The 114122-nt window shown below is 70.9% G+C and carries 99 protein-coding genes, 3 tRNA genes and 1 pseudogene (1 of these 103 only partly in view); 47 read left to right on the forward strand and 56 right to left on the reverse strand.

The annotated features are described in order from the left end of the window. A protein-coding gene (locus ACIPTO_RS13935; RefSeq protein ID WP_366313796.1) for a gamma-glutamylcyclotransferase family protein crosses the window boundary here: on the forward strand, positions 1-5 show its final stretch. The gene continues 418 nt to the left of window position 1, outside the view; the window shows 5 of its 423 coding nt (coding positions 419-423); its start codon lies beyond the left edge, outside the window; it ends in the stop codon at positions 3-5. A 7-nt stretch (positions 6-12) separates the two neighbouring features. Here the strand turns inward: ACIPTO_RS13935 and ACIPTO_RS13940 are convergent, their stop codons facing one another. Then, entirely contained in the window at positions 13-699 is a 687-nt protein-coding gene (locus tag ACIPTO_RS13940) for an ElyC/SanA/YdcF family protein (protein ID WP_366313798.1), read from the reverse strand. 153 nt (positions 700-852) lie between these two features. On the opposite strand from ACIPTO_RS13940, the gene ACIPTO_RS13945 reads away from it, so the two are divergent. The 4 genes from ACIPTO_RS13945 to dnaG all read left to right on the forward strand — a co-directional run bounded on the left by ACIPTO_RS13945 (position 853) and on the right by dnaG (position 6386). Beyond that, positions 853-1692: a sirohydrochlorin chelatase gene (locus ACIPTO_RS13945; protein ID WP_401191567.1), complete on the forward strand. Its 840-nt coding sequence runs from the start codon at positions 853-855 to the stop codon at positions 1690-1692. 48 nt (positions 1693-1740) lie between these two features. Next, positions 1741-3075, forward strand: a complete 1335-nt coding sequence (locus ACIPTO_RS13950) for a deoxyguanosinetriphosphate triphosphohydrolase (protein WP_401191569.1) — start codon at positions 1741-1743, stop codon at positions 3073-3075. A gap of 93 nt (positions 3076-3168) precedes the next feature. Beyond that, positions 3169-4446: an FAD-dependent oxidoreductase gene (locus tag ACIPTO_RS13955; RefSeq protein WP_366313804.1), complete on the forward strand. Its 1278-nt coding sequence runs from the start codon at positions 3169-3171 to the stop codon at positions 4444-4446. 35 nt (positions 4447-4481) lie between these two features. Next, positions 4482-6386 carry a DNA primase gene (gene dnaG / locus ACIPTO_RS13960; RefSeq protein WP_366313806.1) on the forward strand — a complete coding sequence of 635 codons (1905 nt, stop codon included), beginning with the start codon at positions 4482-4484 and terminating at the stop codon, positions 6384-6386. A gap of 18 nt (positions 6387-6404) precedes the next feature. Here the strand turns inward: dnaG and ACIPTO_RS13965 are convergent, their stop codons facing one another. Both ACIPTO_RS13965 and ACIPTO_RS13970 read right to left on the reverse strand, forming a co-directional pair. Beyond that, on the reverse strand, positions 6405-7952 hold the full coding sequence (locus tag ACIPTO_RS13965; protein WP_366313808.1) for a hypothetical protein: 1548 nt from the start codon (positions 7950-7952) through the stop codon (positions 6405-6407). Positions 7953-7961: 9 nt separating this feature from the next. Continuing rightward, entirely contained in the window at positions 7962-8444 is a 483-nt protein-coding gene (locus ACIPTO_RS13970; protein ID WP_366313810.1) for a GNAT family N-acetyltransferase, read from the reverse strand. A gap of 124 nt (positions 8445-8568) precedes the next feature. On the opposite strand from ACIPTO_RS13970, the gene ACIPTO_RS13975 reads away from it, so the two are divergent. After that, positions 8569-9879 (forward strand): RNA polymerase sigma factor, encoded by a 1311-nt coding sequence (locus ACIPTO_RS13975; protein ID WP_401191573.1) that lies wholly within the window; start codon positions 8569-8571, stop codon positions 9877-9879. A gap of 154 nt (positions 9880-10033) precedes the next feature. On the opposite strand, the gene ACIPTO_RS13980 is transcribed toward ACIPTO_RS13975, so the two are convergent. The 4 genes from ACIPTO_RS13980 to ACIPTO_RS13995 all read right to left on the reverse strand — a co-directional run bounded on the left by ACIPTO_RS13980 (position 10034) and on the right by ACIPTO_RS13995 (position 15673). Then, the gene (locus tag ACIPTO_RS13980) at positions 10034-11962 is read right to left on the reverse strand and encodes an ABC transporter ATP-binding protein (protein ID WP_401191576.1); all 1929 of its coding nucleotides are present in this window, start codon (positions 11960-11962) and stop codon (positions 10034-10036) included. Further along, complete coding sequence (locus ACIPTO_RS13985; RefSeq protein ID WP_366313816.1) at positions 11962-13695, reverse strand: ABC transporter ATP-binding protein; 1734 nt, start codon at positions 13693-13695, stop codon at positions 11962-11964. Before ACIPTO_RS13985 ends, ACIPTO_RS13980 begins: the two co-directional genes overlap by 1 nt. 163 nt (positions 13696-13858) lie before the next feature. Continuing rightward, on the reverse strand, positions 13859-15316 hold the full coding sequence (locus tag ACIPTO_RS13990; RefSeq protein ID WP_366313818.1) for an FGGY family carbohydrate kinase: 1458 nt from the start codon (positions 15314-15316) through the stop codon (positions 13859-13861). Between the two features lie 51 nt (positions 15317-15367). After that, positions 15368-15673, reverse strand: coding sequence for a YtxH domain-containing protein (locus tag ACIPTO_RS13995; RefSeq protein WP_266768396.1), 306 nt, complete (start codon positions 15671-15673; stop codon positions 15368-15370). Between the two features lie 156 nt (positions 15674-15829). Between ACIPTO_RS13995 and ACIPTO_RS14000 the strand changes: the two genes are divergently transcribed. From ACIPTO_RS14000 to ACIPTO_RS14010, 3 genes are all read left to right on the forward strand, one after another. Beyond that, a tRNA-Asn gene (locus ACIPTO_RS14000) sits at positions 15830-15902 on the forward strand. A 6-nt stretch (positions 15903-15908) separates the two neighbouring features. Continuing rightward, positions 15909-15981: transfer RNA gene (locus ACIPTO_RS14005), tRNA-Asn, on the forward strand. A gap of 178 nt (positions 15982-16159) precedes the next feature. After that, a tRNA-Ile gene (locus ACIPTO_RS14010) sits at positions 16160-16233 on the forward strand. 261 nt (positions 16234-16494) lie between these two features. On the opposite strand, the gene ACIPTO_RS14015 is transcribed toward ACIPTO_RS14010, so the two are convergent. From ACIPTO_RS14015 to ACIPTO_RS14045, 7 genes are all read right to left on the reverse strand, one after another. Next, complete coding sequence (locus tag ACIPTO_RS14015) at positions 16495-17304, reverse strand: enoyl-CoA hydratase/isomerase family protein (RefSeq protein ID WP_401191581.1); 810 nt, start codon at positions 17302-17304, stop codon at positions 16495-16497. An 8-nt stretch (positions 17305-17312) separates the two neighbouring features. Then, positions 17313-18560, reverse strand: coding sequence for a cytochrome P450 (locus ACIPTO_RS14020; RefSeq protein ID WP_401191583.1), 1248 nt, complete (start codon positions 18558-18560; stop codon positions 17313-17315). 105 nt (positions 18561-18665) lie between these two features. Next, a complete protein-coding gene (locus ACIPTO_RS14025; RefSeq protein ID WP_366313830.1) occupies positions 18666-20045 on the reverse strand; it encodes a cytochrome P450 in 1380 nt (459 codons plus the stop codon). Positions 20046-20053: 8 nt separating this feature from the next. Beyond that, a complete protein-coding gene (locus tag ACIPTO_RS14030) occupies positions 20054-20614 on the reverse strand; it encodes an ATP/GTP-binding protein (RefSeq protein ID WP_366313832.1) in 561 nt (186 codons plus the stop codon). 4 nt (positions 20615-20618) lie between these two features. Further along, the gene (locus ACIPTO_RS14035; RefSeq protein WP_366313834.1) at positions 20619-21005 is read right to left on the reverse strand and encodes a DUF742 domain-containing protein; all 387 of its coding nucleotides are present in this window, start codon (positions 21003-21005) and stop codon (positions 20619-20621) included. Then, a complete protein-coding gene (locus ACIPTO_RS14040) occupies positions 20998-21825 on the reverse strand; it encodes a roadblock/LC7 domain-containing protein (RefSeq protein WP_366314487.1) in 828 nt (275 codons plus the stop codon). The genes ACIPTO_RS14035 and ACIPTO_RS14040 overlap by 8 nt, the downstream gene beginning before the upstream one ends. 20 nt (positions 21826-21845) lie before the next feature. Then, on the reverse strand, positions 21846-22952 hold the full coding sequence (locus ACIPTO_RS14045; protein WP_366313836.1) for an ATP-binding protein: 1107 nt from the start codon (positions 22950-22952) through the stop codon (positions 21846-21848). 750 nt (positions 22953-23702) lie between these two features. On the opposite strand from ACIPTO_RS14045, the gene ACIPTO_RS14050 reads away from it, so the two are divergent. After that, entirely contained in the window at positions 23703-24221 is a 519-nt protein-coding gene (locus ACIPTO_RS14050) for a hypothetical protein (protein ID WP_401191587.1), read from the forward strand. Here the strand turns inward: ACIPTO_RS14050 and ACIPTO_RS14055 are convergent, their stop codons facing one another. From ACIPTO_RS14055 to ACIPTO_RS14075, 5 genes are all read right to left on the reverse strand, one after another. Continuing rightward, the gene (locus ACIPTO_RS14055; protein WP_401191590.1) at positions 24222-25064 is read right to left on the reverse strand and encodes a DUF1932 domain-containing protein; all 843 of its coding nucleotides are present in this window, start codon (positions 25062-25064) and stop codon (positions 24222-24224) included. A gap of 211 nt (positions 25065-25275) precedes the next feature. Further along, on the reverse strand, positions 25276-26637 hold the full coding sequence (locus tag ACIPTO_RS14060) for a GAF domain-containing protein (RefSeq protein ID WP_366313844.1): 1362 nt from the start codon (positions 26635-26637) through the stop codon (positions 25276-25278). A gap of 59 nt (positions 26638-26696) precedes the next feature. After that, positions 26697-27737 carry a rod shape-determining protein gene (locus tag ACIPTO_RS14065; protein WP_366313846.1) on the reverse strand — a complete coding sequence of 347 codons (1041 nt, stop codon included), beginning with the start codon at positions 27735-27737 and terminating at the stop codon, positions 26697-26699. Between the two features lie 403 nt (positions 27738-28140). Beyond that, complete coding sequence (locus tag ACIPTO_RS14070; protein WP_366313848.1) at positions 28141-29586, reverse strand: acyl-CoA synthetase; 1446 nt, start codon at positions 29584-29586, stop codon at positions 28141-28143. Between the two features lie 60 nt (positions 29587-29646). Further along, positions 29647-30687: a MerR family transcriptional regulator gene (locus tag ACIPTO_RS14075; protein ID WP_401191593.1), complete on the reverse strand. Its 1041-nt coding sequence runs from the start codon at positions 30685-30687 to the stop codon at positions 29647-29649. A gap of 208 nt (positions 30688-30895) precedes the next feature. Here ACIPTO_RS14075 and ACIPTO_RS14080 point away from each other — a divergent pair, with 208 nt between their 5' ends. After that, positions 30896-31783, forward strand: coding sequence for a hypothetical protein (locus ACIPTO_RS14080; RefSeq protein ID WP_366314489.1), 888 nt, complete (start codon positions 30896-30898; stop codon positions 31781-31783). On the opposite strand, the gene ACIPTO_RS14085 is transcribed toward ACIPTO_RS14080, so the two are convergent. Then, positions 31773-32372, reverse strand: coding sequence for a hypothetical protein (locus tag ACIPTO_RS14085; RefSeq protein WP_401191596.1), 600 nt, complete (start codon positions 32370-32372; stop codon positions 31773-31775). The genes ACIPTO_RS14080 and ACIPTO_RS14085 overlap by 11 nt on opposite strands. Positions 32373-32625: 253 nt before the next feature. Between ACIPTO_RS14085 and ACIPTO_RS14090 the strand changes: the two genes are divergently transcribed. Continuing rightward, positions 32626-33399 (forward strand): IclR family transcriptional regulator, encoded by a 774-nt coding sequence (locus tag ACIPTO_RS14090; RefSeq protein ID WP_366313854.1) that lies wholly within the window; start codon positions 32626-32628, stop codon positions 33397-33399. Next, positions 33396-34238, forward strand: coding sequence for an SMP-30/gluconolactonase/LRE family protein (locus ACIPTO_RS14095; protein WP_366313856.1), 843 nt, complete (start codon positions 33396-33398; stop codon positions 34236-34238). Before ACIPTO_RS14090 ends, ACIPTO_RS14095 begins: the two co-directional genes overlap by 4 nt. A gap of 31 nt (positions 34239-34269) precedes the next feature. On the opposite strand, the gene ACIPTO_RS14100 is transcribed toward ACIPTO_RS14095, so the two are convergent. The 5 genes from ACIPTO_RS14100 to ACIPTO_RS14120 are packed head-to-tail and all read right to left on the reverse strand — an operon-like array spanning position 34270 to position 39911. Beyond that, the gene (locus ACIPTO_RS14100) at positions 34270-35661 is read right to left on the reverse strand and encodes an FAD-dependent monooxygenase (protein WP_401191600.1); all 1392 of its coding nucleotides are present in this window, start codon (positions 35659-35661) and stop codon (positions 34270-34272) included. Between the two features lie 47 nt (positions 35662-35708). Continuing rightward, positions 35709-36884, reverse strand: coding sequence for an MAB_1171c family putative transporter (locus ACIPTO_RS14105; protein WP_366313860.1), 1176 nt, complete (start codon positions 36882-36884; stop codon positions 35709-35711). After that, positions 36881-38065 carry an MAB_1171c family putative transporter gene (locus ACIPTO_RS14110; RefSeq protein ID WP_401191602.1) on the reverse strand — a complete coding sequence of 395 codons (1185 nt, stop codon included), beginning with the start codon at positions 38063-38065 and terminating at the stop codon, positions 36881-36883. Before ACIPTO_RS14110 ends, ACIPTO_RS14105 begins: the two co-directional genes overlap by 4 nt. Beyond that, positions 38062-38595, reverse strand: coding sequence for a toxin (locus ACIPTO_RS14115; protein WP_401191605.1), 534 nt, complete (start codon positions 38593-38595; stop codon positions 38062-38064). Before ACIPTO_RS14115 ends, ACIPTO_RS14110 begins: the two co-directional genes overlap by 4 nt. 38 nt (positions 38596-38633) lie before the next feature. Next, positions 38634-39911: a DUF6545 domain-containing protein gene (locus ACIPTO_RS14120; protein WP_401191607.1), complete on the reverse strand. Its 1278-nt coding sequence runs from the start codon at positions 39909-39911 to the stop codon at positions 38634-38636. 258 nt (positions 39912-40169) lie between these two features. Between ACIPTO_RS14120 and ACIPTO_RS14125 the strand changes: the two genes are divergently transcribed. The 4 genes from ACIPTO_RS14125 to ACIPTO_RS14140 all read left to right on the forward strand — a co-directional run bounded on the left by ACIPTO_RS14125 (position 40170) and on the right by ACIPTO_RS14140 (position 45064). Then, the gene (locus tag ACIPTO_RS14125) at positions 40170-41528 is read left to right on the forward strand and encodes an extracellular solute-binding protein (RefSeq protein ID WP_401191610.1); all 1359 of its coding nucleotides are present in this window, start codon (positions 40170-40172) and stop codon (positions 41526-41528) included. Beyond that, positions 41525-42466 (forward strand): carbohydrate ABC transporter permease, encoded by a 942-nt coding sequence (locus tag ACIPTO_RS14130; RefSeq protein WP_401191613.1) that lies wholly within the window; start codon positions 41525-41527, stop codon positions 42464-42466. Before ACIPTO_RS14125 ends, ACIPTO_RS14130 begins: the two co-directional genes overlap by 4 nt. Continuing rightward, positions 42463-43320 carry a carbohydrate ABC transporter permease gene (locus ACIPTO_RS14135; RefSeq protein WP_401191615.1) on the forward strand — a complete coding sequence of 286 codons (858 nt, stop codon included), beginning with the start codon at positions 42463-42465 and terminating at the stop codon, positions 43318-43320. Before ACIPTO_RS14130 ends, ACIPTO_RS14135 begins: the two co-directional genes overlap by 4 nt. 232 nt (positions 43321-43552) lie before the next feature. Continuing rightward, complete coding sequence (locus ACIPTO_RS14140) at positions 43553-45064, forward strand: alpha-N-arabinofuranosidase (protein WP_401191617.1); 1512 nt, start codon at positions 43553-43555, stop codon at positions 45062-45064. An 11-nt stretch (positions 45065-45075) separates the two neighbouring features. Here the strand turns inward: ACIPTO_RS14140 and ACIPTO_RS14145 are convergent, their stop codons facing one another. Continuing rightward, positions 45076-48051 (reverse strand): beta-galactosidase, encoded by a 2976-nt coding sequence (locus tag ACIPTO_RS14145; RefSeq protein WP_401191620.1) that lies wholly within the window; start codon positions 48049-48051, stop codon positions 45076-45078. A gap of 118 nt (positions 48052-48169) precedes the next feature. On the opposite strand from ACIPTO_RS14145, the gene ACIPTO_RS14150 reads away from it, so the two are divergent. The 3 genes from ACIPTO_RS14150 to ACIPTO_RS14160 all read left to right on the forward strand — a co-directional run bounded on the left by ACIPTO_RS14150 (position 48170) and on the right by ACIPTO_RS14160 (position 50614). Next, entirely contained in the window at positions 48170-48628 is a 459-nt protein-coding gene (locus ACIPTO_RS14150; protein ID WP_366313878.1) for an Rrf2 family transcriptional regulator, read from the forward strand. A 119-nt stretch (positions 48629-48747) separates the two neighbouring features. Continuing rightward, a complete protein-coding gene (locus ACIPTO_RS14155) occupies positions 48748-49683 on the forward strand; it encodes a sulfite exporter TauE/SafE family protein (RefSeq protein ID WP_401191622.1) in 936 nt (311 codons plus the stop codon). 277 nt (positions 49684-49960) lie between these two features. Beyond that, positions 49961-50614 (forward strand): DUF4360 domain-containing protein, encoded by a 654-nt coding sequence (locus ACIPTO_RS14160; RefSeq protein ID WP_366313882.1) that lies wholly within the window; start codon positions 49961-49963, stop codon positions 50612-50614. Positions 50615-50670: 56 nt separating this feature from the next. Here the strand turns inward: ACIPTO_RS14160 and ACIPTO_RS14165 are convergent, their stop codons facing one another. Continuing rightward, entirely contained in the window at positions 50671-51444 is a 774-nt protein-coding gene (locus ACIPTO_RS14165) for an intradiol ring-cleavage dioxygenase (RefSeq protein WP_401191624.1), read from the reverse strand. A 215-nt stretch (positions 51445-51659) separates the two neighbouring features. Between ACIPTO_RS14165 and ACIPTO_RS14170 the strand changes: the two genes are divergently transcribed. The 3 genes from ACIPTO_RS14170 to ACIPTO_RS14180 all read left to right on the forward strand — a co-directional run bounded on the left by ACIPTO_RS14170 (position 51660) and on the right by ACIPTO_RS14180 (position 55949). Then, positions 51660-52967, forward strand: a complete 1308-nt coding sequence (locus tag ACIPTO_RS14170) for a DUF3500 domain-containing protein (RefSeq protein ID WP_401191627.1) — start codon at positions 51660-51662, stop codon at positions 52965-52967. Between the two features lie 131 nt (positions 52968-53098). Next, positions 53099-54292, forward strand: coding sequence for a 4-hydroxybenzoate 3-monooxygenase (locus ACIPTO_RS14175; RefSeq protein WP_401191630.1), 1194 nt, complete (start codon positions 53099-53101; stop codon positions 54290-54292). Positions 54293-54344: 52 nt separating this feature from the next. After that, entirely contained in the window at positions 54345-55949 is a 1605-nt protein-coding gene (locus ACIPTO_RS14180; RefSeq protein ID WP_401191632.1) for a methyltransferase, read from the forward strand. A gap of 30 nt (positions 55950-55979) precedes the next feature. Here the strand turns inward: ACIPTO_RS14180 and ACIPTO_RS14185 are convergent, their stop codons facing one another. The 8 genes from ACIPTO_RS14185 to ACIPTO_RS14220 all read right to left on the reverse strand — a co-directional run bounded on the left by ACIPTO_RS14185 (position 55980) and on the right by ACIPTO_RS14220 (position 66622). Continuing rightward, positions 55980-57698, reverse strand: a complete 1719-nt coding sequence (locus ACIPTO_RS14185; protein WP_401191634.1) for a pyridoxal phosphate-dependent aminotransferase — start codon at positions 57696-57698, stop codon at positions 55980-55982. Between the two features lie 181 nt (positions 57699-57879). Further along, positions 57880-59034, reverse strand: a complete 1155-nt coding sequence (locus tag ACIPTO_RS14190; protein ID WP_401191637.1) for an aldose epimerase family protein — start codon at positions 59032-59034, stop codon at positions 57880-57882. Between the two features lie 124 nt (positions 59035-59158). Beyond that, on the reverse strand, positions 59159-60403 hold the full coding sequence (gene mmsB, locus ACIPTO_RS14195) for a multiple monosaccharide ABC transporter permease (RefSeq protein ID WP_366313895.1): 1245 nt from the start codon (positions 60401-60403) through the stop codon (positions 59159-59161). Then, on the reverse strand, positions 60400-61950 hold the full coding sequence (gene mmsA, locus ACIPTO_RS14200; RefSeq protein WP_366313897.1) for a multiple monosaccharide ABC transporter ATP-binding protein: 1551 nt from the start codon (positions 61948-61950) through the stop codon (positions 60400-60402). The genes mmsB and mmsA overlap by 4 nt, the downstream gene beginning before the upstream one ends. A 46-nt stretch (positions 61951-61996) precedes the next feature. Beyond that, complete coding sequence (gene chvE / locus ACIPTO_RS14205) at positions 61997-63109, reverse strand: multiple monosaccharide ABC transporter substrate-binding protein (protein WP_366313899.1); 1113 nt, start codon at positions 63107-63109, stop codon at positions 61997-61999. A gap of 258 nt (positions 63110-63367) precedes the next feature. Then, positions 63368-64342: a hypothetical protein gene (locus ACIPTO_RS14210; protein WP_401191641.1), complete on the reverse strand. Its 975-nt coding sequence runs from the start codon at positions 64340-64342 to the stop codon at positions 63368-63370. Positions 64343-64463: 121 nt separating this feature from the next. Then, positions 64464-65468 (reverse strand): zinc-binding dehydrogenase, encoded by a 1005-nt coding sequence (locus tag ACIPTO_RS14215; protein ID WP_401191644.1) that lies wholly within the window; start codon positions 65466-65468, stop codon positions 64464-64466. Further along, a complete protein-coding gene (locus tag ACIPTO_RS14220) occupies positions 65465-66622 on the reverse strand; it encodes a mandelate racemase/muconate lactonizing enzyme family protein (RefSeq protein ID WP_366313905.1) in 1158 nt (385 codons plus the stop codon). The genes ACIPTO_RS14215 and ACIPTO_RS14220 overlap by 4 nt, the downstream gene beginning before the upstream one ends. 255 nt (positions 66623-66877) lie before the next feature. On the opposite strand from ACIPTO_RS14220, the gene ACIPTO_RS14225 reads away from it, so the two are divergent. Beyond that, complete coding sequence (locus ACIPTO_RS14225; protein WP_401191646.1) at positions 66878-67687, forward strand: hypothetical protein; 810 nt, start codon at positions 66878-66880, stop codon at positions 67685-67687. A 124-nt stretch (positions 67688-67811) separates the two neighbouring features. On the opposite strand, the gene ACIPTO_RS14230 is transcribed toward ACIPTO_RS14225, so the two are convergent. Then, on the reverse strand, positions 67812-68249 hold the full coding sequence (locus ACIPTO_RS14230; protein WP_366313909.1) for a MarR family transcriptional regulator: 438 nt from the start codon (positions 68247-68249) through the stop codon (positions 67812-67814). A gap of 121 nt (positions 68250-68370) precedes the next feature. Between ACIPTO_RS14230 and ACIPTO_RS14235 the strand changes: the two genes are divergently transcribed. Continuing rightward, positions 68371-69369, forward strand: coding sequence for an NADP-dependent oxidoreductase (locus ACIPTO_RS14235; RefSeq protein ID WP_401191648.1), 999 nt, complete (start codon positions 68371-68373; stop codon positions 69367-69369). A gap of 127 nt (positions 69370-69496) precedes the next feature. On the opposite strand, the gene ACIPTO_RS14240 is transcribed toward ACIPTO_RS14235, so the two are convergent. Together ACIPTO_RS14240 and ACIPTO_RS14245 are read right to left on the reverse strand one after the other, a co-directional pair. Further along, complete coding sequence (locus ACIPTO_RS14240; protein WP_366313913.1) at positions 69497-70651, reverse strand: serine hydrolase domain-containing protein; 1155 nt, start codon at positions 70649-70651, stop codon at positions 69497-69499. Then, positions 70648-70863, reverse strand: a pseudogene (locus tag ACIPTO_RS14245) (hypothetical protein); the annotation flags it as partial. The gene ACIPTO_RS14240 and the pseudogene ACIPTO_RS14245, both read right to left, overlap by 4 nt. 375 nt (positions 70864-71238) lie before the next feature. On the opposite strand from ACIPTO_RS14245, the gene ACIPTO_RS14250 reads away from it, so the two are divergent. Continuing rightward, a complete protein-coding gene (locus ACIPTO_RS14250; RefSeq protein ID WP_401191651.1) occupies positions 71239-72102 on the forward strand; it encodes a hypothetical protein in 864 nt (287 codons plus the stop codon). A 102-nt stretch (positions 72103-72204) separates the two neighbouring features. Further along, positions 72205-73029, forward strand: coding sequence for an EI24 domain-containing protein (locus ACIPTO_RS14255; protein ID WP_401191653.1), 825 nt, complete (start codon positions 72205-72207; stop codon positions 73027-73029). Here ACIPTO_RS14255 and ACIPTO_RS14260 read toward each other — a convergent pair. Further along, positions 73015-74271, reverse strand: a complete 1257-nt coding sequence (locus tag ACIPTO_RS14260; RefSeq protein ID WP_401191655.1) for a pyroglutamyl peptidase — start codon at positions 74269-74271, stop codon at positions 73015-73017. The genes ACIPTO_RS14255 and ACIPTO_RS14260 overlap by 15 nt on opposite strands. Before the next feature lie 100 nt (positions 74272-74371). On the opposite strand from ACIPTO_RS14260, the gene ACIPTO_RS14265 reads away from it, so the two are divergent. Then, on the forward strand, positions 74372-74710 hold the full coding sequence (locus tag ACIPTO_RS14265) for a YrdB family protein (RefSeq protein WP_366313921.1): 339 nt from the start codon (positions 74372-74374) through the stop codon (positions 74708-74710). A 29-nt stretch (positions 74711-74739) separates the two neighbouring features. Here the strand turns inward: ACIPTO_RS14265 and ACIPTO_RS14270 are convergent, their stop codons facing one another. Continuing rightward, complete coding sequence (locus ACIPTO_RS14270; RefSeq protein ID WP_401191658.1) at positions 74740-75324, reverse strand: TetR/AcrR family transcriptional regulator; 585 nt, start codon at positions 75322-75324, stop codon at positions 74740-74742. A 124-nt stretch (positions 75325-75448) separates the two neighbouring features. Between ACIPTO_RS14270 and ACIPTO_RS14275 the strand changes: the two genes are divergently transcribed. Beyond that, positions 75449-77899 (forward strand): beta-glucosidase H, encoded by a 2451-nt coding sequence (locus ACIPTO_RS14275; protein ID WP_401191661.1) that lies wholly within the window; start codon positions 75449-75451, stop codon positions 77897-77899. Positions 77900-77981: 82 nt separating this feature from the next. On the opposite strand, the gene ACIPTO_RS14280 is transcribed toward ACIPTO_RS14275, so the two are convergent. After that, positions 77982-78959: an aldose epimerase family protein gene (locus ACIPTO_RS14280; RefSeq protein WP_401191663.1), complete on the reverse strand. Its 978-nt coding sequence runs from the start codon at positions 78957-78959 to the stop codon at positions 77982-77984. A gap of 10 nt (positions 78960-78969) precedes the next feature. Then, positions 78970-79872, reverse strand: a complete 903-nt coding sequence (locus ACIPTO_RS14285; protein WP_401191665.1) for an SGNH/GDSL hydrolase family protein — start codon at positions 79870-79872, stop codon at positions 78970-78972. A 253-nt stretch (positions 79873-80125) separates the two neighbouring features. Between ACIPTO_RS14285 and ACIPTO_RS14290 the strand changes: the two genes are divergently transcribed. After that, positions 80126-80620, forward strand: coding sequence for a DUF3145 domain-containing protein (locus ACIPTO_RS14290; RefSeq protein WP_266768288.1), 495 nt, complete (start codon positions 80126-80128; stop codon positions 80618-80620). Between the two features lie 141 nt (positions 80621-80761). Here ACIPTO_RS14290 and fabF read toward each other — a convergent pair whose 3' ends face one another. The 5 genes from fabF to fasR form a co-directional block, all read right to left on the reverse strand. Continuing rightward, positions 80762-82033 (reverse strand): beta-ketoacyl-ACP synthase II, encoded by a 1272-nt coding sequence (gene fabF, locus ACIPTO_RS14295; protein WP_328831673.1) that lies wholly within the window; start codon positions 82031-82033, stop codon positions 80762-80764. Positions 82034-82147: 114 nt separating this feature from the next. Next, the gene (locus ACIPTO_RS14300; protein WP_033286874.1) at positions 82148-82396 is read right to left on the reverse strand and encodes an acyl carrier protein; all 249 of its coding nucleotides are present in this window, start codon (positions 82394-82396) and stop codon (positions 82148-82150) included. An 83-nt stretch (positions 82397-82479) separates the two neighbouring features. Continuing rightward, the gene (locus ACIPTO_RS14305) at positions 82480-83478 is read right to left on the reverse strand and encodes a ketoacyl-ACP synthase III (RefSeq protein WP_366313932.1); all 999 of its coding nucleotides are present in this window, start codon (positions 83476-83478) and stop codon (positions 82480-82482) included. Positions 83479-83496: 18 nt separating this feature from the next. Further along, entirely contained in the window at positions 83497-84414 is a 918-nt protein-coding gene (locus tag ACIPTO_RS14310) for an ACP S-malonyltransferase (RefSeq protein WP_401191667.1), read from the reverse strand. 89 nt (positions 84415-84503) lie between these two features. Next, the gene (gene fasR, locus ACIPTO_RS14315; protein ID WP_366313936.1) at positions 84504-85709 is read right to left on the reverse strand and encodes a fatty acid biosynthesis transcriptional regulator FasR; all 1206 of its coding nucleotides are present in this window, start codon (positions 85707-85709) and stop codon (positions 84504-84506) included. Positions 85710-85783: 74 nt separating this feature from the next. On the opposite strand from fasR, the gene ACIPTO_RS14320 reads away from it, so the two are divergent. Beyond that, positions 85784-86434 carry a pirin family protein gene (locus tag ACIPTO_RS14320; RefSeq protein WP_401192128.1) on the forward strand — a complete coding sequence of 217 codons (651 nt, stop codon included), beginning with the start codon at positions 85784-85786 and terminating at the stop codon, positions 86432-86434. Here ACIPTO_RS14320 and ACIPTO_RS14325 read toward each other — a convergent pair. After that, a complete protein-coding gene (locus tag ACIPTO_RS14325) occupies positions 86431-87246 on the reverse strand; it encodes a serine hydrolase domain-containing protein (protein ID WP_401191670.1) in 816 nt (271 codons plus the stop codon). The two genes, ACIPTO_RS14320 and ACIPTO_RS14325, sit on opposite strands and share 4 nt — an antisense overlap. A gap of 19 nt (positions 87247-87265) precedes the next feature. Next, on the reverse strand, positions 87266-87733 hold the full coding sequence (locus ACIPTO_RS14330) for a GNAT family N-acetyltransferase (RefSeq protein ID WP_401191673.1): 468 nt from the start codon (positions 87731-87733) through the stop codon (positions 87266-87268). 97 nt (positions 87734-87830) lie between these two features. On the opposite strand from ACIPTO_RS14330, the gene ACIPTO_RS14335 reads away from it, so the two are divergent. Together ACIPTO_RS14335 and ACIPTO_RS14340 are read left to right on the forward strand one after the other, a co-directional pair. Continuing rightward, positions 87831-88295: a MerR family transcriptional regulator gene (locus ACIPTO_RS14335; RefSeq protein ID WP_366313942.1), complete on the forward strand. Its 465-nt coding sequence runs from the start codon at positions 87831-87833 to the stop codon at positions 88293-88295. Further along, positions 88292-89308 carry an aldo/keto reductase gene (locus tag ACIPTO_RS14340; RefSeq protein ID WP_401191675.1) on the forward strand — a complete coding sequence of 339 codons (1017 nt, stop codon included), beginning with the start codon at positions 88292-88294 and terminating at the stop codon, positions 89306-89308. Before ACIPTO_RS14335 ends, ACIPTO_RS14340 begins: the two co-directional genes overlap by 4 nt. Before the next feature lie 112 nt (positions 89309-89420). On the opposite strand, the gene ACIPTO_RS14345 is transcribed toward ACIPTO_RS14340, so the two are convergent. The 3 genes from ACIPTO_RS14345 to ACIPTO_RS14355 form a co-directional block, all read right to left on the reverse strand. Next, positions 89421-90269, reverse strand: coding sequence for a DUF4429 domain-containing protein (locus ACIPTO_RS14345; protein WP_366313946.1), 849 nt, complete (start codon positions 90267-90269; stop codon positions 89421-89423). A 58-nt stretch (positions 90270-90327) separates the two neighbouring features. After that, positions 90328-91560, reverse strand: a complete 1233-nt coding sequence (locus ACIPTO_RS14350) for an alpha/beta hydrolase (protein ID WP_401191678.1) — start codon at positions 91558-91560, stop codon at positions 90328-90330. Between the two features lie 93 nt (positions 91561-91653). Further along, positions 91654-92289, reverse strand: a complete 636-nt coding sequence (locus tag ACIPTO_RS14355; protein WP_366313950.1) for a TetR family transcriptional regulator — start codon at positions 92287-92289, stop codon at positions 91654-91656. Positions 92290-92372: 83 nt separating this feature from the next. Between ACIPTO_RS14355 and ACIPTO_RS14360 the strand changes: the two genes are divergently transcribed. Together ACIPTO_RS14360 and ACIPTO_RS14365 are read left to right on the forward strand one after the other, a co-directional pair. Then, positions 92373-93992 carry an MFS transporter gene (locus ACIPTO_RS14360; protein ID WP_366313952.1) on the forward strand — a complete coding sequence of 540 codons (1620 nt, stop codon included), beginning with the start codon at positions 92373-92375 and terminating at the stop codon, positions 93990-93992. Between the two features lie 234 nt (positions 93993-94226). Continuing rightward, positions 94227-94505, forward strand: coding sequence for a small hydrophobic protein (locus ACIPTO_RS14365; RefSeq protein WP_366313954.1), 279 nt, complete (start codon positions 94227-94229; stop codon positions 94503-94505). A gap of 76 nt (positions 94506-94581) precedes the next feature. Here the strand turns inward: ACIPTO_RS14365 and ACIPTO_RS14370 are convergent, their stop codons facing one another. Together ACIPTO_RS14370 and aceE are read right to left on the reverse strand one after the other, a co-directional pair. Beyond that, positions 94582-95349 carry a potassium channel family protein gene (locus ACIPTO_RS14370; protein WP_366313956.1) on the reverse strand — a complete coding sequence of 256 codons (768 nt, stop codon included), beginning with the start codon at positions 95347-95349 and terminating at the stop codon, positions 94582-94584. Positions 95350-95455: 106 nt separating this feature from the next. After that, on the reverse strand, positions 95456-98203 hold the full coding sequence (aceE, locus tag ACIPTO_RS14375; RefSeq protein ID WP_401191682.1) for a pyruvate dehydrogenase (acetyl-transferring), homodimeric type: 2748 nt from the start codon (positions 98201-98203) through the stop codon (positions 95456-95458). 369 nt (positions 98204-98572) lie between these two features. On the opposite strand from aceE, the gene ACIPTO_RS14380 reads away from it, so the two are divergent. The 6 genes from ACIPTO_RS14380 (at position 98573) to ACIPTO_RS14405 (ending at position 103135) form a co-directional block, all read left to right on the forward strand. Further along, on the forward strand, positions 98573-99010 hold the full coding sequence (locus tag ACIPTO_RS14380) for a DUF3052 domain-containing protein (RefSeq protein ID WP_019060358.1): 438 nt from the start codon (positions 98573-98575) through the stop codon (positions 99008-99010). A gap of 139 nt (positions 99011-99149) precedes the next feature. After that, positions 99150-99608 (forward strand): peroxiredoxin, encoded by a 459-nt coding sequence (locus tag ACIPTO_RS14385; protein ID WP_366314493.1) that lies wholly within the window; start codon positions 99150-99152, stop codon positions 99606-99608. A gap of 113 nt (positions 99609-99721) precedes the next feature. Then, positions 99722-100297, forward strand: a complete 576-nt coding sequence (locus ACIPTO_RS14390; protein ID WP_019060360.1) for a TerD family protein — start codon at positions 99722-99724, stop codon at positions 100295-100297. A gap of 110 nt (positions 100298-100407) precedes the next feature. Continuing rightward, positions 100408-100983 (forward strand): TerD family protein, encoded by a 576-nt coding sequence (locus ACIPTO_RS14395; RefSeq protein ID WP_266768259.1) that lies wholly within the window; start codon positions 100408-100410, stop codon positions 100981-100983. A 154-nt stretch (positions 100984-101137) separates the two neighbouring features. Beyond that, positions 101138-102283: a DUF475 domain-containing protein gene (locus ACIPTO_RS14400; RefSeq protein WP_366313961.1), complete on the forward strand. Its 1146-nt coding sequence runs from the start codon at positions 101138-101140 to the stop codon at positions 102281-102283. A gap of 117 nt (positions 102284-102400) precedes the next feature. After that, positions 102401-103135 carry a Tellurium resistance gene (locus tag ACIPTO_RS14405; RefSeq protein ID WP_366313963.1) on the forward strand — a complete coding sequence of 245 codons (735 nt, stop codon included), beginning with the start codon at positions 102401-102403 and terminating at the stop codon, positions 103133-103135. 90 nt (positions 103136-103225) lie between these two features. Here the strand turns inward: ACIPTO_RS14405 and ACIPTO_RS14410 are convergent, their stop codons facing one another. Beyond that, positions 103226-104017: a TerD family protein gene (locus ACIPTO_RS14410; RefSeq protein ID WP_401191685.1), complete on the reverse strand. Its 792-nt coding sequence runs from the start codon at positions 104015-104017 to the stop codon at positions 103226-103228. 175 nt (positions 104018-104192) lie between these two features. Here ACIPTO_RS14410 and ACIPTO_RS14415 point away from each other — a divergent pair, with 175 nt between their 5' ends. From ACIPTO_RS14415 to ACIPTO_RS14425, 3 genes are read left to right on the forward strand one after another with little or no spacing between them, the layout of a single operon-like run. After that, a complete protein-coding gene (locus tag ACIPTO_RS14415) occupies positions 104193-105359 on the forward strand; it encodes an HpcH/HpaI aldolase/citrate lyase family protein (protein WP_366313967.1) in 1167 nt (388 codons plus the stop codon). A 14-nt stretch (positions 105360-105373) separates the two neighbouring features. Beyond that, positions 105374-107947 carry a phosphoribosyltransferase domain-containing protein gene (locus ACIPTO_RS14420; RefSeq protein WP_401191688.1) on the forward strand — a complete coding sequence of 858 codons (2574 nt, stop codon included), beginning with the start codon at positions 105374-105376 and terminating at the stop codon, positions 107945-107947. After that, positions 107947-108756 carry an HAD family hydrolase gene (locus ACIPTO_RS14425; RefSeq protein WP_401191690.1) on the forward strand — a complete coding sequence of 270 codons (810 nt, stop codon included), beginning with the start codon at positions 107947-107949 and terminating at the stop codon, positions 108754-108756. Before ACIPTO_RS14420 ends, ACIPTO_RS14425 begins: the two co-directional genes overlap by 1 nt. Here the strand turns inward: ACIPTO_RS14425 and ACIPTO_RS14430 are convergent. Continuing rightward, complete coding sequence (locus tag ACIPTO_RS14430) at positions 108753-108968, reverse strand: zinc ribbon domain-containing protein (protein ID WP_366313973.1); 216 nt, start codon at positions 108966-108968, stop codon at positions 108753-108755. The genes ACIPTO_RS14425 and ACIPTO_RS14430 overlap by 4 nt on opposite strands. Before the next feature lie 300 nt (positions 108969-109268). On the opposite strand from ACIPTO_RS14430, the gene ACIPTO_RS14435 reads away from it, so the two are divergent. The 3 genes from ACIPTO_RS14435 (at position 109269) to ACIPTO_RS14445 (ending at position 114049) form a co-directional block, all read left to right on the forward strand. After that, a complete protein-coding gene (locus ACIPTO_RS14435; protein WP_366314495.1) occupies positions 109269-111449 on the forward strand; it encodes a transglycosylase domain-containing protein in 2181 nt (726 codons plus the stop codon). Between the two features lie 43 nt (positions 111450-111492). Continuing rightward, a complete protein-coding gene (locus ACIPTO_RS14440) occupies positions 111493-112770 on the forward strand; it encodes a hypothetical protein (RefSeq protein WP_401191693.1) in 1278 nt (425 codons plus the stop codon). Between the two features lie 145 nt (positions 112771-112915). Further along, positions 112916-114049, forward strand: a complete 1134-nt coding sequence (locus ACIPTO_RS14445) for an amidase domain-containing protein (protein WP_366313977.1) — start codon at positions 112916-112918, stop codon at positions 114047-114049. Positions 114050-114122 lie beyond the last annotated feature (73 nt).

Raw genomic sequence — 114122 nt, forward strand, 5'->3', positions numbered from 1 at the left:
GCTGACGGCGCCTCAGCGGGCGGAGGCCAGCGCCCGCGCCACCCCGGTCTCCTTGTGGCCGAGGAACCGCGGATCGGGGTGGAACACCACGTCCAGCGCCGCCTTCCCCGCCGCCAGCACCTCGCGGGTGCCGCCGTAGTACCAGGTCACGTCGTGCGACTCGTCGACCCCGACGCCGTACGACGCGACGCCCGCCGCCTCGCACAGGGCGACCGCACGCCGGATGTGGAAGTTCTGGCTGATCAGGACGGCCCGGTCGACGCCGAAGATCTTCTTCGCGCGGACGCAGGAGTCCCAGGTGTCGAAACCGGCGTAATCGGTCACCACGCGCGCGCGTGGCACCCCGTGCTTCGCCAGGTAGACGCGCATCGCGTCCGGTTCGTCGTAGTCCTCGCGGCTGTTGTCGCCGGTCACCAGGACGACCTTCACCCGCCCCTCCCGGTACAGCGTGGCCGCCGCGTCCAGCCGGTGCGCCAGGTACGGCGACGGCTCGCCGTCCCACAGCCCGGCCCCGAAGACCACGGCGACGTCGGTGCGCGGCGCGTCCTGGACGGTCCGCAGCCGGTCGGCGGTCGCCACCCACAGCCAGGTGGCCGGAAGCAGCGCGAGGACACACCCGGCGGCCACCACCTGCACGAACTGCCGCCATCCCGCACGCGTGCGGGGCAGCCGTGGTCTGCGGAGTTCCAGGCGACGCATGAGAAGGGCCCTCCCCGTTCGGGTTCGACAGTCACAGACGCGCCGGGACCCGCTCCGGTTCTCACACCCCCCGCCACCCCGCCGTGAACCCCCGGAAAAGACCCGTGACTCCAGAGCAACGGCGGGGCAACCTCCTCGCGCCACCATCACTCCATGACGCCGCCGCACCCGCCCCGCGAGGACCCCGCCCCCGGCAGCACGCCCACCCTCGTCCTGGTGGCCCACGGCAGTCGCGACCCAAGAGCCCTGCACACCGTACGAGCCCTCCAGGCCCGCGTCCGCGCCCTGCGCCCCGGCCTCCCCGTCCGCCTGGGCCACATCGAACTGAACGAGCCGCGCCTCCCGGACACCCTCACCCGGCTCGCCACCCCGGAAGCGGTCCTGGTCCCCCTCCTTCTGTCCCGCGGCTACCACGTGAAGCAGGACATCCCCGAACTGGCCGCCCACGCACGGGCACACACGCGCGTGGCACCCCCTCTGGGCCCGCACCCCCTCCTGGTGGAGACCCTCCACGACCGCCTGGTGGAGGCGGGCTGGCCCACCGGGAGCCGCGCGGCGAGCGCCGTGGTCCTGGCCGCGGCGGGCTCCCGGGACCCGGAGTCGCAGCGGGACACCGCCCGCACGGCCCGCCTCCTGGCCACCCGCCTCGGCGTCCCGGTCATCCCGGCCTTCGCCTCGGCCGCGGCCCCCACCGTCCCCGAGGCGGTCCGCACCCTCACCGCCCGAGGCCACCACAGGGTGGCAGTGGCCTCCTGCTTCACGGCTCCTGGCCGCTTCGCGACCCAGTGCGCGGAAGCGGCCCCATGGATCGCATCGGCCCCGTTGGGAGCCCACCCCGCGATGGCCAGGCTGATCCTCCACCGCTACGACCAGACGCTCGGCACCCGGCCGCGGGCACCCCACCCGCAGGCGCGGGGAACGGCCCGACCGGCCACCGTGACCAGCCGCAACGAGCCGATGGCCGCACCCGATCCGCACCCGGCGGACGCATAGGCGCCCCGCAACTCCCGAATTGTCACTGCCGCCGTTTACTGTCGAACCATGGAAGGCACCGCAGGTACCCGCACCGCACCACCCCCGGCCTACGACCCCACGTCCGTCGACCGCTGGGCCGCGGAGCCCGACAAACGCCCCGGCCGCACCGCCTTCCAGCGCGACCGCGCCCGCGTGCTCCACTCCGCCGCCCTCCGCCGCCTCGCGGGCAAGACCCAGGTCGTCACCCCGGGCACCCGCAGCCGGGCCTGGGACGCCAGCCCCCGCACCCGCCTGACCCACTCCCTGGAGTGCGCCCAGGTGGGCCGGGAACTGGGCGCGGCCCTCGGCTGCGACCCGGACCTCGTGGAGGCGGCCTGCCTCTCCCACGACCTGGGCCATCCTCCCTTCGGCCACAACGGCGAACAGGCACTGAACGAATTCGCCGACGACTGCGGCGGGTTCGAGGGCAACGCGCAGTCCCTGAGACTCCTGACCCGCATCGAACCGAAGCGCTTCACGCGGAGCGACACGACGGGCGAGATGGTGAGCGTCGGCCTCAACCTCACCCGGGCCACCCTGGACGCGGCCACCAAGTACCCCTGGCCGCGCGGAGTCCACCCCACCGACCCGGCCTCCCCGAAGTTCGGTGTCTACGAGGACGACAGGCCCGTCTTCGACTGGGTCCGCAAGGGCGCCCCCGGCACGCGCACGTGCTTCGAGGCCCAGGTGATGGACTGGTCGGACGACGTGGCGTACTCGGTGCACGACGTCGAGGACGGCCTGCACGCCGGCCACATCGACCCGAACTACCTGCACGCGGAGCCGGAGCGCCAGGAGGTCTTCGAGGTGGCCGTCGGCCGCTACGTCCCCGCGGACACCGACCCCGCCGAACTCGCCGAGGCCCTGGACCGGCTCCAGAACGAGCCGTGGTGGCCGCACGGCTACGACGGCTCGGCCGTGGCGCAGGCCCGCCTCAAGGACGCCACCAGCCAGCTCATCGGCCGCTTCTGCCTGGCCGCCGAGACCGCCACGCGCGCGGCGTACGGCGCCGGCCGCCTCACCCGCTACGACGCCGAACTCGTCGTACCGCGCGAGGCGCGGCTGGAATGCGCGGTCCTGAAGGCGGTCGCCGACCGGTACGTGATGCAGCGTGCGGAGCAGGAGCGGATCCGCGCCGACGAGCGGGTCGTGGTCGCCGAACTCGCCGAGGCGCTCACCACGCGCGCGCCGGACGGGCTGGAGCCGCAGTTCCGCGCGCAGTTCGACGAGGCGCCCGACGACCGCGCCCGCAAGCGGGTGATCGTGGATCAGATCGCCTCGCTGACGGACGCGTCGGCGCGGTCTCTTCACGCGCATCTCACATCACTGGGGCACAGTGACGCGAAACAAGCCCGAATGTGACCCTCCGTGGCCTGATCGGGCCACACCCCCTTCCCGCATCACGCTGCGTGCGGGACGCTCGCATATGGCGGCATCATTACGAGGAGGCATCAAGTGGTCGACGCGGATCAGACGTTCGTCATCATCGGAGGAGGCCTGGCCGGCGCCAAGGCGGCCGAGACGCTCCGAGCGGAGGGCTTCACCGGCCGCGTGATACTGATCTGCGACGAACGCGACCACCCGTACGAGCGTCCGCCGCTGTCCAAGGGCTACCTCCTCGGCAAGGAGGAGCGCGACAGCGTCTTCGTGCACGAACCCGCCTGGTACGCGCAGAACGACATCGAGCTGCATCTCGGCCAGACCGTCGACGCCATCGACCGTGCGGCGAAGACGGTCCGCTTCGGGGACGACGGCACCCTCGTCCACTACGACAAGCTGCTCATCGCGACCGGCTCCGAACCCCGCCGCCTCGACATCCCGGGCACGGACCTCGCGGGCGTCCACCACCTGCGCCGCCTCTCCCACGCGGAGCGCCTCAAGCACGTCCTGACCTCCCTCGGCCGGGACAACGGCCACCTGGTGATCGCCGGCGGCGGCTGGATCGGCCTGGAGGTCGCCGCGGCGGCCCGGGAGTACGGCGCCGAGGTCACCGTCGTGGAACCGTCCCAGACACCGCTGCACGGCGTCCTCGGCCCCGAGCTGGGCCAGATCTTCGCCGACCTGCACGCCGAGCACGGGGTGCGGTTCCACTTCGGCGCCCGGCTCGCCGAGATCGTCGGCCAGGACGGCATGGTGCTGGCCGCCCGCACCGACGACGGCGAGGAGCACCCGGCGCACGACGTCCTCGCGGCCATCGGAGCGGCCCCGCGCACCGCGCTCGCCGAGGCGGCGGGCCTGGAGCTGGCCGACCGCGCGCACGGCGGCGGCATCGCGGTCGACGAACGGCTGCGCACCTCCGACCCCGACATCCACGCGGCCGGTGACGTGGCCGCCTTCCACCACGCCCTGTTCGACACCCGCCTGCGGGTGGAGCACTGGGCGAACGCGTTGAACGGCGGCCCGGCGGCGGCCCGCGCGATGCTCGGCAAGGACGTCACCTACGACCGCGTGCCCTATTTCTTCTCCGACCAGTACGACCTGGGCATGGAGTACTCCGGCTGGGCGCCCCCCGGCTCCTACGACGAAGTGGTGATCCGGGGAGACGCGGGCAAGCGCGAGTTCATCGCCTTCTGGATGAAGGAGGGCCGGGTGCTGGCCGGGATGAACGTGAATGTGTGGGACGTCACAGAGCCCATCCAGCAGCTCATCCGCTCCCGGGTGCGGGTGGACACCGAGGCCCTCGCGGACCCACACGTTCCGCTGGACAGCCTGGGCGCCAGGAGCTCCTCCTAGTCACTGCTGTCAGTCCGGCCCCGTAGAATTCACGCGTGGCAGGACGGATCAACGACGAGGACGTGAAGGCGGTTCGGGACGCGGTCCCGATCGACGCCGTGGTGTCCGAGTACCTCCAGCTGCGGAACGCGGGCGGCGGCAACCTCAAGGGCCTCTGCCCGTTCCACGACGAGAAGTCGCCCTCCTTCCAGGTCAGCCCCAGCAAGGGTCTCTTCCACTGCTTCGGCTGCCAGGAGGGCGGCGACACCATCACGTTCGTGATGAAGGTCGACCACCTCACGTTCTCGGAGTCGGTCGAGCGCCTGGCCGCCCAGGCCGGCATCACCCTGCGGTACGAGGAGGGCGGGTACAACCCCTCCCACCAGCGCGGCGAGCGCATCCGCCTGGTCGAGGCCCACAAGATCGCCGCCGACTTCTACGTGGAACAGCTCGCCGTCAGCCCCGAGGCGGACACCGGCCGCACCTTCCTCGCCGAGCGCGGCTTCGACCAGTCCGCCGCCGAGCACTTCTCCGTCGGCTACAGCCCGCAGGGCTGGGACCACCTCACCAAGTACCTCCGCGGCAAGGGCTTCAGCGACAAGGAGATCCTGCTCTCCGGCCTCGCGCAGGAGGGCCGCCGCGGCCCCATCGACCGCTTCCGAGGCCGCCTGATGTGGCCGATCCGCGACATCGGCGGCGAGGTCGTCGGCTTCGGCGCGCGAAAGCTCTACGAGTCGGACAACGGCCCGAAGTACCTGAACACGCCCGACACCGCGATCTACAAGAAGTCGCAGGTCCTGTACGGCATCGACCTCGCCAAGAAGGACATCGCCAAGTCCTCCCGCGCGGTCGTCGTCGAGGGCTACACGGACGTCATGGCCTGCCACCTCGCCGGAGTCACCACCGCCATCGCGACCTGCGGCACGGCCTTCGGCGGCGACCACATCAAGATCCTCCGCAGACTCCTGATGGACAACGGCTCGGCGCGCGTGATCTTCACCTTCGACGGCGACGCGGCCGGCCAGAAGGCGGCCCTGCGCGCCTTCGAGGACGACCAGAAGTTCGCCGCCGAGACGTACATCGCCATCGCCCCGGACAACATGGACCCCTGCGAGCTGCGCCTCGCCAAGGGCGACGCGGCGGTCGCCGACCTCGTCGAACCCCGCACCCCGCTCTTCGAGTTCGCGCTCCGCCAGATCGTCGTCCGCTACGACCTCGACACCCCCGCGGGCCGCGCCTCCGCGCTGGACGAGGCCGCCCCGATCGTCGCCCGCATCAAGAACAGCGGCGCCCAGCACGAGGTGGCCGTCCAGCTCGCCGGCATGCTCGGCATCCTGGACACCCAGTTCGTGGTCAAGAGGGTTGCCCAGCTGGCCCGCTGGGCCCGCGACCGCGGCGGCAAGGGCCCCGCCCCGGCCAGGGGCGCCGACCGGCAGCAGTACGACACCACCCCCCGCCCCAGCACCGCGGGCCCCGCCCTCACCCTGCGCAACCCGGTCTTCGCCACCGAGCGCGAGCTGCTCAAACTCGCCCTCCAGCGCCCCGACCTGGTCTCCCCGGCCTTCGACGCGTACGGCGTCGACGAGTTCACCGCCCCGCCCTACGCCGCCGTCCGCGAGGCGATCATCGAGGCGGGCGGCGCCGAGTACGGCCTCCAGGACGCCCAGGACTACCTGGTCCGGGTCCGCGAGGCCGCCCCGGACGACGCCGTCCGCGCGATGGTCACCGAGCTGGCCGTCGAGGCGATCCTGCGCCGCACGGTCGACGAGAACTACGCGGGCGAGCAGCTCGTCACCGTCCGCCGCAGAGCCGTGGTCCGCCGGATCCGCGACATCCAGGGCACGATGACCCGCCTCGGCAGCCTCGGCGACTCCGCCGAACTGGCCGCCGTACAGAACGAGTTGTGGGTGCTCCAGCAGTACGACCAGGCACTCCAGGTGCACGGCGCGGGGGCTCTGTGAGGCACCGGGGCCGGGGGCTCACCCCTGCTCCGGTATCCGGGACGCCCCGATCGACCTGCTCGGATCCCGCAGTGTCCGCACCAGCCGCTCCACGGGCACCGGAGGCAGCGCTTCCCCCTCGAAGGTGCTGCGCAGCGCCAGATCGTAGGCGGCCATCCCGCGCTGCACCTCGGTGAGGAACTCCTCACTGATCACCGCCGTCCCGTCGGCGAGACCGGAGCGTGCCGCCGCCTTGGGACCGGGCCGGCCGAGATAGGTGTGCACGATGTCGGGCGGCCCGTCGTCGAACGGACGGTCGTACTCCACCAGCCCCGTCACGTCCTCCACGGTGAAGTTCCCGTCGGGACTGTTGAGCTGGGCGATCGTGTCGCTGCTCGCCCGCAGCAGCAGGCCCTCCGTGTACTGGGCCGGTGCCCCCTCCAGATTGAGGAACAGCACCTTCACGTCCGGCACGTCCGGCTCGCCCGTCCTGCGGTACACGATCGCGCGCTGGGCGTCCGCGTTGTCCGTCGCCACGCTCCAGGTCCGCCGGAAGCCGCGGATCCGGGCCCGGACCACCTCCGCGCCCGGCCGCGGCACATGCCCGTACAGATCCCGCAGCGCCTGCGGGTCCACCAGCCGGCCGTAGACGAACAGGGCCTGCCGGGCGGGCTGCTCGAAGGTGGCCCAGCCCGCCCAGGAACTGCTCGGCCGGCTCAGGTCCACGTCCACCCGGGAGAAGCGGCCGATCTGCACATGCTGGGGATCGAGCCGGTACCAGTGCTCGTCGTGCACCTCGACGCCGAGCCCGCCCACCTTGCCCGACACCCGGATCAGCAGGTCGTGCAGCCCGCTGTCGGAGATGTCGATGCCCTGCACGGTGCGGATCTGCCCGGCGTCCAGTTCCGCGTCCATCGGAATCCACAGGGTGAAGGTCGTGCCCTCCTTGGACACGGGCCACAGACGGGCGCCCACCCGGCTGCCGTTGGACCCGAGCACCTCCAGCGGATGCGTCCGGATCAGCCGGCTGCCGTCCACCGGCGACGGCTCCAGATAGCGCAGATACGCCTCGCAGCGCAGATCGGCGATGGTGAGATGGCGCAGCTGCTTGTAGAAGCGCACCGCGATGGTGCCGTGGTGCGTGCCCTCCTTCTCCTGCCGGTACACGGTCTCGTCCACCTCCCACGGCAGACACACACTGGGCTCCGCACGCCACACGAAGCCGCGGATCGAGTACATCCGGGCGAACACCACCGCGATCACCAGCGCGGGCAGCACCAGGCCGACCGCCGCCGCGACACTCGCCAGCAGATCGTCCCAGGACCCGGCCCGCCGGTCCGGATAGTCCCCCTGCCCGCTCAGCGCCCGGAACATGGAGCCCGTCAGCGACAGGAACGCGCTCACGCCGCCGTACCGGTGCTCCGGCCCGGCGACCAGCGTGTGCGCCCCGGCCAGCACCAGCGACAGGACGGCCAGCCCGCCGAACAGGACGAGCAGCAGCAGCCAGGCCGGCTGCCCGCTCACCCACCAGCGCCAGGACTGCTGCTGGATGGGATGGTGACGACGGCGTCTCAAGGACGGGGCCATGGCACTCCCTCAGGCCGGAGGTCTCGGGTCGAGCTCTTTGCTGAAACAGAGCGCGAACGGGTCGTCCAGATACGGCGGATACGGCGGGACGGGGAGGAAGCCGCGGCTCCGGAACAGCCCCTGCGCGGCCGTGTGCCGCACCCCGGTCTCCAGGTAGAGCACCCGCGTGCCGAGCCCCGCGCTCAGCGTCTCCGCGGCGGCCATCAGCGCACTGCCCACACCGGACCGCCGGGCCCCGGAACGCACGTACACCCGCTTGACCTCGTAGGCGTACGGCGGGACGCCGAGGACCGCCAGCGGCTGCACGGCCACGCATCCGACGGCGTCCGCACCGTCCGAACGGGCCAGCAGGAAGCGGGCGCCGGGATCGACGCCCGCCCGGTAGATTCCCGCCAACTCCGGGTACCGGCCCAGATGTTCACGGTGCGAGGCGGCCAGCAACTCGTCCAGGTCCGCTCTGTCGTCGGCCGTACACGGGTGCACCTCCAGCATGCCGGGAGTATCGCCACGCGCGGCGCACGGCAACCCTGCGAACCCGTCCGGTCACGCCTCGATTGCAAAAAGTCACCGCACGCCCCTCGTGGCGGCGATGTGTCGTACTCCACACTGGGTTCCGGTGCCTGAGTCCTCGGAGCGCGGCCGATCCGTCCCCAGCGGGTCCTTCACCCCCGCGGTTCCGCTCATCGAGTACGGGACGGACAGCGGCGAGGCCGCCGATTCCGCCCCTGAAGTGCCGCTGCCGCACCCCCTGGCAGCGATCATCCTGGAGGTCGCCCCCGTGCAGACCCAGACCCTCGACCAGACCGAGACCAGCACGACGGACGGCGCGGAACCGGACGCGGAGACCGATGTCCTCGCGACCGTCCCTCCGCAGAGCCGTGCCGCGCACCACCCGGAAGCCGCGGACCCGGAGAACCCGCCCGAGCCCGAAGAACCGACGGCCGAGGCGGTGGAGACCGCCGAGGCCCTCGAACCCGGGACGCGGCCCCGGGGCCGGGTCGCCGCCGACAACGGCGCGCCCTCCTCGGACCTGTTCCGCCAGTACCTCCGCGAGATCGGCCGCATCCCGCTGCTCACCGCGGCCGAGGAGGTCGACCTCGCCCGCCGGGTGGAGGCCGGCCTGTTCGCCGAGGAGCGGCTGAGCGGCGCCTTCGACCTCGACAGCCAACTCGCCCTGGACCTGGACAAGTTGGTCGTCATGGGCCGGATGGCCAAGCGCCGGCTCATCGAGGCCAACCTGCGGCTCGTGGTGTCCGTCGCCAAGCGGTACGTCGGACGCGGGCTGACCATGCTCGACCTCGTCCAGGAGGGGAACCTCGGGCTGATCAGGGCGGTCGAGAAGTTCGACTACGCCCGCGGCTACAAGTTCTCGACCTACGCGACCTGGTGGATCCGCCAGGCCATGTCCCGCGCCCTCGCCGACCAGGCCCGCACGATCCGCGTCCCGGTGCATGTCGTCGAGCTGATCAACCGGGTCGTCCGGGTCCAGCGCCGAATGCTCCAGGAGCGCGGCTACGAACCGACGCCGGAGGAGGTGGCCGACCACCTCGACCTCGCGCCCGAGCGCGTCAGCGAGGTGCTCCGGCTCGCCCAGGAGCCGGTGTCGCTGCACGCGCCGGTGGGCGAGGAGGACGACGTGGCCCTCGGTGACCTCATCGAGGACGGCGACGCCACCAGCCCCGTCGAGTCGGCGGCGTTCCTGCTGCTGCGGCAGCACCTCGACGTCGTGCTGTCGACGCTGGGGGAGCGGGAGCGAAAGGTCGTACAGCTGCGGTACGGGCTGGCGGACGGGCGTCCGCGCACGCTGGAGGAGATCGGCCGGATCTTCGGCGTGACCCGGGAACGGATACGGCAGATCGAGTCGAAGACGCTGAACAAGCTGCGGGACCACGCCTTCGCGGACCAGCTCAGGGGCTATCTGGACTGATGCCGGGTGCGTGCGGGCCGGTGGGGGCGGGCCGCGCCCCGCGGCGGAGCCGCACATGTACACAGCCCCGCGCCCCTCAAACGCGTTGGTGTGTGAGGGGCGCGGGGAACTGCGCGACCAGCCCCCACCGGACCCGCAGCCGAACGACGAACCGCTAGTCCACTTCGGCCACCGCCTGCGCGAACTGCGCCTTGTACAGCCGCGCGTACGCCCCGTCCGCCGCCAACAGGTCGGTGTGCGCGCCCTGTTCGACGATGGAGCCGTTCTCCATGACGAGGATCGTGTCCGCGTCCCGGATCGTGGAGAGCCGGTGCGCGATCACGAACGACGTGCGGCCATGGGCGAGTTTGGCCATCGCCTTCTGGATCAGCACCTCCGTGCGGGTGTCCACGGAGGACGTCGCCTCGTCGAGGACCAGGATCGTCGGGTCGGACAGGAACGCCCGCGCGATGGTGATGAGCTGCTTCTCACCGGCGCTGACCCCCGTGCCCTCGTCGTCGATGACCGTGTCGTAGCCCTCGGGCAGCGTACGGACGAACCGGTCGGCGTGCGCCGCCCGCGCCGCCTCCTCGATCTCGCCCCGGGTGACCTCGCGCGAGGCCCCGTACGCGATGTTGTCGGCGATGGAGCCGCCGAACAGCCAGGTGTCCTGGAGCACCATGCCGATCCCGGACCGGAGTTCGTCCCGGGACATCCGCGCGATGTCCACGCCGTCGAGGGTGATGCGCCCGCCGGAGACCTCGTAGAACCGCATGAGGAGGTTGACGAGGGTCGTCTTGCCCGCGCCGGTGGGGCCGACGATCGCGACCGTGTGGCCCGGTTCCACCGTCAGGGAGAGATCCTCGATGAGCGGCTTGTCGGGGTCGTAGCGGAAGGAGACGTGCTCCAGGGCGACCAGGCCGCGGAGTTCGGCCGGGCGCTCGCTCGGCATCGGGTCGGGGGCCTGCTCCTCGGCGTCGAGGAGTTCGAAGATCCGCTCGGCCGAGGCGACACCGGACTGGACCAGGTTCGCCATCGACGCGACCTGGGTCAGCGGCATGGAGAACTGGCGCGAGTACTGGACGAAGGCCTGCACGTCACCGATGGAGAGCGAGCCGGACGCGACGCGCAGGCCGCCGACGACGGCCACCAGCACGTAGTTGAGGTTCGAGACGAACATCATCAGCGGCTGCATGACCCCGCTGTTGAACTGCGCCTTGAAGCCCGCCTCGTACAGCGCGTCGTTCTGCTCGGCGAACAGCTGCGCCGACTCGTCCTGCCGGCCGAAGACCTTCACCAGGGTGTGCCCGGTGTACATCTCCTCGACGTGCGCGTTGAGCTTGCCGGTCGAGCGCCACTGCTGCACGAAGTGCGGCTGCGAGCGCTTGCCGATGCGGGTGGCGACGAGGAACGACAGCGGCACGGTCACCAGCGCGACCAGCGCCAGCAGCCAGGACACCCAGAACATCATCGCCAGCACACCGATGATCGTGAGCAGCGAGTTGATCAGCTGGCCCATCGACTGCTGGAGCGTCTGCCCGATGTTGTCGATGTCGTTGGTCGCGCGCGACAGCACCTCACCGCGCTGGCGCTTGTCGAAGTACGACAGCGGCAGCCGCGACATCTTCGTCTGCACGCTCTCGCGCAGCCGGAACATGGTCCGGTTGACCGCCCGGTTGACCATCCGGGTGGCCACCGCCATCAGCAGCCCGGCCACCATGAACGTGCCCAGCGCGAGCAGCAGCACATGCCCCACCGAGGTGAAGTCGATGCCCTTGCCCGGGGTGAAGTCGGTGCTCTTGAGCATGTCAGCGACCGAACCCTGGCCGCGGTCGCGCAGCACCTGGAGGGCCTGCGCCTTGGTCGTCCCGGCCGGCATCCGCCGCCCGATGATGCCCGCGAACACCAGGTCGGTGGCGCTGCCGAGGATCTTCGGCCCGATCACGTTCAGCCCGACGCTGACCACCACGCACGCCAGCAGGATGCCGATGGTCAGCCGCTCCGGCCTGAACTGGCCGATCAGCCGCTTGCCGGACACCTTGAAGTCCATCGAACGGGCGTCGGGGCCCGTCCCGGCCATCATCCGCCCCATGGGCCCGGCCATCAGGCAGCCTCCGCTTCCGTCAGCTGGGAGAGCACGATCTCCCGATACGTCTCGTTGTCCGCCATCAGCTCGTGATGACGGCCCGTCCCCACCACCCGGCCCTCGTCGAGTACGACGATCCGGTCGGCGTCCCTGATGGTGGCCACCCGCTGCGCCACGATCACCACGGTCGCCTCGGCGGTCTCCTGCGAGAGCGCCGCCCGCAGCGCCGCGTCCGTCGCGTAGTCGAGGGCGGAGAAGGAGTCGTCGAAGAGGTAGATCTCCGGCCGCTGCACCAGCGTCCGGGCGATGGCGAGCCGCTGCCGCTGACCGCCGGACACGTTCGTGCCGCCCTGCGCGATGGGGGAGTCGAGGCCGTTCTCCAGCTCCTCGACGAAGCCCTTGGCCTGCGCCACCTCCAGCGCGTGCCACAACTCCTCGTCGGTCGCGTCCGGATTGCCGTAGCGGAGGTTGGTCGCCACCGTGCCCGCGAAGAGGTACGGCTTCTGCGGGACCAGGCCGACCGTCCTGGCGAGCAGCGCCGGGTCGATGGTCGACACGGCGACCCCGTCGACGAGGACCTCGCCGTCGGTCGCGTCCACCAGACGCGGGACCAGACTCAGAAGGGTGGACTTCCCGCTGCCGGTCGAGCCGATCACGGCCGTCGTCTCGCCCGGTCGGGCCACCAGGTCGATGGACTTCAGCACGGGTTCCTCGGCGCCCGGGTAGCAGAACCCGACCCCGCGGACCTCCAGGTGCCCGTGCCGGCGCAGCTCGGTGACGGGCGCGAGCGGCGGCACGACACTGCTCTCGGTGTCGAGGACCTCCTCGATGCGCTCGGCGCAGACCTCCGCGCGCGGCACCATCATGAACATGAAGGTGGCCATCATCACGGACATCACGATCTGCATGAGGTAGGCGAGGAACGCGGTCAGATCGCCGATCTGCATCCCGCCGCTGTCGATCCGGTGCGCGCCGAACCACACGACGGCGATCGACGACAGGTTCACCGTGGTCATGACCACCGGGAACATCAGCGCGAGCAGGTTGCCGGTCCTCAGCTGCATCTCGGTGAGATCGCTGTTGGCCTTCCGGAACCGCTCCTTCTCGTACTCGTCCCGGACGAAGGCGCGGATCACGCGGTTGCCGGTGATCTGCTCGCGCAGCACCCGGTTCACCGCGTCGAGCCGTACCTGCATCGCCCGGAACAGCGGCCGCAGCCGGCGCACGATCAGCGTCACGCAGAGGGTCAGCGTCGGCACCACGGCGACCAGTACCCCGGACAGCGGCACGTCGAGACCGAGCGCCAGGATGATTCCGCCGACGCACATGATCGGCGCCGACACCAGCAGCGTGAACGTCATCAGGGTCAGCATCTGGACCTGCTGGACGTCGTTGGTCGTCCGGGTGATCAGCGAGGGCGCGCCGAACTGGCCGACCTCGCGGGCCGAGAACGACTGCACCCGGTCGAAGACGGCACGCCGGACGTCCCGGCCGACGGAGGATGCGGTGCGGGCGCCGAAGTAGACGGCACCGGTGTTGCACACGACCTGGACCAGCGAGATCCCGATCATCAGGGCGCCGAAGGACAGGATGTAGCCGGTGTCACCCTTCACCACACCGTTGTCGATGATGTGCGCGTTGAGGGTGGGCAGGTAGAGGGTGGCGCAGGTCTGCAGGAACTGCAGCAGCACCAGCAGAAGGATGGGTTTCCTGTAGGGCCTGAGATAGGTCCGCAGAAGTCGTATGAGCACGCTGGGTCTCTCGGAGTCGGCGGGTGGAGGGCGGACGGTGTGCCCCTCGCCCCCATCGTCGGACACTCCACCCGCGTTACCTCAACCGATTAAGCCAACAGCACTCCCGTACGCCCCCTTATGCACCCTTGAGTGCCTCGTCCGCGCCGGCATCGGCGCGCATCTAGGAGCGGAACGCGCCCGGATGCGTCTGTTCCCGTACCGACACGTACTGCTGCCGCACGGCCTGACCTACGGCCAGTTCGTCGCCCGGCTCGAAGACCTGTGCGACCGGTCCCTGCCAGGGCGGCGGGTTGCGCGGGTCCAGGGCGCCCTGCGAGACCCCGAGCGCCCACGCGGCCTGCCGGGCGGCGCCGATCGCCGCGTAGTCGGCGGGCTGCGGTACGACGATCTGCGTCCCGAACAGCGCGGGCGCGGCGGCCTGCACGGCGGGCAGCTCCGCGGCCGGCCCGAGCAGGAAGAGCCGCCGTACGGCGACGCCCCGCCCGCGCAGCACGTCCAGCGCGTCCGCGAGCCCGCACAGCATGCCCTCGAACGCGGCCCGCGCCAGATGCTCCGCCTTCATCGACTCCCGCCGCAGCCCGGCCAGCGTCCCCGCGGTGTGCGGCAGGTTCGGCGTCCGCTCACCCTCCAGATAGGGCAGGAACACCAGCCCGTGCGCCCCCGGCGTCGACTTCATCGCCAGCTCGGACAGACTCTCCAGATCGGGCAGCCCGAGCAGCTCGGCGGCGCCCCGCAGGGTCCGTACGGCGTTCAGCGTGGTGACGACCGGCAGATGCATCCCGGTCGCGTCGGCCAGCGAGGTGATCATCCCGCTCTGGTCGACGAGCGCCTCGGGGTGCACGGCCATCACGGACCCGGAGGCCCCGAGCGACACGACCGCGTCCCCGAACCCGATCCCGAGCCCGAAGGCGGCGGCCATGGTCTCGCCGGTGCCGGCGGAGATCAGCAGCCCCTCCGGAGTCGTACCGGCCGCTTCGGCCGGACCGATCACCTCGGGGAGCATCGCCTGGTGCCCGAGGGCGAGTTCGACGAGGTCGGGCCGGTAGCCGCCGCCGGCGGCCGACCAGTAGCCGGTCCCGGAGGCCCCGCCCCGATCGGTTGTCCGCCGCACCGGCCGGCCGAGCAGCTGCCACACCAGCCAGTCGTGCGCCTGGAGCAGCGCGGCCGTACGCCGGGCGTTGTCGGGCTCGGTCCGGTTCAGCCAACGGAGCTTGGTCACGGGGTGCGCGGCCTGCGGTACGGAACCCACCGCCTGCGCCCACGCCTCGCGCCCGCCGAGCGCGTCGACGAGGTCCGCCGCCGCGACCTGCGCCCGCTTGTCGCCGCCGACCATCGCGGGCCGCACGGTGTTGCCCTGCGCGTCCAGCGGCACGACCGCGTTCTGCTGCGCGGAGACCCCGATGGCCTGGACCCCCTCCAGCAGCCCCCCGCCGGCCGCCTCGCCCAGCGACAGCAGCCAGGCCTGTGGATCGACATCGGAGGGCCGCCCGCCACCCTCGGTCTCGCTCTCGACCGGATGCGGCGCGTATCCCTGCCTGAGCACGGACCCCGTGTCCGTGTCGCAGACGACGATACGAGTGAAATCGGGCGAACTGTCCAACCCGGCGACTATCCCCATGGCAGAAATTCTGCCGTACGGCGAGAGGTGGCGGCGCCGGGTCGCGACTCCCTAGGTGTTGCTGGTGCCCCAGTCGTCCTCGCCCGTGCCGTTCGCGTTGCGCTCACGCAGGGACCGTACGCGCTGGGCCACGGAGTCGGGGACCCGGTCGCCGACCTTCTCGCCGACCGCGTGGTACGCCTTGCCCGCGAACTGGCGGCCCTGCTGCGCCGCCGTCTCGGCGGTGTTGCGGACGGCGGGGTTCTGCGCGACCTGGCGTGCCGACTTCTTCAGCTGCTCGTAGCGCTCGCGTCCGGCCCGCGTGCCCAGCACGTAACCCAGAGCCAGTCCGACGACGAACGTGAGCTTGTAGCGCATGACGGCCATCCTTCCCTTGCGTAGATCTCCGACGCGGCTCGATGCCGGGGGAACCGATTGGCGGAGCACCCCCCTGCTTGCGCTAATGTATGTGTCGCAGCGAGCACACGCCCTCTGGCGAATACCCAGGGAGGTACGTTCGATGCAACGAGGCATTCCCCTGTAGCTCAATTGGCAGAGCAGCCGGCTGTTAACCGGCAGGTTACTGGTTCGAGTCCAGTCGGGGGAGCTTCGGTCTTCCGTAGCTCAATTGGCAGAGCAGCCGGCTGTTAACCGGCAGGTTACTGGTTCGAGTCCAGTCGGGAGAGCGCAGTGAGGAAGCAGTGATGAGGACCCCGTTGGGGTCCTTTTTCATGTCCCCCGGAACCGCTCGCGACGTGCGGCAGTCCTCATGGTCGTGCGAAGTCGACCATCCGAAGCAGGAGATCGTATGAGCGGCTATGCTGCGGCAGACGGCGCGTACAAATGTGCGCGACGCGCCGTAATGGGGCGGTAGCTCAGCCGGTTAGAGCAGCGGACTCATAATCCGTCGGCCGTGGGTTCGAGTCCCACCCGCCCCACCTTCGCTTCCCTCAGGAGAACCGTTTCCACATGCGGAAACGTCTGGACGGGTGTCATCACTCGCATGTGGTGACACCCGTTCAGCTGTTCAGGGCAGGGCTCAAGGGGCGTGTGATGACGTCGCGTCCCCTCGGTGTGTCTGTGCCGGCCCGCCGAGCCGGGGGTGAGCGGCGGGCCGGTCCTTCTGTCGTGGGGACCCTCGGGAGGTCTGGAAGGGCGCGCTGGCCGTCGTCCAGGTCCCGGCCCGGTGGGCCCGGAGGTCAGCGGGGCTGGGTGAGTTGGGCGGCCAGGAGGTGGGCGTCGAGCAGGGTGGTGTCGGATGCCCGGGCTGCCTTCACGTAGCCGGTGAGCATGCGTTTGGTCAGGACGAGGGCCTGTGGGGAGCGTCGGGCGAGGGGTCTGGTCCAGGCGGTGATGGTGTCGTCCAGGTCGTCGAGGGGGGCAACCTTGTGGAGGAGGCCGAGGCCGTGGGCGGTGGGGGCGTCGAAGTCCTCGCAGGTGAGCATGAGTTCGCGGATCCGGGCGGCGCCTGCCTCCACGATCAGGCGGCCCATTCCGCCGCCCCACGCGGGTGCGAGGCCGAGGCCTACCTCCGGCATGCGGAAGCGGCAGGTGTCCGCCCCCGCGCGCAGGTCGCAGTGCGCGGCCAGCGCGAGGCCGGCGCCGATGACGTTGCCGTGGAGGCGGGCGATGGTGACGGCGTGGGTGTTCTCCAGGGCCTGGCACAGACGCTGGGCCTTGTCCACGAGGCGCCGCAGCCTGGCCCCGGTCGGGTCGGCGGCCAGCGCGTCCTGGTACTCCCTGCGGTCCGCGCCCAGGCAGAAGTCCTCACCGAGGGACGAGAGGACCAGGATGCGGACGTCGGGCTGTTCGTGGAGGCCGTCGAGGACGGCGATGAGGGCGTCCAGGACGGCGGAGCCGAGGACGTCGTCGTCCTGGGCGGAGGGGTTGAGGCGCGCGTGGAGGACGGGACCGGTCCGGGTGAGGCTCAGGGGGGCGGCTGCGGGTGCCGTCTCCGGGTGGTGCGGGGGCTCCGTGTCGGGGGCGTGCACGGTGGCACCAGGGGTCATTGGCGAGTTCATGTCAGGGATACATCCAGGTTCAGAAGTCGCCTGAACGCCACCCGGGGCGCCCGCGCGGGGCGGCGTACCAGGGTGAGTCTCGGCAGTCGGGCGATCATGCGGCGCAGCAGGGTCTGCGCCTCGAGCCGGGCCAGCGGTGCGCCCAGGCAGTAGTGGATGCCCCCGCTGAAGGCGAGGTGGGTCAGCTTGCGCCGGGGGGCGAAGGCGTCGGGGTCGGCGCACCGGGCGGGGTCGCGGTGGGCGGCCCCCACCATGAGGTGGACCATCTCCCCGGCGCGGACCTCGGTCTCCTCCAGGCGGCAGTCCTGGGAGGCGACCCGGCTGATGACGTGGGTGGGAGGGTCGTAGCGAAGGGTCTCCTCCACGAACTCCGGGACCAGGTCCGGGTGTTCGGCGAGCAGGCTCCAGCGGCCGGGGTCCTCGACCAGCAGGAGGACCATGGTCGACAGCAGTGTCGACGTCGTCTCCAGCGCGGCCAGCAGGACGAACAGGGCGAGGAAGTAGACGCCTTCGTCGGCCTTGTCCCGGTCCGGTTCGAGCTCGTCCCAGGTGCGTATCCACCGGGAGACGGGGTCGTCGCCCGGATGGGCGCGCCGGTCGCGCACCAGATCGAGGAAGTAGACCCGCAGTTCCGCCATGGCGGCGTCGGAGCGGGCCAGCTGGCTGGCGTTCGGGAGCAGTTCCTGGGTGAAGACCTGGTCGTGGGTCAGTTCCCGCAGCCGGGGCCAGTCCGCGCTGGGTATCCCGAGCCAGTCGCCGATGGTGGCGACCGGGAGTTCCTCGCTGACGAGTTCCGCGAAGTCGGCCTCCCCCGCGTGCAGCCGCTCGTGCAGGGTGTCGAGAAGACGGTCGACGATGTCGTTCACCCGTCGGCCGATCTGCTCGACGGTGGAGCGGTCGAAGGTGCCCGCCGACCGGCGCACCCGGGTGTGCTCCGGCGGGTTGAGGGCGGGCATGGTCCGGCTGATCTCCTGGGAGGAGGGGGCGCTCCAGCGGGTGCGCGCGCCCTGCCGGGCCCTCCAGTCGGTGTCGGGTTCGAGCCAGAGGCCGTTGCGCAGTACCTGGTCGCAGACGCCGTAGCCGGTCACGAGGTGACCGCCCCAGGGCGCGGGGCTGACTGTGCCGCGCGCCCTGAGTTCCGCGTAGATGGGGAAGGGATCGGCCTGTCCGTCGGCCGTCCGGAGACGGGAGAACAGGGAGACGGTGGCCCGACGGTCCGCTGTCGGAGTCGTGACGCTTCCCACGATGGTGGCTCCTCTCTGCCAGCCGCCATTCGTACCCGTGGGATGTTTGAATCATCCAATAACACAGTGTTTTCGTAGGGTTACCTACGTCACTCGCTCTTCACGTCACTCACCATTCACCCAGGCACGGAACCGGCTGAACATGCCCCCCTTGGGGCGCGGAGCGGCGTGCGCGGCCGGCCGGCCGAACGAGGCCGGCTGCGGCACCGCGGCGGGCGACTGCCCGACCTGCGGAACGGACGGCCGCGCCGGGCGGGGCTTGGCCGCCGACGGCACCGCGCGCGGGCTGTACCGGATGGGCACCGTCACCAGCTGGCGGCTCCACGGCGCCGGCACCCACGCCAGCTCCTTGAAGGGGACGCGCATCTCGACGTCGGGCAGCCGGTTGAGGAGCGACTCCACGGCCGTGGCCGCGATCATGAACGCCGGGTCCTTGGCCGGGCACGCGTGCGGACCGGCACCGAAGGCCAGGTGGGCCTTGGAGCTGAGCTGTTCGCGGTGCGCGGTCAGCTTCGGGTCGTTGTTGGCGGCGGCGAAGGAGATCAGGACCGGGTCGCCCGACTGGAGCGTCCGGTCGCCCAACTCGACGTCCTGCGTGGGGTAGTGGGCCGCGTAGTTGGCGATCGGCGCGTAGTTCCACAGCGTCTTCACGACCGCGTCCTCGACCGGCAGACCGCTCGGCCAGTCGTCGCTGAGGTACAGCGCGGCGCTGGTGCCGATCGAGGCCGTCAGGGGCGCGGTCCCGCCGGAGAGCAGGGTGACCAACTGGTGCAGCACCTCCTCGTCGGTCAGCCGGGAGGAGTGCACCATCAGCTGGGTGGTGAGGTCCTCGCCGGGCTGCCGGCGTTTGAGGGCGATCAGTTCCACGAGCGCGCCGCCCAGCGTCTCGTCGGCACCCGGGATGCCCTGGAAGATGCCGGTGATGCCCGCGATCACGCGGTCGCCGAGCTCCGGCGGGCAGCCGAACAGTTCGCCGAAGACCAGCAGGGGCAGCGGCTGGGCGTAGGCGGCCATCAGCTCCGCCTGCCCGAGGGCCTCGGAACTGAACTGGCTGATCAGGTAGTCGGCCGACTGCTGCGTCAGCCGGACGAGCCGGCCCTGGTCGACGGTCGCGAGGGAGTCCGTCACCGCCTGCCGCAGCCGGGCGTGCGCCGCGCCGTCGCTGAACAGGGCGTTGGGCCGGTAGCCCATCATCGGCAGCGCCGGACTGTCCGCGGGCACCTGCCCGTCGTTCAGCGCGTTCCAGCGGCGCGAGTCCCGCACGAACAGCGTCGGGTTCTGCAGGATGTACAGGCTGGCGTCGTAACTCGTCACCAGCTCGACCTCGACGTCCGGCGCGATGTCGACCGGGGCGCTCGGCCCCAGCGTGCGCAGCCGGGCGTAGGTGCTCTCGGGGTCGGAGCCGAAGTCGGGCCCGTACAGCGGGACGTTGCCGTGCGCGGGGCAGCCGGCCGGTGCCCCGGACGGGTCGAAGGGCTGTTGCATGCTGGCTCCTAGCCGAGTGAGGACAAGAGGTGCTTCACGAGGGTGATGAGTGCCTGCATCGAGGAGTCCTGGTCACGGACGTCGCAGTGGATGACCGGGGTCTCCTCGGCGATGTTGAGTGCCTCGCACACTTCGTCCAGCGGGAACTGGTGCTTGCCCTCGAACGTGTTGACGCCGATGACGTAGGGCAGACCGAACGCCTCGACCAGGTCGAGGACGGGGAACGTCTCCTCCAGCCGCTCGGGGTCGGCCAGGACCAGCGCCCCCAGCGCTCCCCGGGACAGCCCCTCCCACATCTGCTTGAACCGCTCCTGGCCGGGGGTTCCGAAGATGTAGAGGACCAGGTCCTCGCCGAGGGTGAGACGCCCGAAGTCCATCGCCACGGTCGTGGTCGTCTTGTCCGGGGTCTCGGAGATGTCGTCGAGCCCCTCGCTGGCCTCGGTGATCTCCTCCTCGGTCTGCAGCGGCTCGATCTCGGAGACGCTTCCGATGTACGTGGTCTTCCCGACCGCGAAGTGGCCCACGACCAGGATCTTCACGGAGCGGGAGACGTCGGGATCCAGATACACGGGACTACGCTCCGGTTCGAATTCGCATCAGGCCGTCGAGCACGGCGGTCAGCAGGACGGGGTCGTGGCGTTCGGCGTGCGGCACCGGGTCACGCACATGGATCAGACCGTCCTCGGCCATCTGTGCCAGCAGGATGCGGACGATGCCCAGGGGCAGCCGGGTGTGCGCGGCGACCTCGGCGACCGAGAGGAAGCCGTCCGCGATCAGGTCCATGACCGTACGGGCCTCGGGCGACAGCGTGCGGGCCGCCGTCAGGGCGCCGTCCTGGGCGGTGATGATCGTGGTGTGCTCGTACTCGCTCTCCCGCGGCAGGGCGCGACCCTGCGCGATGACGAAGAGTGGGACTAATGGGGCCGTGAGTTCCAGCTCGCTGTCCAGGTCGTCACGCATCGCCCGTCCTTCCTCCGCGGGCGGCCGACCCGGCGGTGAGCGCCGGCATCGTGTCGCCCAGACGTACGGTGAATTCCTCGATGTCACAACCGTGTTCGGCCGCCGCCGCGAGGAAGGCGCCCTCGCCCGCCGCGATCAGGAACACCCAGCCGTGCTCGAACTCGATGACCGTCTGCATCCATTCGTCGTCCTGCTGGCCGCCCGCGAACGGCGCGGTCGCCCGGCTGTACGCGTGGATGCCCGTCATGGCCGCCGAGATCGTGTCCGCCAGGTTCCTGCCGATGCCCGCGCTCGCCCCGCGCGGCAGACCGTCCGCGCCGAGCAGCAGCGCGTGCAGGGCGCCCGGCACCGACGCCACCGCCTTGTCCAGCTCCGCGAGCAGGAAGACCCCGCCGCCCTCCGCGTCGCGCTGTGCCGAGGCGGCGTCCACGCTGTGCGCCGCGTCACCGGCCGTCACCCGCGGCGGCGCCGTGAGGTTGTTGCCCAGCCGGGAGACCAGCCGGTTCATCCGGAACGAGAGCTGCTCCATGTCCACGTCGGGCTCCGCGGCGGCGGCCAGATAGGCGCCCTGCCCGGCGCCGATCAGGAACACCCAGCCGTGCTGGAACTCGATGACCGTCTGGATCCACTGCCGGTCCTTGGCCAGCCCGGCGAAGTGGGCGGTGGCCCGGCTGAGCGACTGCATCCCCGCCATGGCGGCGGAGATGGTCCGCACGTCCTGTCCGGTCAGGTCGTCCGTGGACCCGCGCGGAATGCCGTCCGCGGACAGCACCACGGCGTGCCGTGCTCTCGGCACGTTGTCCACGATGTCCTGGACCATCCAGGACAGGTCTGCTGTACTCATGCGTTTTCGGACCCTCCGGGCGTCTGGGTGTCGAAGGAGGCCGTGTCACGCGCGGACTGCGTACCGCGCTGCAGGGCCGCCAGGCTGCCGGAGCCGCGCCGGGCACTCCGGCGGGGCGACTGCTCTCCACTGCTGGGAAGACCGGTGGGCGACATCCGGGATCCGCGCTTGGGCAGACCGCCCGCCGTACGCGCCGACCGTCCGGTCTCCATCGGCCGGATGGTGCTCACGGGCGCCTCGGTGGCCGGCGGCAGGGTCTCCTCCATGGTCCACAGCTCCTCGGGCAGAAGGACGACGGCCCGGACGCCGCCGTACCGGGAGACACCGGTGACATCCACCGTGAAGCCGTGCTGACGGGCGATCAGGCCGATGACCGGGAAGCCGAACTTCGGCTGGGTGCCCAGCTCGGACAGCTGCGGAAGGCCCTCTCCGGACAGCAGCGCGGTCGCCCGCTGCCGGTCCTCGTCGCCCATGCCGACGCCCGCGTCGTCGATGACGATGCACAGGTTCTTCTGGGCCTGGCGGAAGGTGACCTCGATCGGTGCGTCCGCCTGCGAGAAGCTGGCCGCGTTGTCGAGGAGTTCGGCGACGGCCAGGGCGACCGGCGCGACGGCGGAGGCCTTCAGCGCGATACCGCTGGGCTGCATGATCTCGACCCGCTGGAAGTTGCGGATCTGGCTCTGCGCGCTGCGTACGACGTCGTAGACGCTGGCCGGCTGGTTGCGGCGGCCCAGCGGGGCGCCGCACATGACGGCGATGCCCTGTGCCTTGCGGGCCATCTGGGCGTTGGCGTGGGTGATGTCCATCAGGTCGGAGAGGACCGCGTGGCCGCCGTACTCCCGCTGGACCCCGTCCAGCAGGGTGGTCTGCTCGGCCGCGAGGCTCTGCAGGAAGCGGGCGGCGCCCTTGAGGACCGCCTTGGTGTTCTCCTCGGCGGCCTGCCCCGCCTCGCGGATGACACCGTCCTGTTCGTCCCGCATCGTCACCAAGGCGGCCTGGGCGCGGTCGAGTTCACCCTGCGTGTACCGCAGCCGCGCTTCGAGCGCCGCCTCGGATTCCTTCTTCTTCCTCTTCAGGGCTCTGCTGCGGAGCACGAGAGCCACGACCGCGGCTGTGGCTATCACCGCTATCGCAACCAGGCACCAAAGAAGCACGTCTTGAGTCATGGAAACCTTTCCCGGCGCGTGGCGTGCAGGCGTCATCGAGTACGCCTTGCAGGGATCCGCAACCCGTCCAGGGGACTGCATGGCTGGTCGACGCGGAGGGGTGACCGCGTTCAGACTCGAAGTCTGACCAAAAGTGGATCAAGGTCGCAGACGGCGGAATGCTATCACCGTCAACCGACGCCTCAGAGTTCACTCCATCGGGTTTCACGGAGTTAACATGCCTGCTGCGCAAGGGGTGTTGGGAGGACGGAGACGCCGGCGCGTCCGACGTCGCAGGGTATCGCCCCCGCCGCTCTGATATGGGCGACGAGATGTCCCGTAATCGCCGACTGTGCTGCGGTCGCACCGTGTTGGTTCGGCCGTCTCCACCACTTCCTCACCCGATCCGCGCGCAACCGGCATGCGCGGGCGGCCCGATGCACGGCCCGGCGGACCGCCCGACGGACGGTCCGATTCGGCTCGGGCGCCTTTTCGGGCTATGCTGGATCTTGAGCCCGTCGCCGTAACTCCGGTCGACTGGTGCTGCGTTGGTGGTCCAAGGAAAGACGCCCCGCTTCCCGCGGGGAAATGCAGGTGCAAGGCCTGCCCGGCGCTCGATCGACAGGGGCTGTTCCGCACACGGTGCGGGACAGCCCCTGTTCGTCGTCCGGGGTGAACGGCCGTCCCGGCGCCCCCGTACCCCCTGCCATGACCCAGCGGACCCGCACGACGCGCCAGGCCCACACGACGAGCCAGGTCCACCGACCCGCCCGACGCTCCACCTCCCGCCTCCGCAGAGGCGCCGCCCTCGCCCTTCTTCCCCTGGCCGTGGCCTGCGGTGGAGGCGAGGCCGACGACGCCGACCGCAAGCGCGCGGCGCCGGCCTCGGCGGCGGTCACCGCCGCTCCCGAGGCCGGAGTCGTGGCCCCCGCCAAGGTCGAGGTCATCGCCGGGCTCACCGGGTGCACCGCCGAGATCCGGATCGACGCGGACGAGCTGCGGGAGGGGGTCTGCCGTACGGAGCTGGGGGAGTACCGGATCACCACCTTCCCCGAGGAGCGGTTCAAGGTGACCTGGCTGGACAGCGCGGCCGTCTACGGCGGCAAGTACCTCGTCGGTACGCGGTGGGTGGTCAGCGCGCAGCCCGAGCTGCTGGCGGGGTTCCGGTCGCGGCTCGGCGGGACCGTGCGGGAGCTGCGGGGCACGGGGGCCGCGACGGCGCCGTAGTCACCCCTCCGTCCGGAGGTGCCGCAGGACCTCGTCCACCGTCAGGCCGTGGTCGTCCTTGTCGTCCGCCCAGCGGCCCAGCACCGCCGCCGCCCCGTCCGCCATCTCCGCGGGCAGTCCCGCCGTGCGCAGTGTCGCCGCGATCTCCCCCAACTCCGGTGCCCAGCGCCAGGCGCGGGCCGCGACGCTGGGGAGCTGGTCGGTCTCGGCGAGGATGTTGGCCGTCAACGAGGCCGCCTCGCGGGCGAGTTCGGGGCCCACGCCGTGGTGCGCGGCGAGGGCGTGCGACACGGCGGCCAGGACGCGCGCCGACTTCTGGTACGACGCGTACGCCATCTTCAGCGCCGACGCGGCACCGATCTCCGCGTCCAGGGGACGGGCCACGACCTGGGTTCCCTCGAACGCGCCTGCCAGGCGGGCGACTTGCTCGCTCTCCCCGCTCAGGTACAGGCGGGGCGCGCTGTCCGGTCCCGGCGGGCCGCCGACGATCGAGCCGTCCAGCATCGGCACACCCCGCTCCGCGCACGCCGCCGCGATACGCCGGGTGCGGTCCGGGCTGATCGCGTTGGCCTCCACGTACACGCCCCGGAAGGGGTGCGCGAGGACCTCGCGCGCCACGTCCTCCGCCGCGTGCGGCGGGCACACCGAGAGGACGAAGTCGCTTGCGGCGAGGGCGGATGCGAGGGAGTCGGCGGGCTCCAGGCCTGCTGCGCGGGCCCGTTGGAGACTGGCGGGACTCCGGCCTGTGGGGACGTACAGCACCCGGGTGCCCGTGCGGGTCGCCTCGCCGCCCGTCCTCGCGCCCATGGCCCCGGGATGTAGCAGCGTGAAAGTGGTCGTCATGGGCCTCACCGTACGGACTTGATGTTGTCGGGAGTCGCGAGGGCGAGTGCGGGGCATAGGAGAGGGGCATAGGAGATATGAGCCTCGGGAGGGCGCCATGAACCGACAGATCCGCGTTCGCGTCAGTCGCCGGCCCATCACGCCCCGCGACGACACCATCGACCGCAGGACGCCGTCGGGGCGCCTCCTGCCCTACTGAGCGGCCCGAACCCTACAGAGGCGACTGCCAGTTCACCGTCGTCCCGTCCGTCCCTCCGTCGTCATGGACCCGCAGTCGTACGGCGTCCCGGCCGTCCGGCAGGGGTCTGGTCACGTCGATCGTGATCTCCAGGCGGGTGACGCCGGTCCGGTGGGACGCGGCGGTGACGGCGCGGCCGAGGGCGGTCAGGAGCGGGGCCGCCACCCGGTCGGGGACCAGGGTGTCCACCGCGCCCTCGAAGTGCGTCGAGGGCGCGAAGCCGAGGATCGCCGACGCGGTCGCCGTCTCGCGAAGTACCTTGCCCCGCAGGGACGTCGGGGCCTCCGCCGGAGGCTGCTGCAGGGCGAAGATCGCCGTGCGGACCTCCTGGACCGTCGACTGGAGTTCGTCGACGGCGCGGCCGAGGAGGTCGTGCGCCTCGTCCGCCTCCGTGGTTCTGCGCTGCGTGGACTCCAGCATCATGCCGGTGGCGAACAGGCGCTGGACCACCAGGTCGTGCAGATCGCGGGCGATCCGGTCCCGGTCCTCGTAGACCGCGAGGCGTTCCCGGCTGTGCTGCGCGTCCGCCAGGACCAGCGCGAGCGCGGCCTGGGACGCGAACTGTGTCGCCAGCAGGCGTTCCACGGCCGTGTAGGGGCGGTCGCCCGGCCGGCGGGGGAGGGCGAGGGTGCCGATGAGGCGGCCCTCCGCCTGGAGCGGCAGCATCATGCTCGGGCCGAACCGGTGCCGTACGTGCGTCGTCATGCGCGGGTCGGTCGCCGAGTCGTCGATGAACACCGGTTCGCCGCCCAGGAGTTGGACCAGGACCGGGCTGCCGGGCGCGATGGTCGTACCGACGAAGTCGCCCGGGTCGTCCTGGGCGGAGGCGGTGACGATCTCCATGCCGCCCGCCGGGGTGGGCTGGAGGATCACGCCCGCCGCCGCGTCGGCCAGTGCCCGGGCGCCCTCCGCGACCGTGGCCAGCGCGTCGGCCGCCCGCTCGCCGGTGAGCAGCGCGGTGGTGACGGCCGCGGCGCCCTCGATCCAGCGTTCGCGCTGCCGGGCCGTCTCGTACAGGCGGGCGTTGCCGATCGCGATGCCGGCCTGCGCCGCGAGGACGTGCAGGAGCTGCTCGTCCTCGGCGGTGAAGGGCGCGGAGTGCTGCTTGCCGGCGAGGTGGAGGTGGCCGAACACCTCGTCGTGGACGTGGATCGGCACACTGAGCACCCCGGCGGGCGGCGGCTCGGTCCCGCCGGTGCGGATCTCGGTGAGGCCGTCCTGCCCGGGGTCCGTGGTGCCGAGCGCCGCGTACCGTGCGCCGGTCAGCTCGGCGGCGCCGTCCACGATGTGCTGGAGCGTGGTGCGCAGTTCGAGCTCCGAGCCGACGCTCAGCACCGCTTCGAGCAGCCGGGAGAGGTCGGGGACGCTGTCACGCGGGCCGGCCGGGCCCGGTCTCAGGTGGTCGCCAGCGGGTCCAGGACCAGCGGCTCGATCTTGCCCTCCAGCATGTAGCCCAGTCCCTGTACGGCGCACACGTCCGGCCGTTCCGCGATGTGCACCGGCATCCCGGTGGCCACGCGCAGCATCTGGTCGAAGCCGGGGAGCAGCGCGCTGCCGCCGACCATCATGATCCCGCGGTCCGCGAGGTCGGCCACCAGGTCGGGCGGGCAGTTGCGCAGCACCCGGCCGATCCCGTCGAGCACGGCGGTCAGCGGGGTCTCGATCGCGTCCCGGACGGCCGCGGTGTCGACCCGTACGGAACGCGCGAGGCCGCTGGCCACGTCCCGCCCGTGGATCTCGGTGGTGGTCGGGCCCTGCTGGGTGAGGCCGTTGCCGGACAGCGCCAGCTGCAACGGTCGTACGGACTGGCTCGGGAGCATCAACTCGTGCTCGTGGCGCAGGTGTTGGACGATCGCGTGGTCCACCGCCTCACCACCCACCGGGATGCGCTCGGCGGTCACGATCGAGCCGAGGGAGAGCACGGCGACCTGGGTCGCGGCGGCCCCGCACACCATGATCATGGTGGCCTCGGGCCGTTCGACCGGCAGCCCGCAGCCGACGGCGGCGGCGATCAGCGTGTCGACCAGCTCCACCCGGCGCGCCCCGAGTCCGACCAGCGTCTCGATCGCGGCCCGCTGCGCCAGGGGATCGGCGTCGTGCGGGGTGCAGGCGGCGGCCCGCAGCCGGGGCTTGCGGCGCAGCGCGCGGCGCACCTTGTCGCCGATCAGGTGGCGCAGCATGCGCTGTGCCATCTCGATGTCGACGACCGTGCCGCCGGACACCGGCCGCACCACCCGGATGTAGTCGGGCGTACGGCCCGTCATCTTCTCCGCGAACTCTCCAACGGCGATCAGCGCGCCGGTCCGGGTGTTCACGGCGGCGGCGGACGGCTGGTCGACGACGAGCCCGGCGCCCTTGACGTAGACACGGGTACGGGCGGCACCCAGGTCGACGGCGAAATGGCAGCGTCGCAACTGCTCCAGACTGACGGTCATGGCAGGTTCTCCCGAGAGCACGGACCGGGGCGTCGCCGGGCGGCGGGCCTCTTTCGCATCGTGCGGGGGCGGTGGGGCGGGCGCGCCTTGTGGTGGGCCGGGCGGGGTGCCGCTAAATGGGGGTATTTGTCTGTAATGCCCGAATTAAAGAATGGATAAAGGGCAGGGGAGGCCGCCCTCGTGACGCCGTGTCGGGGCCGCTCGCCCCATCCGGTCCATGAGGTCCGGATCAGGTCCGGTCCGGCCAAGTCCCGCGGGTGGAAACGGAGTTGGCGGGCCGTCTACCGGGCATCCTCCGGCGGCCTCTCCAGGATCGCGGCACCCGTGCCCCCGCCCCGGCCGCCCGCGTGCCGTCCGCGTGTCGTCCGTGACGAGGGCCGGGGTCTCCCGGGCCGGGAGGCGTTCAGTCGTGGGTCAGGGAGCGCTTCAGGATCTTCCCCATGTCGTTGCGGGGGAGCGCGGAGAGGTGGTGGACGACACGGGGGCGTTTGTGCGGGGCGAGGCGGGACGCCACATGCTCGGCCAACTCGGGCAGCCGGGGCGGGGACTGGGGGTCCACCGGGACGATCCAGGCCACGATGCGCTCACCGAGGTCGGGGTCCGGTTCGCCGGTGACGGCGGCCTCGCGGACCCCGGGGTGTTCGAGGAGCGCGTTCTCGATCTCGCCCGCGCCGATCTTGTAACCGCCGCTCTTGATCAGGTCGGTGGCCTTGCGGCCGACGATCCTGACATAGCCGTCGGGGTCGCGCACGGCCATGTCGCCGGTGCGGAACCAGCCGTCGGCGGTGAAGGCGGCGGCGGTCGCGTCGGGCCGGTTGAGGTACTCGGTGAAGAGGTTCGGCCCGCGCACCTGGATCTCGCCCACGCTCTCGCCGTCGTACCGGGACAGCGGGGTGCCGTCGTCCTCGACCAGCCGGAGTTCCACCCCGCGCACCGGGACGCCGACCGTTCCGGCGCGCGGCCGGCCGTCCGCGCGCACGCTGGTGTTCATCAGGGTCTCCGTCATGCCGTAGCGCTCGATGACGCGGCGGCCGGTCGCCGAGGCGATCCGTTCGTGGTCGTGGACCGGGAGCGCGGCCGAGCCGGAGACCAACAGGCGTGCCCGGCCGAGGGACTTGACGAGTTCGGGGTCGTCGGGGAGGGACTCGGCGATGCGGTGGTACATCGTCGGGACGCCGAACATCATCGTCGCCCCGTCGTTCAGCTCCCGTGCCACGCCCGCCGTGCTGAAGCGGCCCAGGTGCCGCACCGAGCCGCCGAGCCGCAGCGGGCCCAGGATGCCCAGCACCAGCCCGTGCACATGGAACAGCGGCAGCCCGTGCACCAGGACGTCGTCGCCGGTCCACTCCCAGGCGTCGGCGAGCGCGTCCAGCGTCGCGGCGACCGCCCGGCGCGGGATGACGGCACCCTTGGGCGGGCCGGTCGTGCCGGAGGTGTAGACGACGAGGGCGGCGTCCTCCTCGCCCGGGGAGACGTCGGGACCGGCCACCCCGGCACCCCGCACGTCGATGTCGACCCGCTCCAAGTGCCCGAGCGCGGACGGAAGTTCGTCGTCCGGGGCCGCGAGGACCAGGGCCGGTGCGCTGTCCGTCAGGATGTGGCCGAGTTCCTTCTCGCCCGACCTCGGGTTGAGCGGCACCGCGGCCACCCCGGCCCGCAGTGCCGCCACGACCGCGACGGCCGTCTCCAGCGAGTTGGTCGCCCACACGGCGACCCGTCCCGCGCCCGCGCACCGGGCCGCTAGGGCGTCGGCCGCCGCGCCCAGCTCCGCGTACGTCAGGGACCGGTCACCGAACCTGAGCGCGGGCCGGCCGCCCGGCTCGGTCAGGGCGGGAAAGAGGGTGGACACGCGGTGCTCTCCTCGGTCGTCGGGGACAAGGGTCCCCAACCGTCGGGGACACCCCCGTTCCTACACCACGTCCGCCACCACACAACTGATGTTGTCCGGACCCCCTGCCGCGTTCGCCGCGTCGACCAGGGACCGTACCGCCTCCTCCGGATCCGGGCCCGCGGTGAGGAGTTCACGGATCCGCTGCTCGGGCACGACCCCGGTCAGGCCGTCCGAGCACAGGAGGTAGCGGTCGCCCCGGTGGGCGTCGTGGAGTTTCAGGTCCGGCGTGCCGACCGTCAACGCCTTGAGCAGCATGCTGCGTTGAGGGTGGGTGCCGGCCTCCTCCGGCGTCAGCCGGCCCTCGTCGACGAGCGACTGGACGACGGAGTGGTCGTGGGTGATCCGGAACAGCCCGCCGTCGCGCAGCAGATACGCCCGCGAGTCCCCGATGTGCACCAGCGCCAGCTTCGAGCCCGTCCACAGCAGCGCGGTCAGGGTCGTGCCGTTCTCCCCGGGACCGGCCACGTCACGGACCGCCTCGGTGGCACCCCGTACCGCCTCCTCCAGCAGGTTGAGCACATTGCCGGCGGGCAGTTCCTCGGTGTCCAGGAAACGCAGCGCCTCGACGGCCGCCCCGCTCGCGGGCGCGCCCGCCGGGCCGAACCCGTCGGCGACCGCGAGCAGCCGGGTGCCCGCGTAGGCGGTGTCCTGGTTCGAGGGGCGGACCAGACCGCGGTCCGAGTGCGCGGCATACCGCAGCTCCAGCATGGTGGTGTCCTTTCCCGGTACGGCCGGCCCGGCCGCGAGATGGTCGACGAGGAACCCGGCGAGGTCGCGCCGTTCCGCCGTCTCCGCCTCGACCCGCGCCCAGAAGGCACGGATCTCGCGGGCGGCGGCGGCCGGTTCGAGGGCACACACCTCACGGATCCCGGCCAGCGGCATCCCGAGCCGCCGCAGCCACGCGACCAGCCGCGCCCGCTCCAGCTGGTCCGCCGCGTAGTACCGGTAGCCGCTGTCGGGGTCCACGCGCGCCGGCCGCAGCAGCTCCAGCTCGTCGTACAGCCGCAACGCCTTGGGCGACAGCCTGCACGCCCGCGCGAAGGCCCCGATCGTCAGCATGTCCGCGCCTTTCATGCGCACCTCGGCCTCTCTTTGGTTCCGGCACCGATGCTGGGGGTTCACCGAGGGGGAAGGTCAATCCGGTTGCCGCGGTCGCGGTCGCCGTGGTTACCCTGCCGAGACGATCTGCCGCCGACGACCGTCCCATGTCCGCCGGACGACCGCCGGACGACCGCCGAACGACCGCCGTACGAAGCTGGAGGCTCCCGTGCCCCGAATCGCGCTCGCCACCTACGACCCCGGAAGCGGGCCCAGCAAGGACCGGGACCTGCCGGTGCTGGTGGAGGCGCTGCGGGCGGCCGGGGCCGAGGCGGTCGCCGCGCCCTGGGACGACGCCGGGACCGACTGGGGCGGCCACGACCTCGTGCTCATCCGCTCCACCTGGGACTACAGCTGGCGGCCCGCCGAGTTCCTGGCGTGGGCCGAGCGGACCGCGAAGGCGACCCGGCTCCTGAATCCGGTGCAGGTCGTGCGGTGGAACACCGACAAGCGCTACCTCGGCGACCTCGCGGCGGCCGGCGTGCCCGTCGTGCCGACCCGCTACCTCGCGCCCGGCGACCCGGCCGGCCCCGCCGAGCTGCCGGACGACCACGAGTACGTGGTCAAGCCGACCTCGGGCGCGGGCGCCCGCTTCGCCGCCCGCTACACGCCCGACCGGCACGAGACGGCCGTACGGCAGCTGGAGCGCATGCACGCGGAGGGGCTGACCGCGATGGTGCAGCCGTATCTGACGAACGTGGACGTCAGCGGGGAGCGGGCGCTGCTGTTCTTCGGGGGCCGGCTGGTGCACGCCTCGCGGAAGGGGGCCGTGCTGGCGCGCGGGACGGCGTACGACGACGACAAGGTGTCGCACCCGGACCTGGAGCCGTGGACCGCGACCGAGGCCGAACGTGCCGTCGCCGAGCGGGCGTTGGCCGCCGTACCGGACTCCCCGGAGCTGTTGTACGCGCGTGTGGACCTCGTCGACGGGCCGGACGGGCGGCCGTGTGTGATGGAGCTGGAACTCGTCGAGCCGAACCTCTTCCTGCATCTGCATCCCGAGTCCTCGCTGGCCGCGGTGGTCGACGCGGTGCTGGGGGCGGCCGTCAGCCGCTGACCGCCGTGCGCTGGAGGAGCCCCCAGGTGAACTCCGCCGCGCACGCGTGGCGTACGCCCCGCGCGTCCGGGGCGGTGAAGGCGAGGCCCCACCGGGTGGGGGCCGTGCCCTCCAGGGGGCGGGCGGGAGCGAAGGCGCGGGCCGCCTCGTCGACCGTGCAGGACCAGGGGGTCAGGTCGTCGAGGGTGCGGAGGGCGGGGCCTTCGGCGCCCGGGGCGCGGACCAGCCACGCGTTCCACACCGCGCCGTTCGGGGCCGTCAGCACCTCGAAGCGGAGGTCCGGCCAGAGGGGCAGCGCCCACAGCCGGGCCTCGCAGTCCAGGTCGCCGATCCTGCGCCGCACGGTCGCCTCGGGGGCGCCGAGGACCGAGCGGTAGCGCGCGGCGGCGGCCCGGCCGCGCGGGGCGTGCAGCATCGCCTGCCACCGCCTGTTGGCCTCGCGCATGCCGGCGATCGAGACGCCCAGCTCATGACGGGCGTCCTCGACCAGGTCCGGGTTGTGGTCCGCCATGCGGCGCAGCAGGACGAGCTGGAGGTCGAGAGGGCCGAAGGGGGCGGCGGGGCGTTTCGCGGCGGGCATGCGATCCATCGTCGCGCACACCGCCGACACCCGGGGCGCGGCCGTCGGACGCGCGCCGCGCGCACCGCCGGTGCGCGGTCGGCCGGGAGGTGTCGGGGCCGTTCGGTAGTCACATGGTCACCCGACCATTGCCCGGGCAACCCAGTATGGCTAGCCTGTGTTCGTCATGCCGATCGCCAGTTGAAATTTCGAACACAGCGCGACACCGCCACGCGTTCACGCCCAGATCAGCCACTCACAGACACCAAGAAGGGGGCCGGTTGTGGGACGCCTCGTACCTGCCGTGACCCGGGCTCTCGACATTCTCGAGCTCTTCCTCGACGGGGACGGGACGCTCTCCGCCCCCGACATCGTGCGCAAGCTGCAACTGCCCCGCACGACCGTGCACGAACTGGTCACCACCCTCGCGGCCCGGTCGTACATCGTGCCCGTGCCAGGACAACCCGGACGTTACCGGCTGGGTGTGCGTCCGTACCAGCTCGGGAGCCGATACGCCGAGCAGCTCGACCTCGCCGCCGAGGGACAGCAGGTGGCCCGGTCCGTCGCGGAGACCTGCGACGAGACCGTGCACGTGGCCATCCTCGAAGGCACCGACGTCATCTACATCGCCAAGGTCGACTCCACGCACGCGGTGCGCATGGTGTCGGCGGCCGGACGCCGGCTCCCCGCGCACTGCACCTCCGTGGGCAAGATGCTGCTGGCCGCGCTGCCCGACCCGGAGCTCACCGCGCGCATCCCGGCGAACGCGCCACTGGCCGCGATGACGCCCAACAGCATCACCGACCCGGACGCCCTGCGGGTGGCTCTCGCCGAGATCCGCGAGCGGGGGATCGCCGTCGAGAGCCGAGAGTCGAACCCGGACGTGTCCTGTGTCGCCGCGCCGGTCCGGGACCGCACCGGACAGGTCGTCGCCGCGCTCTCCATCTCCGTCCCGATGATCCGCTGGAGCGACGAGCGGCGGACCGAACTGGAGCAGCTGGCCGCGAAGGGCGCCGTCGAACTCTCGGAGCGGCTCGGACACCGGAGTGTGGGATGACCTACGAAGTGGCGGTACGGGCCGAGGCGACCCTCGGCGAGGGGCCGACCTGGGACGCGGCCGGCGGGCGGCTGATCTGGATCGACATCCTCGGGTGCCGGGTGCACACGTACGACCCCGTCTCGGGGGTGCGGACGGTGCGGGTCACCGAGCAGCACGTGGGGGCCGCGAAGCCCCGGGCCGGTGGCGGGCTCGTCCTCAACCTGCGTGACGGGATCGGACTCCTCGACGCCGACGGCGAGTTCAGCTGGCTGCACCGGGAGGTCGTGCCGGGGCGGCGGGCGAACGACGCGGCCGTCGCGCCCGACGGGGCGCTGTGGGCCGGCACGATGCGGTACGACGAGGCGGCGTGCGGCGGGACGCTGTCCCGGGTCACCGGCGACGGCTCCGTGCGGCTCGTCCTCGACGACGTCGCGGTGAGCAACGGGACCGGGTGGAGCCCGGACGGGCGGCTGATGTACTACATCGACTCGCCCACCCGCCGGATCGACGTGTTCGCGTACGCGGACGGGCGGGTCGACAGCCGGCGCCGGTTCGCCGAGATCGAGCCCGGCGCCGGGTTTCCCGACGGGCTCACCGTCGACGCGGACGGGTGCGTGTGGGTGGCCCTGTGGGGTGGCGGCGCGGTGCGGAGGTACACACCGGACGGGGAGCTGGACCGGGTCGTCCCGCTGCCGGCCTCGCTGGTCACCGCGTGCGCGTTCGGCGGCCCGGACCTGACCGACCTGTACGTGACGACCGCGCGGGTGGGGCTCGACGCGCCGCATCCGGTCGCCGGGTCGCTGCTGGTGGTGCCGGGGGCGGGCAAGGGACTGGCGCCGGTCGCGTTCGCGGGCTGACGGTCCGGGCTGCGGATACGGCCCCGCGTCCCTAGGGACGGCTCAACCCGGCCAGGGTCCGGCGTTCCGACGGAGTCAGCGGCGGGTCGGAAAGCCGGGGCAGGAGTGGGCCGTTGAGGGCCGCGAGCAGGACGTCGGGGCGCAGCAGCGCCGAGGCGTCCGACTCCATGCTCGTCACCGACGACAGGGCCGCCGCCGCCGGGTAGGAACCCGTCGCCGTCTTGAGGAGACGGCGGGCGTAGCGGGCGGCCAGGCGGTCGGCCCTGGTGGGGGCCGGGCCCTTGGTGTCGGGGTACCAGATGTCCTGGCCCACCGCCATCGACCAGGCGCCCTCCACCGGGGCCGCCAGGGCACGCTGGACGGTGGTGGAGAGGCCGGGGGCCGTGAAGCCGTCCCGGTCCAGGGCCTGGGAGAGATTCCGGGCGCCCAGCGCGGCCACCGACATGCCCTGGCCGTAGGCCGGGTTGAAGGTGGCGAGGGCGTCGCCGAGGACGATCAGGGCCTCGGGCCACGCGCGGACCTTCTCCAGACGGCGGCGGACGTTCCGCGTGCTGTGGCTGGTGTGCACGTCGGTCAGGGGCTCCGCGCCGGAGAGCAGGCGGGCGAGGATCGGATGCGGCAGATCGCGTATGTACTGGAAGAAGCCCTCCGGGTCCGCCGGGGGCTCCGCGCCGCGGGTGCCCGCGAGGCTGACCATCCAGCGGTCGCCCTCGATGGGCAGGACCATGCCCGCGCGGCCGGGGCGGGACGCGTAGGGGTCGGCCTGGAGGATCGTGAGGGGGAAGTGCTCGGCGCCCTCGGGGCGGCGGTAGATCCGGGTCGCGTTGACGAGGCCGGAGTCCACGATCCGTTCCTCGACGCCGGTGACGCCGAGGGCCTCCAGCCAGTGGACGACACGGGAGCCGCGCCCGCTCGCGTCGACCACGAAGTCGGCGTCGAGTTCCGTCTCCCCGGCCTCCGTCGAGACACGGACGCCGGTGACCCGGCGGGCGTCGCCGAGGAGCGCCAGCCCCCGGCCATGACGGATCACGGTCTTGGTCTCGGCGAGGACCGCCTCACGGACCACCCAGTCCAGCAGCGCCCGGCTGCAGGTGAGCATGCGCGGGCCCGCGTGCCGCCAGCGGCGCAGCCAGCCCTCCGGAGTCAGCGCGAGGAGGCCCGAGTTGAGGGAGATCTCGTGGGCGCCCGCATCGAGCAGCCGCTCCCGCATCGGGACGCCCGGTACGAGATCCTCCATCGCGGCCAGGCCGCCGGACATCAACAGGTGGGCGTGGCGGCCCTGCGGGAGACCCCTGCGGTGTTCCGGTCCGGCGGGCAGCTCGTCCCGGTCGAGCACGATCACCTCGTCCGCGTGGGCGGACAGCGCGGCGGCGGCCAGCACGCCGGCCAGTCCGGCACCGATGACGACAGCTCTCCGCGACATGCGGCTCCTCAAGTCGGCCCGGGAACAAGGAGGTTCGGGCGCGTGGATCAGTGCGGGGTGGCCTTCACCGTACCCTCCGGTACGGCCGCGGTGACACGGGAGCGGGCGAGCGCCCGCGCCAGCTCGACCAGCCCGCCGGTGTCGGAGACCTCCGTGGCGTAGAGCCGGTAGGTGCTCGGTCTGCCGAAGGGTTCCTCCCGGGCGGCGGCGCGGCGGGCCGCGTCGGCCACCATCGCCGCCTCCGCGACCATCCGGGCCTCGTGCGCGGAGCGGCCCGCGTGCAGGGCGGCCTCGCGGGTGCGCTCGCGGACCCGGTCGTCGAAGTACGGGGCGAGTGCCAACAGGGCGTCGTGGATGGACACTTCGCGCCAGTGCAGCCGCATCCGGGGCAGCTGCCAGAGCGTGCTGGGCGGCTTCGGCGCGATCGACGCGAACCGTATCTCCGACCAGAGCGGGCCCAGTCCGCGCAGGTCGTCGAGGTAACGCCAGTGGGCGCGGGCGGTGGGCAGCAGCCGGGGCAGCACGAAGCCCATCGAGCAGGTCAGGGCGGCCAGCGAGGCCATCGGCGGCGCGACCCCGGTGGACAGGAAGTCGAGGTCGTGGCCCGACCAACGGGCCACCACCGCCGTGTACTTGACGAGCTGGAAGCCGACCACGTCCAACAGGGTGCCGACGAGGATCAGTTGGAGGCCGGTCCGGAGCAGGCCGGTGACCTCCCGGGCCCAGCTGACGCACACCGCGCACATCGCGAGGGTGGCCGCGCTGTGCCCGAGGAGGTAGAGCACGATCATCTCGCGCATGTAGGGCGTGTTGGCGTAGTAGGTGTCGAGGTCGGTGAGCCGCTCGGTCCTCGGGTCGGCCAGCGCGAACAGCACGACGATGGCGACGATCAGCGCGCCGTAGGCGGCCATGCTGCGCAGCACCAGGCGGCGGATGCGGTCGGGGGAGCCGCCCCGCCACTGGAAGAGCAGCACCAGCAGGGAGCAGCTGTACGCGGAGATCATGCCGTAGGTGAGCGGGGCGCCGAAGTTGGCGACGCCGGTGAGGCCGTTGACCGCGCTCAGGGTCGGCGGCGCGGCGCAGACCAGGCCCAGGGCGCCGAGGACGATCGCCACGCAGGTGGTGACGGTCAGCGGGTCGCGGGGGAAGCTCGGCGGGCGGCGCAGCAGGACGGTGCAGGACAGTCCGAAGACGGCGGCGGCGAGATACACGATGAGGCTCATGCCCGTGAACTCCCTTCCGTCGTACCGGCGCGGACCCGGGCGGCGGCGACGAGAGGGGAGTGGGCCAGGGCGTCGGCGATCGGCACGAGGAGGGCGGTGCCGGGGGCGCGGTCGGGGAGCCGGCCCGGTTCGTCGGCGGGCAGGAGGTGCGGGTCGCGGTGGCGTTCCTCGGCCGCGGCGGCGGCGACGACCGCCGCCCACGCGGTCGCCTCGGCCTGCTCGGGGTCGCCCGAGGTGTGGGCCGCCGCCTCCAGCGTCCGCTCGTACAGGGCCGGGTCGAAGAACGCGTCGAGGTGGCCGAGCGCGTTGTGGATGCTGGTCTGCCGCCACACCAGCCGGGTCGCGGGCGAGGACCAGCGCGGCCGGGGCAGCCGTAGCGCTCGGCGGGTGAGGAGTTCGTCCAGTTCACGCTCCAGCGGCTCCAGCCGGGCGTACGTCCGACGCGCCCGCCGCCACCGGGTCAGCCGGGGGCCGCCGAGCGGCATCAGCACACCGACGACGATCAGGACCGCGCCCAGCCCGGCGGCGGCCGGTGACACGGTCGTCCCGAGTTCCGTCCAGTCGAGTCCGCACCAACGGGCGATCACCGCCGCGAACTTGGTCACGCTGTAGCCGGCGCCGCACAGCGAGCCGATGCCCAGCGTGATCAGTCCCGCGCGCAGCCAGCCGTCCACCTGGCGCGCCCAGCGCAGCGAGGAGACCGTGGTGACGCTGACGGCGACGAGGTGTCCGCACAGGTACAGCACGATCATCTCGGTGATGAACGGCGTCCTCGCGTAGTAGGTGTCGAGGTCGGTGCGGCGCTCCACCGGGGTGTCGCCCAGCGCGAACATCACGGCGATGCCGACGAGGACGAGGGTGTAGGCCACGATCCAGCGGCGGGCGGTGCGGTGGACGTGCGGTCCGCCCCGCCAGTACACGAAGAGCACCTGGGAGGACGCGCTGTACGCGGTGATCGACGCGTACGTCAGCGGCGCGGCGAGGTTCGGGACGCCGCTGAGCTGGTTGACCGCGCCGACGGTGGGCGGCGCCCCGAGGAAGAAGCAGGTCCCGGCCAGGCCGAGGAGCACGCAGATGACGCGGAGGTAGGGGTCGCGCCAGTGCCGTAGGAGATCCGGGGCTTTCACCAGCAGGCCGAGCCACAGCAGGCCGCAGCTGAGGTAGTTGATCAGACCGCTCATTTTCTGGTCCCGCGGTAGTTGAGGGCGGCTCCGATACGCCCGGCGAGCCCGTCCTGGCCGTCGTCGTCGCCCACGGCCGGGCCGTGCGCGGGGTCGGCTGTGGCGGCGGCCTCCAGCCAGGGCCGCAGCCGTCCGCTCATCAGCATGCCGAAGCGGTCGGCCTCCTGTTCGTCGGCGAGGCTGAAGTCGGTGCGGGCGGCGACGGGTTGGGGGCTGCCGTCGGGGCTGGACACGGGCTGGGCGGTGCGCTGGTGCATGTGCCACACCTCGTGGCAGAAGATCACGATCTGGTGCCAGGCGGCGGCCCGTTTGTCGATGACGATGACGTCGTGGGTGTCGCCCTCCAGCCAGAGACCACTGGCGGTGTGCGGCGGGAACACCTCGCGGCGGACGACGACTTCACGCCCCCGCCAGCGCGTCACGGAGTCCACCAGCGCGTCGAACAGGGCCTCGGGTTCGGCCGGGACCGGGACGCGCATCGGGTCGATGAGGGCGGCGGCGAACCGACGCATCTCCTTCTTCGTGCGCACCGCTGCAATATGCCAGGACATTCGCCGACTCAGCCACCTCACGGTCGCCGCGGAAGCAGGAAGCGGGAGGCTTCCGCGGGGTCTGCGGAGTGCGCCGGTCCCGGTGCGGGGCCGGACTGCTCCGTGGGGCCGGCTTCCTGCTCCGCGCTCCGAACGGCCGCGCGCACCGCGTCGATCGCGTCGCGGTGGCGCAGGGCGCGGGAGACGGGGCCGAGTTCCTGGAGGAGGTCGGCGGTGTCGGGGTGACCGGTGGGGTGCCCGGGGGCGGGATCGACGGCGTCGAGGATCGCCACCGCGGCGGCCAGCGCCTTCGCGCGGGGCGGGGCCCAGCCGAGGGCGAGGGCGGCCTGGTGGGCGCGGGTGCGGAGGTCGTCGTCGAGGTGGCGGGCGAGCGGGAGGAGGACGTCGCGGATGTACGTCTCCCGCCGGATCAGCCGGAGTTCGGGCGCCGCGAAGAGCATGAGGGGGACGCCGTCGCCGTCGACGGAGCGCATCAGGACGTAGAGCGGCCGGAGTTGGTGGTGGGCGAGGCGGACGCGGAGGCGGCCGTGCAGGTACTGGCCGGTGTGCGGCAGGATGAAGCCGACGGCGATCAGGATCGCGCCGAGGCAGGCCGCGCAGGGCGCGATGTCGGTGCTGAGGGTGTCGAGGTCGTGTCCCGTCCAACGGGCCGCGACCGCCGTGAGTTTGGCGAGATCGAACCCGAGGTTCAGCGCGTAGCCCGCGCCCAGGAACGTCAGTCCCCAGCGCAGCCAGCCGTGCAGGCCGTCCGCGCGGACCCAGTTCCAGATGAGCCGTCCGGTGATCAGTACGGCCACGGTGTGCCCGAGGAGGTAGAGCACGATCATTTCGCGCATGAAGGGCGTGTCGGCGTAATAGGTGTCCAGGTCCCGGACCCGCTCGACGGGCGCGTCGGCCAGCGCGAACAGCACCCACAGCGCCACGATCACGCCCGCGTAGACGGAGATGACCCACCGTCTCGCGCGCCGGGTCGCGTCCGAGCGCTCGGACAGGCCGTTGCGCCAGGTCACGATGAGCAGCAGACCGGCCCCGCTGAACGCGGTGAGCAGTGAATACACCCACGGCGCCGAGAGGTTGGGCACGCCCGTGACCCGGTTGGTCCAGGTGATCACCGGCGGCATCACGAACACGAACACCGCGCAGGCGAGCAGCAGCAGTCCGCCGACCGCCCGCAGCAGCGGTTCCCGCCACAACCGGATGATCGCCGGCAGCTTCAGCGCGAGGGCGGCGCCGAGGACCGCGGTGGGGATCCACGCGAAGGACGTGTACAGCTCGCCGAGGAAGGTCGTCACCACGTCGTGCGCTCCCCTTCCCGCCGTCCGCCTGCCAGGCCGGTCCGAGGTTACGCGCCCACAACTGGCGACGTCATGTCCTCCGGTGGCCGTTGTGGGACCGGGAACGACCGCTGTGTCCGGAAAACGCCCCCGGGAATGAACAGTGCACTGTGTTCAACCCATTGACGCGGAAGCGCTTCGATTTTACGGTCCCGTTCGAAGTTGCGAGCGTTGTACGACATGTCGAACGTGACGGGATCTCTACAGTGAGGGCAGGGCATGGGACCACCTGACCTGAATCGCAGGCGACTCCTCGCCACCGCGGGCGGCCTCGCGGTCGCGGGCAGCTTCGGCTTCGCCGCCCTGGGCACCGGCGCCGACGCACTCGCCTCCCACGCCCGCACCCGGGTGCGGTACTGGAACCTCTTCAGCGGCGGCGACGGCGGCAACATGGTCGCGATGGTCGACGCCTTCCAGCGGGCCACCCCGGACGTCGCGGTCAAGGCGTCGACGCTCACCTGGGGCGGCCCCTACTACACGAAGCTCGCCATGGCCGCCGCCGGCAGCCGCGCACCCGACCTCGCCGTCATGCACCAGGGCCGCGTGCCCGGCTTCGCGCCCGGCCGGCTCCTGGACCCCTGGGACCTGGACCTGCTCACCGAGTACGGCGTGAAAGAAGCCGACTTCAACCCGGTCCTGTGGCAGCGCGGCATCGTCGACGGCAAGCTCTACGCCCTGCCGCTCGACATCCACGTCCAGCTGAACTTCTACCGCACCGACGTGTGCAGAAAAGCCGGACTCCTCGACGCCGAAGGGAAGTTGCCCTCCGCCACCTCCACCGACGACTGGTTCGCCATCCTCAAGTCGGCGCGGAAACAACTGAAGTCGGGCGAACAGACCCTCGGCCTGCACGCCAACGACCAGAACTTCTCCTGGTGGTTCTTCGTCGCCTTCTACCAGCAGCTCGCGGGCACCTACTTCGACGACGCCCGCACCGAGGTCACCTTCGACACCCAGAAGGCCACCCGGGTACTGGAGTTCTTCCGCCGGCACGTCACCGACGGCTACGCGATCGTCGGCGCCACCGACGCCGAGGCCTTCCTCGCCGGATCACCCTTCACCTGGGAGGGCGACTGGTCCGTGCCGTACTACAGCGGCCAGAAACTCGGCTACGGCGCCCAGCCGCTGCCCCCCGTCTTCGGCACCCCCGCCACCCACGCCGAGTCGCACTCCTTCGTGCTGCCCCACCAGGCCGGCCGGGGCGGCGCCGCCAACGAGGGCGCCTACCAGCTCGCCGCCTACCTCGTCACCCACGCCACCGCCTGGGCGGGCGGCGGCCATGTCCCCGCCTACCTCCCCACGTTCAAGGACCCGGCCTACCTCGGGCTCACCCCGCAGGACGAGTACTCCCGGCCGGCCATGGAACACCCCGCCACCGAACCCCACATCTGGTTCGCCGGCTCCACCGGCATCCTCGCCCAGCGCATCGGCCCGATCATCGCGGCCTCCAACCTCGGCTCCACCAAGCCCGACGCGGCGGCCCGGAAGATGAAGTCGGCCCTGGAACAACTCCTCGCGATGAAGAACCCCATGGACGGCCACACCGCCGCCCAGGAGCTGACGGGAGCCGGATCATGACCGCCACCGCGGCACCCGCCACCACCCTGCGCCCCCGCACGGCCGCCGCCACCGACTCCGCCCGCCTGCGCTGGGGCCGCCGTTTCCAGCACGGCGGCTGGTTCGTCGCCCCGTTCTTCGTCCTCTACGGCCTGTTCGTCCTCGTCCCCGTGGTCCGCGGCCTCTACCTCAGCTTCACCGACGCCAACATCTCCGGCGACCACACCGGCTTCGTCGGCCTCGCCAACTACCGCGAGGCGCTCGGCGACGACCTCGTGTGGTCCTCGCTGTGGCACAGCGTCAAGTTCACGCTGTGGGTCGTCCCGATGATCGTCGTGGTCGCCCTGCTGATGGCGCTGATCGCCCACCACACCGTCCACTTCAGATGGCTGTGGCGCCTCTGCTTCTTCGCGCCGTTCCTGCTCCCCTCGGCGGTCGTCGGCAACCTCTGGTGGTGGCTCTTCCAGCCCACCAACGGCATGGTCAACCACGTCCTCGGACTCCAGACCCCCTGGCTCGCCCAGAAGTCCACGGCGCTGCTCGCGGTCGTCATCGCGACCCTGTGGTGGACGGTCGGCTTCAGCTTCCTCCTCTACCTGGCCGCCCTCCAGAACATCCCGCACCACCTCTACGAGGCGGCCGAGCTGGACGGCGCCAACGCCTTCCAGCGGCTGATCCACATCACCGTGCCCAACCTGCGCACCATCACCGGTCTGGTCCTCGCGCTCCAGATCCTCGCCTCGCTCCAGGTCTTCGACCAGGCCGTCGTCATGTACCAGTTCGGCCCGGGCCCCGAGGAATCGACCCGCACCTTCGTGCAGTACACCCTCGAACAGGGCTTCACCAGCTACCGCGTCGGCTACGCCTCCGCGATCTCCTTCGTCCTGTTCCTCATCATCGCGGCCGTGGCCCTCGGCCGTATGTGGCTGCTCCGCCGCCGCGAGGAGGAGACCCGATGACCGGCCCGACTCCCGTGCGCCGCAAGGCCCGCAGCACCTGGACCCCGGCCCAGGTGGCCCTGACGGCGGTGGCCGCCGCGCTCTCCCTGATCTGGCTCTCCCCGCTGGTCTGGGCCCTGTCCACGTCCCTCAAGACACCGACGGAATCGGTGGCGGCCCCGCACTGGATCCCCGACCACGTCACCCTGGAGTCCTGGAAAGCCGTCATCGACGCGGGCAACATCCCCAACTGGTTCGTGAACTCCGTCGTGGTCTCGGTCTGCGTCACCGTCCTGGTCCTCCTGGTCGCCTCCCTCGCGGCCTACGGCTTCGCCCGCACCGAGTTCCGCGGCCGGCGCGCCCTGATGGCGCTCACCATGGCCGGCCTGATGTTCTCCCCGGCGATCCTCGGCGTACCGCTCTTCACGACGGTCCGGTCGCTCGGGATGGTCGACACGTACTGGGGCATGATCCTCCCGCAGTGCGCGCCCGCGGCGATGGTCTACATCCTCTACAAGTTCTTCCGGTCACTGCCCAGGGAACTGGAGGAGGCCGCGTTCATCGACGGCGCGGGCCGCTGGCGGATCTTCCTCACGATCGTCCTGCCGCTGTCGAAACCGTCCCTCTCGGCGGTCGGCATCTTCACCTTCATCGCCTCCTGGAACAACTTCATCTGGCCGTACATGGTGACCAACAACCCCGACCTGATGACCATGCCGAACGGCATCGCCACCGTGCAGAACGCCTTCGGCATCGTCTGGCCGCAGCTCATGGCCGGCGGCCTCATCGCGGGCCTCCCGCTGATCGTCGTCTTCGTCTTCTTCCAGAGCCAGATAGTCCGGGGCGTGGCCCACACGGGCCTGGCCGGTCAGTGACTCACAAGCCGATGCTCGCGGGCGGCGGAGACCTCCTGCCGGCCACCCACGGCCGCTGCACGGGCCCTGGGCGGACGATCCATCTTTCAAGACAAAGGTAAGGATGTCTTGTCATGCCGCTACTGCGACGGCGAGGATCCAGGTACGCCGAAGCTGGGGCTGAACACCCTCGGCCGGACGAACAGCGGCTGGCCAGTCGCCCTTCAACCGAACCCGACCCCGAAAGGTCCGCATGCGCACCGCCCGCTTCACCCTTGACCCCGCCTTCACGATCGGCGACGTCAACCCCCGCCTCTTCGGCTCCTTCGTGGAACACCTCGGCCGCTGCGTCTACACCGGCATCTTCGAACCCGGCCACCCCACCGCGGACGCGGAAGGCCTCCGCCAGGACGTCCTGGACCTGGTCCGCGAACTGGGCGTGGCGACCATCCGCTACCCCGGCGGCAACTTCGTCTCCGGCTACAAGTGGGAGGACTCGGTGGGCCCCGCCGAGACCCGCCCCCGCCGCCTCGACCTGGCCTGGCGCTCGACGGAGACCAACCGCTTCGGCCTCTCCGAGTACATCGCGTTCCTGAGGAAGCTGGGCCCCCAGGCCGAACCGATGATGGCGATCAACCTCGGCACCCGGGGCGTGGCCGAGGCCCTGGAACTCCAGGAGTACGCCAACCACCCCTCCGGCACCGCCCTTTCGGAGCAGCGGATCGCCCACGGCGACAAGGACCCCTTCGGCATCCGCCTCTGGTGCCTCGGCAACGAGATGGACGGCCCCTGGCAGACGGGCCACAAGACCGCCGAGGAGTACGGCAGGGTCGCCGCCGAGACGGCCCGCGCGATGCGCCAGATCGACCCGGACGTCGAACTCGTCGCCTGCGGCTCCTCCAGCCAGTCCATGCCGACCTTCGCCGCGTGGGAGGCGACGGTCCTGGAGGAGACGTACGACCTCGTCGACCACATCTCCCTGCACGCCTACTACCAGCCCGAGGACGGCGACCTCGACTCCTTCCTCGCCTCCGCCGTCGACATGGAGTCCTTCATCGAGAACGTGGTCGCCACCTGCGACCACGTGGGTGCCCGGCTCAAGTCCGAGAAGAGGATCAACCTCTCCTTCGACGAGTGGAACGTCTGGTACATCTCCGAGTGGCACGAGATCGAGAACTCCGGCGTGCGGGACTGGGCGGAGGCACCCCGGCTCCTGGAGGACAACTACAGCGTCATGGACGCGGTGGTCTTCGGCTCGCTCCTGATCGCCCTGCTCCGGCACGCCGACCGCGTCACCGTCGCCTGCCTCGCCCAGCTCGTCAACGTCATCGCGCCGATCATGACCGAGCCGGGCGGCCCGGCCTGGCGGCAGACGACGTTCTTCCCGTTCGCGCAGGCCTCCCGGTACGGGCGGGGCCGGGTCCTGGACGTCCGCGTCGACTCCCCGAAGCACGAGACGAAGAAGTACGGCGAGGCCGACCTGCTGCACGCCACCGCCGTGCGCGGCGAGGACGGCTCGGTCACGGTGTTCGCCGTCAACCGCAGCCGCACCGAGTCGCTGCCCCTCCAGGTCGGCCTGAACGGGCTGGACCTGACCTCGGTCGTCGAGCACAGCGCGCTCGCGGACGCCGACCCGGACGCCCGCAACACGCTGGCCGACCCGGAGCGGGTGGCCCCGCACGGGGTCGACGGCACCACCCTCCAGGACGGCACGCTGACCGCCGTACTGGAGCCGCTGTCCTGGAACATGATCAGGCTCGCGTAGCGCCCGCGGGGCTATCGGCCGGGGGAGGCCACCGGTGACACCGGTACTCCTCCGGCCGCGCTCCCCAGCAGCGTCAGCCGGACGTCCTTCGGGCCCGCCGGTGTGGTGCCGTCGGACAGGACGGCCAGGGCGAGGGTGTTGGTGCCCCGGGTGCGGAGGATCCCGTTCGGCAGGGCGAAGGTGTGCTGCGGGCCCACGTCGTTGATGTACTGGCCCATGTTCCAGCCGTTGAGGAAGATCTGGACCCGGTAGGCGCGGGCCGGGTCGTCGTCCAGGACGAGGCCGATCGAGGCGTCGATGCCGGTGTCCACGGCCAGCCTGAAGGTGGTCCGGTACCAGGCCACGCCCTGCCGCTTGTCGGCGCGAGGGAGGGTCACCGCCTCCCAGCCGGTGTCGCCGTAGCCCGGAAGGTGCCAGCCCTCGCGTTCGCCGTACAGTCCGCCGTTGTTCTGCGGTCCGCGCACCGGGTCGGGTGCCGTCTCGCCCTGGAGGCGCCAACTCACCTTCGGGGAGGCGCCCTTGAAGGTCACCGCCGTCAGGCCGCGGGCGACCTTGTGGGTGTCGAGGGCCTTGCCGTCCTGGTCGTGCTGCATACGGCGCACCAGGACGGACAGGACGTGCGCACCGGTCGTGCGCACCTTCTCCGGGACCGCGAGGGTCGCCTTCGCGGCCCAACTGCCCTGCCGCACACTGCTGGTGGTCGGCACCGGCATCCGGTGGGTGCCGAGCGGTTCCCCGTCGAGCCAGGCCATCAGCAGGCCCTGGGTGCCGGTGCTGTAGGCGAGGGTCACCGACTCCAGGTCGTCGGTCGCGGCCGTGGTGAACCGGCCCCGGTACCAGACGTCGCCGTAGTGGAAGCCGTAGTCGTCCGCGAAGAGCAGTGGCTGCCCGGTGGGGATCGCGGTGGTGCTGAACGTCGACGTGCGGTTCGCCGCCGTCCACGTGGAGTCGTCGAAGGCGACGGCGGCCTCCTGGTTCTCCACCTTCCGGCGCCAGCCGTCGAGCGTGGGGAGCGGTACGGCGGGCACACCGGGCAGCAGGGCGTCCGGGTTCGAGCGCAGGCTGCCCGCGGTGGTGACGGTCGAGGGCACCGTCCGCCCGTTCCAGGTGACCTCGGTGAGACCGCGCGGTCCCCACACCTCCAGGCCGGTCTCGCCGATGGTGTCACCGGTGAGCTGGGCGGTCGTCCCGCTGATGGTCGCCCCGCGGAGCAGCGCGGGGCCGTAGACGAGCGCCGTGCCCGCTCCGGTCTCGTACGGCCACAGGCGTACGGAGCCGGCCTCGTCGGCGAAGACCAGGAGGAGGGGGTTGTCGACGCCGCCGCCCTGGACGAGGACGCGGGTCAGGCCGCCGATGCCGAGCGGGACGGTGACGTGCAGGAGGCCGCGGTCCCACACCCAGGCGGCCTGCTCGTCGAGCCGGGTCACCATCGGCTCGTCGGGGCACTCGACGACGGCGTGCGCCATCTCGCCGCGCGGCCCGGCGAACACGGCGATGTCCTGCCGGCCGGTGCTGATCGACATCATCGGCGTGACCGTCGAGTACCTCAGCCTGCGTCCGCCGAGCGCGAGTCGGGTGGCGATGAGGCGGGCGTCCTGGGCCGGGACGGTGACCTCGATGTCGTCGGTCGTGGTCGGCAGGGTCGACGTGACCGCCTTCGCCGAGTCGTTGCGCAGGACGTAGACGTGCGCGCCGGTGTCGGCGTTGGTGAGGTGGTAGACCTTCAGGCCGTCCGCCGTCACGTCCGCCGCCCGGTCCAGCTTGGCGAAGTCGGGCACCGTCCGCAGCAGATGGCCGAGCTGGTGCATCGGCACCAGCTTCGCGGTCGCGTTGCGGCCCTCGTCGAAGGCGGCGCCGTAGTCGTACGACGTGTAGACGACGGGCGCGGGCAGCCAGCCCCACGAGGTGCCGCCGAAGGTCATGTAGACGTTGTGGAGGGTGAGTCCGTTGGCGAGGTTGGTGAGGTAGAAGCGCCGCTCGTAGGCCGCGTCACGCGTCCGGCGCGACTCCGCGTACCCCTTCCCGCCGAACCAGGACCCGCCCCACGGATCGAACCAGCCGCCTCCGAACTCGGGCACGAAACCGGGGGTCTTGGGGCTGGCGGTGGCCCCGCCCTTGGCCCCTCCCGCTCCGAAGTGCCCCCAGTCCGCCGGGAGTTGGGACGGTGAGGGATATCCGTCGAAGCCGTACAGCCAACCGCCCGTGTCCGCGCCGGTGTCGAAGGACCCCGGGGTCCAGTAGCCGTTGCGTCCCTTGTCGTTGTGGAACAGGGGGACGTCGATGCCGTCGGCGCGCACCTTCCTGTACAGGTGGGACATGTAGTCGCGGCCGGCCGGCTCGGTGACGTGGGCGTCGTACTCGTTCTCGATCTGGTAGAGCAGGACCGTGCCCGTGCCCTGGGTGAACAGATGCCTGGAGACGATGGCGTCGACCTGGGTCAGCCACTCGTCGACGTGCGCCAGATAGGTCGGGTCCGCGGTGCGGGCCGTGCCCTTCGTGGCGACGAGCCAGCCGGGGAAGCCGCCCGCGTCGATCTCCGCGTTGATGTACGGGCCGGGGCGCAGGATGACGTAGAGCCCGGTCTCGGCGGCCATCCGCAGGAACAGGTCGAGGTCGCGGACGCCCGTGAAGTCGTAGTGGCCCTGGGCGGGGGAGTGGTAGTTCCAGGAGACGTAGATGCTCACCGCGTTGTAGCCGAAGGCGCGCATCTTCTGCAGGACGTCGCGCCACAGGGACGGGCTCGGCAGCCGGAAGGGGTGCATCTCGCCCGACCACAGGACCAGGCGCTTCCCGTCGACGATCAGGGAGTAGCGGTCGTAGCCGATCGTGTGGGTCCGCCCGTCCGCGGCCGGCGGCGCGGGCGGCGGGCCGGTGGGCACGACATGCGCGGCGTAGGCGTCACCGCTGCCGCCGCTGCCACCCCCCAGCGCGAATCCCAGCGCGGCCGTGCCCGCGAGGGTGCTGAAGGTACGCCTGCTCAGCTCCACTGGAAGCTCCTCCCGGGTCCGGTCCGTCGGCGGCACGTGCGAAGCCATTTTCCGTGGTGATCCCAGGAGGCCGTCGTGCGGGGCCATTCTCTATGCCGGAACGGCCCACAATGGACGCATGAGGATCTCGGCACGGGCGGATTACGCGGTACGGGCGGTTCTGGAGCTCGCCGTGCACGGTGACGACGGCCCGGTGAAGGCCGAGACCATCGCCACCACGCAGGACATCCCGCACAAGTTCCTGGAGGGAATCCTCGGCGATCTCCGGCGCGCCGGGATCGTCGACAGCCGGCGCGGCGGGGGCGGCGGCTACCGGCTGGCCCGCGCGGCGGACGCGATCACCGTCGCCGACGTCATCCGCGCGGTGGACGGCCCGATCGTCTCGGTCCGCGGCGAACGCCCCACCGGCCTCGCCTACACCGGCTCCGCCGAACCCCTCCTCCCGCTGTGGATCGCCCTGCGCGCCAACGTCCGCAGGATCCTGGAGGGCGTCACCGTCGCGGACATCGCGGCCGACGCGCTGCCGGAGCCGGTACGCGCGCTCGCCGAGGAACCGGCGGCCTGGGAGAACCCCTAGTTCGTGTGACCGGTCGTTCATCCGTGTCTCAGGTCGCCCTCAGATTCACCCTTTAGCGTCACCTCCCGTTCATCCCTACCCAACCGGTGGGGAAAGCCGGGAACGACGGGACGTACCGCATGCGCACGCTGATACTGCTCGCCCTCGCGGGCCTCGGGGCCCAGCTCGTGGACGGCAGCCTCGGTATGGCCTACGGGGTCACCTCGACGACGCTGCTGCTGGCCATGGGGACGAATCCGGCCGCCGCGTCCGCCACCGTCCATCTGTCCGAGATCGGTACGACGCTGATGTCCGGCGCCTCGCACTGGCGGTTCGGGAACGTCGACTGGAAGGTCGTCGTGCGGATCGGGGTGCCGGGCGCGATCGGGTCGTTCCTCGGGGCCACCGTGCTGTCGCGGCTCTCCACCGAGGTCGCCGAGCCGGTGATGTCGGTGATCCTGCTCGGGCTCGGGGTGTACGTCATGTCCCGGTTCACCTTCAGGGGGTTGCCGCAGGGGCAGCTCGGAAAGCCGTTGCGGAAGCGGTTCCTGGCGCCGCTCGGGCTGGTCGCCGGGTTCCTGGACGCGACCGGCGGAGGCGGCTGGGGGCCGGTCGGCACGCCCGCGCTGCTGGCCAGCGGGCGGCTGGAGCCGCGCAAGGTGATCGGGTCGGTCGACACCAGCGAGTTCCTGGTCGCGGTGGCCGCGAGCCTCGGCTTCCTCTTCTCGCTGGGGTCCCAGGGGCTCAGGTGGACCTGGGTGATCGCCTTTCTCCTCGGCGGGGTCGTGGCCGCACCGGTCGCCGCCTGGCTGGTACGGCTGGTGCCGCCCCGGGTGCTGGGCTCGGCCGTCGGCGGGATCATCGTCGTCACCAACGTCCGTACGCTCCTGAAGAGCGACTGGATCGGCGCGCCCGGCGCGCTGAGCGCCTCGGTCTACGTCGTGCTGTACGCGATGTGGGCGGCTGCCCTGGCGTACTCGGTCCGCGCCCATCGCCGGGAGCGGGCGTCGGCGGAACAGGCCGGGTCCGGGTCCGGGTCCGAGTCCGGCGCGGGGCGGCAGCCGGCCGGTGTCTGATCGGACGCGCTCCGCTCGGCCGGTGCCGCAGCTGAGGAATTCCGTCATGTGCGGCTGTGAAGCGGCTGCGGGCTGATGTGTCAACTCCCGCTTATTTCAACTGAGTTCATACACTGCGGAGACGGTGTGAAAGGCGCGTCTGTGAATGGCCTGAGTTCGCCCTGACCGCTCCGGGCGCGGCTTCCTACGATGCGAGCGCGCCGTCGGTCTTCACAGGAACTCCACTGTTTCCGCAAAGACTCGGGGCGCTGCCACCCCCCGAACCCAAGGAGAAACCATGCCTGGTGGGCTCCTCCTGAGCGGCGCCGTCGCCGCTCTTCTCACCACCGCGCTGCCCGCGCAGCACCCGTCCTCGCCCGTGTTCGACAACCCGCCCCCGGACAAGATCGTCATCAGCGTCGCCACGGTGAACGGCTCGGGCTGCCCGCAGGGCACCACCGCGGTCGCCGTCTCCGAGGACAACACCGCCTTCACGGTGACCTACAGCGACTACCTCGCCCAGGTCGGCGGCAACTCCGACCCCACGGCGTTCCGCAAGAACTGCCAGCTGAACCTGGTCGTCCACGTCCCGCAGGGCTTCACCTACGCCATCGCGAGCGCCGACTACCGGGGCTTCGCCTCGCTCCAGCGCGGCGCGAGCGGTGCGCAGAAGGCCTCGTACTACTTCCAGGGTTCGTCGAACACGGCGGCCAAGAACCACCCCTTCAACGGGCCCTACGACGACAACTGGCAGGCGAACGACACCACGGACGTGGCCCAACTGGTCTGGGCGCCCTGCGGAGTCCAGCGCAACTTCAACATCAACACGGAGCTGCGGGTCACCGCCGGCTCGTCGGCGCCCGGCAAGGTCAGCTTCATGACGATGGACTCGACGGACGGCGACATCAGCACCACCTACCACATGGCGTGGGAGACGTGTCCGGGCTCCTGAGGTGAGGTGATCCGGCGGAGGGGTGGCCCGTGTCGCACCGCGGGCCACCCCTGCGGTCAGCTCCGCCGGACGCCGAGGGTCAGGGTGCCCGTGTAGCCGGACGAGGTCGAACTGCCCAGCGCCGTCAGGGTCATGAGACCGGACGCGGCGCCCCCGTCGTCGTAGATCGAGTCCTGGGCGAGGGTGGTGCGGGTGACCGTGTTGGTCGAGTACGGGGAGATTCTGGCGACCGCGGTGGTGATCGTCTCGTCGATGAAGAGCTGGCCGGTGTGGAGTTCCCGGCCGCCGGTGAACGAGCCGTCCGAGGTGAGCGTGACGCCGGTGTGCACCTTGACGTGGAGGTGCACGCAGCGTCCCCGGTACCAACCCGGGTAGACGGTGGTGATGGCGGCGAGCCCCGCGGTGTTCGTGAGGACACCGCCGCGCAGGAAGGTGCCGTCGTCCGGTTCGCTGTGGCCGTTGTTGCCGACGTAGCCGGAGTACTCGCCGAGCGCGTCGCAGTGCCAGATCTCGACGAGCGCGCCGGGGATCGCGGCGCAGGTGCTGTCGTCCACGACGGTCAGGGCCAGTTTCAGCGGGATGCCGGCCTTGCCTTCGGTGACGTCGGCGCGGACCAGGGCGCCGTCGAGGTAGTAGGGGCCTTCGGTCATCTCCTCGGTGAGGGTGCAGACGGCCGCCGCGGCGGCGGGAGTCGATGCCGCGGCCTCGGTGGTGGTGGGGGACGGGGGAGCGGCGGCGCCCACGGCCAGTACGGCGGCGGTGGTGCCGGTGGCGATCAGGACGGTACGGCGTCCGACCGGGGTGGGGGTGGCTCCGTGTGTGTCTGTCATGGACACGGCACCGTAGAAAGGGAAGCTGTCGCCGGGCTGTGCGAACGGCAAAGTGACGGACCGTCAAGTCTTTTGCGGGGCACGCGCTTTCCCTCCGGTGGGGTCCGGTGGGATCCGGTGGGGGCTCGGGGCAGGCGGCGGCGGGGGCTCGCTGGGTCTCGCTCGGCGGGTGGTGCTTCAGGTTCGGCTCAGGTTCGTGCGGGACGTTGGCCCGTATGCACGGACACCGCCCCCGCACCCCCGAAGCCGACCGCAGCCGCCGCTGGTTCATGAACAGGGCGCTGCTCGCCGGCGGAGTCGCCGCCGTCGCGGCCATGACCGGCTGCTCCTCGGACGCCTCCGGCACGGCCACCGCGTCCTCGTCCTCCGGCGCCCCGTCGGGCGGCCCCGGCGGTGGCATGCCCTCCGGCGGGCCCGGGGGCGGCGGTATGGGGCCGGGGCAGGGCGAGGTCAAGTACGCCGACTTCAAAGGCGTTTCGACCGACGGCACGATCACCGGCGGGCTCTACCCGATCCACGCCACCGACGTGTCGACCGACGGGATCGTCAAGGCCGCGCAGGCCTTCCTCGACGGGCTCAGCGCCAAGGAGCGCACGTCCTGCACGTTCGACGTCGACGACGACGAGTGGCTGGCCTGGAGCAACGTCGACGGGTACCAGCGCAAGGGCGTGCGGATGGGGGACATCACCGGCGCCCAGCGGAACCTCGGATACGCGCTGCTCGGCGCCGCCCTCTCCGCCGACGGGCTCACCCGGACCCGCAACATCATGAAGCTCAACGCCTTCCTCGGCGACTACAGCGGCGGCAACCGGGACACCCTCACCGAGGGCGCCTACTTCTTCACCTTCATGGGCACGCCGTCCACCACCGAGCCGTGGGGCTTCCAGTACGAGGGCCATCACGTGGCCATCAACTACTTCGTGCTCGGCGACCAGGTCGTCATGACCCCGACCTTCATGGGGTCCGAACCGACCTCCGCCACCTACAAGGGCGAGAAGATCACCCTCTTCGGGCCCGAGACCGAGGCCGGCCTCACCCTCCTGCGCTCCCTCACCGCCGCCCAGCGCGCCAAGGTGATCTCCGGTGCCGAGAAGTCCGGCGACGACATGAAGGCGGGGGCGGGGCAGGACAACGCCGAACTCGCCCACCAGGGCCTGGCGGCCGAGGAGTTCAGCAGCACCCAGCGCCGGCACCTCCTCGACCTCGTGCGCGTCTACGTCGGCACCATGAACGACGGCCACGCCGAGGTGAGGATGGCGGAGGTCGAGGCCCACCTCGACGCGACCTACTTCTCCTGGACGGGCGGGACGAAGGACTCCTCCGCCTTCTACTACCGCGTGCACAGCCCGGTCGTCCTCATCGAGTACGACGCCCAGTCCCCGCTGGCCTACGGAACCGAGGGGGGAACGGGCGGGCCCGGCGGCACCCCCACCCAGCAGCACATCCACACCATCGTCCGCACCCCGAACGGCGGCGACTACGGCGTGGACCTGCTGAAGCTGCACCTCGACGACGACCACTGAGGACAGCGTCAACAGCCTGTGACATATGCCGAGTTGGCCCTTATGGGTTAAGAAGCCGCTTTCGATTGCTCATCTCCATGATCTGGCTGATATGAAACCCCTTGGCCGAAAAAGCAAGATCAGGGGTGGTTGTGGGGAAACGATTCGACTCCGGGGCGCGGACCGGGGTGGTGATCGTCGGGGCGGGCCCGGCGGGGCTCGTCCTGGGGAACCTGCTGCTGGACCAGGGCATCGACTGCGTGATCCTGGAGCGGCGCGGACGCGAGGCGGTGGAAGGCCGGGCCAGAGCGGGCTTCCTGGCCGCCCACTCCGTCCGCGTCCTCACCCGGCACGGCCTGGCGGACGGCCTGCTGGCCCGCGGCCACACCCACCGCACCTGCCTGTTCCGCAGCGACCGAGGTGAATTCACCCTCGACTACGGCGCGTTGGGGCGCGGCGACGTCCACACGGTCTACCCCCAGCAGGAGTTGGTGCGCGACCTCCTCGCCGCATACCTCCGGCGCGGCGGCGCGATCCGCTTCGACACCGAGGCCGAGGAGATCTCCGGGGGCCGGGTCCGCACCTCCGACGGCACGGACGTCGCCGGGCACTACGTCGCCGGGTGCGACGGACACCGGGGAGTCGCCCGCGCGACCATGGCGGCCCACGGCACGCGCACCGCCCGCTGGGACCACGGCGTGAGCTGGCTCGCGGTCCTGGCCGAGGCCCCGCCGAGCATGGAAGCCGTCGGCTACGCCCTGCACACACGGGGATTCGCCGGCCACATGGCCCGCACGGCGACCGTCACCCGCTACTACCTCCAGTGCCCGCGCGGCACCGATCCGGCCGACTGGAGCGAGGACCGGATCTGGACCGAGCTCGGCATCCGGCTCCGCGTCGACGAGTTCGGGCAGCTCAAGGACGGCCCGGTGCTGGAGAAAGCGGTCGTGGACCTGCGCTCCGACGTCCTCGACAGCCCCGGCGAGGGCCGGCTCTGGCTGGCGGGCGACGCGGCCGGACTCATCAGCCCCTCCGCCGCGAAGGGCGCCAACCTCGCCGTACTCCAGGCCGAACGCCTCGCGCAGGCCATGGCGGCGGCGCTGAAGCACGGCAACGGCAACGACCTCGACCGCTATGCCGCCGACTGCCTGCCCCGCGTCTGGCGGGCCCACGAGTTCTCGCACTGGATGAGCGGCCTGCTGCACGGCCCGTCCGCCGAGGACACCGAGCACCCCGTCGAGGCCCACGCCCGCTACGGCCGCGCGCTCCAGTACGCCCGCCTGGACAGCCTGCGGACCTCCCGCGCGCACCAGGACTTCTTCGCCGAGAACTACACCGGCATCTGACCGCGTCACCCCTCTCCCGTCTCCGTCCCCACGATTCACCGGGAACCCCTTCATGAACCTCCCCGTCGTACAGGCACGCCTCGCCGCGGCCGACGCCGCCCGCATCGAGCGCGCGGCGGCCTACGTCGAGACCCACGACACGGACCAGGTCTTGGCCGAACTCCTCCCGGCCCTCACCCCGGCCGAACGGGCCGACGTGGCACGGCACCTGGTCTTCGACCACACCGCCGTCCTGGTCTTCCCCGACACCCTCGACGGCCTCCGCGAGGAACTCCGCCGCCTCGGCTTCACGCCGGGCCAGGTCACCCCGAGCGTCGTCGTCCGCGACCGGCTGGCCCGCCGCCACGGCCCGGAACTCGCCGACGTCCCGGTGGGCATCGTGCACGTGGCGGTCGGCACCCGCAGCGTGGAGATCTTCGCGCTCCCCGTGCCCGCCGACTCGGCACTGGAGGCCGTGGCCGCCGACGAACGCGCGGCGGAACACGAGTCGCACCACGCCTTCGCGGTCACCGCCCCCGGCCCGGTGGTCCCCGCGGGGCTCAGGCTGCTGCTCCAGGAGCGCGGCGGCGCGGTCCCCGACGGCGGCGGCTACAACGGCCACGAGAACGTCACCGTCCTCTACCACCGCACGCCCGCCCACCACCGCTTCGAACTCCGCCTCCCCGGCCGCCACCTGCCCCTCCCCGACCCGACGACGGCCCTGCTCACCGTCATGACCGGCGCCTGGGCCACGCAAGCGGTCGCCACCATGGCCGAGTTGAACATCGCCGACCACCTGGCGGAGCACCCCGGCATGTCGGCGGCCCGACTGGCGGAACTCACCGGGACGCACCCGGACGCACTGCGCCGCCTCCTGCGCTACCTCACCGCCCTCGGCCTCCTGACGTCCGCCGAGGACACCTACCACCTCACGGCGGCGGGCCAACCCCTGTGCACGGCCACGGAGTTCAGCCTCCACCCGCTGGCCCGGCTCTACGCGGGCCCGTTCTACGACTCCTTCGCGGGCCTGACCCACTCCGTACGCACCGGCGAGGAGGCCTTCGCCCACCGCAACGGACAGCACCACTTCGCCCACTTCGCCGAACACCCCGAACTCGGCGACCTGTTCCACCGGTCGATGGCGGCCAGCGCCGAGATGTTCACGCCGGTCCCGGCACTGGTCGACTTCTCCGAGGCGCGGCGCGTGGTGGACGTCGGCGGCGGCAACGGCGCGCTGCTCGACCGGCTGCTCCGCGCCCACCCCCACCTGGAGGGCGTCCTCTACGAACGCCCCGGCGCCCTGGAGGCCGCCCGCACCCGGCTCGCCGAACGCTGCTCCTTCGTCGCCGGTGACTTCACCCGCTCCGTACCGGAGGGCGCGGACGTCTACCTGCTGTCCCGGGTCCTGCACGACTGGGACGACGAAAGCTGCCTGACGATCCTCCAGAACTGCGCGGAGGCGATGCGCCCGGGGGCCCGACTCCTGGTCGTGGAGCGCCTGTTGCCGACTCCGACGGCGGTCGCCTGGGACGTCCACATGCTGTGCAACGTGGGCGGGCGGGAACGCGACGAGGACCACTATCGGCGGCTGCTGGAGAAGGCGGGCTTCGCGGTGCTGACGAGTCACCCCCTGCCGCTGGGGGCGTCGCTCGTCAGCGCGGTGCGGGTGGCTCCCTGACCGGCCGGGCCGGCACCCGCGAAGCGGCCGCTAACCCGCCTGGCCCATCCCCGCGGCGTTGGGCCAGCTCTGGGCGTTGGGCCAGCCGGTCGCGGGCGCGGGGGCCAGGTTCTGCATGCCGTTGGGGCTGGTGGCGCCGCGTACCTGGGCGGCCGTGAGGCCGTTGCGGGCGGGCACGCCGGTGGGTGTCGGGCCCTGCGGCGGCATGGGTGCCGGGGCGGGGGCCGGGGCCGGGACGCCGTAGGGCTGCTGCTGTTGGGGCTGCTGCTGGGGTGCCTGCTGAGGCATCTGCATCGGCATGCCGACCCCGTTCGACGGGTGGTCGGTCATGCCGGTCATCGGCATCTGCTGGACCTGCGCGGAGGCCGCCATCGGCTGGAACTGCGTCTGGGGCTGCGGCGGTTGGGGCTGGGGCACCTGCATGGGCACCGGCTGCGGCGGCAGCTGCGCCGCCGCCGGTACGGGCATCGGCGCGGGCATCGGTGCGGGAGCGCCCGAGGTGCCCGTGCCGAGGGCCTGCGCGGCGAGGTTCTGCATCCCCGCGCCGTTCGTCGCGCCGACCAGACGGTCCACGGCCGCCGTACCCGAGCTGTAGTTGGTCCCTGTACCCAGCTCGGGTACGGCGGCTCCCCTCCTGGTCCCGTAGAGCACCTGTTCCAGGCCGGACACCAGGCGACGCACGTCCGTCTGGGGGCGCACCACGAGCCGCAGGAAGCGGCTGGACGAACCGATCTTGTTGCCGCACTCGCGGACGAGGATGCGGTGCTCGGTGAGCATCCGGTCCCGGACCACGGTTCCCTCGGCGCCGACGGGGAGGCGCACGAAGAGGAAGTTGCCCTGCGACGGATAGACCGTCAGACCGGGCAGCGCGGAGAGATGGCTCGCCATGTCGAGCCGGTCGCGGCGGACCTGCTGGAGGCTCTGCGCGTACTCCGCGCCGTGCTCCTTGAGGATGAACACCACGTGTTCCGCGAAGGCGTTGAGGTTCCACTTGGGCAGCATGCTGCGGATCCGGCCGGCCAGCGCGGGGTTGGCGACGAGGTAGCCGAACCGTATGCCGTGCAGGCCGAAGTTCTTGCCGAGACTGCGCAGGACGACCACGTTGGGGCGGATCATCGCCTCCTGCACGACGCTGGGCTCGACCTCCGCGTCGGCGAACTCCAGGAACGACTCGTCGATGACGATGAGGTCCAGGTCGGCCATCGAGTCCATGAACTGGACCAGCGCCTGCTTGTGGAGGAAGCCGCCGTCGGGGTTGTTCGGGTTGCAGATGACGGCGACCTTGGTGTTGCGCTTGCGGATGAACTCCGCGTACTGCGCCAGGTCGAGGGCGAAGCCGTTGGACTCCTGCAGCGGGAACATGTCGACCCGCTTGCCGGTCTCCATGGGCTGGTCGGTCCAGCGGCCGAAGGTGGGGACGGGGATGGCGAGGGACTCCCGGACCAGCAAGTGGTCGATCCAGGTGATCAGTTCGGTCGAACCGTTGCCCATCGCCACGCACTGCGGCGGAAGTTGGAGAAGGTTGCAGAGCTCGGCCGTGATCGTGTCGGCGCTGCTCGGGTAGTACGTGATGATCTCGCGCAGCCTGGCCGCCATCTCGTCGAACATGGCGGGAGTGGGGAAGTACGGGTTGCACGGAATACAGAAGTCCACCGGCCCGGTGCCGTCGCTCTCACGTGCCAACGCCGCCATCGACGGGCTGTGTGCCGCCGTACTGCGGAACAGCGAGGTGACGTTGGAGTCGGCCAATGGAACCTCCGTATGAAGGCGGGCCCGGCGGGGACGACCGGGCCCGTCGTCTTGGGTGGCCCGCGCGGGGGAGCACGGGCCACCCCTCAATACGGAGACGGGGGTGGCGCTGTTCAACCTGTGTGAAATTAGTGTGAGTTCGGGAACCCCTGGGCCGGACGAGTCGTCCGGTGCCGAACGGTCAGGCCGAGAACGAGTGGATCGTCGTCGTCCGGTACGTCTGACCCGGCCGCAGCACGGTCGTCGGCCACGACGGCTCGTTCGGGGAGTCCGGGAAGTGCTGGGTCTCCAGGGCCAGTCCGTCGCCCTGCCGGTAGGTCCGCCCCGAGGTGCCGATCAGCGTGCCGTCCAGGAAGTTGCCCGAGTAGAACTGCAGGCCCGGCTGGTCGGTGGAGATCTTCAGGGTGCGGCCGGAGGCGGGGTCGCGCAGGGTGGCGATGTGCTCGGGCCTGGCCGTCACGCCCTTGTCCAGCACCCAGTTGTGGTCGAAGCCCTTCGCCGTCACCTGCTGCGGATGCCCGGCGCGGATGTCCCGGCCGATCGGCTTCGCCTTGCGGAAGTCGAAGGGCGTGCCCGCGATCGGCGCCAGCTCGCCGGTGGGGATCAGCCCCGCGTCGGTGGGAGTGAACCGGCTTGCGGCGATGGAGAGTTCGTGGTCGTAGATGCCGCCGCTGCCCTCGCCCGCGAGGTTGAAGTACGTGTGGTTGGTGAGGTTGACGACGGTCGGCTTGTCGGTGGTCGCCTCGTAGTCGATACGCCAGTCACCGTGCCGGGTGAGCGTGAACGTCACCTTCGTCCTGAGCGTGCCGGGGTAGCCCATCTCCCCGTCCACGCTGGTGTAGTGGAGATGCAGGCCGACATCGGAACCCTTGGTGAAGGGCTCGATGTCCCACACCTTCGTGTTGAAGCCCTTGGCACCGCCGTGCAGGCTGTTCACCCCGTCGTTGACGGAGAGCTGGTACGCCTTGCCGTCGAGGGTGAACTGCCCCTTGGCGATGCGGTTTCCGTACCGGCCGATGGTCGCGCCGAAGAAGGTGGTGCCGGCGACGTACGCCGCGAGGTTGTCGTAGCCGAGCGACACGTTGGCGTACTTGCCGTGCCGGTCGGGGAGTTCGAGCGACTGGATGATGCCGCCGTAGGAGAGGACCTTCAGCCGGGTTCCGCCGTTGGCCAGCGACCAGCGGTACACCTTCGTCCCGTCGGCGAGGGTGCCGAAGAGTTCCTTCACGGGCTTCCCGCCTGCCGTGGCCGCCTGGGCCGTACCCGTTCCGAGCGTGCTCGCGGCGATACCGGCTGCCGCGGCACCCGCGATGACCGTGCGTCTGTTCAGTTCCATGGAGCGGCTCCCTAGTGCGTTGAAGGGGGCTCGGCCGGGACCCCGCGCCCGAGGGGCGCGGGGAACCGCGCGACCGGCCGCGACGGATCCGCGGCCGTGTCCCGCTCTCCCGGCGGAGCTTCCGTTACGAACCGGACTTGCGCTTGTTCCACACATCGAACCCGACCGCGGCCAGCAGGGCGAGGCCCTTGATGACCTGCTGCCAGTCGGTGCCGACACTGAGGAGGTTCATGCCGTTGTTCAGCACGCCGAGGACGAGACCACCGATGATCGCGCCGAGGACGGTACCCACACCGCCGCTCATGGACGCGCCACCGATGAACGACGAGGCGATGGCCTCGAGTTCGAAGCCGTCGCCCGCCTTCGGCGAGGCCGCGTTGAGGCGGGAGGTGACCACCAGACCCGCCAGGGCCGCGAGCACGCCCATGTTCAGGAACACCTGGAAGGTGACGCGCTTGTCCTTGACGCCGGACAGCTTCGCGGCCGGCAGGTTGCCGCCGATCGCGTAGATGTGGCGGCCGAAGACCGCGTTGCGCATCACATAGCCGTAACCGGCCACCAGGACACCGAGGATGATCAGCACGATGGGCGCGCCGTCGTAGCTGGCGAGCAGCAGCGTGAGCCAGAGGATCGCGGCGATGATCGCGGCGAGCTTGAGCAGGAACAGCTTGGCGGGCGCCACGTCGAGCGAGAACTCCTGCTGCCTGCGCCGGTCCCGCACCTCCTGCCACACCACCGCGGCGATCATCACGAGCCCCAGCAGCAGCGTGATGTTGTGGTAGTTGGTGTTCGGTCCCACGGCGGGCAGGAAGCCGTTGCCGATCTTCTGCAGGCCGTTGGGGAACGGGCCGAGCGTCTGACCCTGGAGGAGGATCTCCGTGAGGCCGCGGAAGAGCAGCATCCCGGCGAGGGTGACGATGAAGGACGGTATCCCCGCGTAGGCGATCAACAGCCCTTGTACGGAGCCCGCCACGGCGCCCATCAGCAGGCACAGCACCACCGCGACCGGCCACGGCACCTGGTGGTTGACCATCAGGACCGCCGCGAAGGCGCCCACGAACGCCGTGAGCGAGCCGACCGACAGGTCGATGTGCCCGGCGATGATGACCATCATCATGCCGATCGCGAGGATCAGGATGTAGCTGTTCTGCAGCACCAGGTTGGAGACGTTGCGCGGCAGCAGCAGGTCACCGCCGGTCCAGACCTCGAAGAGGATCACGATCAGACCGAGGGCGATCAGCATGCCGTACTGGCGCATGTTGCGCCGCAGGCCGTTCAGCATCAGCTGCAACAGGCCGCCGCCCGCGGCCGATCCGCTCTTGCCCGGCGGCGCGGGGGCCGGGCTCTTGGCGGTCACGTCCGTGCTCATCGCGTTACCTCTTTGTCCTTCGTCATCTGGCGCATCAGCACTTCCTGCGTGGCCTCGGCCCGGGGCACCTCACCGGTCAGGCGGCCCGCCGCCATCGTGTAGATGCGGTCGCACATGCCGAGCAGCTCCGGCAGTTCGGAGGAGATGAAGACCACTGCCTTGCCCTCGGCGGCGAGTTGGTCGATGACCGTGTAGATCTCGTACTTGGCGCCCACGTCGATGCCCCGCGTGGGCTCGTCCAGGATCAGCACCTCGGGACCCGCGAAGATCCACTTGCTGAGGACGACCTTCTGCTGGTTGCCGCCGGACAGCTTGCCCACCGGCTCGAAGACGGTCGGCGCCTTGATGTTCATGGACGTCCGGAACCGCTCGGCGACCTGCCGTTCCTCGTGCTCGTCGACCACCCCGCGCTGGGAGACCTTGTTCAGCGCGGTCAGCGAGATGTTCCGGTTGATCGTGTCGATGAGGTTGAGGCCGTAGTGCTTGCGGTCCTCGGTGACGTAGGCGATGCCCTCGCCGACCGCCTCCGCCACCGACTTGGTGCGGATCTCCCGGCCGTCCTTGAGGACCGTGCCGCCGGCGTAGCGGCCGTAGGAGCGGCCGAAGACGCTCATCGCGAGTTCGGTGCGGCCGGCGCCCATCAGTCCGGCGATGCCGACGATCTCGCCCCTGCGCACCGTGATGGACACATCGTCGACCACCTTGCGCTGCTGGTCGATCGGGTGGAACACCGTCCAGCCGCGGATCTCCAGGGCGGGTGCCGCCTCGGGCTCGCCCGCGTACGGGGTGCGCTCGGGGAAGCGGTGGTCGAGGTCGCGGCCGACCATGCCGGAGATGATCCGCTCCTCGGTCGTCTCCGGCGCCTTCACGTCGAGCGTCTCGATGGAGCGCCCGTCGCGCAGGATCGTCACCGAGTCGGCGACCCTGCGGATCTCGTTGAGCTTGTGGGAGATGATGATCGAGGTGATGCCCTGCTTCTTCAACTCCAGGATGAGATCCAGGAGTTTGCCGCTGTCCTCGTCGTTCAGGGCCGCCGTCGGCTCATCCAGGATGAGCAGCTTCACCTTCTTCGACAGCGCCTTCGCGATCTCCACGAGCTGCTGCTTGCCCACGCCGATGTCGGCGACGCGGGTCTCCGGGTGGTCGCTCAGGCCCACCCGGCGCAGCAGTTCGGTGCCGTGCCGCAGGGTCTCGTTCCAGTTGATGAGCCCGCGCGAGGCGTGCTCGTTGCCGAGGAAGATGTTCTCGGCGATGGACAGGAACGGCACCAGCGCCAGTTCCTGGTGGATGATCACGATGCCGCGCTGCTCGCTCGCGCGGATGTCGCGGAAGGCGCACTCCTCGCCCTCGAAGAGGATGTCGCCTTCGTAACTGCCGTGCGGATGGACGCCGGAGAGCACCTTCATCAAGGTGGACTTCCCGGCGCCGTTCTCGCCGCAGATGGCGTGGACCTCGCCCTGACGCACCGTCAAGGTGACGTCCGAGAGCGCTTTGACACCGGGAAAGGTCTTGACGATCGAGCGCATTTCCAGGACGGGTCCCGCCATGGTCGTGCCTACCAATCAGTGTGGGGTCGGGTAACGGGAGCCGGAACTACTTGAGTTGGGCGTCCGTGTAGTACCCGCCCTTGACCAGCACGTCCTCGTAGTTGGACTTGTCGACGCTCACCGGCTGGAGCAGGTAGGCGGGGACGACCTTGGTGCCGTTGTCGTAGGTCTTGGTGTCGTTGGTCTGCGGCGTCTTGCCGTTGAGCACGTCGTCGAGCATCGTGTCCGCGACCTTGGCGAGCTGACGGGTGTCCTTGTACACCGTCTGCGTCTGCTGGCCGGCGATGATCGACTTCACCGAGGCCAGCTCGGCGTCCTGGCCGGTGATCACCGGCAGCGGCTTGCCGGACGTGCCGTAGCCGTCCGACTTCAGCGCGGAGATGATGCCGATGGAGATGCCGTCGTAGGGCGACAGCACGGCGTCGACCCGGCCGGTCTTGTACGAGCCGGTGAGGATGTCCTCCATGCGGTTCTGCGCGGTGGTGCCGTCCCAGCGCAGGGTGGTGACCTTGTTGAGCGCGGTCTGCCCGGACTTGACGACCAGTTCCTTCTTGTCGATGTACGGCTGGAGGACCTTCATCGCGCCGTCGAAGAAGTACTTGGTGTTGTTGTCGTCGTTCGAGCCGGCGAACAGCTCGATGTTGAACGGGCCCTTCTTGCCGCTGGTCAGCCCCAACTTCTCGGCGATGTACGTGCCTTGGAGGGTGCCGACCTTCTCGTTGTCGAACGACGCGTAGTAGTCGACGTTCTTGGTGCCGAGGATGAGGCGGTCATAGGCGATGACCGGGATCTTCGCGCTGGCGGCCTCGGCGAGCACGTTGTTCAGGGACTTGTTGTCGATCGCCGCGATGATCAGGCCCTTGACGCCCTGGGTGATCATGTTCTCGATCTGCGAGACCTGGGTGTCCGGGTCGTCCTCGCCGTAGACCAGCTTGGTCTTGTAGCCCTTGGACTTGAGGTCCTTGACCATGTTGTTGCCGTCGGAGATCCAGCGCGCGGAGGACTTCGTCGGCATCGCGATGCCGATCGTGCCGCCCTTGGCGCTGCCCGTCTTCTCCTTGCTGCCGCCGGAGCCGCTCTGGCCGCAGGCGGAGAGGGTCAGGGCGAGGGTGGCTGCGCCGGCTATCAGGGGGAGGGCGCGACTTCTGCGGATGTGCATGGAACTGGCCTCATTCTTCTCGTCGTTGAGAGGGGCAGCGGGTGTGATGCGGTGCGGTGCGGTGCGGTGTGGGTGTGGGGTGGTGCCGGTCGTGTGGTGTGGTGCGGGCCCGGTGGGGGCCGGTCGCGCAGTTCCCCGCGCCCCTTTCTGGCCGGCCCGGGTGGGAGAGGGGCGCGGGAGAAGCGGGGCGGCCGGTCTGCGTTTGAGGGGCGCGGGGAACTGCGTGACCAGCCACGGCGGGCCCGCGGTCCCCGACGCTCATCCAGTGGCACTCTCCGCGGGGAAGCGGTTGAGGGACCCCGGCAACCTGGTGCCCAGGGGGGCCATGTCGCCGTCCGCGCCGTGGCGGGCGAGGAGGTCGAGGGCGAGGCGTCCGCGGCGGACCCGTTCGCGGGCCGTGTCGAGGGTGACGTCGCGCAGGTGGGTGCCCCACGGGTAGATGCCGGGGGCCTTGGAGAGGCCGAACTTCAGGTACAACGGGGCGCCCCGGCGGATCAGTTCGGCGACCTCGTACATCCGGATGTAGCCGCCGAGGTCGTCCGGCGCCTCGATGTACATGTCCATCGGAGCCGCCGACACCCGCCGGATCTCGGTGAGGTGAGCGAGCGTCAGATCGCTGGGGACGTTCAGGGAGTCCGCGCCGAGGCGCTCGTAGACCGCGTACGCCGCCGGGTTCACCGGACCGATCAGCGCCGAGACCTTGAGCGTCGTGTCGGCCGGGATGATGCCCGTCGACCGCGCCCGGTGCAGGGTCCACAGCACGCCCTCGTCCGCGACGAGCAGGCACTTGACGCCCAACTCCGTTGCCCGCATGGCGTCTTCGACGCATCCGGCGACCGCGTCGTGGCCACGGGCACGCAGCCCGCCGCCGCGCGAGTCGGAGCGGACCGAGGCGCCGATGTCCCACGTCCCGCGCGGGCCGGTGAACAGGCACAGCTCGATGTCGCGTTCGGCCGTGGCCTCGACCATCTCGGTGATCTCGGCGTCGGTCAGCATCCACACGCCACTGCCCTGGCTGATCCGGTGGATCGGCACGTCCAGGCGCGAGGACTCCTTGAGGATGACCGACAGCGCCTCGGGGCCCTCGCACGAGGGGATCTCCGTGCGCCAGCGACCACCGCCCGGGAAGGTGTGCGGCGAGGCGTCGGCGGGGTCGAGTGCGGGCGCGCCCAGGCCGAGCGCGGAGAGCGCCTGCTCCCCGGGCCTGCGGGCTGCCGTGGCGGTGTCGGTCACTGGCTGTCCTTCGTGTTCGGTATATCGGGCAAGGTTCGCGGCTCGGGGTACGGAAAAGCTCTGGCGGTACGCCGGCACGGGGTGGTCAGGTCACCCCGTGCCGACGTACGACTGGGATGTCCTACGGCCGCAGCAGCACCTTGCCGACCTTGGGATCGCCGGACCCCACCAGGTCGATGGCCTGCGGGAACTCGGCGAGCGGCAGCTCATGGGTGACCAGGGGGAGCGGGTCGAGCAGGCCCGCCCCGAACACCCGCACCGTGTGCGCCCAGGCGTCCGGCGGTGCCCCGAAGACGGTGTGCACCTCCAGCTGCCGTACGACGAGATCGGTCGGGTCGAGGCCCTCGGCGCCCGGCGCCGGGATGCCGGTGAGGACCAGGCGTCCGCCGCGCCGGAGCAGGGAGGCAGCGGTGCGCGCGGCGGACGCGGACCCGGCGGTCTCGATCACCACATCGAAGTCGTCGGGCAACTCCTGGTCCCTGGTGAGGAATCGGCTCGCGCCGAAGTCCTGCGACAGTTTCGCGCGGTCGGGCCGGGTGCCCACCACGAGCAGTTCGGCCGGCGAGCCTGCCTTCAGGAACTGCACCGCGAACATCCCGAGCGTGCCGGTGCCGACCACCGCGACCCGCTCGCCGGGCCGGGCATCGGCCTTCAGCGCGGCGGCCGCGATGCAGGCGGCGGGTTCGAGCAGGGCCGCCGCCGTCAGGTCGGCCTCGTCCGGGAGGACATGGAGGAGCCGGGCGGGGAGCGTGAGGGTGCCTGCCATCGCGCCGGGCCGGGTGAAGCCGGTCTCCTCGTAGCCCGCTGTGCACAACGTTGTCTCGCCCGCGTGGCACCGGTCGCAGACCTGGCAGTTGCGGAAGCCCTCGCCGACGACCTTGCGGCCCACGAGAGTCTCCGGCACCCCGGTGCCGACGGCCTCCACCGTGCCGGACCACTCGTGGCCCGGGGTGAGGGGGTAACGGACGTAGCCCTCGGGCCTGTTGCCCTGGTACACCTCGCGGTCGCTGCCGCAGATGCCGACCGCGTGGACGCGCACCAGCGCCTCGCCCGCCTCCGGCGGCCGGGGCTCGTGCGAGACCAGCCGGTGCTCGCCCGGTCCCTCGATGACGACCGCGGTGCTCACTTCGTGCCCTTTGGCTTGCGCTGTTCCCAGCCGTCCGCCCAGAGGTCGAACCGCGCCTGCTGCTGCGGGAATTCGGCCGCCGCGTCGGTGTCCAGCTCGACGCCGAGACCGGGCGCGTCCGAGAGGTGGAAGTAGCCGTCGACCACCTGCGGGGCGCCCTTGACGACCTTCTTGATCTCGGCGTCCGCGAAGTCGTTGAAGTGTTCCAGGATCTTGAAGTTCGGTGAGGAGAAGCCGACTTGGAGCGAGGCGGCGGTCAGCACCGGGCCGCCGACGTTGTGCGGGGCGACCAGGACGTAGTGCGCCTCGGCGGTCGCGGCCAGCTTGCGGGTCTCCCAGATGCCGCCGATGTGGCCGACGTCGGGCTGGATGATGTCGACGGCCTGGCTCTCGAACAGCTCGCGGAACTCGACGCGGTCGTGGATGCGTTCACCCGTGGCGACCGGGATGTCGACCTTGGCGGCGACCTTCTCCAGCGCCTTCAGGTTCTCCGGCGGGACCGGCTCCTCCAGCCACGCGGGCTTGAACGGCGCGAGTTCGTGCGCGAGCCGTACCGCGGTCGAGGGCGAGAACCGGCCGTGCATCTCCAGCATCAGTTCGGCGTCCGGACCGATCGCGTCCCGTACGGCCTCGATGAGGGAGACCGCGTACAGGGTCTGCTCGTGGTCGAGTTCGAAGTGCCCGGTGCCGAAGGGGTCGATCTTCAGCGCCTTGTACCCGCGCTCCATGACCCCCTGGGCGGCCTTGTGATAGGCCTCCGGGGTCCGCTCGGTGGTGTACCAGCCGTTGGCGTAGGCCTTCACCTTGTCGGTGACCTTGCCGCCGAGCAGCTGCCACACCGGTACGCCGAGGGCCTTGCCCTTGATGTCCCAGCAGGCCATCTCGATCACGGCGATGCCGGACATGACGATTTCACCCGCACGCCCGTAGTCGCCGTACTTCATCCGGCGTACGAGGTCTTCCACTGCGAACGGGTCCGAACCGAGAATGTGGTTTGCCTGGGCCTCGCGCAGGTAACCGATCAGCGCATCGGTGTGGCCCAGCATCCGGGTCTCGCCGACACCGGTGACGCCCTCGTCGGTGTGCACTTGGACGTACGTCAGATTGCGCCATGGCGTCCCGACCACGTGCGTGCTGATTCCCGTGATGCGCACGGCAGTTGCCCCCTGTGCTCTTCAGTGTCGTTCGAAATCTCGGATCACGTTCGAAATGCTGGGCAGACAGTAAAGACGGCGGGGTCGGAGTGTCAATGGGTCGAACGCGTAACGGTTTCGACAAGAGGGGCGAACCGCTTACCCTCTGACGGCGTCGGTTCGTGTCGATTCTTGTCGTTTCCCGCCGCGTCCCCACATAACTTTCACAGACGCGACTAGGAACGGCGCCTGTGCGGAACCTAGTCTTCCCGCGTCATGGACTACTGCCACCCCTGCGGCCGGCACCTGAACGGCGCCCTCGCGTGCCCGGGGTGCGGTGCGCCGGTCGAACCGCCTGCCGACTCAACTCAGGCCCACACGCGCGCGGTTGACGCGCGCCCGGACACGGGCGGCGCGTCGCGCGAGGGCGCGCCCGACGCCGGACGCGAGGAGCCCGAGGCGGACGGCGAGCCCCAGGGGCGCGCCGCGCGGCGGAAGAGCCGGGGCCGCGGCCGTGTCGAGAGCGCCCCCGCCGCGACCGAGGCCGACGACGAAGGCGACTCCGACTCCGACCCCGACGACCCGGACACGGCGGGCGCGAGCCGCCGCGACCGCAAAGCCGCGGCCCACCGCAGGCGCCGCCGCAGGGTCCTGCTCGTAACGGCCGGTTTCGTACTGGCGGCGGGCGGCCTGAGTCTGGCAGAGCTGGGCACGGACGCGCCCTTCTCCCTCCCGGGATCCGCAGGACCGGGCGCCTCCCCGGAGGGCGGCGCCGACGAGGAGGCCAGCCCGACGGCGGAGCCCCTGGACGCGACGAAGACCGTGGGAACCAGCGCGGGTACGGCGTCCCCGGACGCCTCCGCGTCACCTTCCGCGTCCCCGTCGAAGTCCCCGAAGGCCACGAAGGACCCCGAGGCCTCGGACACCCCGACGAAGGCCGCCGGCGGCGACACCGCGTCCCCCTCGTCCACGTCCTCGACGGACCCGTCGACCACCACCCCGTCCGCGGAGCCGTCCTCCGCGGACCCGAGCCCGACACCGTCCTCCTCGGAGACGTGCGAGCAGATCCTGTGGTGGTGTTCCTGAGCGGCGCGTGACCGTCCGGCGCCCCGGCACGCACTACCGCTCCGGGGCGTGACCGACCCGCGCCCACGCCCCCTCGGTTACCCCTCGGGCGTCCGAGGTCCCCCTCAGTCCCTCTCAGTCCCTCTCAGTCCTCCAGCATCCGCCGCAGCAGCCCGCGCAGCGCCAGCCGCTCCTCGTCCGACAGGCCGGCCAGTGGTTCGCGGGCGAACCGCAGGGATTCGCGCAGGCTGCGGGCCACCTGACGGCCCTCGTCCGTCGCCGCCGCCAGCTTCACGCGGCGGTCGGCGGGGTCGGGGCGGCGCTCGACCAGGCCGCGGGTCTCCAGCCGGTCCACGATGCCCGTGACGTTCGACGGCTCGCACTTCAGCCTGCGGGCGATCTTGCGCATGGGCAGGGGTTCCAGGGAGAGCAGGCTGAGCAGCCTGGCCTGGGCCCCGGTGAGCTTGTGGTCGCCCGCCGCTTCCTCGTAGTCCTGGTAGAACCGCGCCACGACGTCGCCGATCAGCTCGACGACCTCCAGGGTCACGGGGTCGGAGCGGCGCGTCTTTTCGGGTGTGGCCATGGGCTCAAGCGTACCCGGTTACTTGACATCATGAAATATTCAGAGGCATGGTTGTTTCAGGTACTGAAGTATTTGGCCGTGTCCGAGCCCGAGACCCCGCACACCACGAAAGGCGCTTGTGATGATCAACCGCGAATGGCACCTGCTCAGCCGCCCGGTCGGCTGGCCGAAGCCCGAGGACTTCGCCCTGGTGGAGACCGAGACCCGGGCCCCGGCCGAGGGCCAGGTGCTGGTGCGGAACAAGTACCTGTCGGTCGACCCGTACATGCGCGGCCGGATGAGCGCCGCGAAGTCCTACGTCGCCCCCTTCGAGCTGGGCAAGGTCATGCAGGGCGGCGCGGTCGGCGAGGTCGTCGAGTCGAACGCCGAGGGGATCGCCCCCGGCGACCACGTCCTGCACTTCGGCGGCTGGCGCGAGTACGCCACCATCGACGCCAAGGGCGCCGTCAAGGTCGACCCCGCCCTCGCCCCGCTCTCCACCTACCTCGGCGTCCTCGGCATGACCGGCCTCACCGCCTACGCGGGCCTGCTGCGCACCGCGTCCTTCAAGGAGGGCGACTCGGTCTTCGTCTCCGGCGCCGCCGGTGCCGTCGGCAGCCAGGTCGGCCAGATCGCCAGGCTCAAGGGCGCCTCCCGCGTCATCGGCTCCGCCGGCTCGGACGAGAAGGTCAAGCTCCTCGTCGAGGAGTACGGCTTCGACGCGGCCTTCAACTACAAGAACGGCCCGGTCGGCCGGCAGCTCCGCGAGGCCGCCCCGGACGGCGTCGACGTCTACTTCGACAACGTCGGCGGCGAGCACCTGGAAGCCGCGATCGGCTCCCTGAACGAGCGCGGGCGCATCGCGATCTGCGGCATGATCTCGGTCTACAACAGCACCGAGCCCGTCCCCGGCCCGAAGAACCTCAGCCGCCTCATCCAGACCCGCGGCCGTATCGAGGGCTTCCTCGTCGGTGACCACTACGACCTCCAGCCGCAGTTCGTCCAGGAAGTCGGCGCGTGGGTCGCGTCCGGCGCCCTGAAGTACCGCGAGACGGTCGTCGAGGGCATCGAGAACAACCTCGACGCGTTCCTCGGCCAGCTGCGCGGCGACAACACCGGCAAGATGATCGTCAAGCTCTGACGCGGACGGTCCGACGACGAGGCCGCGCCCCCTGACACGGGGCGCGGCCTTCGTTCGTCACCGGGCCGACGTCACCGGGCCGACGTCAGCAAGTGGGCTGCGCCGTGCGGACGTTGGCCCGCGGGCGTCACTGCGCCAGCGCCGCGCCGTGCACCGCCCGCACCAGCCCCGCGTTCTCCGGCGCCGCCCCGCCCGGGAACGCGAACCGGCGGCGGGTGTAGCCGTAGGCCAGTCCGCTGCGCGGGTCCGCGAAGGCCTGCGAGCCCGCCGCACCGCTGTGGCCGATCGTGCCCGCGCCCAGGAACGGGTACCAGGCGTCCGCCGTCGCCTGGAAACCCAGGCCGAACGACCGGTGGGTTCCGGTCACCACGTCGTACCCGACGGAGTGCAGCTGCCCGAACTCGGCCACCGTGTCCGGCTTCAACAGCGCCGCCCTGTCGTCGACTTCACTGGTCGCAGCCGCATACAGCCCGGCGAGTCCGCGTGCCGAGGCCACCCCGCCGACCGACGCGGGACCCTTCGCCCGGATCACCCGCTCGTTCGGCAGCGCCACGAGATCGGTCGGCTGTGCCGCGTGCCCGTTGAACGCGATCGAGCCGAGACTGTGCGGCGCCCGCGGCTCCGCGGCCCGCGCGGCCTCCTGCTCCGGCGACAGCACCGGGGGCTGCACGGTACGGAACCGGGGCTCGTGCGCCATCGGCAGCCCGAGGAAGAAGTCCAGCCCGTACGGCGCGCGCACTCTCTCCTCGTGCACCTCCTGGAGCGAACGGCCTGTGGCCCGCCGTACGATCTCGCCGGTCAACGCGCCGATCACCAGGGCGTGGTAGCCGAACGCCGTGCCCGGACGCCAGAACGGCCGCTGGTCGGCCAGGCGTTCGGCCACCGCCCGGTCGTCGGCCAGCTCGTCGAGCGTGAACCCGGTGTCGGTCCCGACGAGACCCGCCCGGTGCCCGAGCAGCTCGCGCAGGGTCAGCGCGTCTTTGCCCTCGGACGCGAACTCCGGCCAGTAGTAGGTGACTCTGCGGTCCAGCTCCAGCGTGCCGTCCTGTACGAGCAGCGCCACCACGAGATGCGCGGCGCCCTTCGTGGACGAGAACACGCCGTAGAGCGAGTCGCCGTCGGTACCGGGCGGCCCCGCCCACAGGTCGACGACCCGCCGACCGTGTACGTACGCACACAACTGGCCCTCGTAGTCGTCACGTTCCGTCGCCACGAACGCGGCGAACTCCGCCCGCACCGCCTCGAAGCCGTCGGCCACGGTGCCGTGGATCTCCTGGGTCATCCGCTCTCCTCCACTGATCCGCTGCTCGCGCGAGCCGCCGTACGTGTGCCGTCGCTCGTGTGTGCCATGGTGAACAACGCCCTCCCGACCTGCGGGAGTTCCCCCTTGGGATGATCCCGGAAGAGGGGCGCCGTGCCGAACGGGACGGCGTGTCGGCCGCTGATGACCGAGGGCCGCCCCGCCGCCTCCGCCGGACCGTCCGAGCCGTCGGCCGGGGCGGGACCGGGGCCGGAGCCTTCGCGCGGGACGGGGTCGGGCGCGGAACCCCGGCGGGGGACGGGCCGGGGAGCGGCGTCGGCCGGGCGGGGCCGGAGCAGGGGCGAACCGGCTGCGGTGGTCAGGGCGACGGCGGTGATCAGAACGGGTCTCGGGGGGACGGCTCGGGCAATGGTGCGCACGCGTACCTCCTCTTCGGTTCCAGAGAGCGGTACGGCGAGCCGCACCTGTTCGACTCAACGGCGAACGGGAAGGTGTCGGTGTCGTCGATGCCCCGGATGGCGCAGTCAGGCGGCCGGGAAAGGGGCATGCTGGGCACAGGTCACCGGTTCCGTCCGGCTGTGCACGTCCGCGTACGGCGAGGAGTTCCCATGGCAACGCTCCCTTCGCTCCCCAGCAGGGACGACATGCTGCGCATGGCGCGCAGCACCACCGACATCACCGGCCAACTCCTCGACACGGCCGGGAACATCACCAGGATCGCGATCAACACCCTTGATCCACGCGACGGTTCGGGCGCGGAGGCGATCAGGGTGCTGCGCGAGACCACCGCGGGGCTGGCCGAGGCGAGCGCGTCGCCGCAGGCCCAGGAGGCCTTCTACCGCATCGTCGACACCCTGACCCGACTCGGCACGAGCGGCGCCCCGCTGGCGGTGCACCCGGTGAGCGCACCGGCGCAGGCCCTGCTGACCGTGCTCGGCGACAGCCTGCTGCCCGTGCTGGACGCGGTGGAACCGGCGGTCGAGGAGTTCGCGGCGGCGCTCGGCGACCTGGTCGAGGCGGCCTCGCCGCTGCTCCCCGCCACGGCGGGCGTGGCCGCGGGCCTGCTGCTGGCCCTGACCCCGCTGATCCGGGCGGCGGCCGACGTACTGGCCGACTCCTCACCCGAACTCCGGCGCGTGGCCGAGGCGTTGACGGCGGCACTGGCTCCGCTGCTCCCGTTCCAGGTGGCGCTGGCAGAGCGGACGGCGACCGCGGGCGTGAACGTGATCCGGGCCGCGCTGCCCCCGCTCGCCGACCTCACGGAGGCCGCGGCGGCCACCACGAAGGTCGCGGGCCCGGTCGTGGTTGCGGGCGAGGAACTCCTCGTCTCCGCCCTGGAACGCCTCCAGCCGGCCCTCCTCGCGGCGACCTCCCGCGCGGGCCGGGTGGCGCGGGCGACGGCGGTCCGGGTGACGGCGGCGGTGGCGCCGACGGCGGAGCGGGCGGTCGTGGTGGGGGTGAGCACGGCGTAGGACCGGGGCGGGGAGACCGGGCGCTCGTCGAAGACCGCTTCGGGTGAAAGGAGTTGGCCCGGGCCGGTGCGGGGTGCGGAACGGCTGAGTAAAGTTCGCCCCATGCATGATCTTGGAGCGGGGTTCGGCTATCTCCTGAAGGGCCAGCGCTGGGTCGCGCGGCACGGGAGGCAGTACGGTTTCGGGCTGATCCCCGGTCTGATCACGCTCGTCCTGTATCTGGCGGCGCTGGTCGCGCTGGCGCTCTGGGGCGAGGACTTCGTCACCTGGACGACGCCCTTCGCGGACGACTGGTCGAGTCCGTGGCAGGGCCTGTTCCGGGGTTTCCTCACGGCCGTCCTGTTCGTACTCGCCCTGCTGCTCTCGGTGTTGACCTTCACGGCGGTCACCCTGCTGATAGGGCAGCCCTTCTACGAGACGATCTCCGAGAAGGTCGACGAGGACATCTCGCCCGACGGCACGGCCCCGGAGTCCGGCCTCCCGCTCTGGCGCGAACTGTGGATCTCCGCCCGCGACAGCCTCCGCATCCTGGTCCGCGCGCTCCTGTGGGGCGTCCTCCTCTTCGCCCTGGGCTTCGTCCCGTTCGCCGGCCAGACGGTCGTCCCGGTGATCGGCTTCTTCGTCACCGGTTTCTTCCTCACCGAGGAACTGACGGCGGTCGCCCTCCAGCGCCGGGACGTCGACCTCCGCGCCCGCCTCACCCTCCTCCGCTCCCGCAAGACCCTCGTCTGGGGCTTCGGCACCCCCCTCGGCCTCTCCTTCCTGGTCCCGTTCGTCGCGGTGTTCCTGATGCCGGGGGCGGTGGCGGGGGCGACGATGATGGCCCGGGAGCTGCTGGGGGAGGAGACCGAGGAGGGACACGGGGACGAGGAGGGACGCGGGGACGAGGAGGGCCCGGAGGCAGGGCCCGCGTCAGTCGCCCGGTGACGCGTCCATCGCCACCGTCACCAGCGCCCTGACCTGCGCGATGATGTCCACCCGGTTCCGCACGAACTGCGGATCGGTGATCGTCCCCGTCGCCGGGTCCGTGTTGCCCGCCCCGAACTGCAGGACCGGCGTGTGGATATGACCGCCGGGCAGGGTGTCGTGCAGCCCGAGCCGGTCCCGCAGCAGCGTCGCCCGGTAGGCGATCTCGTTGGAGAGATAGTTCCCGCCGCCCCCGGCACGGGCCGTGGACCCCGCGGTGGGCCCGTCCGGCCGTACGACGGGATCGGTGCCGCCCGCCGGGATCTCCGTCACCTCGGTGTGGTCGTACACTGGGAACCGTCCGGTGTCGGCGGCCACCATCTCCCGGTACGGCAGGGTCGTCGACGTCCACTGGGGCTGTGAGGCCGGATCGGCGACCGGCACGGTCTCCGTCCTCGACACCTTGTCGTTGTCCGGATATCCGCCCCGCCAGGCCCCGTTGGTCCGCTCGACGTCGAACCGCCCGACCCGCCCCTGGCTCACCGTGGTGAACAGATCCACCTTCGGCAGATACGGCCGCAACGCCCGCTCCACGCTCCCGTCCGCGAAGTCGGCCCACCGCACGGGGAACATGGCCGTCTCGATCCGCGCGGGCCCGTCGGCGGTCCGGATCACCGTGCCGTCGAGCGCCAGCGCGGTGGCCCCGGACGGATTGGAGATCCGGATGTCCGCGTCGAGCGTGAACGGATCGAACCCGGTCACGAGGATCCGCTTGACGCCTTTCTCGTGCGGATACCGCACGCTGCTCTGCCCGCGCGAGGTCACCTCCAACTCGGAGAGCAGAGAGGCCCGTTGCCTCGCACTGAGCCCGAACCCGGGCTCCCATCCCCGCACTTCCCGGGTCATCCCCAACCGGGCCCAGTACAGCGGCCGGTCGTCGTCCCGGCTCAGATCCCCGCCGGCCGGCCCCCGCCCCTGCGCCCGTGCCACGGCCCGCCGCCACAGCGCGGTCCCCTCGCGCACGACGATCCGCCGTGCCTGTGCGTAACTGTGCGCGCCGTCCAGCGCCCGGCCGAACTCCGGTGCCACGGTGTCGAATCCGGAGTGGTCGAGGATCTCCTGGGGGACCTCCTGGTCGAGCCGCTGCTCCTCGACGGTTGGGGACAGGGCGGTGTCGGCAGCCGCCGCTCCGGTGCTGGGTGCGGAGAAACCGGCCAGCAGGGCCAGTCCGAGGACGCTGGTCCGAACGCGTATGACGTTCAAGGTGGTTGAGGCCTTCCGTCGCAGTGGGGTGCGGTACGGGACGGCGGCAGTATCGCCCGACGGGTGTGGTCCGTGCCACGGGGCGGGTGATACTTCGCCCATGAAGTCAGCGAAGGCAGCGAACCTCGGCGTCCTCTTCGCCATCGAGCTGGGTGCCCTGGTCGCCGTCGGGTACTGGGGGTTCACGCGGGACGTCGCGACGCCGGCGGTCTGGCTGCTCGGGATCGGCGCGCCGGTCGTGCTCGCCGTGGTGTGGGGCCTGTGCGGTTCGCCGAAGGCGAGGTACAAGGTGCGGGGGGCCGGGCGGGTCGGGTTCGAGGTGGTCTGGTTCGGGGCCGGGGTGGCCGCCCTCGTCCTCGCCGGGGCCTACGACTGGGCCCTCGTCCTCGCCCTGGTGTGTGTGGTGAGCAAGACCCTGGCCGTTGTCTGGCACCAGTAGGCGTGCCGACAGGCTGAATTGACGGGCCCTCAGTTCTCGCCCAGCAGTGCCAGGAAGTCCCTGAACGCTCCCGGCATGTCCACCGACTCCGGGTCCAGCAGCCACTGGTACTGCAGGCCGTCCATCACCGCCACCAGCAGCGGCGCCGCCCGCTCGGGCGTGAGGCCGTTCGGCAGGCGGTCGCCGTACTCGGCGCGCAGGACGCCCGCCATGCTCCCCCGTACGCGCGTGTAGCGCTCGGTGAAGTACTCCCTGGCCGGATGGCCCTCCGTGACGCTCTCGCCGAGGAGGGCGGAGAAGGTCTGGATGATCCCGGGGCGCATCGCGTTGTACTCGACCAGCGAGGCCAGCAGGTCGACGCGCCAGCGGGTGTCCGGCACCGCGTCCCACTGGTCGCGCTCCTCCAGGACGGCGACCAGCAGCGCGTCCTTCGTCGGGAAGTAGTGCAGCAGGCCCTGCTGGGTCAGGCCGACGCGCTCCGCCACCGCCGCCAGGCTCGTGCCCCGGTAGCCGCGCCCGGCGATCACTTCGAGCGCCGCCCGCACGATCTCGGCGCGCCGCTCCTCGTGCCGGGTCCTGGAGTTCGTGGCGTTCATGGCGTCACCGTACGACACCCGGCCACCGTTCACATAACGGCAAGGTTACGAAACCTACCGCTCTACAGGCAACCGATGCACGATGGAGGCACCACACGCACTCACCGTGGGCTCACCACGGACTCGACGAGGAGGCACCGGGATGGCGGGAACCCGTGAAGCGGGCGCAGCGGAAGCGGCGGTGGAAGCGGTCGTCGAGGTGGCACTCGGCAGGCTCGGCCTCGATGCCAAGGCGCGGCTGCTCGCCGGGCAGGACATGTGGTCCCTGCCCGCGCTCCCGGAGATCGGCCTGAGGTCCCTCGTCATGTCGGACGGCCCGATCGGCGTCCGGGGCGTGCGCTGGACCGCCGCCGATCCCTCCGTCGCACTGCCCTCCCCGACCGCACTCGCCGCCTGCTGGGACCCCGGACTCGCGCACCGCGCAGGCGTGTTGCTCGCCCAGGAGGCCCGCCGCAAGGGCGTCCACGTGCTCCTCGCGCCGACGGTCAACCTCCACCGGTCCCCGCTCGGCGGACGGCACTTCGAGGCGTACAGCGAGGACCCGTACCTCACCGGGCGGATCGGCGCCGGGTACGTGAGGGGCGTGCAGGCGGGCGGAGTCGGCACCACCGTCAAGCACTTCGTCGCCAACGACGCCGAGACCGACCGCTTCACCGTGAACAACCTGGTCTCCGGACGCGCCCTGCGCGAGCTGTACCTGGCCCCCTTCGAGCACATCGTCGAGAACGCCCACCCGTGGGGCATCATGACCGCCTACAACACGGTCAACGGGACCACGATGTCCGAGCACCGCCACCTCGTGAACGGGATCCTGCGCGGCGAATGGGGCTTCGACGGCTTCAACGTCTCCGACTGGACCGCCGCCCGCTCCACCGTCGGCACCATCGAGGGCGGCCTCGACGTCGCGATGCCCGGCCCGAAGACCGTCTACGGCGACGCCCTCGCGCGGGCCGTGCGCGACGGCGAGGTCGCGGAGGCCACCGTCGACGCCGCCGTACGGAACGTGCTGCGGCTCGCCGCCCGGGTCGGCATCCTGGACGGCGCCGAGCCGGTCGTCGCGCGGGACCGGCTCCCGGCCCCCGTCGACGGCGAGGCCCTCGCCCGCGAGATCGCCCGCCGCTCCTTCGTCCTCGTCCGCAACGAGCACCACGCCCTGCCGCTCCGGCCCGGCGGCACCGTCGCGCTCCTCGGCGCCGCCGCCCGCGACGCCCGCGTCCTCGGCGGCGGCTCCGCCGTCGTCTTCCCGCCGCACGTCGTCTCCCCGCTCGACGGCCTCACCGCCGCCCTCCCCGAAGGCGCCCTCGGCTACGCCGTCGGCGCCGACCCCAACACCGAACTCGCCGACGCCGACAAGGGGTTCGAGCTGCGCGCCGTCTGCCGGGACGCGGCCGGCCGGGTCATCGGCAGCGCCGACGCACCCAGCGGACAGCTCCGGTGGATGGGTGACGACCTCCCCGAGGGCGTCACCCACGACACCCTCCACACCGTCGAACTCGCCGGCACCTTCACCCCGCGCGACACCGGCGAACACACCTTCGGCATCAAGGGACTCGGCGCCTTCACCCTCACCGTCGACGGCACGACCTACTACGACGACGTCCAACGCCCGGTCAAGGAGGACCCGTTCGGCTCCTTCTTCGGCTCCCCCGAACCCCGCGCCCGCGTCGAACTCACCGCCGGCACCCCGGTCGAGGTGTCCCTGGCCTACGTCGTCAGCTTCGCCGAGAACCGCGACCTGAAGGTCGTCGGCTTCACCCTCGTCCACCAGGAACCGCAGCGTGATCCCGACGAACTGATCGCCGAAGCGGTCGAGGCGGCCCGCGCCGCCGACACCGCCGTCGTCGTGGTCGCCACCACCGAGCGCGTCGAGTCCGAGGGCTACGACCGCACGGACCTGCGGCTCCCCGGCCGCCAGGACGACCTGGTGCACGCCGTCGCCGCCGCCAACCCGAACACCGTCGTGATCGTCAACGCCGGCTCCCCGGTCGACATGCCCTGGCGCGACGAGGTCGCCGCCGTGCTGCTCGGCTGGTTCCCCGGCCAGGAGGGCGGCGCCGCCCTCGCCGACGTCCTCACCGGCGCCCACGAACCCGGCGGCCGGCTCCCCACCACCTGGGGCTCCCTGACCGACGCCCCGGTCACCCAGGTCGTCCCCGAGAACGGCGAACTCCCGTACACCGAGGGCGTGTTCATCGGCTACCGGGCCTGGGAGAAGGCGGGCCGCACCCCGTCGTACCCGTTCGGGCACGGCCTCGGCTACACCGACTGGAGCTACGACGCCATCGAGGCGGACGGTACGTCCGTCACCGTGCGCGTCACCAACTCCGGTGCCCGGCACGGCCGTGAGGTGGTCCAGGTCTATCTGGCCCCCGTCGAGACCGACCCGGAGCGGCCCGCCCGCTGGCTGGCCGGCTTCGCCGGGGTCGAGGCCGCACCCGGCGACAGCGTCGACGTGGTCCTCGAACTTCCGCGCCGATCTTTCGAGATGTGGGATGAGACGGCGAACGCGTGGGCAGTTGTAAAGGGTTCGTACGAGATCCAGGCCGGACGCTCGATCACCGACCGCAGGGTCGCGACGACGATTAACGTCTGATCCGGGACACGTCCCCTCAGACAGCCCCGGTCCGGGACCTGACCCCTGGACCGGGGCTCATCCCGTACCGGGGCGGCCGGCGTCAGCGGGCCGAGAAGCCGTACGCCGTCTCCGACCGGTACGTCCGCCCCGGGCGCAGCTCCGTGCTCGGGAACCCCGGCCGGTTCGGGGAGTCCGGGAAGTGCTGGGTCTCCAGGGCGATCCCGGCGCCCGGGACGAAGGGGTCCTCCAGGTGGTCCGCCGTGTAGAGCTGGATGCCCGGCTCGGTCGTCGCCACCGTCAACACCCGCCCGGACGCCGGGTCGTGGAGCTCGGCGATCTCGACGGGGGCTTCGGTGCTGCCCTTGTCGAGCACGAAGTTGTGGTCGTAGTCGGCGCCGACCTTCCGCGCCTCACGGAAGTCGAAGCGCGTGCCCGTGACGTCGTCGAGCGCGCCGGTCGGGATCAGGTCGGCGTCGACCGGCGTGAACCGCGAGGCGGCGAGCCGGAGTTCATGACCGCCCGCCGTGCCGCTGCCGCTGCCGCCGAGGTTGAAGTAGCTGTGGTTCGTGAGGTTCACGATCGTCGGCGCGTCCGTCGTCGCCTCGTAGGCGAACCGCAGCGCGCCCGACGCGTCCAGCGTGTACGTCGCCGAGACGACGAGCCGCCCCGGGAAGCCCTCCTCGCCGTGCGCGCTGACCCGGCTGAGCCGCAGCCCGTGCTCGACCGGCTCGACGTCCCACACGCGCTTGTCGAAGCCGCGCTCGCCGCCGTGCAGGGAGTTCGGCGCGTTGTTCTGCGCCAGCGAGTACGTGACCCCGTCCAGCGGGAAACGGCCGCCCGCGATCCGGTTCGCGTACCGCCCCACCAACGCCCCGAGATACGGCTCCGGACGGTCGAGATAGCCGTCCAGGTCGGCGAACCCGAGCACCACGTCGGCCACGTGGCCCGCCCGGTCCGGCACCTCCACCGACTGCACGATCCCGCCGTACGACAGCACCCGTACCCGCACGCCCGCCCGCTCCAGCGTCCAGCGGTGCACCGGTGTGCCGTCGGGAAGTGTGCCGAAAAGTTCGTTCATGAGGGAAACCCTAGGCCACCGGTGTCCGCGCGGTGACGTGGCGGTAGGCGATCTCGGCGAGCCGAGCCTGGCCGTCCTTGCTCGGGTGGAACCAGTCCCAGTGGCTCAACTGGTCCGTCCCGAAGCGGTAGTCGTAGACCGCGCCCCCGTCGAAACGGCACCGCTCGTCCGTCGCGCACACCTGCTTCAGCACCGTGTTGTACGCCTCCACCCGGTCCTGCACCGCGTCCCGCCGCGCGGTCGCCGCCGAGTCCAGGGCGTCCGCGTCGGCCAGCATCGAGGGGCAGATGCCCAGCTTCCAGATCTGCTTGCCCAGCGGGTTCGTCCGCCCCTGCGACCAGAGCCGCTTGAGGTTCGGCACGCTGGAGACGTAGACCTGCGTCTTCGGCAGCGACCTGCGCAGGGTCTTCAGCGAGGTCTCCAAGCCCGCGCGGAAGTCGGCGACGGAGGTCATCGCCGAGGTCGAGGCGGCGCAGGCGTCGTTGGCCCCCGCCATCACGGTCACCAACTCCGGCCTGCGCGTCACCGCCTGGCCGATCTGCGCGGGGAGGTCGGCCATCCGGGCGCCGGTCTGCGCGTAGTTCCAACTGCGCTCCGCCGCGCCCGTCTTCCCCAGCAGCCGTACCGCGAGGCTGTCGACCGAGGCCGAACTGCCCGTCGCCCACGAGACCTCCGGGCAGTCGGAGAGGACCGTACAGGCGTCGAAACCGCGGGTGATGGAGTCGCCGACCGCCGCGACCGACGACGGGCTGCGGTCCCACAGCGGGCTGGGGGACGGCTTCGCCTTCGCCGCCGTACCACTCTTGCCGTGCGGGTTCGCCGAGCCGCCGCCGGCGTCACAGCCTGCGGCGCCCAGGACGGCCGCCGCCGTGACGGCGAGCACGGCCCGTGAACGGTGGCGTCGGAATCGCATGCCTGGCCCAGCCCCTTGGTGTCGTGTCACATCTCAACCCATAACAACGCGCGAGGGTTCCCGAACGTGTGCGATGCAACGGCTCACCCCCGTACAAGCGTCCCCATGGGTGAATGGCGGGGTTTCCTGGCAGCGGGACGGACGGTACGTCACACTCCGCGCCCCGCCGCACGGTAGCCTCGCCCTCAACAAGGCTGCGCTGCAGCCGCCGCTTACCAGCCCGCAAGATGCCCCGCTCTGTCCGGAGGTCCCGGTGACGACACGTGGAGTCCTGTACGTGCACTCCGCGCCGCGCGCGCTGTGCCCGCACGTCGAGTGGGCCGTCGCCGGGGTGCTCGGCACACGCGTCAGCCTCGACTGGATCCGACAGCCCGCGGCCCCCGGAACATGGCGTTCCGAATTCTCCTGGCAGGCGGAGGTGGGTACGGCGTCCAAACTGGCCTCGGCCCTCCGCGGCTGGCACCTCCTCCGCTTCGAGGTGACCGCCGAACCCTGCCCCACCGCCGAGGGCGAGCGCTACAGCTGCACCCCCGACCTCGGCATCTACCACGCCGTCACCGGTATCCACGGCGACATCCTCATCCCGGAGGACCGCCTCCGCGCCGCCCTGACGAGGTCTCAGCAGGGCGAGACGGACCTGGAGGCGGAGATCGCCAAGCTCCTGGGCAAGCCGTGGGACGACGAGTTGGAGCCGTTCCGCTACGCGGGCGAGGGCGCACCCGTGCGCTGGCTGCACCAGGTGGTCTGACAGCGCGTCCGGAGCCGGTGCCTTCAGGGGCGCGGGGAACTCCGCGCCCAGCACCCACCGGCCGCGACCGCCGGCCGACGAACGACATGTGGCCCGCCCCCCGAACCCGGGGAGCGGGCCACACACCGTTCAGCAGGAGTCTCAGACCGTGCGGAACGCCAGCACCACGTTGTGCCCGCCGAACCCGAACGAGTCGTTCAGCGCGGCGATACGGCCCTCGACCGGCAGCTTGCGGGCCTCGCCGCGGACGACGTCCGCGTTGGCCTCCGCCTCCGGGTCGAGGTTCTCGACGTTGATGGTCGGCGGCGCGATCCGGTTGTACAGCGCGAGCACGGTGGCGACGGACTCGACACCGCCCGCACCGCCCAGCAGATGCCCGGTCATCGACTTCGTCGCCGAGACCGCCATGTGGTCCGCGTCGTCACCGAACACCTTGCGCAGCGCCTTCAGCTCGGCCACGTCACCCGCGGGCGTCGACGTCGCGTGCGCGTTCACGTGCACGATCTCCGCCGGGTCGAGATCGGTGTTGTCGAGCAGGTTCTGCAGGGCGTGGGAGATCCCGCGCCCCTCCGGCTCCGGCTGCACGATGTCGTGGCCGTCGGCCGAGATGCCCTGACCGACCGCCTCCGCGTACACCCGGGCACCGCGCTTCGCGGCGTGCTCGGCGGACTCCAGGACCAGGACGCCCGCGCCCTCGCCGAGGACGAAGCCGTCGCGGCCGGTGTCGTAGGGACGCGAGGCGCCCTGCGGGTCGTCGTTGTTCTTGGACATCGCCATCATGTTGCCGAACGCGGCGATGGGCAGCGGGTGGATCGCCGCCTCCGTGCCACCCGCGACGACGACGTCGGCGCGGCCGGTACGGATCATCTCGATGGCGTAGCCGATGGCCTCGGCGCCGGAGGCGCAGGCGGAGACCGGCGTGTGCACGCCCGCGCGGGCGCCCACGAGCAGACCCACGTTGGCGGACGGGCCGTTCGGCATCAGCATGGGGACGGTGTGCGGGGAGACGCGGCGGACGCCCTTCTCCTTCAGCACGTCGTACTGGTCGAGGAGGGTCGTCACACCGCCGATGCCGGAGGCGATGACGGTGCCGAGCCGGTCGGGGTCGACGGACGTGTCCTCACCGGCCTTGTCGGTGAAACCGGCGTCGGCCCACGCCTCCTGAGCCGCGATCAGCGCGAACTGCGCCGAGCGGTCCAGCCGGCGTGCCTGCGGACGCGGGATGACCTCCGAGGGCTCCACGGCGATCTGCGCGGCGATACGGACCGCCTGCTCGGCGGCCCACTCCTGCTCCAGGGGCTTGACGCCGGACTTGCCGGCGACCAGACCCTCCCAGGTAGAAGCTGCGTCGCCACCCAGCGGTGTGGTTGCGCCGATACCGGTGACGACCACGGTGCGATTGGTCGGGCTCACGGGAATTCTTTCTCCAACGGTACGAGGATTAAGCGGCGCCACCGCCGGGTGGCGGGGCATGCAGCCGGGCCTATGAGGCGGCTAGGGCCCGGTGGTCCGGGCCCGAGACGTGGCTCAGGCCTGGTGCTCGAGGATGTAGGTGGTCGCGTCGCCGACCGTCTTGAGGTTCTTGACGTCCTCGTCGGGGATCTTGACGTCGAAGCGCTCTTCGGCGGCGACGACGACCTCGACCATGGACAGCGAGTCGACGTCCAGGTCGTCGGTGAAGGACTTGTCCAGCTGGACGTCCTCAACCGGGATGCCGGCGATCTCGTTCACGATGTCGGCGAGACCGGCGACGATCTCTTCCTGAGTGGCGGCCATGTCAGGCGCTCCTTCTTTGTGATCCAGAGGGTGTGGCGGTGCTTCTCCCGCACCGGATCCGATGATGATCCGGCACGGAGTGCCTAGGGGAGGGTAACGACCGTCGCGGCGTACACAAGACCCGCCCCGAAGCCGATGACGAGCGCGGTGTCGCCGCTCTTCGCCTCGCCGGTCGCCAGAAGCCGCTCCATAGCGAGCGGAATCGAGGCGGCCGAGGTGTTGCCGGTGGTGCGTACGTCACGCGCGACCGTGACGTGCTCCGGCAGTTTCAGCGTCTTCACCATCGAGTCGATGATCCGCTCGTTGGCCTGGTGGGGAATGAAGACATCCAGGTCGTCCGGGGTGATCCCGGCCGCGTCCAGCGCCTGCTGGGCGACCTTCGCCATCTCGAACACGGCCCAGCGGAACACCGCTTGGCCCTCCTGCGTGATCGCAGGGAACTTGCCCGCGGAGTCGTACTCGGTCCACGGCACGGTCTGCTTGATCGTCTCGGACTTGTCGCCCTCCGAGCCCCACACGGTCGGACCGATGTGCGGTTCCTTGGCGGGGCCGACGACGACCGCGCCCGCGCCGTCGCCGAACAGGAAGGCCGTCGCGCGGTCCTCCAGGTCGGTCAGGTCGGACAGCCGCTCCACGCCGATGACGAGCACGTACTCCGCGCTGCCCTCGACGATCATGCCCTTGGCGAGGGTCAGGCCGTAGCCGAAGCCCGCGCAGCCCGCCGAGATGTCGAACGCGGCGGCCTTGTCCGTGCCCAGCTTGTCGGCGATCTCCGTCGCCACGGCCGGGGTCTGCTTGAAGTGCGAGACCGTGGAGACGATCACGCCGCCGATCTGCTCGGCGGAGATGCCCGCGTCCGCGATGGCCTTGCCGGACGCCTCCAGGGACATCGCGGCGACGGTCTCCTCGGCGTTCGCCCAGTGCCGGGTCTCGATGCCCGAACGGGAGCGGATCCACTCGTCCGACGAGTCGATCGTCTCCAGGATCACCTCGTTCGGGACCACCCGGACCGGACGGTAACCGCCCACGCCGAGAATGCGCGCGTACGGTGCGCCCTTGCTCGGCTTGATCTTCGTCGACATGTTCGTACGGCTCCTTCTTCAGGCGTCGGCGTGCTCGGAGATGAGCTCGCGGGCCGCGTCGAGGTCGTCGGGGGTCTTCAGGGCCAGCGTCTTCACGCCCGGCAGGGCACGCTTGGCGAGGCCGGTCAGGGTGCCGCCGGGGCACACCTCCAGGAGGGCGGTGACGCCCAGCTCCTTGAAGGTCTCCATGCACAGGTCCCAGCGGACCGGGTTGGCGACCTGGCCGACCAGCCGGTCCAGCACCTCGGCACCGGTGGCGACCGTCCGGCCGTCCTTGTTCGAGACGTACGTGAGCGTCGGGTCGGCGGGCGTCAGCTCCTGCGCGGCCTTGGCGAGCGTGTCGACCGCCGGGGCCATGTGCCGGGTGTGGAACGCGCCGGCCACCTTCAGGGCCACGACCCGCCGGACGCCCTCGGGCTTGTCGGCCTCCAGGGCGGCGAGCTGCTCCATCGTGCCGGCGGCCACGATCTGGCCCGCGCCGTTCACGTTGGCCGGGGTCAGGCCGAGCTTCTCCAGGTGCGCGACCGTCGTGTCCGGGTCGCCGCCGAGCAGCGCCGACATGCCGGTCGCGGTGATCGCGGCGGCCTCGGCCATCGCCAGACCGCGCCCGCGCACGAGGGTCAGGGCGTCCGTGTCGTCCAGGACGCCCGCGAGGACGGCGGCGGTGATCTCGCCGACGCTGTGACCGGCGACGGCACCCGGCGACACCTCGCCGAGGGCCGCGGCGGAGACCAGTCCGGCGGCGACGAGCAGCGGCTGGGCGACGGCGGTGTCACGGATCTCGTCCGCGTCGGCGTCGGTGCCGTAGTGCACCAGGTCGAGGTCGGCGGCGGCCGACAGGGCACGCAGACGGTCCTCGACACCGGGGAGGTCGAGCCAGGGGGTCAGGAAGCCGGGCGTCTGGGCGCCCTGGCCGGGAGCGACGAGTACGAGCACTCTCACACTCTCTCTTGGGGACGGGCACGGCCGCCCGTGGGGACAGGGACGAAGAACGGGAAGGGGTTTTGTGGAGCCCCGACAAAAGGTTAGTTCTGGGGATCTCCATCGGCCAGACGCCCCAGGATCAGCGCGATCCGCAGCGTGAACGCGGAGCGTACATCCGACGGCGACCAGCCGGTGACGTCAGTCACACGTCGAAGCCGGTAGCGCACGGTGTTGGGATGGACGAACAGCATGCGTGCGGCACCTTCGAGGCTGCTCGCCTGCTCCAGATAGACACTCAGTGTCTCCAGGAGCGCGGACCCGGCCTCCTCCAGCGGTCTGTAGATCTCCTCCACCAACTGGTCGCGGGCGCTGGGGTCCCCGGCCATCGCGCGTTCCGGAAGCAGGTCGTCCGCCAATACCGGGCGCGGGGCGTCCTGCCAGGCGGAGCACGCCTTGAGCCCGGCGGCGGCGGCCTGCGCGGAGCGGGTGGCGGCCAGCAGGTCGGGCACGATGGGCCCGGCCACGACGGGTCCGGCGGCATACGGCCCGATCAGCGACTTGGCGACGGCGAGCGGGTTGTCGCTGCCGCCGGCGATGACGACGAGCCGGTCCCCGAGCACCCCGGTGAGCACCTGGAGCTTGGCGTGCCGGGCGGCCCGCCGGATCGCCTCCACGGTCAGCTCGCTGTCCCCGTCGGGCGCGGTCCCCAGCACCACACACACATGCTCGGGCGAGTTCCACCCGAGCGCGGCGGCCCTGCTGACCGCCCCCTCGTCGGCCTCACCGCTCAGCACGGCGTTCACGACGAGTGATTCCAGCCGGGCGTCCCACGCGCCGCGCGCCTCGGCGGCCTGCGCGTACACCTGGGCGGTCGCGAAGGCGATCTCGCGGGCGTAGACGAGAAGCGCCTCGCGCAGCACGGACTCGTCGCCGGGCGCGGCCACCTCGTCGATCGCGGACTCCATGACCTCGATGGTCGTCCGCACCATCTCGACGGTCTGGCGGAGCGTGATGGCCCGGGTCAGCTCGCGCGGTGCGGTGCCGAAGACATCGGTGGAGATGGCCTGCGGGGCGTCGGGATGCCGGAACCACTCGGTGAACGCGGCGATACCGGCCTGCGCGACCAGCCCGATCCAGGAACGGTTCTCCGGTGGCATCGCCCGGTACCACGGCAGCGTCTCGTCCATGCGCGCGATGGCCTGGACGGCGAGACTCCCGGACGACTGCTCCAGCCGCTTCAGAGTCGCCGGGTGCGAATGGGCACGGGGCACAGGGCCTGCGGGTCTGCTGGTTTCGGGTTCGGGCACGGGACCAAGACTGCCCTATCCGGACGGGAGCGTGCGGTGGCGGGTCGCGGGCGAGGTCTACCGTGGACCGTGTGATGGACGTACGGCGCTCCGCCGAGCGCTACCCAGGGGGTGACCCGCAGGCCGGGATCGAGTCCTGGCACGCCTTCTCCTTCGGCCCGCACTACGACCCCGACAACCTCCGGTTCGGCGCGGTCATCGCCTGCAACGAGGAGCGGCTCGCGCCCGGCGCCGGGTTCGGCGAACACCCGCACAGCCACACGGAGATCATCACCTGGGTCGTGGAAGGGGAGCTGAGCCACCGCGACTCCACGGGCGAGCTGACCCGGGTCCGCCCCGGCGACGTCCAGCGCCTCAGCTCGGCCGCCGGCGTCCGGCACGTCGAACGCAACGACAGCGACGGCCCCCTGACCTTCGTGCAGATGTGGCTGGCCCCCCTGGAACCCGGCGGCGAACCGTCGTACGAGATCGTCCGCGGCATCGCCGACTCCACGCCCTACGCGGTACCGGAGGCCGGCGCGATGCTGCACGTCCGCCGGCTGGTCCCCGGCGAACGCACGGCCGTACCGGACGCGGCGCACGTGTACGTCCATGTCGTGAGCGGTGAAGTACGCCTGGGCGGCGAGAAGCTGGGACCGGGGGACGCGGCGCGGGTCACGGACGCGCGGGGGGTGGCGGTGGAGGCGGACAGCGGGGCCGAGGTGCTGATGTGGGAGATGCTCTAGAGCTCCGCCAGCACCGCGTCCGTGAACGTCGGCCACGCCTCGACCGCCCACGGGCCGAACGGCCGGTCCGTCAGGGCGACGCAGGCCGCGCCCGCGGCCGGGTCGACCCAGAGGAACGTGCCCGCCTGGCCGAAGTGGCCGAACGTGCGCGGGGAGGACGAACCACCCGTCCAGTGCGGGGACTTGGAGTCGCGGATCTCCAGGCCGAGGCCCCAGTCGTTGGGGTTCTGGTGGCCGTAGCCGGGGAGGACGCCCTTGGTGCCGGGGTACTGGACCGTCATCGCCTCGGCGACCGTGCGGGGGTCGAGGAGGCGGGGGGCCTGGAGCTCGGCGGCGAAGCGCAGCAGGTCGTCGACGGTGGAGACGCCGTCCTTCGCGGGGGAGCCGTCCAGCGCGGTGGACGTCATGCCGAGGGGGTCGAGGACCGCCTGGCGCAGATACTCCGCGAACGGGATCTCCGTCGCCTTCGCCACATGGTCGCCGAGCTGCTCGAAGCCCGCGTTCGAGTACAGGCGGCGCTGTCCGGGCGGGGCCGTCACGCGGTGTTCGTCGAAGGCCAGGCCCGAGGTGTGGGCGAGCAGGTGGCGGACCGTGGCACCGGGCGGGCCGGCCGGTTCGTCCAGTTCGATCGCGCCCTCCTCGTAGGCGACGAGGGCGGCGTAGGCCGCGAGCGGCTTGGTGACCGAGGCGAGCGGGAAGCGGTGGCCGGTCGGCCCGTGGGTGCCGAGGACGGTGCCGTCCGCTCGTACGACGGCCGCCGCCGCGGTCGGCACCGGCCAGTTCTCGATCAGCGCGAGGCTCTGCAGGGACATGCCGTCGAGCCTAGGTGGTTCAGAGCATGAGGCCCATCATGGGGTCGGGCTTGCGGGTGAAGCCGAGGGAGGCGTAGAGCGGCTCGGCGTCGGGGGAGGCGGTCAGCAGGACCTGGCCGGCCCCGCGCTCGCGGAACCACTGGAGCAGCTCCTCCATGCACGCGCGGGCGTACCCGCGGCGCCGCGCGTCCGGGTCGGTGGCGACGCTGAACACGAACCCGGTCATCCCGTGCGGGTTGCCCGCCTTCCCGATGCGGTAGTCCACCGTGCCGGCGACCAGCGCGGCCAGCGCCCCCGGCCGCTCCGGGTGGTCCACGACGAACGCCCGGAAGCCGTCGTCCGACGCCAGCCGCTCCCGCAGCGCCGGCAGAGACTCCGCGTGCCAGCCCGTGCCGGGGTCCGACCCGTGCAGCGCGTCGATCATCACCTGGCGCAGTCGCAGCAGTTCGGCGGCATCCTCGGGCGCTGCCCGTCGTACGAGACTCATGGTCCGTACGCTATCCAGCGCACCCCTGGCCCGTCCCGCCGATTTCTTACCGGTTCCGCTTGCTTCGAGTGCACTCCAAGGCCATAGCGTGGTGGTCATGACGGTGATGGAGACCACGGGTACCAGGACCGACAGCTGCGCGGGCCCACCGCAGGCCGAGCGGCGTCCGGACGGCGCGGACAGCTACACGATCAGCGAGGTCGTCGCCTTCACCGGGCTGACCGCGCACACCCTGCGCTGGTACGAGCGCATCGGGCTGATGCCGCACATCGACCGCTCGCACACCGGCCAGCGCCGCTACAGCAACCGCGACCTCGACTGGCTCGACCTCGTCGGCAAGCTCCGCCTGACCGGGATGCCGGTCGCCGACATGGTCCGCTACGCCGAGCTGATGCGCGAGGGCGAGCACACCTACGGCGACCGTTTCGAACTCCTGGAGGCGACCCGCAGGGACGTCGTCGCCAGGATCGCCGAACTGCAGGACACCCTGGCCGTCCTGGACCGGAAGATCAACTTCTACGCCACGGCCGGCCGCGCCTACGAGAAGGAGAAGGCAGGATGACCGACACCACGATCCCGACCGCACGGCTCGGCGCGGCCGGCCCCGAGGTCGGCGTCCAAGGCCTCGGCTGCATGGGCATGAGCTTCGCCTACGGCCCCGCGGACGCGAAGCAGTCCCGGGCCGCCCTGGACCGCGCCTTCGCACTCGGCGTCACCCTGTACGACACGGCGGACGCGTACGGCGTCGGCGAGAACGAGCGGTTCCTGTCGCCGTTCTTCAACGCCCACCGCGACGAGCTCGTCATCGCCACCAAGTTCGCCCTGTCGATCCCGCCCGACGAGCCCACCCGGCGCGTCATCCGCAACGACCGCCCGTACATCCGCCAGGCCGTCGAGGCGAGCCTCCAGCGGCTCGGCATCGACGTCATCGACCTCTACTACATGCACCGCCGCGACCCGGCCGTCCCCATCGAGGACACCGTCGGCGCGATGGCGGAACTGGTGGCCGAGGGCAAGGTCAAGCACCTGGGCCTGAGCGAGGTCACCGGCGCCGAACTCCGGGCGGCGCACGCCGTCCACCCCGTCGCCGCCGTGCAGTCGGAGTGGTCGCTGTTCAGCCGGGACGTCGAGATCAGCCTGGTCGGCGCCGCCGCCGAGCTGGGCGTGGCGGTCGTACCGTACTCACCGCTGGGCCGGGGCTTCCTCACCGGCTCCTTCGCCAACGCCGACCAGGACCTCACCGAGGGCGACTTCCGCCGCACCCAGCCCCGCTTCACCGGCGAGAACGCGGCCGCCAACGCCACCCTCCTCGACCCGGTCCGCACCGTCGCCGAGGCACACGGGGCGTCCCTGGGCCAGATCGCCCTGGCCTGGGTCCAGCAGCGCTCCCAGGTCCACGGCCTCCCGGTCATCCCCATCCCCGGGACGACCAAGCCGGGCCGCGTGGAGGAGAACACGGCGGCGACGAGGATCGTCCTGACGGACGACGAGCTGTCCCTCCTGGAGCCGATCGCCGGCAAGGTGGCGGGCGACCGCTACGCGGACATGACGTTCACGTCGTCCAACAGGGAGTAGAGAACACCCGGAGCTGGAGCGCCTCGTCAGGGGCGCGGGGAACCGCGCGACAGGCCCCCACCGGGCAGCAGCCAAGAAGCAACGAACAGCCCCCGCCCCTGCCCCGCCCCCGCTACAACTCCGCCAGCAGCTCCGCCTTCTTCACGGCGAACTCCTCATCCGTCACCAGCCCCGACTGATGCAACTCCCCGAGATGCCGAATCCGCTCGGCGATGTCCGCAGGGTCGCGCCGCATGGCCGGCACCACGGCACTGGGGCGGGCGGTGCGGACGGCGGAGAGGACCGCCGCCGCGAACGGCAGCGACTCGTGCACGGGCCCGTACCCCAGCCCGAACACCACGGCCGCCGGGTCCTGGTCGACGGGCAGCGGCGCTGCGGTGCCGCGCAGCAGCCGCAGATGCCCTTCGAACACCTCGGGGGAGTGCCACTCGACCCCGTTCAGGTCGGCGACCGCGAAACTCTGGTCGCCGGCCTTCCACTTCGCGGACGACGCACCGGTCCAGAACCACCGGAACGACACCGTCTTCCCGTCGAAGGACGCCTTCCCGTCGTACGCCTTGAACCGCAGCGGCACCTCGGGCGCGGCCACGAGGAACCGCTCCGCCGGCCCGTCGTGCGGCTTGAGCCGCGCACGCAGTTCGTCGGCGTAGTACTCGGCGAGGGTCTCCCGCTCGGCGGGCAGCACCAGCCGATACGGATCGCAGCTCTCCTTCAGCTGGTCCGCGGCCGCCTCCATCAACGGGTCCGCCCCCGCCCGCGGCTGCACGCGCAGCACGACCGTGCCGCGCCGGCCCGGTGCGAGCGTCACCGTCTCGATCGCCTCGAAGGGGATCCGGCGCTCGCCGAGCGCCTGGAACAGCCTGGGTGTCCGGATGCCCCGTTCGTAGCGGATGAGCACGGAGTCGGACTCGAACTCCCAGGCGGCATGAATTCCGGCCAGTACGTCACCCATGCGGCTCATCGTAGGCGGCACATGCTCCTCCGTCCCATCCCCGCGCAGACCGCACTTCCTGCTGTTTCTACGCGCGTCCGGCCGCCGGGGCGCCGGACAAACCCTCTCGACAGGTGTCACCTTCGTGCGCGCACGTCACCGAGCGGTACGCGCCAACCCCGATGTCGGCGAAGTTGGCGAGACTGTCGGTGCCGGGCGCGAAGTACCCGGTGTGGCCCTGCGCGTCCTTCGCGGCCAGGACGCGCGCGCCGAACGCGTCCGACACCGGGTCCTCGCCGTGTCCGAGGCCGCCGAGCTCCATGTACGGCACGTCCTGGATCCAGTCGTTCGCGTCCCGCATCGCCCACACCCGGGCGTGGGTGTGCAGGTGGGCCGCGCTGGAGGTGCGCATCCCGGGGCTGCCGGCCACCGCGATGTCGGTCACCCGGGCGGGCAGCCCGTGCGCGGCGACCCCGCACACCACCGAGCCGTAGCTGTGGCAGAACAGGGCGATCCGCGAGGCGCCGGGCAGCGCCCGCACCAGCGCGTTCAGCCGTACGGCGCCGGCCTCGGCACGTCCCGCGGTGGCCGAGTCGATGCCCAGGCCGCCGGGGGCGGTGTAGTCGGCCCAGGCGATGACGGCGGTCCGCGTGCCGGTGGTGTCGGTCGCGGACTTCGCCGTGTTCTCGGCCGCGTACAGGTTCTGCGCCATGCCGACCGGTGCCGTGTAGTTCTTGTACGTCTTCTGGAAGGTCAGCAGGTCGGTGTCGACTCCGGGGACGATGACCGACACGCGCTGCGCGGTGTCCAGGTCGCCGAAGACCTCGGCGATACGGCCCGAGCCCTCGGGGTCGAAGGACAGGATCTGGCGGTCCCCGGCCGTCAGCGCCTCGAAGCGGTGCATGAGCCGGCCGGCCTCCTGCTTGCCGTAGGGCGTCAGGCGGGGGTCGTGCATGCGCTTCTTCTCGACCTTGCGCTGCTGGTCGAGGGCGATGCGGTTGGCGCGGTAGCGCAGCGCGACCGGGGCGCCGTTCATGTTGCCGACCGCGAGCGGGTAGCGGTGCGCGAGGCGCGTCCGCTGCTGCGCGGTGAGCGAGGCGAAGAAGCGGGCCAGTCTGGTCGGGGAGGCGTCCGGGTCGGGCAGCTCGCGGCCGTTCACATGGCCGTGCTCCCACGCGGAGAGGGAGGTCTGGAGCGCCGTTTTCCCGGGGTGGCTGCGGACCGCGGTCCAACCGGTGGTCGCCAGCATCACGAACACCACGGCCAGCGCGAGCAGTGCGCGCCAGGCGTTCAGCGTGGGGGAGGAGTCGAAGGAAGTCACTGGGAGGACACACTAGGAGAACGAGAGGGTCTCGCGTTAACCGAGTGACGGGGATCACGTTTCAGGGGGACGTGACGAGAAACTCAGTACGAGTCAGCCGTCGCGGCTCGCGCGCCAGTTCCCGGCGAGCGCCGGCCCCACCCCGTCCAGATACTCCGCGGTCAGCTCCCGCATCGCCTCGATGCTGAGGTCGTCCCCCGCGATCCACATCCGCTCCACCACCCGCATCACCCCGCCGAAGACGGCCACCGCCAGCCGGGGCCGGGGATCCGTGTCCAGGCCGAGTCCCTCGCGCCGGGCGATGATCCGCGCCAGCTCCTCCTCCAGCTCCAGCGAGCGCCGCAGATGCGCGGCGAGCAGCGCCGGCGTCGACTCGATCACCCGGTAGGTCCGCATGTGCAGCTCCAGCGGTACGACCTGCTGGATCGCCTCGTTGATGGTGTCCCAGCTCTCCAGGACCGCCCGGCGCAGCGCCTCCAGCGGGGCCTCGTGCGGCGGGCGGGCGCGGACGGCGTCCACGAAGTGCGTCTCGGTGAGCCGGGGCACGAAGAACGCGGCCTCCTCCTTGCTCGCGAAGTAGCGGAAGAAGGTGCGCTGCGAGACGTCGACGGACTCGGCGATCTCGTCGACCGTGGTGCGCTCGTACCCCTTGGTGGTGAACAGCTCCAGGGCGGCGCGCAGCAGCGCGTCGCGCGTGCGGGCCTTCTTGCGCTCGCGCAACGTGTCCATGCTGTTCTCCTCGCGATTGTTGACAGTCGGCGACATCTGAACCTGTTTGTCAACTGTCAGTGGCTGACATTAGCCTCGCGCGTATGACTAGTCAGACCACCATCAGCGCGACGGGGCCGGGGGACAAGGCACCAGCCGCCCCGTCCGACCCGACGCCGTCCACGGGGCTGCGCGGGCACCCGTGGTTCACCCTCATAACCGTCGCCGTCGGCGTGATGATGGTGGCCCTCGACGGCACCATCGTCGCCATCGCCAACCCGGCCATCCAGAAGGACCTCGGCGCCAGCTTCGCCGACGTCCAGTGGATCACCAACGGCTACTTCCTCGCCCTCGCGGTCGCCCTCATCACCGCGGGCAAGCTCGGCGACCGCTTCGGCCACCGCCAGACCTTCCTGATCGGCGTGACCGGCTTCGCCCTCGCGTCCGGCGCCATCGGCCTCTCGCACAGCATCGCGTTCGTCGTGACGTTCCGTGTGCTCCAGGGGCTGTTCGGCGCGCTGCTGATGCCGGCCGCGCTCGGCCTGCTGCGGGCCACCTTCCCGGCCGAGAAGCTCAACATGGCCATCGGCCTGTGGGGCATGGTCATCGGCGCCTCCACCGCGGGCGGCCCGATCCTCGGCGGTGTCCTCGTCGAGCACGTCAACTGGCAGTCGGTGTTCTTCATCAACGTGCCGGTCGGCGCCGTCGCGCTGATCCTCGGCCTGCTGATCCTGCGCGACCACCGCGCGGACAACGCGCCCCGCTCCTTCGACATCCTCGGCATCGCGCTGCTCTCCGGCGCGATGTTCTGCCTGGTCTGGGCCCTCATCAAGGCGCCCACCTGGGGCTGGGGCTCGGCCACGACCTGGACGTTCCTCGCCGTGTCGGTCCTGGGCTTCGCCCTGTTCGCGTTCTGGGAGCAGCGTGTCGCCGAACCCCTGATCCCGCTGGGCCTGTTCCGCTCGGTCCCGCTGTCCGCGGGCGTGGTCCTCATGGTCCTCATGGCGATCGCCTTCATGGGCGGCCTGTTCTTCGTGACGTTCTATCTGCAGAACGTGCACGGTATGAGCCCCATCGACGCCGGTCTCCACCTCCTCCCGCTCACCGGGATGATGATCGTCGGCTCCCCGCTCGCCGGCGCCGCGATCACCAAGCTCGGCCCGCGCATCCCGCTGGCCGGCGGCATGACGGCCACCGCGGTCGCCATGTTCGGCATGTCCACCCTGGACTCGGACACCGGCAGCGCCGTCATGTCGATCTGGTTCGCCCTGCTCGGCTTCGGCCTCGCCCCGGTGATGGTCGGCGCGACCGAGGTCATCGTGGGCAACGCGCCCATGGAGCTGTCCGGTGTCGCCGGCGGTCTCCAGCAGGCCGCGATGCAGATCGGCGGCAGCCTCGGTACGGCCGTCCTCGGCGCGGTGATGGCCTCCCGCGTCGACAACGACCTCGCGGGCAACTGGGCGGACGCGGGTCTGCCCAAGCTCACCCAGCCGCAGCTGGACGCGGCCGCCGAGGCGGTGCAGGTCGGCGTCGCCCCGGTCGCGCCGAACACCCCGGAGGCCATCGCCGCGAAGATCACGCAGGTCGCCCACGACACCTTCATCTCCGGCATGAGCCTGGCCTGCCTGGTCGCGGCCGGCGTGGCGGTGGTCGCGGTGTTCGTCGCCCTGCTGACCAAGCGCGGCGAGAACGCGGAGGCGGGCGCGGGGGCGGCCCACATTTGACCCCGGTACAGGCGGAGTTCGCCTATCAGGGTGACTCCGCTAAAGATTCCTGGCACCCGGTACGCGCCGCAGGTCACAGTGGGTCACGTCCTCCGCAGGGCAGGGAGGACGAGTGGTCTGCGGCGCGCTGCCGGAGGGGGGCAGCGCGCAAGCAGGCTTTCTTCGCGTCGGGCGGGGTAACCGAAGGGTGTCGGCAGGCCAGCCGAACTGGTATGCACGCCCAGGGAGTTGACGATGACGGGTCTCGGCAACGGAACGCGCAAACACCCCCGCTCACGTGGCCGTACGAGGTCAGGGACCGGGCCGGACCGCGCGACCCTGGGCATCATCGGACTCGTCTGCGCCATCGCCGGCTTCTTCACCCTGGGCCTTCTCCTCGGCCCGGTCGCCGTGATCTGCGGCTGGCTCTCCATGGGCAGAAGGTGGGCGGGCTCCCGCTCCCTGCCGGCCCTGATCGCCCTGATCCTGGGCGCGATCGACACGCTGGCCGCTGTCATGTGGACGTTCTTCTGAGGAGAGCGCGGGGGGATGGTTCTCCGCGTGGCGGCCGGGCGGACACTCCGACCCGACCGGGCGTGACGCACAGGCTCTAACGCGCCACCTCGTCCCCGACCGCCCGCGGAACCCCCGCTCCCGCTCCCGACAGCGCGGCCACCTCCGCCCGCAGCGCCCGTACCTCCTCCGTCAGCGCCTCGATCGCCTCCGTCTGGCGGCGTTCCTCCACGTCGTCCTTCTCGAACCGGGCGATGAACCACGTGGCGATGTTCGCGGTGACCACACCGAGCAGGGCGATGCCGGACAGCATCAGGCCGACGGCGATCATCCGGCCGAGGCCGGTGGTCGGCGCGTGGTCGCCGTAGCCCACGGTCGTCATCGTGGTGAACGACCACCACACGGCGTCACCCAGCGTCCGGATGTTCCCGTCGGGCGAGTCCCGCTCCACGGAGAGCACCGCGAGCGAGCCGAACATCAGCAGCCCGATCACCGAGCCCGCGACATACGTGGTCAGCTGGATCTGCGAGGCCATGCGGGCCCGGCGCCCGACGAGTATCAGCGTCGACACCATGCGCAGCAGCCGTAGCGGCTGGAGTATCGGCACCACCACGGCGCACAGGTCCATCCAGTGCGTCCGCACGAACCGCCGCCGGTCCCGGGACATCGCCAGCCGCATCAGGTAGTCGGCGGCGAACGCTCCCCACACCACCCACTCGACCACCGTGCACACGATCGTCAGCCGGTGCCCGGCGGTCGAGTCGACGATCGGCACCGCGTAGGCGACGGCGAACGCCACCGCGAGCCCCAACAGCGGCCGCTGAGTGAGCTGCTCCCAACGAGCCTGCGCCGATGGTTCGTTCATGACGGCATGTTAGGTGGTGGGGCGCACCCCGACGGGCGCTCCGAAGGGGCCGCCCTCCGGGGCGCGGGGCCGAACCGACCTGCGGTTCCGCCCCGCGGACGGAGAACTACGCGTCCCCTCCGGCGGCACCGGGGTCGGCCGAAGCGACGTCCAGCAACTGGTACCGGTCGACCGCCTGCTTCAGCACGGACCGGTCGACCTTGCCCTCCCGGGCCAGCTCCGTCAGCACGGCCACCACGATCGACTGCGCGTCGATGTGGAAGAACCGCCGAGCCGCCCCGCGAGTGTCGGCGAACCCGAACCCGTCAGCACCCAAGGACTGATAGGTACCGGGCACCCACCGGGAAATCTGGTCGGGAACGGATCGCATCCAGTCGGAAACGGCCACGAACGGCCCCTCGGCCCCGCTCAACTTCCGCGTGACATAAGGAACCCGCTGCTCCTCCTCCGGGTGGAGGAGATTGTGCCGCTCGACCTCGACCGCCTCGCGCCGCAGTTCGTTCCAGGAGGTCGCGGACCACACGTCGGCCCGGACGTTCCACTCCTCGGCGAGGATCCGCTGCGCCTCGATGGCCCACGGGACCGCGACACCGGACGCCATGATCTGCGCCGGCACCGTCCCCGAGGTGCCCCGGCTGATCCGGTGAACGCCCTTGAGGATGCCCTCCACGTCCACGTCGGACGGCTCGGCGGGGTGCTGGATCGGCTCGTTGTAGACGGTGAGGTAGTAGAAGACGTCCTCGCCGTGCGGGTGTTCCGCGTCCGAGCCGTACATCCGCCGCAGCCCGTCCTGCACGATGTGCGCGATCTCGTACGCGTACGCCGGGTCGTAGGCGACACATCCCGGGTTGGTCGAGGCCAGCAGCTGCGAGTGTCCGTCGGCGTGCTGCAGTCCCTCACCGGTCAGCGTCGTACGGCCCGCGGTCGCGCCCAGCACGAAACCGCGCGCCAACTGGTCGGCCATCTGCCAGAACTGGTCACCGGTGCGCTGGAAACCGAACATCGAGTAGAAGACGTAGACCGGGATGAGCGGCTCGCCGTGCGTCGCGTACGCCGAACCTGCCGCGATCAGCGAGGCCGTGCAGCCCGCCTCGGAGATGCCGTCGTGCAGCATCTGCCCGGTCGGCGACTCCTTGTAGGCGAGCAGGAGTTCACGGTCCACCGACTCGTACTGCTGGCCGAGCGGGTTGTAGATCTTCGCGCTCGGGAAGAACGAGTCCATGCCGAACGTGCGGTACTCGTCCGGCGCGATCAGCACGAACCGCTTGCCGATCTCCTTGTCCCGCATGAGGTCCTTGAGCAGCCGTACGAACGCCATGGTGGTGGCGATCGACTGCTGGCCCGAACCCTTCTTCACACTCGCGTACGTCTTGTCCTCGGGCAGTGCCAGCGGCTTCGACCGCACGACGCGCGTCGGGACGTACCCGCCGTTCGCCTTGCGCCGGTCGTGCATGTACTGGATCTCCTCCGAGTTCCGGCCCGGGTGGTAGTACGGCGGCGCGCCGGACTCCAGCTCCTGGTCGGTGATCGGCAGGTGCAGCCGGTCGCGGAAGCCCTTGAGGTCGGCGACCGTCAGCTTCTTCATCTGGTGCGTGGCGTTGCGGCCCTCGAAGTTGGGGCCCAGCGTCCAGCCCTTGACCGTCTGCGCCAGCACCACGGTCGGCTGGCCCTTGTGCGCCTTGGCCGCAGCGAAGGCCGCGTACACCTTCTTGTGGTCGTGCCCGCCGCGCCCCAGGTGCAGGATCTGGTCGTCGGTCATGTTCTCGACCATCGCGCGCAGCCGGTGGTCGTGCCCGAAGAAGTGCTCACGGATGTACGCGCCCGTCTCCGTGGCGTACGTCTGGAACTGGCCGTCCGGCGTGGTGTTGAGCTGGTTGACCAGCACACCGTCCCGGTCCTGGGCCAGCAGCGGGTCCCAGGTGCGGTCCCAGACCAGCTTGATGACGTTCCAGCCGGCGCCGCGGAACTGCGACTCCAGCTCCTGGATGATCTTGCCGTTGCCGCGTACCGGGCCGTCGAGCCGCTGGAGGTTGCAGTTGACGACGAAGGTCAGGTTGTCCAGGCCCTCGCGCGCCGCGATCGACAGCTGGCCGAGCGACTCCGGCTCGTCCATCTCGCCGTCGCCGAGGAACGCCCACACGTGCGACGCCGACGTGTCCGCGATCCCGCGGGCCTCCATGTAGCGGTTCATCCGGGCCTGGAAGATCGCGCCGAGCGGGCCGAGGCCCATCGACACGGTCGGGAACTCCCAGAAGTCCGGCATCGACCGCGGGTGCGGATAGGAGGACAGCCCGTACGGCGCCTTCGACTTCTCCTGGCGGAACGCGTCGAGCTGCTGCTCGCTGAGCCGGTCCAGGAGGAACGCGCGGGCGTAGATGCCCGGCGAGGCGTGCCCCTGGAAGAAGATCTGGTCGCCGCCGTCACCCGCGTCCTTGCCCCGGAAGAAGTGGTTGAAGCCCACGTCGTAGAGCGAGGCGGAGGACGCGAAGGTCGCGATGTGGCCGCCGACGCCGATGCCGGGGCGCTGGGCCCTGGAGACCATCACGGCCGCGTTCCAGCGGGTGGCGTTGAGGATGCGGCGCTCGATCTCCTCGTTGCCGGGGAAGAACGGCTCGTCCTTGGTGGCGATCGTGTTGACGTAGTCCGTGCTGCGCATCTCGGGCACGGCCACGCGCTTCTCGCGGGCCCGCTCGATCAGCCGGAGCATCAGGTAGCGGGCCCGCTCACGGCCGCGCTGGTCCACGGCGGCGTCGAGCGAGTCGAGCCACTCCTGTGTCTCTTCGGGATCGAAGTCAGGAACCTGACTCGGAAGGCCGCCAATGATGATCGGATTGCGATCGGATCCGGAAGCCACGCTGTTCCTTACGTGTCAGAGGGGAAAACGTGTCATAGGGGGGAGTTGCACCGTTCCCCATGGTCTACCGCAGGGCGGCAATCGTCATCTCTACCGTGAGGTAACCGTGACTCGTTTAGCAAAGTCATTCGAGTCGCGTACCCTCGAAGGGTTCTCAAACGCGCATACCGGGCAGAACGCTGTGGTGTACGTCACCGGTGGGCGCGATAGCGTGCCTGGAGTTGCGGCGACACGGCCAGGATCGTCACCGTTTCGGCGTTCCGAATCGCCGGGTACTTGCGCGATCCGGCCCGTCCGTGTGGACTACGGCCAATGCTTCGCGCACGCGCGTGGCTGGACATTCATCAAGACATGATCAGGAGGCAACCCGTGAGCGCGACCGCGGACCACGCGGAGGAGCGGACGAACCCTGCCGTCAGGCTGGGGTTCCAGCCCGAGCAGGTGGTCCAGGAGATCGGCTACGACGACGACGTAGACCAGGAACTCCGCGAGGCCATTGAAGAAGTCATCGGCAGCGACCTGGTGGACGAGGACTACGACGACGTCGCCGATGCCGTGGTGCTGTGGTTCCGCGACGAGGACGGCGACCTGACCGACGTGCTGGTGGACGCCATCTCGTACGTCGAGGAGGGCGGCTCGATCCTGCTGCTGACGCCGAAGACCGGCCGTGACGGCTACGTCGAGCCCAGCGACATCTCGGAAGCCGCCACGACCGCGGGCCTGTCCGCGGCCAAGAGCGTCAGCGTGGGCAAGGACTGGAGCGGCAGCCGGCTGGTGACGCCCAAGGCGGCCAAGTCCAAGAGGTAGTCGACAGAGGTACCTCGATCGTTGAATCCCGGACGGGCTGGCCATGCCAGCCCGTCCGTCCGCATGCGGTGATCGCTGCGTAGGGTGGGTACCAGGGTGGACTCACCCGAACAGCCTCACCGAAGGGATGCAGGACGACATGGCGATCCAGGTCGGCGACAAGGCCCCCGATTTCGAGCTCAAGGACAACCACGGCGCCACCGTGAAGCTGTCCGACTTCCGGGGCGAGAAGAACGTGGTGCTGCTCTTCTACCCCTTCGCCTTCACCGGCGTCTGCACCGGCGAACTGTGCTCCCTGCGCGACAACCTGCCGCAGTTCACCGACCGCGACACCCAGCTCCTCGCGGTCTCGAACGACTCCATCCACACCCTGCGCGTCTTCGCCGAGCAGGAGGGCCTGGAGTACCCGCTGCTCTCCGACTTCTGGCCGCACGGCAACACGTCACGGGCCTACGGCGTCTTCGACGAGGACAAGGGCTGCGCCCTGCGCGGCACCTTCGTCATCGACAAGGAGGGCGTCGTCCGCTGGACCGTCGTCAACGGCCTGCCGGACGCCCGTGACCTCACCGAGTACGTGAAGGCGCTCGACACCCTGTGATTGTTAGGTTCCAGGGCCTGCGAGGGCCGGGAACCCGTCACTAGGATCGAGACGTTGATCCGATACCGACGCACTACGGGGCATCCCCGCCCCTGGACACCAATGGAGGACTCGTGGGAGTCAGCCTCAGCAAGGGCGGCAACGTTTCACTGACCAAGGAGGCCCCGGGCCTGACCGCGGTCATCGTCGGTCTGGGGTGGGACGTCCGCACCACCACCGGCACCGACTTCGACCTCGACGCCAGCGCACTGCTGCTGAACAGCGCGGGCAAGGTCGCCAGTGACGCGAACTTCGTCTTCTTCAACAACCTCAAGAGCCCCGACGGCTCCGTCGAGCACACCGGTGACAACACCACCGGTGAGGGCGAGGGCGACGACGAGGCGATCAAGGTGAACCTGGCGGCGGTCCCGGCCGACGTCGACAAGATCACCTTCCCGGTCTCGATCTACGACGCCGAGAACCGCCAGCAGTCCTTCGGCCAGGTCCGCAACGCGTTCATCCGCGTGGTGAACCAGGCGGGCGGCGCCGAGATCGCCCGCTACGACCTCTCCGAGGACGCCTCGACCGAGACGGCCATGGTCTTCGGCGAGCTCTACCGCAACGGCGCGGAGTGGAAGTTCCGCGCCATCGGCCAGGGCTACGCCTCGGGCCTGCGCGGCATCGCCCAGGACTTCGGCGTCAACGTCTGACGTCCACAGGCTCCACCCCGGCGCCGCGCGGTCCGCGTGCGGCGCCGGGGTCCCCCGCCGGGGGAGCGCAGGACAACCAGAGAAGCATCACCTCGGGGAGGACCAGCACTATGGGCGTCACGCTCGCCAAGGGGGGCAATGTCTCCCTGTCCAAGGCCGCACCGAACCTCACGAACGTCCTGATCGGCCTCGGCTGGGACGCGCGCTCCACCACCGGAGCCGACTTCGACCTGGACGCCAGCGCACTGCTGTGCGGCGGCGGGCGGGTCCTCGGGGACGAGTGGTTCATCTTCTACAACCAGCTCACGAGCCCCGACGGTTCCGTGGAGCACACCGGCGACAACCTGACCGGTGAGGGCGAGGGCGACGACGAGTCGATCCTGGTCGACCTCCCGAAGGTGCCGGCCACCTGCGACAAGATCATCTTCCCGGTCTCCATCCACATGGCCGACGAGCGCGGCCAGACCTTCGGCCAGGTCAGCAACGCCTTCATCCGCGTCGTCAACCAGGCGGACGGCCAGGAGCTCGCGCGCTACGACCTCTCCGAGGACGCCTCCACCGAGACGGCCATGATCTTCGGCGAGCTCTACCGCTACCAGGGCGAGTGGAAGTTCAGGGCGGTCGGCCAGGGGTACGCGTCGGGACTGCGGGGCATCGCCATGGACTTCGGGGTCAACGTCTCGTAAAAGCCGTTGTCCACACCGGCTGTCCCGGTCGGCGGAGTCTCCCTCTAGACTCAGTACCCGACGTCAAATTTTAAGTAAAGCCGAGTGCGGCGCGGGGGGAGACCTCCCCTCAGACTCCGTCTGGGGGGACCCCCAACACACGATTGGGTAGCCAGTGCTTCTGAAAACCTTCGGCTGGTCGTTCGCGGTCACCGCGCTCGGCCTTGTCGCAGCGGCGTTCTACGGGGGGTGGGAAGCCTTCGGCATCGTGGCGATCCTGGCCGTCCTGGAGATCTCGCTGTCCTTCGACAACGCGGTGGTCAACGCCGGGATCCTGAAGAAGATGTCCGCCTTCTGGCAGAAGATCTTCCTCACGGTCGGCGTCCTGATCGCCGTCTTCGGCATGCGGCTGGTGTTCCCCGTCGTCATCGTCGCCGTCACCGCCAAGATCGGCCCGATCGACGCGGTCGACCTCGCGCTCAACAACAAGGACCACTACCAGCAGCTGGTCACCGACGCCCACCCGGCGATCGCGGCCTTCGGCGGCATGTTCCTGCTGATGATCTTCCTCGACTTCATCTTCGAGGAGCGGGACATCCAGTGGCTGCGCTGGATCGAGCGCCCGCTGGCCAAGCTCGGCAAGGTCGACATGCTGTCGGTCTGCATCGCGCTGATCGTCCTGCTGATCACCTCCTTCACCTTCGCGGCCCACGCCCACCAGCACGGCGGCGCGCACACCGACAAGGCGCAGACGGTCCTGATCGCCGGTGTCGCCGGCCTGATCACGTACATGATCGTCGGCGGGCTCTCCGGCTACTTCGAGGACAAGCTCGAGGAAGAGGAGGAGCGGGAGCACGAGGAGGAGGAAGAGGCCGCGCGCACCGGCAAGCAGCGCTCGGCGGTCGTCCTGGCCGGTCAGGCCGCGTTCTTCATGTTCCTGTACCTGGAGGTCCTGGACGCGTCCTTCTCCTTCGACGGTGTGATCGGCGCCTTCGCCATCACGAACGACATCGTGCTCATGGCCCTCGGCCTCGGTATCGGCGCGATGTACGTCCGCTCGCTGACGGTCTACCTGGTCCGCCAGGGAACCCTCGACGACTACGTCTACCTGGAGCACGGCGCCCACTACGCGATCGGCGCCCTGGCCGTGATCCTCATGGTCACCATCCAGTACCAGATCAACGAGGTCATCACCGGCCTGGTCGGCGTGGTCCTGATCGGCTGGTCCTTCTGGTCCTCGGTCCGCAGGAACAAGGCTCTGGCGGAAGCCGAGGGAAAAGCAGGCTCGGACGAGAAGACTGAGGTCTCGTCCGGGGTGTGACAGGCTCCCCGGTGAGGGAACGCTTCTGTTCGGGGCGGCCGTCGAGGACATGTCCTCTGCCCGGCCGCCCCGACAGCTTTGTCATGCGGGACGTGGACGCGAACGTGGGGGCGGGACATGGGCTTCTTCGACGGGATCTGGCGGCGCGAGGCCGACTTCGACTCGGGCAGCGCGGCCAGCAACGCGATCGAACTGACCAAACGGCACCACCAGGTCTCGCTCACCAAGCAGGGCGCGGCCACCGGCAACCTCCGCGTCAACCTCACCTGGCGGATGCGGACCTCCGACATCGGCGGCCTCCAGCGCGACAGCCTGCTGCGCCACCCCTTCAAGGCGCTCAAGCCCCCGGAGGTCATGGGCCACAGCCAGAGCATGGTCAACGTCGACCTGGACCTCGGCTGCCTCTACGAACTGATGGACGGCACCAAGGGCGTGGTGCAGCCCCTGGGCGGCCTCCTGGGCGACGTCAACTCGCCCCCGTACGTGAAACTCAGCGGCGACGACCGCTTCGGTTCCGCGTCCGGCGAGACGATGTACGTCAACCTCGACCACCGCGACCAGATCAAGCGCCTGCTGGTCTTCGTCTACATCTACGACCAGACACCCGCCTTCGACCGCACCCACGCGATCGTCACCCTTTACCCGAGCAACGGCCCCCGCATCGAGATAGGCCTCGACGAACGCCACCCCCAGGCCCGCTCCTGCGCGGTGGTGATGATCGAGAACGTCAAGGGCGAACTCGTCGTCCGCCGCGAGGTGAAGTTCGTCTACGGCTTCCAGGCGGAGCTGGACCGGTTGTACGGGTGGGGTCTGCAGTGGGGCAGGGGCTACAAGACGAAGGTCGACCGATAGCCAGCCTCAGGGACAGCGCCCCGAACGGGCGCGGGGAGCCGCGCGACAGCCTCCGCCGGGCCCGCGCTCGACCCACCACGCGGGGCCCCGTCAGATGAACTGCGGCCCCTGCGGCGGCATCCGGAAGTCCGGATCCGGCACGGTGGCCACCGGCACCGGCTGCGGATACCCGTACGTCCCCGCGGGCGCGGTCTGCGGATAGCCGTACGCCGGTTGCGTCACGGGCTCCTGGGCCGGCGGATACCCGTACCCGGACTGCACGGGCACGGTCGCGGGCGCGGCGGTCGGCTGCTCCGGAGGCAACGGCTGGGCGGCCTCGGCGACAAGCCCCGCCCCCTCCGACTCGTCCACCGTGATCCCGAAGTCCATCGCGAGCCCACGCAGCCCGTTGGCGTACCCCTCGCCCAGGGCCCGGAACTTCCAGCCGTCACCCCGCCGGTACAGCTCCCCGCAGATCAGCGCGGTCTCCTCGCCGGTCTCCGGCTTGATGTCGAAATACAGCAGCGGCTCACCATCGGCGACCGCCGCGTCGTACAGCAGGATGCGCAGCCCCTGTACGCGGTCGAAGGTGTTGTCCTCCGCCGAAGCGACCACCAGAATCCGGCCCACCTCGGGCTCGACACCGGCCAGATCTGTCTGGATCGTGTCGGTGGGGCCCTCGGCGACGCGCTTCTTGCCCAGCCACCAGACCTTTCCGGAGGGATGCCGGGGCTGGTTGTAGAAGACGAAGTCCTCGTCGGAACGCACCTGACCGGCGGGGCCGAGGAGCAGCGCCGAGGCGTCCACGTCAGGGACGCCCTGCCCGGGAGTCCAACGCAGTACGGCACGTACCGTGGTGGCCTCCAGCGGGACGTTCGACCCCTTCAGCATCGCGTGCGTCATGCGGTCATCCTGCCCTCTCGGTCCTGGTCACGACAACGTGGGGTGCGGACCCCGACACGGCCGAGTTACCTGAAGTTCATGCCCGGCGGGAACCCCCGACATGGGTTTGTACGTACTATTACCGGCCACCTGTCGAATACGTTCACGAGTCCCAGCGGCACCACGGGGGAGCTTTATGCGTCATTTCGGGCACATTGCCCCTGAGGTACGGCAGCGTCTCTTCTTCCAGGAGCCCTGCGAGTTCGACGCGGACTCCCCGGCCCGACTCCTCGCCGCGGCCCTGGGCGCCACGCTCTACAGCCCGGCCACCCGCCCGCACCTCGCCGACGACGTCGTCAAGCTGGCGGCGCGCGGTGTGGTGTCGATGGTGCTCTGCCTGGAGGACTCGATCGGCGACGAGGACGTGCCGGCCGCCGAGGAGAACCTGGTCCGGCAGTTCGCGGACCTGGCCGCCCGCCCGGACGTCGAGCTTCCGCTCCTCTTCATCAGGGTCCGTGAGCCCGAGCAGATCCCCGACCTCGTACACCGCATGGGTCCCTCCGTACGACTCCTCTCCGGCTTCGTGATGCCGAAGTTCACCGAGGAGAGCGGCACCCCGTTCCTGGAGGCGCTGACCGCCGCGGAGGCGGTCAGCGGCCACCGGCTGTTCGGCATGCCGGTCCTGGAGTCGCCCGAGCTGCTGTACCGCGAGTCGCGCGTCGAGACCCTGGAGGGCATCTCCCGCGCCGTCGACAAGTACCGCGACCGCGTCCTCGCCCTGCGCCTCGGCGTGACGGACTTCTGCTCGTCCTACGGCCTGCGCCGCGCCTCCGACATGACGGCCTACGACGTCCAGATCGTCGCCAACGTCATCGGCGACGTGGTGAACATGCTGGGCCGCGCCGACGGCACCGGCTTCACGGTGACCGGCCCGGTCTGGGAGTACTTCCGGGTCCAGGAGCGCATGTTCAAGCCGCAGCTGCGCCGCAGCCCCTTCCTGGAGGGCCAGGCCGAGGAGCTGCGCGAGGCGCTGATCGAGCACGCGATGGACGGCCTGCTCCGTGAGATCGCCCTCGACCAGGCCAACGGACTGCTGGGCAAGACCTGCATCCACCCCTCCCACGTGCTGCCCGTGCACGCGCTGTCCGTGGTCAGCCACGAGGAGTTCTGCGACGCGCAGGACATCCTGCGGCCGGAGCGGGGCGGCGGGGGCGTGCTGCGCTCGGCGTACACGAACAAGATGAACGAGGTGAAGCCGCACCGCGCCTGGGCCGAGCGGACGATGCTGCGCGCCGAGATCTTCGGGGTCGCACGCGAGGACGTCGGCTTCGTGGAGCTGCTCGCCGCCGGAATCCCCGGCTGAATCGCAAGGGACGTATGAACAAGGCAGTGAACGACGGTGTCTGGTCGGGCAGCTGGGTCGCGGAGCGGCTCGGGGTCGAACTGCTCGGCGACCCGGAGCTGACCGGCCTCCTGGGGCTGGCCCTCCGCCGCAACCCCAAGCGGGCCCACCTCCTCGTGTCGAACGTGCTCGGCAAGCACGTCCCGCAGTCCCCGACGGTGGTCTACGGCCACGGCTTCACCCTGGGCCGCCGCGTCCGCGAACTCCTCGGCACCGAGCAGTCCCGGCGGGCGGTGGTCCTCGGCTACGCGGAGACGGCGACGGGCCTGGGCCACGCGGTCGCCGACGGCATCGCGCTCGCCCCCTACCTCCACTCCACCCGCCGCCCCGTCCCCGGTGTGGCCACAGCGGGCGGCTTCGAGGAGTCCCACTCCCACGCGACATCGCATCTGCTGCTGCCGGAGAACCCCGAACTGCTGTCCGGCGACGGGCCGTTGGTCCTGGTGGACGACGAGTTCTCCACCGGGAACACCGTCCTGAACACGATCAGGGATCTCCACGAGCGGTACCCCCGGGACCGGTACGTGGTCGTCGCCCTCGTGGACATGCGCTCGGCGGCGGACGCGGGGCGGCTGGACGCGTTCGCGGCGGAGATCGGCGCGAGGGTGGACCTCGTCGCGGCGGCATCGGGCACGGTGAGCCTGCCGGCCGGGGTCCTCGAAAAGGGCCAGGAACTGGTGGCGAGGTACGAGGCGGGGGAGGCCGGGTCGGCTGGTCGGTCGTCCGCGGCGCCGTCGGGGCCGGTCGCGCAGTTCCCCGCGCCCCTCAAGAACAAGGACGCCGCCCCCGAACCCACCCCGACCCCCAACCCCTCAGGGGCGCGGGGAACTGCGCGACCGGCCCCCACCGGCCCGCACTCGAAGGACAGCCGCATCACCCCCGTCGAACTCCGCTGGCCCGCACACCTCCCGGACGGCGGCAGACACGGCTTCACCCCCTCGCACCGCATACGCCTGGAGACCGCCCTCCCCGCCATGGCCGCCCGCCTGGCCGACGCGCTCCCGGAAGACGCCCACCGCATACACGTCCTCGGCTTCGAAGAGCTGATGTACGCCCCCCTCCGGCTGGCCCGCGAGCTGGAGCAGATCGTCGCCGCCGGTGTCACGTACTCCACCACCACCCGCTCACCCGTCCTCGCCGTGGACGACCCGGGCTACGCGATACGCAGCCGCCTCACCTTCCCCGCCCACGACACCCCCGCGGACGGACCGGGCGACCGCTACGCCTACAACATCGCGGGCGCCGGCTTCGACGCCGTGGTCGCCGTGGTCGACGACACCGCCGACACCCCCGAACTCCACGCCCCGGACGGCCTGCTGGCGAGGCTCGCCGAACACGCCCCGCACGTCGTCCTCGCGGTGATCCCCTCGTACGTCCCCGAAAGGCCCGCCATGCTCCCCGACCCCCTCCGCGGCCCCGCCTTCTCCTCGTACGCGCCGGAAGAGGTCGGCTGGCTGCTCCAGGACCTCTCGGACGTGACCCTGGAGGCGCCGACCGAGGAGCGCGAGGAGGCCATCCAGAGCGGCGGAGCCCACTACGCGGAGTCGCTGCCGGTGGAGTACCAGCCGAGCGAGCAGTACCAGCGGCTGTTCCACACCGCCCTGGACGAGGCCGCCGACCGCCTCGCGCTGGCGGTGGGCGCGGTCACCGAGCTGGTCCTCGCCGAACGCTCCCCGCACCCCGTCCTGGTCTCGCTCGCCCGCGCCGGCACCCCCGTGGGCGTTCTGATGCGCCGCTGGGCCCAGCACCGCCACGGCCTCGACCTCCCGCACTACGCCGTGTCGATCGTGCGCGGTCGCGGCATCGACGCCAACGCGCTCCGCTGGCTCGCCGCCCACCACGACCCGGCCGACGTCGTGTTCGTCGACGGCTGGACCGGCAAGGGCGCCATCACCCGCGAACTCACCGAGGCGATCCGGGAGTTCGAGGAGTCCGACGGCATCACCGGCTTCGACCCGGAGATCGCGGTGCTCGCCGACCCGGGCTCCTGCGTGCGGACGTACGGCACCCGCGAGGACTTCCTCATTCCTTCCGCGTGCCTCAACTCGACCGTCTCCGGCCTGATCTCCCGTACGGTCCTGCGCTCCGACCTGGTCGGCCCGCACGATTTCCACGGCGCGAAGTTCTACCGCGAACTCGCGGGCGCGGACGTCTCGGTGGACTTCCTGGACGCGGTGGCCGCCCGCTTCCCGGAGGTCGCGGACGCGGTGGCGACCCTCGCCAAGGAACTGCTGGCCGCCGACCGCACCCCGACCTGGGAGGGCTGGGCGGCGGTCGAGCGGATCAGCGAGGAGTACGGCATCCACGACGTGAACCTCGTCAAGCCCGGCGTCGGCGAGACCACCCGGGTGCTGCTGCGCCGGGTGCCCTGGAAGATCCTCGCCAGAGCCGGCGCGGGTGCCGACCTCGACCATGTCAGACTGCTCGCCGAGCAGCGGGGCGTACCCGTCGAGGAGGTGGCCGAACTGCCGTACACCTGCGTGGGGTTGATCCACCCCAAGTACACGCGCGGTGCGACCGGTGCCGACGGCAGGGCGGTGGCGGTCTGATGCCGGTACTCGTCACGAGCGACCTCGACCGTACGCTCATCTACTCCGCCGCCGCCCTCGCCCTCACGATGCCGGACGCGCTGGCGCCCCGGCTGCTCTGTGTCGAGGTGCACGAGAGCAAGCCGCTGTCCTTCATGACGGAGACGTCGGCCGCGCTGCTCGCCGAACTCGGTGACGCGGCCGTCTTCGTGCCCACCACCACCCGCACCCGCAAGCAGTACCAGCGCATCAACCTGCCCGGTCCCGAGCCGGAGTTCGCGATCTGCGCCAACGGCGGCCACCTGCTCGTCGACGGCGTGACCGACGAGGACTGGCACGCGTCGGTCCAGGCGAGGCTGGCCGCCGAATGCGCTCCGCTGGAGGAGGTGCGCGAACACCTCGCGACCACCGCCGACCCGGCCTGGGTCCGCAAGCACCGCGTCGCCGAGGACCTCTTCGCCTATCTGGTGGTCGAGCGCGAACTGCTTCCCGAGGAGTGGGTGAAGGACCTGGCGGTCTGGGCGGAGAACCGGGGCTGGACGGTCTCCCTCCAGGGCCGCAAGATCTACGCGGTTCCCAAGCCCCTCACCAAGAGCGCCGCCATGCGCGAGGTGGCCCGCCGCACCAACGCCACCCTGACCCTCGCGGCCGGGGACTCGCTGCTGGACGCCGACCTCCTGCTGGCGGCGGACAGGGGCTGGCGCCCGGGCCACGGCGAGCTGGCGGACGAGTCGTGGACGGCGCCCGACGTCACACCGCTCCCGGAGCGAGGAGTCCTGGCGGGCGAGCGCATCCTGCGGGAGTTCCTGAGAGCGGCCCGCACGACCTAGCCGCAGCAGCCCCCACCGCAGCATCCGCCGCCCCCTCCGCCCGCCGCGGGCGAGGGCCCGGCGGACGTACCCCCCACGGCCACGGCGGACAGCAGCTTCACCGTGTCGTCGTGCCCGGAGGGACAGTCCGCGGGCGCGGACGACTCCGCCATCGGCCGGCTGACTTCGAACGTGGATCCACAGGTACGGCAGCGGTACTCATAGCGAGGCATGCCGACAGGCTAGCGGCGTTCTCTCATGAGTACGGCACCTTGTTTTTTCATGAAGGTTTCGACTGTGTCCTGTTCTGTCGTTTTCTTATATGGAGAACTTGCGAAGACCACTGGTAATTTGAGGGCGCCGCGTGATCTGTGAGGCCGGGGGGAACCGGGATTTGCAGTCGCGTCCGCGGCAACCTTTCAGGACCCTCGTACGTCAATGCGTCTGCCTGTGCGAGTAATACGGAGTGCGGAGGGAGTCGCGTCGTGACCCACGAGGGGGACGGGGAGGAGCGCCAGGCACCGGACGAGACCATGCAGTTGAAGCTCCCCGACGGGTTCCGTCCGGACGAGACCATGCAGCTGCGGGTCTCCGATCTGGAGATACCCGAGGCGCCCGAGATACCCGAGGGAGAGGCGAAACCGGTACGGCACCGAGGACGCAAGGCCCCCCGCCCGTCCCTCCGCACCCGTCTCTCCCACCTCGCCGCAACCCTCCGGACCCGCTTCGCCCCGGTCGCCGCACGCCTCGCCCCGGCCGTGATATTCCTCACGCCGTACGTCCGCAAGCTCCGCCCGCAGTACCCCCGCCTCGGCCGTACCGGCTGGCGCCGTTGGGTGCCCTCCTGGCGGCAGTGGCTCGGGGGAGTGGCCGCCGCCATCGGCCTCAGCGGACTCTTCCTGGTCGTCGCGTACGCCGCCACCGACATCCCCGCGAACCTCAACTCGTACGCGACCCAGCAGGACAACGTGTACTTCTGGTCCGACGGGACGCCCATGGCCCGGACCGGCTGGGTGCAGCGGCAGGCGATGCCGCTGAAGGACATCCCGACCGACGTCCGCTGGGCGGTCCTCGCTGCCGAGAACGAGAGCTTCTACAGCGACCCCGGCATCTCCATGAAGGGCATCGCCCGCGCCTTGTACCGCACGGTCGGCGAGGGCGACACCGAGGGCGGCTCGACGATCACCCAGCAGTACGTGAAGAACGTCTACCTCACCCAGAACCAGACGGTCAGCCGCAAGTTCACCGAGGCGATGATCTCCCTCAAGCTCGACAACAAGATGAGCAAGGACAAGATCCTTGAGGGCTATCTCAACACCAGCTGGTTCGGCCGTGGCACCTACGGACTCCAGCGCGCCTCGCAGGCGTACTACGGCAAGGACGTCAGCCAGCTCAACGCCAGCCAGGGCGCCTTCCTCGCCTCGCTGCTGAAGGGCGCGGGCCTCTACGACCCGACGCTCAGCAAGGCCAACCACGCCCGCGCGGTGGCCCGCTGGTCCTGGATCCTGGACCGCATGGTGAAGATCGGCAAGCTGTCCCCGGCCGAGCGCGCCACGTACAAGACGTTCCCCGAGCCGCTCAAGCAGTCGAGGACCTACGACACCGGCAAGCAGAGCGACTACCTGGTCGAACTCGCCACCCAGTACGTGAAGAAGACCGCGCACATCTCGGACAAGGACTTCGACCTCGGCGGCTACCAGATCTACACGACCTTCGACCGCGACCGCGAGACCGAGCTGACCGACGCCGTCACCAAGGCCCGCAAGGAGGCCCAGAAGGACGACCCGACCGGCGCCAAGACCGCCCATTACGGCGCCTCCTCGGTGGCCTCCGACGGCCGCATCCTCGCCGTCTACGGCGGCCCCGACCACCGCACGCAGGGCTTCAACGAGTCCAACGCGACCACCGTGCCCGCCGGTTCGGCCTTCGAGCCGTTCGTCTACGCCGCCGCGCTGGAGCACGGGGTCACCAAGACCCGCGGCAGCCCGCCGACCCCGGTCACCCCGGACACGCTGTACGACGGGAACGACGCCGTGCCGGTCACCACGCCCGAGGGGCCGTACTGGGACCGCAGCGGCAGAAAGGTCTCCGCGCACAACGACGGCAACAAGTCCTACGGGCAGATCAGTCTGCGCCAGGCGCTCGCCCGGTCCGTGAACACGCCGTTCATGCAGCTCGGGATGGACACCGGGCTGACGACCGTCCGGCAGACCGCGGAGAAGGCCGGGCTGCTCTCGTCCAGTTTCGGGGCGCAGGTGCCCGCGCTGTCGATGGGCAATGCCACGCCCAGCGCCTTGCGCATGGCGAGCGCGTACGGCACGTTCGACGCCGGGGGCGTCCACACGGAGCCGTACTCGGTCCGCCGTATCACCCGCAACGGCGCCGGGGTCCCGCTCGCACGGCCGGAACCCAACCGGGCGATGAGCAAGACCACCGCGGCCGAGGTGACGGACGCGCTCAGGGACTCCTTCGCCACCGCGCACCCCGAGGACGCGAAGGCCGGGTCGGGGGTGGCGGGCAAGACCGGCACCACCCAGGACGACACGGCCGCCTGGTACGTCGGCACGGCCAAGTCCGTGTCCACGGCCGTCGTCGTCTACCGCATCGACCTGAACAAGAGCCTCGAACCCCTGCCGCTGAAAGGAATCTCCGGCACCCCAGTCACCGACGTCCCCTACGGCATCTGGTCGAGAGCCATGACCCCGCTCGGCTGACCACCGCAGCGACCCCGCCAACTCCTCTCAGAATGAGCCGCCCATGAAGTCCCCGAAGCAGGCGCCGTCAGGCCGTCGCCGCCGAGCCCGTGAGCCTCGCCGTACCCCGAAGCCGGGATTCCTCACCCTGGCCGTGTTCCTTGTGGTCGCTTCACTGGTGACCGGGTATCTGGCGTTGAACCGGGACAGTACGACGCCGACCGCGTCGGCCGGGAAGAACGCCGAGCCCAAGTCGTCGCAGGATCCCGTCTGGGACGGCAAGACGCAGGTGCTGGGGGACGGTTCCACCTCGTACACGGGCCCGCAGAAGGACCAGTTGAAGGCCGTACCGCTCAAGCCCGGTGAGAAACCACCCCAGTTCGTGGTCTTCTCCTGGGACGGCGCGCTGCAGGGGGACGACGAACTCTTCTCGCACTACCGGGAGATGGCGAAGCAGTACAACGCCCACATGACCTTCTTCCTCACGGGCATCTACCTGCTGCCCAAGAGCAAGAGGGACCTGTACCACCCGCCGATGCACCCGGTGGGCTCGGCCGCGATCGACTTCCCCACCGACCAGCACATCCGGGACACCCTGGAGCAGCTCCGCCTCGCCTACGAGCAGGGCAACGACATCGGCACCCACTTCAACGGCCACTTCTGCGAGGCCAAGGGCGGCGGTGACTGGAGCGTCGCGCAGTGGAAGAGCGAGATCGACCAGTTCTTCTCCTTCGTCGAGAACTGGAAGACCAACACCGGATACACCGACATCCCGGCGCTACCCTTCGACTTCAAGAAGGAGGTCGTGGGCGGCCGTGCTCCCTGCCTGGAGGGCCAGCCCAACCTCCTGAAGGCGCTGAAGGGTTACGGATGGCGCTACGACGCCAGCTCCCCGGGCGACTTCCAGATATGGCCCACCAAGAAGGACGGCCTCTGGGACTTCCCGCTCGAACTGCTCCCCTACGGGAACAACATCCAGGCCCTGTCGATGGACTTCAACTTCCTCTACAACCAGTCGGGCGGTGCCACCCAGGGCGACCCCACGAAGTTCGCCGAGTGGGAACAGAAGACGGTCGACTCGTACATGGCCGGCTTCAACCGCGTCTACTACGGCAGCCGGGCGCCCCTGTTCATCGGGAACCACTTCGAGGACTGGAACGGCAGCATCTACATGAAGGCCATCGACCAGATCATCCCGAAGATCTGCACCAAGAAGGGCGTCAAGTGCGTGTCCTTCAAGGAGCTTTCGGACTGGATGGACGTGCAGTCGCCGCAGACTTTGCAGCAGTTGCGCAGCCTGGACCCCGCCCAGTCGCCCGACTGGTCCACGGTGGTCAAGTGACCTCTGGCGACTGGTGAAGTGACCAAGTGCAACCCCCTTCACAGGAGCCACACATGGCGTGCGAAGATGCCCTCGCCCGGTAGGCGTACCGGCGTAGAGGGGAACACCATTGAAATCCAGAAAACTGAGCCGTAAGCGGAGCCGTGTGGCCATAATCTCGGCGGCGGCCACCTCGGTCGCCGTCGGCGTCGCCCTCGTGCCCAACTGGAGCGCGGGCGCGGCCGTCGTCGACGACCCGACTGTGAACGCCGCGACCAAGGCGACCTTCCAGAAGCTCGCCGACGCGGTCTTCACCGACCGCACGCAGGCCCTCGTCCGCGGGGCCGGCACCAAGCAGACCACCTCGCGCTTCTCCGGCGACGTCCGTCTCTCCAGCACCCAGTCGCGCGACGAGAAGTCCGCGCTGAGCCAGCTGCGCGGCCGCCAGAACAGCATCGCCAAGCTCGGCGAGACGTACAGCGCGGGCACCACGAAGGTCACGCTGGACGCGACCCGGGTGACCGGCCGGACCGCCAAGGCCGACGTCACCGAGACGACCACGCTGACGTATGCGAAGGCCGTGGGGAACCAGCCCAGGACCACCGGCTTCCAGGCCCACCACGAGTTGACCTTCAAGGCCGACCGGCGGGGCACCTGGCAGCTGTCGAAGATCCAGGACACCGACGAGGGCGGCCTCGCCGTCAACACGCTGTCCAAGCCCGCGGTGAAGGCGTCGCCCGCCCCGGCCGACGACGGCGACACCATGCCGAACGCGCCGCGCGCGGCCATCACCCGCAACCCGGTGGCGGTCCCGAAGACGGGCACGGCGTACGACTACAAGGCGATGGCGACCTACGCCGAGAAGTACTGGAACGTCTACAACAAGGACTACCCGGACTTCAACGGCCACGCGGACGGCGGCGACTGCACCAACTTCGTCAGCCAGTCCCTGAAGGCCGGCGGCTGGAAGCACGTCCCGGGCTACGTCTACGACTACACGAAGTGGTTCGGCACCGCCGACATCCAGTCGGACTCCTTCGTCGGCGTCAACGAGTGGTCCTGGTTCGCGCAGAACTCCAAGCGGACCACCCCGCTCGCGAACGTGTACCAGCTGGAGGTCGGCGACGTCCTCCAGATGGACTTCGACCGCGACGGCGCCAAGGACCACACGATGATCGTGACGGCCAAGAGCAACGGCGTCCCGTACGTCACGTACCACTCGAACAACACCCTGCGCAGGTCGGTGGCGAGCCTCATCGCGTCGTACCCGAACGCGTACTACTACGCCTACCGCACCTGAGGCCGGTAGTCCCGCACCACGTCGTCGGCCCCCCGTCGCTCAGGCAGTGACGGGGGGCCGATCCGTGTCCACG

The organism is Streptomyces sp. NPDC090083 (genome assembly GCF_044747445.1).
Lineage (GTDB): Bacteria > Actinomycetota > Actinomycetes > Streptomycetales > Streptomycetaceae > Streptomyces.

Coding starts and splice junctions, on each gene's coding strand:
- ACIPTO_RS14140 (WP_401191617.1), top strand. CDS start 43,553: ATGCGCACCGCCCGCTTCACCCTTGACCCCGCCTTCACGATCGGCGAC.
- ACIPTO_RS14365 (WP_366313954.1), top strand. CDS start 94,227: ATGACGGGTCTCGGCAACGGAACGCGCAAACACCCCCGCTCACGTGGC.
- ACIPTO_RS14035 (WP_366313834.1), bottom strand. CDS start 21,005: ATGCGTGACGACCTGGACAGCGAGCTGGAACTCACGGCCCCATTAGTC.
- ACIPTO_RS13950 (WP_401191569.1), top strand. CDS start 1,741: ATGGAAGGCACCGCAGGTACCCGCACCGCACCACCCCCGGCCTACGAC.
- ACIPTO_RS14235 (WP_401191648.1), top strand. CDS start 68,371: ATGATCAACCGCGAATGGCACCTGCTCAGCCGCCCGGTCGGCTGGCCG.
- ACIPTO_RS13980 (WP_401191576.1), bottom strand. CDS start 11,962: ATGGCCGGGCCCATGGGGCGGATGATGGCCGGGACGGGCCCCGACGCC.
- ACIPTO_RS14320 (WP_401192128.1), top strand. CDS start 85,784: ATGGACGTACGGCGCTCCGCCGAGCGCTACCCAGGGGGTGACCCGCAG.
- ACIPTO_RS14420 (WP_401191688.1), top strand. CDS start 105,374: ATGAACAAGGCAGTGAACGACGGTGTCTGGTCGGGCAGCTGGGTCGCG.
- ACIPTO_RS14345 (WP_366313946.1), bottom strand. CDS start 90,269: ATGAGCCGCATGGGTGACGTACTGGCCGGAATTCATGCCGCCTGGGAG.
- ACIPTO_RS13945 (WP_401191567.1), top strand. CDS start 853: ATGACGCCGCCGCACCCGCCCCGCGAGGACCCCGCCCCCGGCAGCACG.
- ACIPTO_RS14440 (WP_401191693.1), top strand. CDS start 111,493: ATGAAGTCCCCGAAGCAGGCGCCGTCAGGCCGTCGCCGCCGAGCCCGT.
- ACIPTO_RS14305 (WP_366313932.1), bottom strand. CDS start 83,478: ATGTCGACGAAGATCAAGCCGAGCAAGGGCGCACCGTACGCGCGCATT.
- ACIPTO_RS14050 (WP_401191587.1), top strand. CDS start 23,703: ATGACCCAGCGGACCCGCACGACGCGCCAGGCCCACACGACGAGCCAG.
- ACIPTO_RS14130 (WP_401191613.1), top strand. CDS start 41,525: ATGACCGCCACCGCGGCACCCGCCACCACCCTGCGCCCCCGCACGGCC.
- ACIPTO_RS14250 (WP_401191651.1), top strand. CDS start 71,239: ATGGCAACGCTCCCTTCGCTCCCCAGCAGGGACGACATGCTGCGCATG.
- ACIPTO_RS14410 (WP_401191685.1), bottom strand. CDS start 104,017: ATGACGCACGCGATGCTGAAGGGGTCGAACGTCCCGCTGGAGGCCACC.
- mmsA (WP_366313897.1), bottom strand. CDS start 61,950: ATGGCGGGACCCGTCCTGGAAATGCGCTCGATCGTCAAGACCTTTCCC.
- ACIPTO_RS14335 (WP_366313942.1), top strand. CDS start 87,831: ATGACGGTGATGGAGACCACGGGTACCAGGACCGACAGCTGCGCGGGC.
- ACIPTO_RS14280 (WP_401191663.1), bottom strand. CDS start 78,959: ATGAACGAACTTTTCGGCACACTTCCCGACGGCACACCGGTGCACCGC.
- ACIPTO_RS14190 (WP_401191637.1), bottom strand. CDS start 59,034: ATGGAACTGAACAGACGCACGGTCATCGCGGGTGCCGCGGCAGCCGGT.
- ACIPTO_RS14430 (WP_366313973.1), bottom strand. CDS start 108,968: ATGCCTCGCTATGAGTACCGCTGCCGTACCTGTGGATCCACGTTCGAA.
- ACIPTO_RS14055 (WP_401191590.1), bottom strand. CDS start 25,064: ATGACGACCACTTTCACGCTGCTACATCCCGGGGCCATGGGCGCGAGG.
- ACIPTO_RS14300 (WP_033286874.1), bottom strand. CDS start 82,396: ATGGCCGCCACTCAGGAAGAGATCGTCGCCGGTCTCGCCGACATCGTG.
- ACIPTO_RS14065 (WP_366313846.1), bottom strand. CDS start 27,737: ATGACCGTCAGTCTGGAGCAGTTGCGACGCTGCCATTTCGCCGTCGAC.
- ACIPTO_RS13990 (WP_366313818.1), bottom strand. CDS start 15,316: ATGGGGATAGTCGCCGGGTTGGACAGTTCGCCCGATTTCACTCGTATC.
- ACIPTO_RS14085 (WP_401191596.1), bottom strand. CDS start 32,372: ATGGATCGCATGCCCGCCGCGAAACGCCCCGCCGCCCCCTTCGGCCCT.
- ACIPTO_RS14135 (WP_401191615.1), top strand. CDS start 42,463: ATGACCGGCCCGACTCCCGTGCGCCGCAAGGCCCGCAGCACCTGGACC.
- ACIPTO_RS14415 (WP_366313967.1), top strand. CDS start 104,193: ATGCGTCATTTCGGGCACATTGCCCCTGAGGTACGGCAGCGTCTCTTC.
- ACIPTO_RS13965 (WP_366313808.1), bottom strand. CDS start 7,952: ATGGCCCCGTCCTTGAGACGCCGTCGTCACCATCCCATCCAGCAGCAG.
- ACIPTO_RS14025 (WP_366313830.1), bottom strand. CDS start 20,045: ATGCAACAGCCCTTCGACCCGTCCGGGGCACCGGCCGGCTGCCCCGCG.
- ACIPTO_RS14395 (WP_266768259.1), top strand. CDS start 100,408: ATGGGCGTCACGCTCGCCAAGGGGGGCAATGTCTCCCTGTCCAAGGCC.
- ACIPTO_RS14075 (WP_401191593.1), bottom strand. CDS start 30,687: ATGCTGACGATCGGGGCCTTCGCGCGGGCGTGCAGGCTGTCGCCCAAG.
- ACIPTO_RS14240 (WP_366313913.1), bottom strand. CDS start 70,651: ATGACCCAGGAGATCCACGGCACCGTGGCCGACGGCTTCGAGGCGGTG.
- ACIPTO_RS14155 (WP_401191622.1), top strand. CDS start 48,748: ATGCGCACGCTGATACTGCTCGCCCTCGCGGGCCTCGGGGCCCAGCTC.
- ACIPTO_RS14160 (WP_366313882.1), top strand. CDS start 49,961: ATGCCTGGTGGGCTCCTCCTGAGCGGCGCCGTCGCCGCTCTTCTCACC.
- ACIPTO_RS14165 (WP_401191624.1), bottom strand. CDS start 51,444: ATGACAGACACACACGGAGCCACCCCCACCCCGGTCGGACGCCGTACC.
- ACIPTO_RS14100 (WP_401191600.1), bottom strand. CDS start 35,661: ATGTCGCGGAGAGCTGTCGTCATCGGTGCCGGACTGGCCGGCGTGCTG.
- ACIPTO_RS14150 (WP_366313878.1), top strand. CDS start 48,170: ATGAGGATCTCGGCACGGGCGGATTACGCGGTACGGGCGGTTCTGGAG.
- ACIPTO_RS14360 (WP_366313952.1), top strand. CDS start 92,373: ATGACTAGTCAGACCACCATCAGCGCGACGGGGCCGGGGGACAAGGCA.
- ACIPTO_RS13940 (WP_366313798.1), bottom strand. CDS start 699: ATGCGTCGCCTGGAACTCCGCAGACCACGGCTGCCCCGCACGCGTGCG.
- ACIPTO_RS13970 (WP_366313810.1), bottom strand. CDS start 8,444: ATGCTGGAGGTGCACCCGTGTACGGCCGACGACAGAGCGGACCTGGAC.
- ACIPTO_RS14180 (WP_401191632.1), top strand. CDS start 54,345: ATGAACCTCCCCGTCGTACAGGCACGCCTCGCCGCGGCCGACGCCGCC.
- chvE (WP_366313899.1), bottom strand. CDS start 63,109: ATGCACATCCGCAGAAGTCGCGCCCTCCCCCTGATAGCCGGCGCAGCC.
- ACIPTO_RS14425 (WP_401191690.1), top strand. CDS start 107,947: ATGCCGGTACTCGTCACGAGCGACCTCGACCGTACGCTCATCTACTCC.
- ACIPTO_RS14325 (WP_401191670.1), bottom strand. CDS start 87,246: ATGTCCCTGCAGAGCCTCGCGCTGATCGAGAACTGGCCGGTGCCGACC.
- ACIPTO_RS14285 (WP_401191665.1), bottom strand. CDS start 79,872: ATGCGATTCCGACGCCACCGTTCACGGGCCGTGCTCGCCGTCACGGCG.
- ACIPTO_RS14040 (WP_366314487.1), bottom strand. CDS start 21,825: ATGGTCCAGGACATCGTGGACAACGTGCCGAGAGCACGGCACGCCGTG.
- ACIPTO_RS14405 (WP_366313963.1), top strand. CDS start 102,401: ATGGGCTTCTTCGACGGGATCTGGCGGCGCGAGGCCGACTTCGACTCG.
- ACIPTO_RS14275 (WP_401191661.1), top strand. CDS start 75,449: ATGGCGGGAACCCGTGAAGCGGGCGCAGCGGAAGCGGCGGTGGAAGCG.
- ACIPTO_RS14435 (WP_366314495.1), top strand. CDS start 109,269: ATGCAGTTGAAGCTCCCCGACGGGTTCCGTCCGGACGAGACCATGCAG.
- ACIPTO_RS14255 (WP_401191653.1), top strand. CDS start 72,205: ATGCATGATCTTGGAGCGGGGTTCGGCTATCTCCTGAAGGGCCAGCGC.
- ACIPTO_RS14370 (WP_366313956.1), bottom strand. CDS start 95,349: ATGAACGAACCATCGGCGCAGGCTCGTTGGGAGCAGCTCACTCAGCGG.
- ACIPTO_RS14225 (WP_401191646.1), top strand. CDS start 66,878: ATGGACTACTGCCACCCCTGCGGCCGGCACCTGAACGGCGCCCTCGCG.
- ACIPTO_RS14015 (WP_401191581.1), bottom strand. CDS start 17,304: ATGACCCCTGGTGCCACCGTGCACGCCCCCGACACGGAGCCCCCGCAC.
- mmsB (WP_366313895.1), bottom strand. CDS start 60,403: ATGAGCACGGACGTGACCGCCAAGAGCCCGGCCCCCGCGCCGCCGGGC.
- ACIPTO_RS14330 (WP_401191673.1), bottom strand. CDS start 87,733: ATGAGTCTCGTACGACGGGCAGCGCCCGAGGATGCCGCCGAACTGCTG.
- ACIPTO_RS14340 (WP_401191675.1), top strand. CDS start 88,292: ATGACCGACACCACGATCCCGACCGCACGGCTCGGCGCGGCCGGCCCC.
- ACIPTO_RS14385 (WP_366314493.1), top strand. CDS start 99,150: ATGGCGATCCAGGTCGGCGACAAGGCCCCCGATTTCGAGCTCAAGGAC.
- ACIPTO_RS14095 (WP_366313856.1), top strand. CDS start 33,396: ATGACCTACGAAGTGGCGGTACGGGCCGAGGCGACCCTCGGCGAGGGG.
- ACIPTO_RS13995 (WP_266768396.1), bottom strand. CDS start 15,673: ATGCGCTACAAGCTCACGTTCGTCGTCGGACTGGCTCTGGGTTACGTG.
- ACIPTO_RS14125 (WP_401191610.1), top strand. CDS start 40,170: ATGGGACCACCTGACCTGAATCGCAGGCGACTCCTCGCCACCGCGGGC.
- ACIPTO_RS14170 (WP_401191627.1), top strand. CDS start 51,660: ATGCACGGACACCGCCCCCGCACCCCCGAAGCCGACCGCAGCCGCCGC.
- ACIPTO_RS14105 (WP_366313860.1), bottom strand. CDS start 36,884: ATGAGCCTCATCGTGTATCTCGCCGCCGCCGTCTTCGGACTGTCCTGC.
- ACIPTO_RS14230 (WP_366313909.1), bottom strand. CDS start 68,249: ATGGCCACACCCGAAAAGACGCGCCGCTCCGACCCCGTGACCCTGGAG.
- ACIPTO_RS14265 (WP_366313921.1), top strand. CDS start 74,372: ATGAAGTCAGCGAAGGCAGCGAACCTCGGCGTCCTCTTCGCCATCGAG.
- ACIPTO_RS14355 (WP_366313950.1), bottom strand. CDS start 92,289: ATGGACACGTTGCGCGAGCGCAAGAAGGCCCGCACGCGCGACGCGCTG.
- ACIPTO_RS14110 (WP_401191602.1), bottom strand. CDS start 38,065: ATGAGCGGTCTGATCAACTACCTCAGCTGCGGCCTGCTGTGGCTCGGC.